The organism is Ligilactobacillus salivarius (assembly GCF_035231985.1).
GTDB classification, from domain to species: domain Bacteria; phylum Bacillota; class Bacilli; order Lactobacillales; family Lactobacillaceae; genus Ligilactobacillus; species Ligilactobacillus salivarius.
This window is the reverse complement of sequence record NZ_CP117983.1, coordinates 1-115,343: the sequence shown is the minus strand read 5'-3', so window position 1 is coordinate 115,343 and position 115,343 is coordinate 1. Positions and strand designations below refer to the sequence as shown.

Annotated in this window: 83 protein-coding genes, 2 rRNA genes and 2 pseudogenes (1 of these 87 running past the window's edge); 17 read left to right on the top strand and 70 right to left on the bottom strand. The window is 34.1% G+C overall.

Annotated features, from left to right (window positions below; translation table 11 throughout):
• Positions 1 to 2,889: ribosomal RNA gene (locus PTA89_RS00435) — 23S ribosomal RNA — on the bottom strand (it extends 28 nt beyond the left edge of the window).
• 207 nt (positions 2,890 to 3,096) lie between these two features.
• Positions 3,097 to 4,658 (bottom strand): 16S ribosomal RNA (locus PTA89_RS00430).
• The 16S and 23S rRNA genes sit together here, the layout of an rRNA operon.
• An 836-nt stretch (positions 4,659 to 5,494) precedes the next feature.
• On the opposite strand from PTA89_RS00430, the gene PTA89_RS00425 reads away from it, so the two are divergent.
• The 3 genes from PTA89_RS00425 (at position 5,495) to PTA89_RS00415 (ending at position 8,505) form a co-directional block, all read left to right on the top strand.
• The gene (locus tag PTA89_RS00425) at positions 5,495 to 6,529 is read left to right on the top strand and encodes a branched-chain amino acid aminotransferase (protein WP_003701500.1); all 1,035 of its coding nucleotides are present in this window, start codon (positions 5,495 to 5,497) and stop codon (positions 6,527 to 6,529) included.
• 239 nt (positions 6,530 to 6,768) lie between these two features.
• Positions 6,769 to 8,226 carry an amino acid ABC transporter substrate-binding protein/permease gene (locus tag PTA89_RS00420; protein WP_081561191.1) on the top strand — a complete coding sequence of 486 codons (1,458 nt, stop codon included), beginning with the start codon at positions 6,769 to 6,771 and terminating at the stop codon, positions 8,224 to 8,226.
• Positions 8,227 to 8,328: 102 nt separating this feature from the next.
• Positions 8,329 to 8,505, top strand: coding sequence for a hypothetical protein (locus tag PTA89_RS00415; protein ID WP_003701498.1), 177 nt, complete (start codon positions 8,329 to 8,331; stop codon positions 8,503 to 8,505).
• 59 nt (positions 8,506 to 8,564) lie between these two features.
• On the opposite strand, the gene PTA89_RS00410 is transcribed toward PTA89_RS00415, so the two are convergent.
• From PTA89_RS00410 to PTA89_RS00400, 3 genes are all read right to left on the bottom strand, one after another.
• Positions 8,565 to 9,041, bottom strand: coding sequence for a universal stress protein (locus PTA89_RS00410; RefSeq protein ID WP_003705083.1), 477 nt, complete (start codon positions 9,039 to 9,041; stop codon positions 8,565 to 8,567).
• 211 nt (positions 9,042 to 9,252) lie between these two features.
• Positions 9,253 to 11,361: an ATP-dependent Clp protease ATP-binding subunit gene (locus tag PTA89_RS00405; RefSeq protein WP_049153661.1), complete on the bottom strand. Its 2,109-nt coding sequence runs from the start codon at positions 11,359 to 11,361 to the stop codon at positions 9,253 to 9,255.
• A gap of 125 nt (positions 11,362 to 11,486) precedes the next feature.
• Complete coding sequence (locus PTA89_RS00400; protein ID WP_003705087.1) at positions 11,487 to 11,717, bottom strand: hypothetical protein; 231 nt, start codon at positions 11,715 to 11,717, stop codon at positions 11,487 to 11,489.
• 203 nt (positions 11,718 to 11,920) lie between these two features.
• Here PTA89_RS00400 and PTA89_RS00395 point away from each other — a divergent pair, with 203 nt between their 5' ends.
• Complete coding sequence (locus tag PTA89_RS00395; RefSeq protein ID WP_324177241.1) at positions 11,921 to 13,279, top strand: glutamate--cysteine ligase; 1,359 nt, start codon at positions 11,921 to 11,923, stop codon at positions 13,277 to 13,279.
• A gap of 52 nt (positions 13,280 to 13,331) precedes the next feature.
• Here PTA89_RS00395 and PTA89_RS00390 read toward each other — a convergent pair whose 3' ends face one another.
• Positions 13,332 to 14,051 (bottom strand): gamma-glutamyl-gamma-aminobutyrate hydrolase family protein, encoded by a 720-nt coding sequence (locus PTA89_RS00390; RefSeq protein ID WP_081538862.1) that lies wholly within the window; start codon positions 14,049 to 14,051, stop codon positions 13,332 to 13,334.
• 151 nt (positions 14,052 to 14,202) lie between these two features.
• The gene (locus tag PTA89_RS00385) at positions 14,203 to 14,787 is read right to left on the bottom strand and encodes a peptidylprolyl isomerase (protein WP_204759687.1); all 585 of its coding nucleotides are present in this window, start codon (positions 14,785 to 14,787) and stop codon (positions 14,203 to 14,205) included.
• Positions 14,788 to 15,151: 364 nt separating this feature from the next.
• Between PTA89_RS00385 and abc-f the strand changes: the two genes are divergently transcribed.
• Positions 15,152 to 16,624, top strand: a complete 1,473-nt coding sequence (abc-f, locus tag PTA89_RS00380) for a ribosomal protection-like ABC-F family protein (protein WP_324177240.1) — start codon at positions 15,152 to 15,154, stop codon at positions 16,622 to 16,624.
• Positions 16,625 to 16,712: 88 nt separating this feature from the next.
• Here abc-f and PTA89_RS00375 read toward each other — a convergent pair whose 3' ends face one another.
• The 15 genes from PTA89_RS00375 to PTA89_RS00305 all read right to left on the bottom strand — a co-directional run bounded on the left by PTA89_RS00375 (position 16,713) and on the right by PTA89_RS00305 (position 34,897).
• Entirely contained in the window at positions 16,713 to 18,035 is a 1,323-nt protein-coding gene (locus PTA89_RS00375; RefSeq protein WP_324177239.1) for an MATE family efflux transporter, read from the bottom strand.
• Positions 18,036 to 18,593: 558 nt separating this feature from the next.
• A complete protein-coding gene (locus PTA89_RS00370) occupies positions 18,594 to 20,120 on the bottom strand; it encodes a glycosyltransferase (RefSeq protein ID WP_162607833.1) in 1,527 nt (508 codons plus the stop codon).
• Complete coding sequence (locus tag PTA89_RS00365; RefSeq protein ID WP_087367973.1) at positions 20,117 to 21,292, bottom strand: hypothetical protein; 1,176 nt, start codon at positions 21,290 to 21,292, stop codon at positions 20,117 to 20,119. The genes PTA89_RS00370 and PTA89_RS00365 overlap by 4 nt, the downstream gene beginning before the upstream one ends.
• Positions 21,293 to 21,301: 9 nt before the next feature.
• Entirely contained in the window at positions 21,302 to 22,174 is an 873-nt protein-coding gene (locus tag PTA89_RS00360) for a glycosyltransferase family 2 protein (RefSeq protein ID WP_087367970.1), read from the bottom strand.
• Positions 22,175 to 22,204: 30 nt separating this feature from the next.
• Positions 22,205 to 23,101 carry a glycosyltransferase family 2 protein gene (locus PTA89_RS00355; RefSeq protein ID WP_087367967.1) on the bottom strand — a complete coding sequence of 299 codons (897 nt, stop codon included), beginning with the start codon at positions 23,099 to 23,101 and terminating at the stop codon, positions 22,205 to 22,207.
• Between the two features lie 9 nt (positions 23,102 to 23,110).
• Positions 23,111 to 23,965, bottom strand: coding sequence for a glycosyltransferase family 2 protein (locus PTA89_RS00350; RefSeq protein WP_164479670.1), 855 nt, complete (start codon positions 23,963 to 23,965; stop codon positions 23,111 to 23,113).
• A gap of 1 nt (position 23,966) precedes the next feature.
• On the bottom strand, positions 23,967 to 25,643 hold the full coding sequence (locus PTA89_RS00345; protein WP_162607840.1) for an SP_1767 family glycosyltransferase: 1,677 nt from the start codon (positions 25,641 to 25,643) through the stop codon (positions 23,967 to 23,969).
• Positions 25,644 to 25,659: 16 nt separating this feature from the next.
• On the bottom strand, positions 25,660 to 26,556 hold the full coding sequence (locus tag PTA89_RS00340; protein WP_087368144.1) for a glycosyltransferase family 2 protein: 897 nt from the start codon (positions 26,554 to 26,556) through the stop codon (positions 25,660 to 25,662).
• Positions 26,557 to 26,565: 9 nt separating this feature from the next.
• Positions 26,566 to 27,420, bottom strand: coding sequence for a glycosyltransferase family 2 protein (locus PTA89_RS00335; RefSeq protein WP_113895989.1), 855 nt, complete (start codon positions 27,418 to 27,420; stop codon positions 26,566 to 26,568).
• A gap of 20 nt (positions 27,421 to 27,440) precedes the next feature.
• Entirely contained in the window at positions 27,441 to 29,591 is a 2,151-nt protein-coding gene (locus PTA89_RS00330) for a glycosyltransferase (RefSeq protein ID WP_164479668.1), read from the bottom strand.
• A 119-nt stretch (positions 29,592 to 29,710) separates the two neighbouring features.
• Entirely contained in the window at positions 29,711 to 31,030 is a 1,320-nt protein-coding gene (gene gtfB / locus PTA89_RS00325) for an accessory Sec system glycosylation chaperone GtfB (RefSeq protein ID WP_087368099.1), read from the bottom strand.
• Between the two features lie 95 nt (positions 31,031 to 31,125).
• The gene (locus PTA89_RS00320) at positions 31,126 to 31,905 is read right to left on the bottom strand and encodes a glycosyltransferase family 2 protein (protein WP_289555739.1); all 780 of its coding nucleotides are present in this window, start codon (positions 31,903 to 31,905) and stop codon (positions 31,126 to 31,128) included.
• A 94-nt stretch (positions 31,906 to 31,999) separates the two neighbouring features.
• A complete protein-coding gene (locus PTA89_RS00315; protein WP_087368094.1) occupies positions 32,000 to 32,896 on the bottom strand; it encodes a glycosyltransferase family 2 protein in 897 nt (298 codons plus the stop codon).
• A gap of 138 nt (positions 32,897 to 33,034) precedes the next feature.
• A complete protein-coding gene (gene gtfA / locus PTA89_RS00310) occupies positions 33,035 to 34,534 on the bottom strand; it encodes an accessory Sec system glycosyltransferase GtfA (RefSeq protein ID WP_087368091.1) in 1,500 nt (499 codons plus the stop codon).
• Positions 34,535 to 34,693: 159 nt separating this feature from the next.
• Positions 34,694 to 34,897 (bottom strand): LPXTG cell wall anchor domain-containing protein, encoded by a 204-nt coding sequence (locus PTA89_RS00305; RefSeq protein WP_087449034.1) that lies wholly within the window; start codon positions 34,895 to 34,897, stop codon positions 34,694 to 34,696.
• Here PTA89_RS00305 and PTA89_RS00300 point away from each other — a divergent pair.
• Positions 34,896 to 36,365 carry a hypothetical protein gene (locus PTA89_RS00300; protein WP_324177238.1) on the top strand — a complete coding sequence of 490 codons (1,470 nt, stop codon included), beginning with the start codon at positions 34,896 to 34,898 and terminating at the stop codon, positions 36,363 to 36,365. The genes PTA89_RS00305 and PTA89_RS00300 overlap by 2 nt on opposite strands.
• A 1,682-nt stretch (positions 36,366 to 38,047) precedes the next feature.
• On the opposite strand, the pseudogene PTA89_RS00295 reads toward PTA89_RS00300, so the two are convergent.
• From PTA89_RS00295 to secY2, 7 genes and pseudogenes are all read right to left on the bottom strand, one after another.
• A pseudogene (locus PTA89_RS00295) lies at positions 38,048 to 38,317 on the bottom strand (KxYKxGKxW signal peptide domain-containing protein); the annotation flags it as partial.
• A gap of 1,109 nt (positions 38,318 to 39,426) precedes the next feature.
• Complete coding sequence (locus PTA89_RS00290) at positions 39,427 to 39,591, bottom strand: hypothetical protein (protein ID WP_003705713.1); 165 nt, start codon at positions 39,589 to 39,591, stop codon at positions 39,427 to 39,429.
• Positions 39,592 to 39,611: 20 nt separating this feature from the next.
• Positions 39,612 to 41,963, bottom strand: a complete 2,352-nt coding sequence (gene secA2 / locus PTA89_RS00285; RefSeq protein WP_193524831.1) for an accessory Sec system translocase SecA2 — start codon at positions 41,961 to 41,963, stop codon at positions 39,612 to 39,614.
• A 12-nt stretch (positions 41,964 to 41,975) separates the two neighbouring features.
• Complete coding sequence (gene asp3 / locus PTA89_RS00280) at positions 41,976 to 42,899, bottom strand: accessory Sec system protein Asp3 (protein ID WP_249742342.1); 924 nt, start codon at positions 42,897 to 42,899, stop codon at positions 41,976 to 41,978.
• The gene (asp2, locus tag PTA89_RS00275; RefSeq protein WP_164479665.1) at positions 42,889 to 44,445 is read right to left on the bottom strand and encodes an accessory Sec system protein Asp2; all 1,557 of its coding nucleotides are present in this window, start codon (positions 44,443 to 44,445) and stop codon (positions 42,889 to 42,891) included. The genes asp3 and asp2 overlap by 11 nt, the downstream gene beginning before the upstream one ends.
• A complete protein-coding gene (gene asp1, locus PTA89_RS00270; protein ID WP_249742341.1) occupies positions 44,438 to 46,048 on the bottom strand; it encodes an accessory Sec system protein Asp1 in 1,611 nt (536 codons plus the stop codon). The genes asp2 and asp1 overlap by 8 nt, the downstream gene beginning before the upstream one ends.
• Before the next feature lie 14 nt (positions 46,049 to 46,062).
• Complete coding sequence (gene secY2 / locus PTA89_RS00265; protein WP_193524832.1) at positions 46,063 to 47,292, bottom strand: accessory Sec system protein translocase subunit SecY2; 1,230 nt, start codon at positions 47,290 to 47,292, stop codon at positions 46,063 to 46,065.
• Positions 47,293 to 47,455: 163 nt separating this feature from the next.
• Between secY2 and PTA89_RS00260 the strand changes: the two genes are divergently transcribed.
• Positions 47,456 to 48,565, top strand: coding sequence for an endonuclease/exonuclease/phosphatase family protein (locus PTA89_RS00260; RefSeq protein WP_193524837.1), 1,110 nt, complete (start codon positions 47,456 to 47,458; stop codon positions 48,563 to 48,565).
• 153 nt (positions 48,566 to 48,718) lie between these two features.
• Positions 48,719 to 50,110, top strand: a complete 1,392-nt coding sequence (locus tag PTA89_RS00255; RefSeq protein WP_193524833.1) for an MFS transporter — start codon at positions 48,719 to 48,721, stop codon at positions 50,108 to 50,110.
• A 253-nt stretch (positions 50,111 to 50,363) separates the two neighbouring features.
• Here the strand turns inward: PTA89_RS00255 and rlmH are convergent, their stop codons facing one another.
• From rlmH to yycF, 8 genes are all read right to left on the bottom strand, one after another.
• Complete coding sequence (gene rlmH, locus PTA89_RS00250) at positions 50,364 to 50,843, bottom strand: 23S rRNA (pseudouridine(1915)-N(3))-methyltransferase RlmH (protein ID WP_003705699.1); 480 nt, start codon at positions 50,841 to 50,843, stop codon at positions 50,364 to 50,366.
• Positions 50,844 to 51,239: 396 nt separating this feature from the next.
• Positions 51,240 to 52,550, bottom strand: coding sequence for a S1C family serine protease (locus PTA89_RS00245; RefSeq protein ID WP_003705697.1), 1,311 nt, complete (start codon positions 52,548 to 52,550; stop codon positions 51,240 to 51,242).
• 98 nt (positions 52,551 to 52,648) lie between these two features.
• Positions 52,649 to 53,437, bottom strand: coding sequence for an MBL fold metallo-hydrolase (locus PTA89_RS00240; RefSeq protein WP_227412327.1), 789 nt, complete (start codon positions 53,435 to 53,437; stop codon positions 52,649 to 52,651).
• A gap of 165 nt (positions 53,438 to 53,602) precedes the next feature.
• Positions 53,603 to 60,859: a YSIRK-type signal peptide-containing protein gene (locus PTA89_RS00235; protein ID WP_324177237.1), complete on the bottom strand. Its 7,257-nt coding sequence runs from the start codon at positions 60,857 to 60,859 to the stop codon at positions 53,603 to 53,605.
• A gap of 324 nt (positions 60,860 to 61,183) precedes the next feature.
• Positions 61,184 to 61,984 (bottom strand): two-component system regulatory protein YycI, encoded by an 801-nt coding sequence (locus PTA89_RS00230; RefSeq protein WP_324177236.1) that lies wholly within the window; start codon positions 61,982 to 61,984, stop codon positions 61,184 to 61,186.
• A gap of 11 nt (positions 61,985 to 61,995) precedes the next feature.
• Positions 61,996 to 63,333 carry a YycH family regulatory protein gene (locus PTA89_RS00225; protein WP_081533370.1) on the bottom strand — a complete coding sequence of 446 codons (1,338 nt, stop codon included), beginning with the start codon at positions 63,331 to 63,333 and terminating at the stop codon, positions 61,996 to 61,998.
• Entirely contained in the window at positions 63,323 to 65,188 is a 1,866-nt protein-coding gene (gene walK, locus PTA89_RS00220; protein WP_289555481.1) for a cell wall metabolism sensor histidine kinase WalK, read from the bottom strand. The genes PTA89_RS00225 and walK overlap by 11 nt, the downstream gene beginning before the upstream one ends.
• A 28-nt stretch (positions 65,189 to 65,216) precedes the next feature.
• The gene (gene yycF / locus PTA89_RS00215; protein ID WP_134354518.1) at positions 65,217 to 65,927 is read right to left on the bottom strand and encodes a response regulator YycF; all 711 of its coding nucleotides are present in this window, start codon (positions 65,925 to 65,927) and stop codon (positions 65,217 to 65,219) included.
• 262 nt (positions 65,928 to 66,189) lie between these two features.
• Here yycF and PTA89_RS00210 point away from each other — a divergent pair, with 262 nt between their 5' ends.
• Complete coding sequence (locus PTA89_RS00210; RefSeq protein ID WP_255906432.1) at positions 66,190 to 67,293, top strand: alpha-hydroxy-acid oxidizing protein; 1,104 nt, start codon at positions 66,190 to 66,192, stop codon at positions 67,291 to 67,293.
• 103 nt (positions 67,294 to 67,396) lie between these two features.
• The gene (locus PTA89_RS00205; RefSeq protein WP_324177235.1) at positions 67,397 to 68,593 is read left to right on the top strand and encodes an MFS transporter; all 1,197 of its coding nucleotides are present in this window, start codon (positions 67,397 to 67,399) and stop codon (positions 68,591 to 68,593) included.
• A 98-nt stretch (positions 68,594 to 68,691) separates the two neighbouring features.
• Here the strand turns inward: PTA89_RS00205 and PTA89_RS00200 are convergent, their stop codons facing one another.
• The 3 genes from PTA89_RS00200 to PTA89_RS00190 are packed head-to-tail and all read right to left on the bottom strand — an operon-like array spanning position 68,692 to position 72,660.
• A complete protein-coding gene (locus PTA89_RS00200) occupies positions 68,692 to 70,473 on the bottom strand; it encodes an ABC transporter ATP-binding protein (protein WP_324177234.1) in 1,782 nt (593 codons plus the stop codon).
• Positions 70,466 to 72,199 (bottom strand): ABC transporter ATP-binding protein, encoded by a 1,734-nt coding sequence (locus PTA89_RS00195; protein WP_324177233.1) that lies wholly within the window; start codon positions 72,197 to 72,199, stop codon positions 70,466 to 70,468. The genes PTA89_RS00200 and PTA89_RS00195 overlap by 8 nt, the downstream gene beginning before the upstream one ends.
• Positions 72,200 to 72,210: 11 nt before the next feature.
• The gene (locus PTA89_RS00190) at positions 72,211 to 72,660 is read right to left on the bottom strand and encodes a MarR family winged helix-turn-helix transcriptional regulator (protein WP_003705682.1); all 450 of its coding nucleotides are present in this window, start codon (positions 72,658 to 72,660) and stop codon (positions 72,211 to 72,213) included.
• 196 nt (positions 72,661 to 72,856) lie between these two features.
• Between PTA89_RS00190 and PTA89_RS00185 the strand changes: the two genes are divergently transcribed.
• Entirely contained in the window at positions 72,857 to 74,248 is a 1,392-nt protein-coding gene (locus PTA89_RS00185) for a L,D-transpeptidase family protein (protein WP_324177232.1), read from the top strand.
• 91 nt (positions 74,249 to 74,339) lie between these two features.
• Here the strand turns inward: PTA89_RS00185 and PTA89_RS00180 are convergent, their stop codons facing one another.
• From PTA89_RS00180 to PTA89_RS00150, 7 genes and pseudogenes are all read right to left on the bottom strand, one after another.
• Complete coding sequence (locus PTA89_RS00180) at positions 74,340 to 74,540, bottom strand: type II toxin-antitoxin system YafQ family toxin (protein ID WP_034997573.1); 201 nt, start codon at positions 74,538 to 74,540, stop codon at positions 74,340 to 74,342.
• A gap of 14 nt (positions 74,541 to 74,554) precedes the next feature.
• Positions 74,555 to 74,770: pseudogene (locus PTA89_RS00175) on the bottom strand (type II toxin-antitoxin system RelB/DinJ family antitoxin); the annotation flags it as partial.
• Positions 74,771 to 74,885: 115 nt separating this feature from the next.
• On the bottom strand, positions 74,886 to 75,320 hold the full coding sequence (gene msrB, locus PTA89_RS00170; protein ID WP_087251038.1) for a peptide-methionine (R)-S-oxide reductase MsrB: 435 nt from the start codon (positions 75,318 to 75,320) through the stop codon (positions 74,886 to 74,888).
• Between the two features lie 102 nt (positions 75,321 to 75,422).
• A complete protein-coding gene (locus PTA89_RS00165) occupies positions 75,423 to 76,514 on the bottom strand; it encodes an iron-containing alcohol dehydrogenase family protein (RefSeq protein WP_324177231.1) in 1,092 nt (363 codons plus the stop codon).
• Positions 76,515 to 76,636: 122 nt separating this feature from the next.
• Complete coding sequence (locus PTA89_RS00160) at positions 76,637 to 79,300, bottom strand: SEC10/PgrA surface exclusion domain-containing protein (RefSeq protein WP_324177230.1); 2,664 nt, start codon at positions 79,298 to 79,300, stop codon at positions 76,637 to 76,639.
• A 237-nt stretch (positions 79,301 to 79,537) separates the two neighbouring features.
• Positions 79,538 to 80,680 (bottom strand): trans-sulfuration enzyme family protein, encoded by a 1,143-nt coding sequence (locus PTA89_RS00155; RefSeq protein WP_324177229.1) that lies wholly within the window; start codon positions 80,678 to 80,680, stop codon positions 79,538 to 79,540.
• Between the two features lie 15 nt (positions 80,681 to 80,695).
• On the bottom strand, positions 80,696 to 81,613 hold the full coding sequence (locus PTA89_RS00150; RefSeq protein ID WP_324177228.1) for a PLP-dependent cysteine synthase family protein: 918 nt from the start codon (positions 81,611 to 81,613) through the stop codon (positions 80,696 to 80,698).
• A gap of 352 nt (positions 81,614 to 81,965) precedes the next feature.
• Here PTA89_RS00150 and pepF point away from each other — a divergent pair, with 352 nt between their 5' ends.
• Entirely contained in the window at positions 81,966 to 83,768 is a 1,803-nt protein-coding gene (pepF, locus tag PTA89_RS00145) for an oligoendopeptidase F (RefSeq protein WP_324177227.1), read from the top strand.
• Between the two features lie 168 nt (positions 83,769 to 83,936).
• Here pepF and PTA89_RS00140 read toward each other — a convergent pair whose 3' ends face one another.
• The 5 genes from PTA89_RS00140 to PTA89_RS00120 all read right to left on the bottom strand — a co-directional run bounded on the left by PTA89_RS00140 (position 83,937) and on the right by PTA89_RS00120 (position 89,218).
• The gene (locus PTA89_RS00140; RefSeq protein WP_324177226.1) at positions 83,937 to 84,851 is read right to left on the bottom strand and encodes a DMT family transporter; all 915 of its coding nucleotides are present in this window, start codon (positions 84,849 to 84,851) and stop codon (positions 83,937 to 83,939) included.
• A 632-nt stretch (positions 84,852 to 85,483) separates the two neighbouring features.
• Positions 85,484 to 86,044, bottom strand: coding sequence for a GNAT family N-acetyltransferase (locus PTA89_RS00135; RefSeq protein ID WP_324177225.1), 561 nt, complete (start codon positions 86,042 to 86,044; stop codon positions 85,484 to 85,486).
• Between the two features lie 14 nt (positions 86,045 to 86,058).
• Positions 86,059 to 87,405 carry a threonine/serine exporter family protein gene (locus PTA89_RS00130; protein WP_324177224.1) on the bottom strand — a complete coding sequence of 449 codons (1,347 nt, stop codon included), beginning with the start codon at positions 87,403 to 87,405 and terminating at the stop codon, positions 86,059 to 86,061.
• A gap of 260 nt (positions 87,406 to 87,665) precedes the next feature.
• The gene (locus PTA89_RS00125) at positions 87,666 to 88,532 is read right to left on the bottom strand and encodes a GRP family sugar transporter (protein ID WP_003707369.1); all 867 of its coding nucleotides are present in this window, start codon (positions 88,530 to 88,532) and stop codon (positions 87,666 to 87,668) included.
• A 119-nt stretch (positions 88,533 to 88,651) separates the two neighbouring features.
• Positions 88,652 to 89,218 (bottom strand): TetR/AcrR family transcriptional regulator, encoded by a 567-nt coding sequence (locus tag PTA89_RS00120; RefSeq protein ID WP_164479645.1) that lies wholly within the window; start codon positions 89,216 to 89,218, stop codon positions 88,652 to 88,654.
• Between the two features lie 133 nt (positions 89,219 to 89,351).
• On the opposite strand from PTA89_RS00120, the gene PTA89_RS00115 reads away from it, so the two are divergent.
• On the top strand, positions 89,352 to 90,575 hold the full coding sequence (locus PTA89_RS00115; RefSeq protein WP_109241560.1) for an MFS transporter: 1,224 nt from the start codon (positions 89,352 to 89,354) through the stop codon (positions 90,573 to 90,575).
• A 35-nt stretch (positions 90,576 to 90,610) separates the two neighbouring features.
• Here PTA89_RS00115 and PTA89_RS00110 read toward each other — a convergent pair whose 3' ends face one another.
• The 4 genes from PTA89_RS00110 to PTA89_RS00095 form a co-directional block, all read right to left on the bottom strand.
• On the bottom strand, positions 90,611 to 91,324 hold the full coding sequence (locus PTA89_RS00110) for an aspartate/glutamate racemase family protein (protein WP_069468833.1): 714 nt from the start codon (positions 91,322 to 91,324) through the stop codon (positions 90,611 to 90,613).
• A 9-nt stretch (positions 91,325 to 91,333) separates the two neighbouring features.
• A complete protein-coding gene (locus tag PTA89_RS00105) occupies positions 91,334 to 92,584 on the bottom strand; it encodes a carboxylate--amine ligase (protein WP_003708939.1) in 1,251 nt (416 codons plus the stop codon).
• Positions 92,584 to 94,116: a UDP-N-acetylmuramoyl-L-alanyl-D-glutamate--2,6-diaminopimelate ligase gene (locus tag PTA89_RS00100; RefSeq protein ID WP_324177223.1), complete on the bottom strand. Its 1,533-nt coding sequence runs from the start codon at positions 94,114 to 94,116 to the stop codon at positions 92,584 to 92,586. Before PTA89_RS00100 ends, PTA89_RS00105 begins: the two co-directional genes overlap by 1 nt.
• A gap of 137 nt (positions 94,117 to 94,253) precedes the next feature.
• Positions 94,254 to 94,589, bottom strand: a complete 336-nt coding sequence (locus tag PTA89_RS00095) for a hypothetical protein (RefSeq protein ID WP_003705646.1) — start codon at positions 94,587 to 94,589, stop codon at positions 94,254 to 94,256.
• A gap of 517 nt (positions 94,590 to 95,106) precedes the next feature.
• On the opposite strand from PTA89_RS00095, the gene spxB reads away from it, so the two are divergent.
• Positions 95,107 to 96,993: a pyruvate oxidase gene (gene spxB / locus PTA89_RS00090; protein ID WP_081508901.1), complete on the top strand. Its 1,887-nt coding sequence runs from the start codon at positions 95,107 to 95,109 to the stop codon at positions 96,991 to 96,993.
• Between the two features lie 59 nt (positions 96,994 to 97,052).
• On the opposite strand, the gene mscL is transcribed toward spxB, so the two are convergent.
• The 3 genes from mscL to asnB all read right to left on the bottom strand — a co-directional run bounded on the left by mscL (position 97,053) and on the right by asnB (position 100,149).
• Entirely contained in the window at positions 97,053 to 97,430 is a 378-nt protein-coding gene (mscL, locus tag PTA89_RS00085) for a large-conductance mechanosensitive channel protein MscL (RefSeq protein WP_081533334.1), read from the bottom strand.
• Between the two features lie 120 nt (positions 97,431 to 97,550).
• A complete protein-coding gene (locus tag PTA89_RS00080; protein WP_324177222.1) occupies positions 97,551 to 98,066 on the bottom strand; it encodes a TMEM175 family protein in 516 nt (171 codons plus the stop codon).
• A 160-nt stretch (positions 98,067 to 98,226) separates the two neighbouring features.
• Entirely contained in the window at positions 98,227 to 100,149 is a 1,923-nt protein-coding gene (gene asnB, locus PTA89_RS00075; RefSeq protein WP_134354567.1) for an asparagine synthase (glutamine-hydrolyzing), read from the bottom strand.
• 254 nt (positions 100,150 to 100,403) lie between these two features.
• Between asnB and PTA89_RS00070 the strand changes: the two genes are divergently transcribed.
• Both PTA89_RS00070 and PTA89_RS00065 read left to right on the top strand, forming a co-directional pair.
• Positions 100,404 to 100,922: a helix-turn-helix domain-containing protein gene (locus tag PTA89_RS00070; RefSeq protein WP_047036129.1), complete on the top strand. Its 519-nt coding sequence runs from the start codon at positions 100,404 to 100,406 to the stop codon at positions 100,920 to 100,922.
• Between the two features lie 2 nt (positions 100,923 to 100,924).
• Positions 100,925 to 101,821 carry an IS3 family transposase gene (locus PTA89_RS00065; RefSeq protein ID WP_081538457.1) on the top strand — a complete coding sequence of 299 codons (897 nt, stop codon included), beginning with the start codon at positions 100,925 to 100,927 and terminating at the stop codon, positions 101,819 to 101,821.
• A gap of 83 nt (positions 101,822 to 101,904) precedes the next feature.
• Here the strand turns inward: PTA89_RS00065 and PTA89_RS00060 are convergent, their stop codons facing one another.
• Both PTA89_RS00060 and PTA89_RS00055 read right to left on the bottom strand, forming a co-directional pair.
• Positions 101,905 to 102,687, bottom strand: a complete 783-nt coding sequence (locus tag PTA89_RS00060; RefSeq protein ID WP_081558931.1) for a M23 family metallopeptidase — start codon at positions 102,685 to 102,687, stop codon at positions 101,905 to 101,907.
• Between the two features lie 227 nt (positions 102,688 to 102,914).
• A complete protein-coding gene (locus PTA89_RS00055) occupies positions 102,915 to 103,928 on the bottom strand; it encodes a glycosyltransferase family 2 protein (protein ID WP_160993983.1) in 1,014 nt (337 codons plus the stop codon).
• 147 nt (positions 103,929 to 104,075) lie between these two features.
• On the opposite strand from PTA89_RS00055, the gene PTA89_RS00050 reads away from it, so the two are divergent.
• Positions 104,076 to 104,939 carry an NAD(P)-dependent oxidoreductase gene (locus PTA89_RS00050; RefSeq protein WP_268857751.1) on the top strand — a complete coding sequence of 288 codons (864 nt, stop codon included), beginning with the start codon at positions 104,076 to 104,078 and terminating at the stop codon, positions 104,937 to 104,939.
• Between the two features lie 50 nt (positions 104,940 to 104,989).
• On the opposite strand, the gene rpsR is transcribed toward PTA89_RS00050, so the two are convergent.
• The 9 genes from rpsR to dnaA all read right to left on the bottom strand — a co-directional run bounded on the left by rpsR (position 104,990) and on the right by dnaA (position 115,343).
• Entirely contained in the window at positions 104,990 to 105,226 is a 237-nt protein-coding gene (rpsR, locus tag PTA89_RS00045) for a 30S ribosomal protein S18 (protein WP_003701427.1), read from the bottom strand.
• A 21-nt stretch (positions 105,227 to 105,247) separates the two neighbouring features.
• Positions 105,248 to 105,799 (bottom strand): single-stranded DNA-binding protein, encoded by a 552-nt coding sequence (gene ssb, locus PTA89_RS00040; RefSeq protein ID WP_003708930.1) that lies wholly within the window; start codon positions 105,797 to 105,799, stop codon positions 105,248 to 105,250.
• 40 nt (positions 105,800 to 105,839) lie between these two features.
• Positions 105,840 to 106,136, bottom strand: a complete 297-nt coding sequence (gene rpsF, locus PTA89_RS00035; RefSeq protein ID WP_269148675.1) for a 30S ribosomal protein S6 — start codon at positions 106,134 to 106,136, stop codon at positions 105,840 to 105,842.
• Positions 106,137 to 106,348: 212 nt separating this feature from the next.
• Positions 106,349 to 108,901, bottom strand: coding sequence for a DNA gyrase subunit A (gene gyrA / locus PTA89_RS00030; protein WP_160993981.1), 2,553 nt, complete (start codon positions 108,899 to 108,901; stop codon positions 106,349 to 106,351).
• 36 nt (positions 108,902 to 108,937) lie between these two features.
• The gene (gene gyrB, locus PTA89_RS00025; protein ID WP_003703395.1) at positions 108,938 to 110,896 is read right to left on the bottom strand and encodes a DNA topoisomerase (ATP-hydrolyzing) subunit B; all 1,959 of its coding nucleotides are present in this window, start codon (positions 110,894 to 110,896) and stop codon (positions 108,938 to 108,940) included.
• Between the two features lie 2 nt (positions 110,897 to 110,898).
• A complete protein-coding gene (recF, locus tag PTA89_RS00020) occupies positions 110,899 to 112,038 on the bottom strand; it encodes a DNA replication/repair protein RecF (protein ID WP_160993980.1) in 1,140 nt (379 codons plus the stop codon).
• Positions 112,038 to 112,259 (bottom strand): S4 domain-containing protein YaaA, encoded by a 222-nt coding sequence (gene yaaA, locus PTA89_RS00015; RefSeq protein ID WP_003703397.1) that lies wholly within the window; start codon positions 112,257 to 112,259, stop codon positions 112,038 to 112,040. The genes recF and yaaA overlap by 1 nt, the downstream gene beginning before the upstream one ends.
• A gap of 413 nt (positions 112,260 to 112,672) precedes the next feature.
• Positions 112,673 to 113,812: a DNA polymerase III subunit beta gene (gene dnaN, locus PTA89_RS00010; protein WP_003701413.1), complete on the bottom strand. Its 1,140-nt coding sequence runs from the start codon at positions 113,810 to 113,812 to the stop codon at positions 112,673 to 112,675.
• A gap of 166 nt (positions 113,813 to 113,978) precedes the next feature.
• Positions 113,979 to 115,343 (bottom strand): chromosomal replication initiator protein DnaA, encoded by a 1,365-nt coding sequence (gene dnaA / locus PTA89_RS00005; protein ID WP_098183839.1) that lies wholly within the window; start codon positions 115,341 to 115,343, stop codon positions 113,979 to 113,981.

Genomic DNA, 115,343 nt, shown 5'->3' with positions numbered 1-115,343 from the left:
GGTCCGCTCCATGCCTCGCAGCACTTCCACTTCCATCCTATCTACCTGATCATCTTTCAGGGATCTTACTTACTTACGTAATGGGAAATCTTATCTCGAGGTGAGTTTCGCACTTAGATGCTTTCAGCGTTTATCTCATCCATACTTAGCTACCCAGCGATGCTCCTGGCGGAACAACTGGTACACCAGCGGTATGTCCATCCCGGTCCTCTCGTACTAAGGACAGATCCTCTCAAATTTCCTACGCCCGCGACGGATAGGGACCGAACTGTCTCACGACGTTCTGAACCCAGCTCGCGTACCGCTTTAATGGGCGAACAGCCCAACCCTTGGGACCGACTACAGCCCCAGGATGCGATGAGCCGACATCGAGGTGCCAAACCTCCCCGTCGATGTGAACTCTTGGGGGAGATAAGCCTGTTATCCCCAGGGTAGCTTTTATCCGTTGAGCGATGGCCCTTCCATACGGAACCACCGGATCACTAAGCCCGACTTTCGTCCCTGCTCGACTTGTAGGTCTCGCAGTCAAGCTCCTTTATGCCTTTACACTCTGCGAATGATTTCCAACCATTCTGAAGGAACCTTTGGGCGCCTCCGTTACCTTTTAGGAGGCGACCGCCCCAGTCAAACTGCCCACCTGACACTGTCTCCCGCCGTGATTGCCGGCGAGGGTTAGAGTGTTCATACAACGAGGGTAGTATCCCACCAATGCCTCCATCGAAACTAGCGTTCCGACTTCTACGGCTCCTACCTATCCTGTACAAGTTGTACAAACACCCAATATCAAGCTACAGTAAAGCTCCATGGGGTCTTTCCGTCCTGTCGCGGGTAACCCGCATCTTCACGGGTATTATAATTTCACCGAGTCTCTCGTTGAGACAGTGGCCCAGATCGTTACGCCTTTCGTGCGGGTCGGAACTTACCCGACAAGGAATTTCGCTACCTTAGGACCGTTATAGTTACGGCCGCCGTTTACTGGGGCTTCAATTCTGAGCTTCGCTTACGCTAACCCATCCTCTTAACCTTCCAGCACCGGGCAGGCGTCAGCCCCTATACTTCATCTTACGATTTTGCAGAAACCTGTGTTTTTGATAAACAGTCGCCTGGGCCTATTCACTGCGGCTGAGCTTGCGCTCAGCACCCCTTCTCCCGAAGTTACGGGGTCATTTTGCCGAGTTCCTTAACGAGAGTTCTCTCGCTCACCTTAGGCTACTCGCCTCGACTACCTGTGTCGGTTTGCGGTACGGGTGATTAAACTCTAACTAGAAGCTTTTCTTGGCAGTGTGACGTCTCTCACTTCGCTACTAAATTTCGCTCCTCATCACAACTTGTCCTTAAGTAGATAAGCATTTGACTCATCTACAGACTTATTGCTTGAACGTACATATCCAACAGTACGCATCGATAGCCTCCTGCGTCCCTCCATTGTTCAAACAAGTTTAACCAGTACAGGAATCTCAACCTGTTATCCATCGCCTACGCCTCTCGGCCTCGGCTTAGGTCCCGACTAACCCTGGGAGGACGAGCCTTCCCCAGGAAACCTTAGTCATACGGTGGACCAGATTCTCACTGATCTTTCGCTACTCATACCGGCATTCTCACTTCTAAGCACTCCACTAGTCCTTACGGTCTAGCTTCGCCGTCCTTAGAACGCTCTCCTACCATGTACCTTACGGTACATCCACGATTTCGGTAATGTGTTTAGCCCCGTTACATTTTCGGCGCAGGATCACTCGACTAGTGAGCTATTACGCACTCTTTAAATGGTGGCTGCTTCTAAGCCAACATCCTAGTTGTCTATGCAATTCCACATCCTTTTCCACTTAACACATATTTTGGGACCTTAATCGGTGGTCTGGGCTGTTTCCCTTTCGACTACGGATCTTATCACTCGCAGTCTGACTCCCGGATATAAATCTGTGGCATTCGGAGTTTATCTGAATTCAGTAACCCAAGACGGGCCCCTAGTCCAAACAGTGCTCTACCTCCACGATTCTCAACTCCGAGGCTAGCCCTAAAGCTATTTCGGAGAGAACCAGCTATCTCCAAGTTCGTTTGGAATTTCACCTCTACCCACACCTCATCCCAGCATTTTTCAACATACACGGGTTCGGTCCTCCAGTGCGTTTTACCGCACCTTCAACCTGGACATGGGTAGGTCACCTGGTTTCGGGTCTACGTCAACGTACTATCTCGCCCTATTCAGACTCGCTTTCGCTACGGCTCCGGACTTTCCTCCTTAACCTCGCACGCTAACGTAACTCGCCGGTTCATTCTACAAAAGGCACGCCATCACTCATTAACGAGCTCTGACTACTTGTAGGCATATGGTTTCAGGAACTATTTCACTCCCCTCCCGGGGTGCTTTTCACCTTTCCCTCACGGTACTGGTTCACTATCGGTCACTAGGTAGTATTTAGCCTTGGGAGATGGTCCTCCCGGATTCCGACGGAGTTTCACGTGTTCCGCCGTACTCAGGATCCTGAACTGAGGAAACGAAGTTTCGCTTACGAGGCTATCACTCTCTTTGGCTAATCTTCCCAGATTATTCAACTACTTCATTTCTTGGTAACTCAAATGTTCAGTCCTACAACCCTAAGAAGCAAGCTTCTTAGTTTGGGCTCTTCCCGGTTCGCTCGCCGCTACTGAGGGAATCGAATTTCTTTCTCTTCCTGTGGGTACTTAGATGTTTCAGTTCCCCACGTCTACCTTCAACTAAGCTATGAATTCACTTAGTGATAACAGGCGGTAAAACCTGTTAGGTTTCCCCATTCGGAAATCTCCGGATCATAGTTTACTTACAACTCCCCGAAGCATATCGCAGTTAGTCACGTCCTTCATCGGCTCCTAGTGCCAAGGCATCCACCATACGCCCTTAATAACTTAACCTAATATTATCTAACGATAATAGGTTATGAGTTTAGCGATTAAGAACTATAATTCTTGTTTTAAACTCTTTAAAACGCGGTGTTCTCGGTTTATTTTTAAGAAATAAATCAATATCTAGTTTTCAAAGAACAAAATCTTGAGAGATATGACCTCTCAAAACTAAACAAAGTATTCGATAAATGTACAGGTTCCGTAATTATTCCTTAGAAAGGAGGTGATCCAGCCGCAGGTTCTCCTACGGCTACCTTGTTACGACTTCACCCCAATCATCTGTCCCACCTTAGACGGCTGGCTCCTTGCGGTTACCCCACCGGCTTTGGGTGTTACAAACTCTCATGGTGTGACGGGCGGTGTGTACAAGGCCCGGGAACGTATTCACCGCGACATGCTGATTCGCGATTACTAGCGATTCCGACTTCATGTAGGCGAGTTGCAGCCTACAATCCGAACTGAGAACGGCTTTAAGAGATTAGCTAAACCTCGCGGTCTCGCGACTCGTTGTACCGTCCATTGTAGCACGTGTGTAGCCCAGGTCATAAGGGGCATGATGACTTGACGTCGTCCCCACCTTCCTCCGGTTTGTCACCGGCAGTCTCGCCAGAGTGCCCAACTTAATGCTGGCAACTGACAACAAGGGTTGCGCTCGTTGCGGGACTTAACCCAACATCTCACGACACGAGCTGACGACAGCCATGCACCACCTGTCACTTTGTCCCCGAAGGGAAAGCCTAATCTCTTAGGTGGTCAAAGGATGTCAAGACCTGGTAAGGTTCTTCGCGTTGCTTCGAATTAAACCACATGCTCCACCGCTTGTGCGGGCCCCCGTCAATTCCTTTGAGTTTCAACCTTGCGGTCGTACTCCCCAGGCGGAATGCTTATTGCGTTAGCTGCGGCACTGAAGGGCGGAAACCCTCCAACACCTAGCATTCATCGTTTACGGCGTGGACTACCAGGGTATCTAATCCTGTTTGCTACCCACGCTTTCGAACCTCAGCGTCAGTTACAGACCAGAGAGCCGCTTTCGCCACTGGTGTTCTTCCATATATCTACGCATTTCACCGCTACACATGGAGTTCCACTCTCCTCTTCTGCACTCAAGTCTTCCAGTTTCCAATGCACTACTCCGGTTAAGCCGAAGGCTTTCACATCAGACTTAAAAGACCGCCTGCGTTCCCTTTACGCCCAATAAATCCGGACAACGCTTGCCACCTACGTATTACCGCGGCTGCTGGCACGTAGTTAGCCGTGACTTGCTGGTTAGATACCGTCATCGAATGAACAGTTACTCTCACTCGTGTTCTTCTCTAACAACAGAGTTTTACGATCCGAAGACCTTCTTCACTCACGCGGCGTTGCTCCATCAGACTTGCGTCCATTGTGGAAGATTCCCTACTGCTGCCTCCCGTAGGAGTTTGGGCCGTGTCTCAGTCCCAATGTGGCCGATCAACCTCTCAGTTCGGCTACGTATCATCACCTTGGTAGGCCGTTACCCCACCAACTAGTTAATACGCCGCGGGTCCATCTAAAAGCGATAGCAGAACCATCTTTCATCTAAGGATCATGCGATCCTTAGAGATATACGGTATTAGCACCTGTTTCCAAGTGTTATCCCCTTCTTTTAGGTAGGTTACCCACGTGTTACTCACCCGTCCGCCACTCAACTTCTTACGGTGAATGCAAGCATTCGGTGTAAGAAAGTTTCGTTCGACTTGCATGTATTAGGCACGCCGCCAGCGTTCGTCCTGAGCCAGGATCAAACTCTCATTTTAAAGTTTGTGACTCATTATTTTTACTAGCGAATTGACTTCGCAAATGTTTTTGCTTCTTTATAGAAGCCCTGCACATTTGTTTCATCGAAACTTTGTTTAGTTTTCAAAGATCATATATCCAAATCGCTTGATGCGACTTTTATATTTTATCACTTGATGAATATTTGTCAAGAACTTTTTTTGAATAAAAATTCAAATCATATTCATAACTTTCATCTTGCGATAACTTTTATATCATATCATCAACATCAATTGATGTCAACAACAATTTAAAAATTATTTTTGATGTCGTCTTTCGTAACAGACAACGATATATACTATACCTTGATTTTTAGGTTACGTCAACAATTAATTTCAGTTTTTCTCAAAAAAATCTTCAATGCATACTTTATGAATAATAATTTTTTCGCCATATAATAGGAAGAAAAAATTCAAACTCTATTATTTAGCTCTTAAAATTATAGCTTTATTAAATAATTGCAAAAAGATTAAAAAAGATATTGATTTTTTAATATTTACTGATATAATAAAAGCAATTATTAATTCAGTAGATTATTTAGATGGGAGTAGATGATTATGCGTACATATTTTAATAGATTTAGCAACCGTATAATTTTAATTAGCTTAGCTATTATTATGATGCACGATGCGTCATCTAATATCTCAGCTAATTTTGAGTGAAGACTTTGATTCATCGTGCGTCTAGTATAGATTACATAACTAATAGTTGCAGCGGTGAATTGACTATATACTTTTTACCCACACTGCTCAACTAGCTCTGTGGGTTTTTCTTTATTCTAATTTATTGAATTTACATATTAAGGAGGAATTTTATTATGACAGCAAAAGAACCATTAACAACTCTTGATTGGGACAACTTGGGATTTGAATACATGGATCTCCCTTATCGTTATCGCGCTTATTGGAAAGATGGCGAATGGCATAAGGCAGGTTTAACTGAAGACTCTACACTTGCAATGAATGAAGGTTCAACAGCTCTTCATTATGGTCAACAAGCTTTTGAAGGTATGAAAGCTTACCGTACAAAAGATAACCATGTACAATTATTCCGTCCTGACCGCAATGCTGCCCGTTTACAAGACAGTTGTCGTCGCTTATTAATGCCTGAAGTTTCAACTGAAATGTTCATTGAAGCATGTAAATCAGTTGTTCGTGCAAATGAAGCTTATGTTCCACCATATGGCACTGGCGGTACTTTATACTTACGTCCATTAATCATTGGGGTTGGACCTAACATTGGTGTACATCCAGCTAAGGAATACATCTTTACTGTTTTTGCTATGCCTGTTGGAAATTACTTCAAGGGTGGCATGGTTCCTACTCGCTTCTTAGTTTCTAACTATGATAGAGCTGCTCATAAAGGTACTGGTGCAAGTAAAGTTGGTGGTAACTACGCTGCTAGTTTACTTCCTGGTGACAAAGCCCATAAAGAAGGTTTCTCCGATTGTATCTACCTTGATCCAGTTGAACATAAGAAGATTGAAGAAGTTGGTTCTGCAAACTTCTTCGGTATCACAAAAGATGGTAAGTTTGTAACTCCTAAATCACCATCTATCTTGCCTTCTGTTACTAAGTACTCTCTCTTGTATCTTGCTAAAGAACGCTTTGGTATGGAAGTTGAAGAAGGCGACGTTTATATCGATGAATTGGATCACTTTGCAGAAGCTGGTGCATGTGGTACAGCTGCTGTAATTTCTCCAATTGCTGGTTTCCAAGTTGGTGACAAGTATCATCAATTCTACAGTGAAACAGAAGTTGGACCTGTAACTAAGAAATTATATGATGAATTAACAGGAATTCAATTTGGTGATAAGCCTGCTCCTGAAGGCTGGGTTGTCCGCGTTGACTAATTAATTATTCTTGCTAAGTCAGCGTAAACCATTAAAAAACAATCTGCTACTTTGTAGTTGGTCAATGCTTAGCAAGTCAATAATTATAATTCCTCAAACTTAATTAAGTCAGTATGTCAATTCGCATACTGGCTTTTTTATATGTTTTTACTTATAGATTAGATTGCACTTTAATAATAAATTGTGGTATTCTTAATGAGATATATTTTAACATTTTATAATTTTCAGGAGTGTCGCCTATGCTAAAAAAAGCATTTATTTTTATTGTCAGTTGCTTATGTACTTTATTAATTTTTACTAACTTGAATAATAATCATGTTAATGCAGACACTAAAACCTACAATATCGGGACAGATGTTACTTATCCCCCTTTTGAATTCGCTAATAAGAATAATCAATATGTTGGAATAGATATCGATTTAATGAAAGCTATCGCTAAAGAAGAAGGATTTAAAGTTAATATTCAACCAATTGGATTTAACTCTGCCGTTCAATCTTTACAATCTGGACAAATTGATGGGGTTATTGCTGGGATGGCTATTACTGATGAACGTAAACAAAAATTCGATTTCTCAAAGCCATACTATAAAACAGGTTTCATCATGGCAGTTGCTAAAAATAGTAACATTACCAGCCTCAAACAACTACGTGGCAAACGCGTTGCTTTAAAAACTGGTACTGCCGCTGCTAACTATGCTCTTTCATTGAAAGACAAATATGGTTTTAAAACTGTAACTTTTGATGATTCCGACAACATGTACAATGATGTTGTTAACGGAAACTCTGTTGCTTGTTTTGAAGATATGCCCGTAATGCAATATGCAATTCAAACAGGTACTAAGTTGAAAATCGTTACTAAACCTGCTCAAAGTGGTTACTACGGTTTTGCAGTTATGAAAGGTAAGAACCAAGAACTTCTACATAAATTTGATGATGGTTTAGCTAAGTTAAAGAAAAATGGTGGTTATGATAAGATCGTAAATCGCTACATCAACCAAAATACAATTGCTGAACAAAAGAAAGCTAACGAAAATAGCAACAATGAACATACCTTTATTGGTTTGTTAAAACAAAACTCTGGCGTTTTCCTTAACGGTCTTTGGAAAACAATCTACCTAACTATTTTGGGTATTATCGGCGCAACTATCTTTGGGATTATCATTGGTTTCTTAGGAGTAATTCCTAACAAGTTCGCTCAAGGAGTTTCAACTACTGTTATTTATATCTTCCGTGGTCTTCCATTGCTAGTACTTGCCCTATTTATCTATAACGGTATTCCTAGCTTAACTGGTACTAAGATTCCAGCTTTCATCGCCGGCATCATCACTCTTACTTTAAACGAAGGTGCTTATACTGCTGCTTTTGTTAAAGGTGGAATTGAAGCCGTTGATAAAGGACAAATGGAAGCTGCTCGTAGTTTAGGATTATCATTTGGTAAAGCAATGAAGAAGATTATATTACCACAAGGAATTAAAATTATGGTTCCTTCATTCGTAAACCAATTTATCATTACTTTGAAGGATACTTCTATTCTTTCTATTATCGGTATTCTTGAACTTACACAAACTGGTAAAATTATCATCGCTCGTAACCTTGAAGGCTTCAAAGTTTGGGCAATTATCGGATTAATGTACTTAATCGTAATCACAGTTTTAACTTGGATTTCTAACTATTTACAAAAGAAAATGAATAGCTAATAAAAAATGTCGTTACTTATAATAAGTAGCGGCATTTTTTTGAAATCTTATTTTTTCTTCGTATTTTAAATAGGTCAAACACACTTTTGAAAGGATGGAATTATGGATAGAATACAAGAAGCAAAAAAATTAGAACGTGAACAGATTATTAAAGAAATCATTCAAAAACTCTCATACAAAGGATATCATTTAAACCGTATTATTACGATTATGCTTGATTTAACTGAGTTCAAAACTTACGAAATTACTAAATGTTATCACGAATTATATTTTAAATAAATTAATTTTTCCAAACAAAAAACTACTAGGTGCCTAAACATCTAGTAGTTTTACTTTTCTTATTTATCTTCTCCGTCGCGGACCTTTGCCATTAAGACATCGCATTTAGCTGTTCTAATTACATAAGATGCAACAGAACCAACAATCATTCTTTGTACAAAGTTCTTACCAGTAGAACCAACTACGATTAAATCATTACCGTATTCTGGTTGAAAATCTTGTGTGATAACTGCTTTAGGATTACCGAAACGTAGGTGAACACTAACCCTATCTGCATCTAGATTATATTCAGCTACAATCTTATCCTTAAGTTTTAACATATAGCCTTCATTTGCTTGTTCAATTTCGTAAATCTTTTGACCGTCAAGAGCAATCCCTGCCCCACCGTATTCAAGAGAATTTAAGTCTAAAACACGTAATACATCTAGATGAGTGTGGTCATTTCTCTTAGTAACTTCAATTGCTGTACGTAATGCTGCGTCTGCCCCTTTAGAACCATCAATTGCAACTAAGACACGTTTGTATTCTTGAGCCATAATAATCATCCTTTCTTTTGAATGCGTTTTATTTATCTAAGTTTATAATAGCCCTATACCCCTAAAAATTCAAGCTTTTTAATGTTTTTCGTCGAATATTCATCACAAATTTTTTCCAATCTATGTAAAAACAGCACCAACAAAACTGCTGTCTTACAGTTAAGTTAGTGCTGTTTAATCCTATATATCTAGTAATTTCTTAGAATTTAAATTATTTATCTGCATCCTTTCTTTCACTGATTACTAATTCGCCATCTTTCATATCAGCTAATAAATGTTTTACATCTACATTATCCAAGTAGAAGTCTGTTACTTTATCACGAATTTGTTGTTCAATGACACGACGTAATGGACGAGCACCCATTGCTTCATCGTAACCTTGTTCGATAAGATAGTTCTTAGCAGCATCAGTTACTACCAAGTCAAGACCTTTCTTAGCCAAAGTCTTGTTTACTTCGTCTAACATCAAATCAACAATTTCTTTCAAATCTTCCTTAGTCAAATGTGAGAATTCAATTACGGCATTGAAACGATTCAAGAATTCTGGACGGAAGTAAGGAGCAATCTTCTTCATAATGTCCTTGTCTTCTTTTTCGTCTTTGCCCATTAAATCTTCGTTACCAAAACCAGCGTTAGATGTTGCGATAATAACTGTGTTCTTGAAGTCAATAGTGTTACCTTGACCATCAGTTAAACGACCGTCATCTAATACTTGAAGTAATAATGTGATTACTTGTGGGTCAGCTTTTTCAATTTCATCTAGCAAGATAATTGAATATGGATTACGACGTACACGTTCAGTCAAAGTGTTACTATTGTCGTCATAACCTACATAACCAGCTGTTGTACCAATCAATTTAGATACGGCAGTTCTATCGGAATATTCTGACATATCCAAACGAATAATCGCATCTTTAGAGCCAAACATATCCAAAGCCAATTGCTTAGCTAATTCTGTCTTTCCGACCCCAGTTGGTCCAACGAATAAGAAACTACCGATTGGGCGATTTCCTTCGTCAAAACCAGCACGATTACGACGGATAGCACGAGCTACTGCATTTACAGCTTCATCTTGACCAATAACTTTGCCCTTTAATCTCTTGCCGATTTCCTTTAAGCGTTCGATATCACTAGCACCCATCTTGGATACAGGAATACCTGTCAAACGTTCTACGGCTTCAGCAACATCATTGACTGTGGCTGTTACTTTTTGAGATTCAGAATGGTTATCAATCTTCTTTTGCAATTCTTCAATCTTTGTCTTAGCATTTAAAGCTGCTTCATAATCTTCCTTGTCAGCAGCTGCTTGTTGCTTTTCTTTTTCATCTTTAATTTGATTTTCTAATTCTTTAACATCTGTAACAGGATGCTTTGCAGCAAGATGTGCAGCCGTCATATCTATCAAATCAATAGCTTTATCTGGCAAACTTCTTTGTGGTATATATTGAATTGAGTAGTCCACAGCAGCCTTTAAAACATTATCTGGCAATACAACATTGTGATGCTTTTCGTACAAGTTTCTAATACCTTGTAAAATCTTAAATGTATCTTCTGGACTTGGAGCATTTACCGTAACTTGATTGAATCGACGTGCCAAAGCTGCGTTCTTCATAATGGTATTACGATATTCATCTTGAGTTGTAGCACCAATAACTGTGATTTCACCTCTAGATAAAGCTGGTTTCAAAATATCAGCTAAACCTTTAGAGCCGTTGTCACCGCCCATACCACCAGCACCTAAGATTTGATGGATTTCATCAAAGAATAGGATCACATTTCCTCTATCTTTAACTTCCTTAATTAAGTTTTGAATATTTTCTTCAAAGCTACCACGATATTGTGTACCAGCTTCTAAGCCAGAGATATCAATACTGATAATTTCTTTATTCTTAATTGAAGCAGGTACATCGCCATTCACAATTGCTTGTGCCAAGCCTTCAACAACTGCTGTCTTACCAACACCAGCATCCCCTACTAGAACAGGATTGTTCTTCGTACGACGTGCTAAAATTTCAGCAGTCTCTTGAATTTCTTTGTTACGTCCAATAACTGGATCTAACTTGCCTTCACGAGCTTCTTGAGTTAAGTTACGTCCTAATTTAGCTAAAATTCCATCTTTATTTGGAGCTTTGCCTTGACTTGTCATTTGATTATTATTTGGTAATTTTCCGGTCTTACGATATTGAGCAAATTCTTCTGGGGTCACTTCACGACCATTAATTAAATAACGACGTTCAGAATTAATACCATTCATACTTCCCATCAATTCATTAAAAATATCATCCATATTATTAAAGTTATCAAAAGGTGTGTTATTCATAAAGAATCCCTCGTTTCTGTTATTTTCTTATTCTTAATTTATTAATTTGTGCAACCAAAATAGCCCCTAAATTAACAACGACGACTGCTGGAAACTTACGGACTTATGGTACTGCGACTATTCATCTAATTATCATCACTCAAATAATGCTCTTCAAGTTCTTTCAATACTTGCCACATCGCTTTGTTTTGCGATTGTGCCAAAGCATCCAAATCTCTTAAATTCAGAGATGTCGCACTTGTTTGCTTCTTGTTGAATGACTTGTGCAAGGTCGTGTACCCATAACCTGAATATTTGGAAACTTGATAAATCGTCAGCTCCTTGGAGTCCAAGTAAGCTTTGATATCAATCTTCATATCCATCACTTCCTTACATTTTTAATTATACCACTTTTGTGATATATAACAAGTGTAAAATACCAAAAAAGTGAAATAATTTTTTTAATCAAATAAAAAATTGATTGTTAGCGATTTTATTTCAAAAAACACTTCATTTTTAATCTTTTTATAGTATAATGCTAATAAAATTAAAAATTATCTAATTATACAGAGGTGATATTATGTTTAGTAAGATAGGTCAATTAATCTTTGACAATGAAGCTGTCGCTAAAACTTCCGATTTTACTATGGGATTAGAAATTGAAATGCAACGTGTTGATGATACCGGACATCTAAGCCAGGAGCCTTATCCGTCAGCTATTGGAGATGAGAAAACTAACCCTTGGATTACAAATGATTTCTTAGAAACAATGTCTGAGGTTGTAACACCTGCAGCTAGTCACGCACTTGATGCAATGCATTATCTTTACGCCATCAATAATGTTCTACGTTCTGCATTAGCTCCAGGAGAACTACTCTGGCCACTTTCAATGCCGCCTAAATTGCCTAAAGATAAAAGTACAATTCAAACTGCTAAAATGGGACCAGTAAAAGAAGCTTATCTCAAGGAATTCATCAAGCGTCACGGCTTTTCCAAGGGTACTCCATGTGGTGTCCATATTAATTTGAGTATTGATGATCATATCATTGACTTGGTTTTAAAGAATTTTCCTGAGCGTTTCAAAAATAGAATTGAAGTCCAGAACTATCTTTATACTGTTTTAGCTCAAGGCTTTATGCGCTATCGATGGCTTATTACATATCTTTTTGGTGCTAGTCCAATTGCTGAAGCCAACTATTTCGACAAAGAAGATGAACTTCCCCATCCTATTAGAAGTATTCGTCAGAGTTCTTATGGCTTTGGTACTCGATTTAGTGGCTGCTTTGTTGATGTTCAAAAATATGTTAAACGTATTGAAGAAGGACTTAAACAAGGAGTATTGATTGCTGACCATGATTTCCATAGCCCCGTTCGTTTTAAAGGGACTAAAGATTTCAGAGATCTTCCTAAAAAAGGTGTTCAATATCTTGAATTAAGAATGTTGGATCTTGACCCTAGTAGTTCTGTGGGCGTTAGAACTGGCACTCTTCGCTTTATTCGTCTACTCTCTAGTTATTTCATCATGCACCCTGCTTTAAAGGCTGATGATGTCGACCAAGTTCTCGGTAAAGCTGATGAAATGAATGAAGATGTATCAGTAGAATTACCTACTGACCAATGTAAATATCAAAATAAGGCTCGTGCTTTTATCAAGAGTCTTGAACGTTTTGCGAATCAAATCCAGTTAGGACCAGAATATCAAGAAATTCTTGAAGATTTAGAAGATAGAGTTGAAAATCCTAAGACAACTCCTAGTGCTAAATTATTAAGCTACGTTGAAAATAATTCTTTAGAAAAATATGCGTTAAGACGTGCCAAACGTTATCAAGAAGCTGCTTTAGAATCTATCTATCAATTTAAAGGCTTTGAAGATGACGCACCTATGTCTGCAGAAGATTTAAAACGTGAATTATTCTATGGTAATTGGGAAGTGCAATAATAACAAAAGCTGTATGAAAAGTAATATTAATTACAATTCATACAGCTTTTTTCTAGTGCTTAGCTCTTTCAATAAAGTCAGCGAATATCTTTTGAGAATATTCATAATGCTTAAACATATTTTCTGGATGCCATTGAACAGCTAAAATTTGGTTATTTTCTTTTGATTCAATTGCTTCAGGCACTCCATCGTCGGCAAAGGCAGAAACACGTAATGTTGGTGCAATTTTCTTTAGTAACTGATGATGTCGAGAATTTACATAAGGTCGCTTCCCTACTAAAGAATAGAGACGACTATCTTCTTGTACATTGACGTGATGAGAAGGAAAATTTCCTGGTGCATCTTGAGAATGTTTGATTGTTGCTTCTGGATTTTCAGATAAATCTTGATATAAAGTTCCCCCTAAACCAACATTTATTAGCTGTAATCCTCGACAAATTCCCATAATTGCCTTATCAGCTTTTAAGGACTGTTTCAGTAATTCAATTTCAAATAAATCTCGCTTACGATAAGTTGCCCCTAACTTTTGATGAGGTTCCTCTCCAAAAAATGTTGGATCAACATCAGCTCCTCCTGCAAAAAGAACTCCGTCAAAAAGGTCGAGATAATCTGGTACCAATTCTGGAGAAACACTCGGAAAAATAACCGGAACCCCACCTGATTTAACAATTGCTTCAATTACCGGTTTAGGCGCATAGGGTGACATTCTTTCATTAATAACATTTGTTGCTTCTGTTAGCGTATCAGCTGGAATTGCTATTCTTGGTCGCATCTTAATTCCTACCTTTCTAAAATAATCTTTTAATGAAAATATCATATTTTTCTAACAAAATCAACATATGTTTATCACAACATAAAAAAAATCCCTCAATCATTAGCTTTTCAACTAACAATTAAGAGATTCTCTAAAAACTAATTTTTAATTACTCAGCAATTTCAACTGTTTCAATTACAACGTCTTCTTTTGGTTTGTCAGCCATATCTCTTTCAACTGCTGCAATTTCATCAACTACATCTATGCCAGATGTTACTTGTCCAAAAACAGTGTGGCGATGATCTAACCAAGGTGTACCACCATTTTCATAGGCAGTGATGATTTCTTTTGGATAACCAGCTGCTTCCATTTGTCCTGCCATTTGTGCTGGTACGTTTTGGTTTTGAACAATGAAGAATTGACTTCCGTTTGTAGCTGGGCCAGCATTAGCCATAGATAAAGCTCCACGAATGTTGAATAATTCATTTGAAAATTCATCTTCAAATGGTGCTCCCCAGATACTTTCGCCACCCATACCTGTTCCAGTTGGGTCGCCACCTTGGATCATGAAGTCGTTGATAACGCGGTGGAAGATTACTCCGTCATAGTAACCTTTCTTTGCTAAACCAACAAAGTTTTCAACTGTCTTAGGTGCTTGTTCAGGGAAAAGTTGGATTACAATTTCACCATGATTTGTTTTGATTGTTGCCTTTGGTCCTTTTACATTTGCCAAATCTAATTGTGGATATGCCATTCTAAAAATGTCTCCTTTATTAATTAATCTTTCAAAATTATATCATGAATGACTTCAAATCAGAAATAAGTTCTACTTTTCAAAAAATTATCCCTATTACTTGACCTCAATCTTTTTTTCATTTATTCTATAAGTATCTTATATCGAACGGAGGTATCAGTCCATTGAAGAACTAATTCTGACTAACAAATTTAATCTCGTAAAGCCGAGTGTTTATTTTTGTGGACAGAATTTAGTTTAACATGGATTGGTATGCCTTGTGCTGTAAAGGCGTAGTTTCTTTATGGCATACTATTATTCATATTATTACCCCTGAGTCTGTCCACTGTGACAGGCTTTTTATTTTACTCAAGGATGTGATAATATGTCGACAATCTCGATTAAAAACCTTTCTTTTGCTTATAACGGTCAAGATCTACTCTTTGATAATGTTTCCCTATCACTTGATAGCCAATGGAAATTAGGACTGCTGGGACGCAATGGTCGTGGTAAGACCACCCTTTTAAATATTATTCAGGGAAAGCTGGATTACAGTGGTAAAATTAGCGCTAATATAGATTTTGAATATTTCCCTCAAATAATCAGTGATAAAGAAAATCTAACTTTGTACGCTATTCAAGATAAGTTTCACGTGGAACAATGGGAACTGGAAAAAGAATTTTCGCAACTTCAATTGGATCCTAAAGTGTTGTGGCAACCTTTCAATACCCTTAGTGGTGGCGAACAAACTAAGGTACTGCTAGCTCTAGCTTTCAAAAATAAGGACAGTTTCGTTTTACTTGATGAACCTACTAATCATCTAGATGCACATACACGTCAACAAGTTGCTACATATCTGAATAATAAGAAACAAGGATTTATTATTACTAGTCATGATCGCGATTTTCTCAATCAAGTTATTGATCATACACTTGTGATTGAAGCTCAAAATATTCGCTTGCAACAAGGTGATTATGCTAGATATGAGGAACAAAAAGCGATTGAAGATAAGAGCAATCTAGCTCAAAATGAAAAACTTAAACGTAGTATTTCCCAACTTAAAACTTCTGCTGCTCAAAAGAAGAATTGGGCTCGTAGTGCTGAACGTGAAAAGGAGAATAACTCCCATGCTGATAAAGGCTTTATAACTGCCAAGGCCGCTAGAGTTATGAAACGTTCAACTACTATGCAAAAACGCATAGAATCTCAAATTAAAGATAAAGAAGGCTTACTGACAAATATTGAAACTATTACCCCATTGAGTATCAACTTTCAAACTAGTCATCATCAAGATATCTTGAATGTTGAGAAACTTACTCTTACTTACCCAGGATATGATAGTTTGTTCAAACCGATTTCTTTCAATCTAAAACAAGGACAACAAGTAGTTCTCAAGGGTGATAATGGTTCAGGAAAATCTTCATTAATCAGGGCTATTTTGAAACAAGATGATATTAAGATTATTGAAGGAAATATTTCTCTAGCTAGCAATCTAAAAATCAGTTACTTGCAACAATTAGAAGATAATAACACTGATAATCTCAAACAATTCGCTGAACATCATCACTTGGAATATAACGAACTTCTAAATATTCTGCATAAATTAGGCGTGGAACGTAATACCTTTACTAACCGCATCTGTGACTTAAGTGCTGGTCAAAAGAAGAAAGTTTTCCTTGCAAAAAGCTTGCTAGAACCAGCTAATTTATACCTTTGGGATGAACCTTTGAACTATCTTGATACTTTCAATCAGGACCAAATTATTGAGTTAATTAAGACGTATCGCCCTACTATGCTGATTATCGAGCATGATAGTCGCTTTATTGATGAAATTGATGCAGAAGTTGTTGAACTGTAAAAATTATAGTTAGTCTTTATACATCAAAAAAATCCTAAGCTCATGAAGTTTAGGATTTTTTTACATAACAAGTTCTTAGCATTTTTCTTTACTTAAATTTTCGAAAATCTTTCTGATAAATTAAATAACCAATCACACAGGTTAAAATATCTGCAACTGGTTGTGCCATTACTACTCCATGGTAGCCGAGAATTTTAGCCATTACTACCATACTGATGAAATATACCACGCCTTGACGAGAGATCGACATCACCAAAGCACTCCAACCTTTCCCAGCTGATTGAAAAACAGTAGTATAAACCAAGATAGCTCCAATAAATGGCGTTGTTAGTAGACAGACTCTCAACATATAGGAACCATCAGCAACAATTTGTGGATTATTCATAAACAACTTAATTACAAATGGAGAAAATACAATCAAAACCAAAGAAACAATAATTGCATAAATTACTTCCACCTTAAAATCATAACGTAAAACTTCACGGAATCTCTTTGCATTCTTGGCTCCATAGTTATACCCAATCAATGGCTGAGCTCCAAAAGCAAAACCTACCAAGACAAGTGTTACAATCCCATATACTTTTTGCGTAATTCCCATCGCCGCAACCTTGTCATTACCATAAATAACAAGATAGTTATTTAGTAAAGCCATCCCAAATGTCTGCATGAAATTAGTAACAGAACTTGGAATTCCAATTGCGATAATCTCTTTAAAATGATGCCAGCTAACCTTAATGTATTTGAGATTGAATGACAAATACTTGCTATCTTTCCAAGTAAAGTAGATTAGTAATCCTGTATTTAGTGCATATCCTAAAACATTGGCAAATGCTACCCCAGCAGCACCCCACTTAAATCCAAATAGGAAAATCGGATCTAAAATGATTGCTAGTACTGTTCCAGAAATTGTCGCTATCATTGACTTAACCGCAAGTCCTTCTGTTCTAATCATGTTACCTGGAACTAATGACAATGTGATAAAAACCGAGCCGATTACTAATACACGATAAAATTCAGCTGCATATTGGTAAGTCTGAGCATTAGCTCCTAGAAGATGCATGATAGGTGTTTCAAAAACTAATAACAATACTGTCAAAATAATCGTAAAAATTATATCTCCATAAAAACTAAAGCTACTTACATGCTTACTTTCTTCATATCGTTTTTGTCCAAATAGTCTTGAAATTAAGGCACTTCCACCTAAGCCAAAAATATCACCGATTGCTAGCATAAACATAAATAGTGGCGAACTTACAGTAATTCCTGCCACTAAATCAGTGTTTCCAGTCTTAGCAACAAAATATGTATCAGCGATATTATATACCATACTAATAATCATACTAAACACTACTGGCAATGCTAGTTGATAGTAGACTTTTTTGACTGGAGCTTTTTCAAAAAGTTCTTCCAAAATATCACCTCAAAATTTAGTTATCTTTTCATATTATCACTATTTTAGACTTTTCGTAAGAAATTTTTAAGCAATTACAACGCTCGATTTAACAAAATTCACTCCAAATTCGGTGTAATAAATAATTTATCGGTGCAAAATTCGCTATTTTTGCACCGATAATCTTTTAATTGCACTGATAATTGGCATAAAATAATAGAGAAAAATTAATGTAAACAGCCCTAGACCGCCACAGTCTAGGGCTATTTTTACGCTTATCGTAAAAATTTCTAAGCTACCATTGGACTAAAATTGAAAATAAATCTATTTTTAGTGATGCATACATTTCTAGAACTCTATCAACCCCCGATTAAATGATTACTCATCCTTTTTTATGTTATTTTATACTTCTAAAATTTTTTTATACTCCTTTATACTTTGAGTCAATTTCCTTCTAACAAACAAAACACACCCTTTAATCAGGTGTGTTCTAATTATTATTCAACTAATTCACTTTTTAGCTTATCTAATTTAGGATTCCAACTCTCTGAAAGCTTACCCATAGCTACATTATATTTACTATCTCTCTAATATTCTTTCTATAATATCATCCCATTTTTTTCCAATATTAGTGCGTAAATATGGAATGGCTGAATTATATGATTTTTCACTTAATTTTACTAAATTATCTTGCTCATATATTGTAGTAATTTTTTTTGCCATAAAATCTGTTAGACGATGAATATTTTTGCTAGCTGGAACTAAATATCCATTTTGACCATCAGTAATGAGCTCTTGATTACCATAAGGAACATCTAGTCCTACTACCGCCAAACCACTCCCCAAAGCTTCTAAAGTAGATATACCAAACGTTTCCCAAACAGATCCTGTAATAAATACTTCATAATTTGTCAACAATTTTCTAACGTCATAAGCAAAGCCCTTAAATTTAACATAATCTTCAGCATGATACATCTTTATCATATATTGTAACATTGATACATAAGCCACATCCGAATTAATATTTCCATAAATATCTAAAGTGATGTTAGGATTCTTTTTATGTGCCTTAACAGTTGCTAAAATAGTTACTTCTAGTCGCTTTCTACTATCTATTCTTGAAACTGTTACTAGCGAATGAGGAATTCTTTTAGACTCTGGATATTGTAATTTTTCCAAAACTCCAGGGGCAATGTCAGTTACCTGAACATTAATTCCCTTCAATTTATATAAATCTTTTTGTAGCTTTTGTGCTTGTATCTTAGTAGGTGTAACAAATAGATCAACTCTATCAGTGTAATTAAATAAAGTATCATACTCTGGAGTAGTTCCTGTCTGAGAATTATTATCTAGTGTATTTTCAAACATATGCTCACTATGAACATTACAAATTATTTTTGCTGGTTTTGAAATATCTAATAACATTGGAAAATATTCTTTATACCAGTCAAACACTAGAACATCTTTTTTAGTTAGATTCAATTTTTCAATAAAATATGCTAGTAACTCGTTTTTTGAATACTTAACTAAACCGTTACTAAAGACGTACATATCTTCATCTGTAAAATGCGTATATACTTCTGAACCATCTTGATTATAAAATACTCGTTTATATACTGCTGCATATAGATTTTGACCATCAAACTTTGGCGTATAATATTCAGTATATGCTTTAGCCGAACCATAAAAGTCTGCTTTAACTAAATAACCATTATAAAGAAACATTACTTTTTGAACTTTATCATTCTCAAATTCAATATAGATAGTTTCTCCACCTTTATAGTAAGTATGTTTCTGATCATTACTTTGTTGACTAGCAAATATAAAATCTTCTGCTTTAAATTTAGCTTCTACATTTTCTAAAGGAACTTTCCAAAGTAAACTTTCTAAATCAGTGAAATATTGGTACATAGAAATGATATTTTGAACATGAAAACCTATCTTCAAAGAAAATTTCAAATCATCGATTGTAGGTAAATCAATGAAAACAGCTTTATTATCAATATGTTGGGCAGTTAAACTTTTTTCTCTATCTGCTTGTGCAATCTCAACACCACCCTTTAAACTATTATCATCTGATGGTAATTGAAATGTATATACTGTCATTTTACTACCTGCTTCCATTCTGATATATTTTTATTCACTAATTTTTTTTGTTGTCTCAATTCCTCTTGATAATCAATTTTTCCACTAGCTATATTCTCTATATAAGTAGTTAGGTTTTCAAACTCGTGTGATTTATAGATATTCTTATCCAACACTAGTTCTGGTCTATGTCTTACATTATCAAATGTCATGATTAGATTATTAGCAAAATACGCTTTTTTTACCATGTCTAATTTTTCATCATAAAAATCATGATTAATATCTAGGTAAATACTTGCTTCATCTAATAATTCTTTTGATTTTTCTTCAATATTAGACAAACCATAAAATAAAATTACATTTCTGTGTAGCTGTAAATTGATTAGTTTACCCGACATTTTTGTTCGTGCTGAAATATAAAACATAATGTTAGGTAATGTTTTTACCAAATTTTCAATTTGTTCCAAATTCTCTGAATCTGTATGCACATAAGCAATTGGACGCCATATTTTTTTAGGAAACATATGCAAATAATTCAGCTTTTCTATGTTATTTTCCCTATCAAATAATAAATACTTGGCTTTAACTGGTAGTTTTTCAGCTATACTATGATTATTTGTAATTAGCTTATCAACTTGATAGCCTTTTTGAGACCAATAATCTACCACTAAAGTTTCATAATCTGGATACAGTTCTTCTTTATTCATAAATTGAACTGCATTAGTAGTAATGTTTTCCATTATTATAACTTTCTGACTATGTGAGTAATAAGTTCTCGATACCATCTTATCGTTATTAAAATCTTCACTCATATATCTCCAACCATATTGATTATAGTAATCTTTCCTTACTTTTCTACCTTGATTATTTAACCAAATAATTGCCTTAACTACACCATTTGTACTTGTTCCCTGAAAAACTATTTTTCCCCTAGCCATTCCAGATTCAGTAAAAATAGTATCACCATATATATTAAAGTTTTTAGGCATAGGAATATTCCACTTCAATAATGAAGGAGTCATACGTGCTTTTTCAGTATCATAAATTAGATCATCAAATATACTTGTTATACCATCATCGAAGAACCCTCTAACGCGTAATAGCATAACATCTGATAAACAATCTAAATATTTAAAAGTCTGTAACTGATCTTCTATCTCTTGATTATCATCTAATAGTACTATTTTCTCCATATAATCTCCCTAAGCTAGTTCATCTCTAAGTTGATCTAATTTTGGACGCCAATTTTCTGACAATTGACTTTTCGTTTCTTGATAAACCTTATTCATGTATTGACGACATAAATCTTTGACTTCAGGCACTTTAAAGTTCATTATCTCAGTAATCATCATCATTTCATCTAATACTCGTTGCTTATCTTCATAGTCAGCCAAAATATCTCTATCACCTAAAGTTACTCGTTCATCAATTATATGATGATTGTACAATTCTTCTCCATCAACCACAATATTATTTGTGTGTAAGTATAACTTATAAGTTGTAGCCATATCTTTATTAATAAATTCCTTAGGATACATTACCCCTAAATGAGTTCTCATACTTACAAGTTTACCCCAACTATAAAAGAATGATGTCCAGTGACTTAAGAAGAGTAACAATGCTCTATATTTATCAATATTTGTATATTCATTATCTTCCAGTTCTTCAAAGTATGGCTTTAAATTAACTGATTGACTGAATTCTTTTTCACGGTATTCTTTAAATCCAGATATTACAATATCAGCGTTACTCTTATTTTGAATATCTACTAAATGTTGTAAATAGTCCGGTTCAACACTATCAGTTGCTTCAATCCAAGTGATAAAATCTCCGTCTGCCTCGCGCAAAATTAGATTTCTTGTATCATCAATTCCCTTATGATTTTGATGATAATATCTAATCTTGTCACTCTTTTGAGCGTATTCGTAACAAATATTATATGAACCATCTGTTGAACCATCATCTACTAATAAAACTTCAAAATCTTGGAATGTTTGATTTAGAATTGAATCTAAACATTCTCTTAAATATTCATTTGCGTTATAAACAGGAACTCCTAGACTTACTTTTACCATTATTTTCCCTCACTTATTTTTTTATATTAGCTAGTTTCTATTCTTTTCAAATAGTTTCTTATGTCTTGAAATAAAACTTCGATATCTTTCTTGTTGATTATCATCCCAGCTACTATCAACACTTTGTAATTGTTTATCTAACCATTCAGAGTATAAACTATGAAAATAATCCACTTCATAATCAGCATTTTCTATATAATACATAAACTTTTCTAGGTTAGTTATCTGCATCACTTTTCCTTCAAAGATCTTCTTGAAGTTAGCTGCACCATCTTGTGTTATACTCCCCGAACGAATTCGATATACATAACCCAATTCTGGGATACCCACTATTTTTTTTGAGTTTAGGTATAATTTAAATTTATTTCCTTGATCTTCATAGTTTAATCCTTCTGAAAAAACCACACCTTTATAAAGTTTTGCATCCATAATATTTCCCCAAACTGAAATTAATGCGTATATCCCCCAGAAAACATCAGACATTGCAATTTTTTTAGGTATTACATGGTCTGGAAAGGCACCATACTTATCCTGGTGACTTCCCATATAAAATTCATCATTCATAAATGTTTTGATGCCAATACATACTATATCAGCACCAGTCTTTGCTTGCGTACTAACTAATCTTTCTAAATAATCGTTTTCTAGCCAATCATCGCTATCTAGCCAAGCTATAAAATCACCAGTCATATGCTTCAAACACGTATTTCGCGCACCTGCTAAGCCTTTATTTTCTTGATGATATAGCTTAAAACGTTCATCTTTGGATACGTATTCTTGACAAATTTCAAAGGAATTATCTGTCGAACCGTCATCAACCATAATTACTTCAAAGTCTTGAAAACTTTGCTGTCTAATAGAATCTAGACACTGACGTAACCACTGATCAACATTATATACTGGTACTCCAATACTTACTTTTACCATATTATTACCTCAACTCAATCGTCTATGCTTTACTAAATATTTTCTGATTTTTTCATTACTATTTCGATCAATTTCATTATTTAACCAATCACGATATAAAGATTCGAAATAATCAAATTCAAAATTTGCTAATCTTAAATAATATAGTAACTTTTCATAATTACTTATAGTCATCTTTATTCTTTTTAATTCACTGGTATCTCGCATAATATTTTGAGTTAAACTTTCTCCATGAACTCTGTAAATGTATTTTGCTTGATCACTTAATACAATATCATTAGCCTGTAAGTATAATTTAAACTTGTTTCCTGTATCTTCAAAAGTATTATCTTCCGAAAATACAAAACCTTTATATAATTGAGCATTAACTAGATCGCCCCAAACAGTAATAATTCCATATTTCCTTACGAAAACATCTGAAATTGCGACTTTTTTTGGTAAATTATAGTTAAATTTACCGTATAGTGTTTTAAAATCTGCAACATACATATTATCGTTTCGATAACTTTTAAACCCCATATGAATAATATCTGCATTAGTGTTTGTTTGAAGATTAACTAGAGTTTCTAAATAATCTTTCTCAACCCAATCGTCACCATCTATCCAAGCTACAAACTCCCCATACATATGTTTTAGACATGTATTTCTTGCTGTTGCAACACCAAAATTACTTTGGTGATATAACTTAAATCGACTATCTCTAAATACATATTCTTGACAAATCTCAAAAGAGTTATCTGTTGAACCGTTGTCAACCATGATTACCTCAAAATCTCGAAATGTTTGTTGTGAAATAGATTCTAAACACTGATTAAGATACCTACCTACATTGTATACTGGCATACAAATACTTAATGCTACCATTTTAATTATCCCCACTTATATCTGCAATAACTTGTTTGTTATATACATCGTTATTCTCTAGAACAACACCTGTATCAAGGTTATTCTCGGCTGTATGCTTATTTTTTAAAGCTACTTTTTCAGTTGCTCCCATTTTAAACCATTCATATTCAGAATCTATGTGTCCAATATCTATAGCTTGATATCCCAATTGAGATAAGTCATAAGCCAGCACTTTTGCTGTCGGCCCTAACATTAAAAGGATTAACTTTCCTTGTCCATATTTTCGAGATAACGATAATAACTCTGAATATTTATCAAATGCATTTTTAGAAGGTGCAATAATCCTTTCAAGTGACTCTACTCCTTCAAATAAATCATTTCCTACACCTGAACGTGTTAGCTTTCCCTCAATAATTAATACATTTTTATTTTTCCATATACGCTTAAGTTTCTTGAAATAACTTTGTGATTTGGTCTTATCTACCATATCCATATAAGGTCTAGAAATGAAGCTATTCCCAAGCCACTGTGTTTTTTCGCCTAAATTATCTAATAAATTTTTATTCCAAAATATAAATTGCTTCCAAAAATCTTGTGAAGTCTGATTATAATCGTATGAATTAGTAAATACATCTGTCATACACACTACTAATTTAGGTGAACTTTGAACAAATAATATTTCTTTTAGTCGTCTAGCTAATTCTTCACGATACTCTTGATAAACAATTCCTTGTCCAGAAATCAAAAAAATTTCTCCATCACCGAAACGAGCTACTGAAGACTGGTTTTCCAAAATATAGTCTAAAGTTTCACCAATTCCTAAGACATTGATTTTATGTTGAGGGGTCATTAAAGTTTCTAATTCTTTTTTCCCTGTCTCTGTGAGTTCAGGCAATAAATGATTATAAACTAAATTCAAATGTTGCCTACTTATATTCTTTATTTCAAACGTTCCATAATTCATTAACTCGCTGAATAGTACTAGTTCCTCTAAGGCTTGCTTTCTATCTTGATACATTTTTAATAATTCGGCATCTTTTTTATTTGTAGTCATTATATTTCTGTGATTATACAACGTTTTCCCTGTTACTACTGTACTCTCTGCGCGTAAGTATATTTTTTCAAGAGTTGATAAATCTGAGCTAGTATCTTCATACCATATTCCTTTATATAGATTTTTTTTAATTAGTTTACCCCAATTATAGTAAAAAGATAACCACTGACTTAAAAGTGATATTAAGTTTTGGTATCTATAAATATTTACATATTGTTTCTTTTTTAATTTTGAAAAATACGATTGTAACCTTACTTCCTGTACAAACTTATCATTTTTATACTCTTTACTTCCTGAAATCACTATCTCTGCTTGACTTTGCTTTTGAATATCTACCAAATGTGCAAGATAATCCATTTCAATTGTATCTGTTGCCTCAACCCAGGCTATATACTTTCCTCGCATATATTTTAAGCAAATATTCCTTGCATTAGCTAATCCCTTATCTTCTTGATGATATAATTTAAATCGTTCATCTTTAAGTACATATTCTTGGCAAATTCTAAACGAATTATCAGTTGATCCACCATCAACCATAATTACTTCAAAATCTTGAAAACTTTGCTGTCTAATAGAATCTAGACACTGACGTAACCACTGATCAACATTATATACTGGTACTCCAATACTTACTTTTACCATTTTCATCCCTCTTCTGTTATTGCCAGCATTGTAGAAGTTTTCTCTCGTAATTTTTAATAAATTGAGTATACTTTTGCTTATCTCTTTCAGACAGTCTAGATACTGCAATATGGCCATCTAGATTTCTTAGATATTCCTTATGTATTTCCTCAACTCTAATATTTGCCACTTCAATATAATATAAAAATTTTTCTCTGTTACATATAATATCTTTCTTTAGCCTATCTAATTCTTTCTCTAATTTGTCAGAAGTCGCTTTTCTCGTAATACTATTCTCACTCTTTCTGTATCCATATAATGCTTCAGGCATAATTGCAATTTTATTCGCTTGCATATATAGCTTATATTTAGTCCCATTATCCTCGTATAGTAAACCTTGAGGAAAATATACGCCTTTGTATAATTGACTCTTAATCAAACTTCCCCACATAGGTGCTATAAAATATTTATTGTTAATAAAGTTTAATATAATTTCTTGTACCGATACTTCTAATATTTCAAGATTAGGAGAAATTGGTCTTAAATCATAATAAATATCTCTTTCTTTTGTAATTGAATAATATAAACAATTTACAATATCTGCTTGAGTAATTGTTTGAACTTCTAGTAATCTCTTCAAATAATCCGTCTTAATTACATCATCACTATCTATCCAGGTCACATACTCTCCCTCCATATATTTTAAACAGGTATTTCTTGCTCCAGCTAAGCCTTTATTTTCTTGATGATATAGCTTAAAACGTTCATCTTTGGATACGCATTCTTGACAAATTTCAAAGGAATTATCTGTCGAACCGTCATCAACCATAATTACTTCAAAATCTTGAAAACTCTGTTGCTTAATAGACTCTAAACACTGACGTAAATACATGTCAACATTATATACGGGTACTCCAATACTTACTTTTACCATATTATTACCTCAACTCAATCGTCTATGCTTTACTAAATATTTTCTGATTTTTTCATTACTATTTCGATCAATTTCATTATTTAACCAATCACGATATAAAGATTCGAAATAATCAAATTCAAAATTTGCTAATCTTAAATAATATAGTAACTTTTCATAATTACTTATAGTCATCTTTATTCTTTTTAATTCACTGGTATCTCGCATAATATTTTGAGTTAAACTTTCTCCATGAACTCTGTAAATGTATTTTGCTTGATCACTTAATACAATATCATTAGCCTGTAAGTATAATTTAAACTTGTTTCCTGTATCTTCAAAAGTATTATCTTCCGAAAATACAAAACCTTTATATAATTGAGCATTAACTAGATCGCCCCAAACAGTAATAATTCCATATTTCCTTACGAAAACATCTGAAATTGCGACTTTTTTTGGTAAATTATAGTTAAATTTACCGTATAGTGTTTTAAAATCTGCAACATACATATTATCATTTCGATAACTTTTAAACCCCATATGAATAATATCTGCATTAGTGTTTGTTTGAAGATTAACTAGAGTTTCTAAATAATCTTTCTCAACCCAATCGTCACCATCTATCCAAGCTACAAACTCCCCATACATATGTTTTAGACATGTATTTCTTGCTGTTGCAACACCAAAATTACTTTGGTGATATAACTTAAATCGACTATCTCTAAATACATATTCTTGACAAATTTCAAAAGAGTTATCTGTCGAGCCATCATCTACCATTATCACTTCAAAATCTTGAAAACTTTGCTGCCTTATAGATTCAAGACACTGAAGTAAATAATCACTGACATTGTATACAGGAATCCCAATACTTACCTTTACCATAGAAATACCATCCTTTTTTACTATTTTTCCACCTTAATCCATGCATTATTATCCCAATAAATTATTCGCTTTGCTTGAACTAAAATTTGTATTAAATTATCTTGTTCATCACTTTTACTATTTAAATTATCAGTTAAAGACCTATTAATTAGATTTCCTGAAATAAATTTAAATTTTTTAGTCGGCATTGCCAGTAATTCTTGAGGTGTTTTGTCTGAAAAATCTATAACCTTATCATTAGTTTCATACGCACGATATACCCCTTCATGCAATACATAATAGCCAGAATTGGTCGATACAATATCAGCTTGATATTTATCTTTATAAGCCATAAGCTTTGTAAAAAGATTGTCATTAGCAACATACTCTTGGCCATTTAAGAAATAAATATATTTTCCTGTTGCCATTTGTAATCCTAAACTTATTTGTTTCATTCTTTCATTTAAAAATGCTTTTTTATATTTTATATTAGGATAATATTGTACCATTTGTTCAATAATTTCATATGCTCCGTCAGTCGATCCTCCATCAATAACAATTATTTCTAAATTGTTGTAATCTTGAATTAAAAGACTTTCTAAATTCTTTCTAATGCCAGTGATGTTATTTTGTACTGTTACTATTACTGAAATACGTGGCTCAGTTATATTTTTATTTTGATATAGTTCATAACGATACTTTCTATACATTCTTATAGCTACCATTTGTTCATCAGGTATCTCATTCCATATATTCCATGGTTTATGTGGTCCTAAAAAATGAAGAATAGTGACATCTTCGAGATTTTTAGGCATTGTACTTAGTAGTTTAAATACATAATTAAATTTAATATCTAATAATTTTACCGCATTTTTGAAGTATAAGTTTAAAGCATCTTGGTCTCCTAAAACATAAAAGTATGTTGTTTCTAAAATAAATTGGTAAAAGTAAAGATTAATACTGTATTTTCTAAATAAATTCAAGTCTAATAGCAGTACCCCAGAATTAAAATAATTATCTTTTTCTGGACCTAATAATTGTTCGCCCCAAGAATTGGCTACCACTACTGCCAAGTCAGGTACACAACCTATAAATGCTCCTTGTAAGTCTGTTTGCCATAAGGGGTTCAAGTCATTGATAACTAATGTATCTGCATCTAAATAAAGTATTCTGTCTAAATTTGGCAATAATTCTGGCAAAAATATTCGATAAAAGGCACTAATTGGTAAGTGATTACCCTCTAATGAAATTTTTTGTAATAAATTTTCTATTTTTTTTGGTATCTTAGTTGGAAATATTTTCAATTTATCTTTAAATATTTCTGCTAATTTATTAAATAATTGTAAACTTGACTTTGAAATTTTGTTATAAATAATATATATATCTACCAACTGATTAGTATTTTTATAAATAGAATATATCAAAGTGTCAATTCGTTTTTCAGTATTATCATCCACACTAATGGCTACACTAATTTTTTTTGGTATTTTTGCCTGATAACCATCTTCTTGATTTTTCTTAACAAGTTCATTCAAAGTTGATAAATGATTCATCGACCACTCAAATTCTGGTAATTGATGCTCATCGCTTTCTCTCCAAATGTATGAATTATTATGTACATGAATTGTTTTACTAGAGACTAAAAATAACTTAACAAATAATTCCTGTGAAGGAGCTGATAATACACTTGCATCTACCTGTTCAAACAACGACTTTTTAATTAATATTCCTGCTAATTTCCTAAAAGTTGGAAATCTTCGTAAAAATAACAAATAATTATTAAATACTACTTGTCTAACTGCAGTTTTATCTTCAGAATTAAAACGAAAATATCCGTCTTTCAATTTCATTATGTCATCAACCACGATATCTGCTTTTTGCGTAGTTAATTTTTCATATAAATCTACTAACTTTTCATCACTTATCATATCGCCTGCATCTATAAAGTAAACATAATTACCAGTTGATTTTTTTAAAGCATACTCTCTTAAATCTACCAATTTCTCTGCAAGCTTGACATAAAATTTAAATTCTCCATTATCTGATCTTTTTCTTAATTCTTCATTATCTGTACTACTTACAATAATTAATTCTTTATTATCAAGTGGCTGTCTTGAGGCGCTGTATATACTCGATTCTAGTTCATTTTCATGGCCATTGGTTAATATTATTATGGAAATTTTATCATTCATAATCGATTTCTTATTTCCTTTCGTTAACTCATTAAATGTTACACAATAATTATATCATAAAAAATACCAACAAATCAGTATTCTAAGCGTTAACTTATTGATATTAATATTTATTATTTTTACAATATTTTTTTATAATTAGGGATTGTTTCATCATCAGCTGTAACACGTTGCTTATATAATAAGTCTTGTAATATGTCCGCATTACCAAATGCTTGTCTGATTTTATCTGTCATCTTCATATACAAATCTGGTTGGTATATGTTTTCAGGTGCGATAAAAGTCCTATTGTGAACAGTACTATCAAATCCTAAGATTAGCATATTTTCTCTAAAAGCTATCCTAGTAATATCTAAAATTTCATTACCATAATTTATATCCAAATAAATATCACAATTCTTTAATAACTTTTCACTGACTTCTGAAACTATATTTGGATATAAAGTTACATTACTATACTCATCAAATGATAATAATTTACTAGACATTTCTGTTAAAGCACCAATATAGAAATGGAATCCTTCTAAGTTTTCAACTAATTCTTTCAAATGTTCAATTTGATCAGAGTTAGTCATAATTAAGATATTCTTTTGTTGCGTATTCAGACGACTATGAGGATAAATAGTACCCAAATAACTAACCATTTCTTTTTTATCATCTGGTAGCATACTTTTTACTTTATCATATACTTTTTTCTTTTGAATAATAATTTTTTTAGTACGAGTATTATTATTCAAAAGGTAAATCATATTCCCTGGTAACTCCTGACCTACATCTTCATTCCAAAACAAAACATCACTTTCTTTACCAGTATTAGCTAACTTCAAACTTACAAGTAAAGGTAATGACAAAGAATTATAATAGATATCGTCATTATCATATCCACGTTCTTTAAGATAATACACCACAAAATCTACCAAACTATCAAAAATAACTTCATCTTGATCAAGTTTTAAGGTAATTCTATTGGTTGTAAAATCTCTTAATATTTTTTCTTTACCACTGGCATCAAAGAAAGTTTGCAACAGATGGTTTCCTTCATTGTCGCAGACTGTTTCAGCAAATAAATTACCATGACTATCATAATGATCAATACTTCTTACTTTGCCTGCTTCATTTAACCATTCTACACGTTCAACTAAGCGTAAATGTTTAGGTTTAGTGTAGATAATGTTGGCTCTTTTCTTATCTATTTCGTATACTTCACCTACATTATTATTTCCTCTAACTTCCCACAAATCTGGATGTTTTATCTGATTAAAATAGCGTGCCTTACCATCACTATTTTGATCTATATAATATTCAAATGGCGATTCAGCCTCTGGAGGTAAGAAACCATTATAATTCATCACTACCGTTGGGTGCTTTATATCTGCCATATATAGTGATTTAGCTAAGTCTAAATCTTTCTGTCCAAAATTTTCAAATAAATTAATCACTTTCACTCACATCCTACTATCATTTATTCCAACTACTACATATTCCAATATCGTTTCAGCTTTTCTTTATATCTGTCTATATACTTAAAATATAGTTACTTGTCTTCTTCATTTCCAATCATAGTTACTCTATATGAACTAATAAAATCAATATACTTAAGAATGTGTAGGTGTTCTTCTTCTACATCTATGTTTGCAACTTCCATATAGTAAATATACTTTTCTATGGTATGCATCAAGTCTTTAGTTATCTTAAGTTCTTCTAAAAATGTTTTTTGACGGATAGCATCCTTCATAATACTACTGTTTCCTTGCCTATAACCATATAATTGTTCTGGAACTAAAACTACCTTGTTTGTTCTTAGATATAATTTAAATTTGTTACCTAAATCTTCAAACGTTACTCCTTGAGAACAAAACCATCCCTTGTATAATTTGCTGTCTACTAGAGTTTCCCATAATGTAATTATTCTGTATCTATCGAAGAAAACCGTTCTAAGTGCATCTCTTCCTGATAATTCTATTCTTTTTAAATCAGGATATATTGGTGTGTAATCTAAATAGTATTCAATCCCATCCTTAATGTCATAGCACACACAATTAATCATTTGAGCACCTGTTTCTGCTTGTACTTGCAATAATTTTTCTAAGTAATCAGGTTTAATCTTATCATCACTATCAATCCAAGTTATAAACTCACCATGCATGTACTTCAAACAAGTATTTCTTGTACCTGCTGTACCTTTATTTTTTTGATGAATTAGTCTAAAAAGACTATCTTTTGCTACATATTCTTGACAAATCACAAAAGAGTTGTCAGTTGAACCATCATCTACTAAGATTACTTCAAAATCCTTAAACGTTTGTTCTATAATTGAATTTAAACACTATCTTAAATATTCTTCGCCATTATAGACAGGTACCCCTATACTTACTTTTACCATTTTATAACCTCTTAATTACTAATTTTTATTCCAGATGCTTTTCTCGTCTGCTCCTGTAATTAGCTGTATAATATTCAAATTTTTCTTCATCTGATCCAGTTAAACTACCTTTACTTAAGTTATATAAGTGTCCTAAATATTGTTGGTGAACTCTATCAACAATATCTTTGGATTGTGTAATTTCCATATAATATACAAAATTCTCAACATTAAAGAACGTGTCATTATATTCTTTTAGTTTCTTCTCCAAAGTTTCACTACTAAACTTATTAGTCATAATGCTTCCTTCTCGTTCTACACGATAACCATATAATTGCTCTGGAAGAATTACAACTTTATTAGCACGAAAATATAACTTAAACTTAGTTCCATTATCCTCGTGATTTTTCCCTTGTGCACAGTATACTCCTCGGTATAACTTTCTTTTTGCAAGAGTACCCCATAATACAATATCCCATCCTGATAATGTTCCTAAAAACATTTCTTTAGGCGTTCTTTCAACTTTGTCTAGATTGGGTGATACATTGGTATAATCGTAGTAGTATATAACTCCATCCTTAAAACCATAATTATATCCATCTACAAGATCAGCTTGGGTTTCATTTTGCACTTCAAGTAATCTTTCTAGATAATTAGGTTCTACCTTGTCATCACTATCTACCCATGATATGTACTCACCCTTCATGTGCTTTAAACATGTATTTCTCGCTCCTGCTACACCAATGTTTGCTTGATGAAATAACTTAAAGCGATTATCTCTTGCTACATATTCTTGACAGATGTCAAATGAATTATCAGTTGAACCATCATCCACCATGATTACTTCAAAGTCTTTGAAAGTTTGATTCATGATTGAATCCAGACATTCCCTTAAATATGCTTCGACATTATATATTGGCACCCCTATACTTACTTTTACCATTTTATAACCTCTCATTATTCTAAAATCCCAATTTCGAGATAGGACCAATTCATTAATTTATGCAATTAAGCGTTTAATTTGCAGAAATTTAAAAATTGGTCCTATGTCTAGAATGCTAATTTGAGCTTTTTAATAATTTTATTTCCAAGCCAACAATTTAGCCCACATTTCTTGCACATTCTCACTCAAATAATGCTTGGCTAATTTGTACGAGTTATCGTGCATTTTTTCGATATGATTATCTTTGAATAGGTTAACGATCGCTTGACGTAAACTTTCAACAACCTGTTCACGCTCCATGCCTACTTTATAAGGTAGTAGATATCCATTTTTTTCGTTATCAATAAATGTCTGATTACCATAACGAACATCAAAACCAACCATTGCTAAACCAGAACCTACTGCTTCCATCAAACTCAAACCAAATCCTTCGCTAGTTGAGGCAGCAATATAAGCATCATAATTCTTATATGTTTCTGTTAAATCATGATGTCCTTTCAGAGTAATGTAATCTTGAGCTTGGTATTTATTGATTAATTCAACTAATTTTTGACGCTCTCCACCTTGACCATAAATATCAAAAGTCAATGCTGGAACTTCCTTTTTAGCCTGTACCACAGCTTCTACTAACCAATCAACATGCTTTTCACTTGCTAAACGTGAAGCTGTTATCAAACTATAATGATTACGTTCATGGTCAGGATATCTTAATTTATCTAGTGATCCAACCGGAATTGTTACTAGATTTGGCTTCTTATCAGTATATTTATCAAATTGTTCTCTCAATAAATTAGTTTGAGCATCAGTTGAAGAAATAATTGCTGCAAACTTATCTGCATTATCAAATTCATATTCGTAGAAGTTATTCCACAAGATATTATCATTAGTTGTTGAATTTTCAGCAAAGTGATCAGCATGTACCACTGATACTAACTTAGCTGGTTGATGATTGCGTAAAATAACAGGTCCAATATCAGTTGATCTATCCATGATGACTGTATCATCTGCAGTCAAATTCAATGACTTAAAGAAATACTCAAAGAATTCAACCTTAGAGTATAATATTTGATCTGGTAGACGATACATTTCTGTTTGGCCATCTACTAATTGTTCATAGGCAACTGAGCCATCTTTATTATAGAAACGACGGAGATAAACTTTCATTTGACCGTCAACATTACGAAGATATTCAGCAGCATAGCAAGTATAACTGTAAAATTCTCGTTTCATTAGGCTACCGTCATAGTAATACTCTATTCGATCTATGTATTTATTGGTCATATCTCTGAAGTGACACTTAATTTCTTGCTTGCCACCATCAAACTTGTAGATAATATTATCTTGACTGGTTGACACTTCATAGTCTTTATTTGTTAATTTTTCTTCGATCTTATTTAGTGGATATGTAGAAGGTGCTATTTTTATATCTGTAAAAAATTGATATAACCAGATTATCTCATTATCTTCAAAACCAATATTTTTAGTAAAAGTTTCAATGTTTTCATTTAAGATTAGATCAGTAAAGATAAACTTAGCTGGTTGATTGATTTTTCTTAATAATTCTGCTCGGTAAGCTTGAGCGTATTCAACCCCACTACTTGCCCAACCAATTCCTAGATTGATATTGTAAACTACCATACTTTCACTCACTTCCGTTTTAAATATTACACGATTAATTATAGCATAGTTCAATATTGTATTTACTCGAGAATATCAAAAAGAGCAAGCAGTTTATAAGCTGCTTGCTCTTTTCTTAGATTCAATCTAATTCAACGATATTTGGGGGATTATCGTTTATTAGTCTTTTTTCTTCTTAGCTTTCATTAATGCTAAGCTTGTCAATACGAATAGTCCACCTAGAACTCCTGCATTAGTTGAACTATCACCTGTTTGTGGTAATTCTTTACGTTGTACCGTATGTTTCAAACTATTACTTGAAACTTTATTTACTGATCCAGGATTTGTAGTTCCTATCATATTTCCGTTATTTCCATCATTCATGTTTTCAGATGAAATAGTATTAGATAGACTTTCACTCAAACTATCAATTAGAGATGCACTTGCACTCAACGAACTTGATGTACTTAAGCTTTCGCTTTCGCTCAAGGATCTGCTTATACTGTCTAATTCATCTGTATTCATTGAAGAACTTCCACTCAAGGAACTTGATACGCTTAGGCTTTCACTTAAGCTGCTTGAGATAGATGTACTTAAGCTTTCGCTTTCACTCAAGGATCTGCTTATACTATCTGATTCATCTGTATTCATTGAAGAACTTCCGCTCAACGAACTTGATGTACTTAGGCTTTCACTTAAGGAGGAGCTTGTACTCAAGGATTCACTCAATGAACTTGATGTGCTTAAGCTTTCACTTTCACTCAAGGATCTACTCAAACTATCTGATTCATCTGTATTCATTGAAGAACTTCCACTCAAGGAACTTGATACGCTTAAGCTTTCTCTCAAGGATGTGCTTGCACTCAAACTCTCACTCAAGGATGTGCTTGCGCTCAAGGATGTACTTGCACTCAAGCTTTCGCTCAAGGATGTACTTGCGCTCAAGGATTCACTCAAGGATGTACTTGCACTCAAACTCTCACTCAAGGATGTACTTGCACTTAAGCTTTCGCTTAGGGATGTGCTTGCGCTCAAGGATTCACTCAAGGATGTGCTTGCGCTCAAGGATTCACTCAAGGATATGCTTGCACTCAAACTCTCGCTCAAGGATGTGCTTGCGCTCAAGCTTTCACTTAGGGATGTACTTGCGCTCAAGGATTCACTCAACGATGTACTTGCACTCAAGCTTTCACTTAAGGATGTGCTTGCACTCAAACTCTCGCTCAAGGATGTGCTTGCGCTCAAGGATTCACTCAACGATGTGCTTGCACTCAAGCTTTCACTCAATGATGTACTTGCACTTAAGCTTTCGCTTAGGGATGTGCTTGCGCTCAAGGATTCACTCAACGATGTGCTTGCACTTAAGCTTTCGCTTAGGGATGTGCTTGCGCTCAAGGATTCACTCAACGATGTACTTGCACTCAAACTCTCACTCAAGGATGTGCTTGCGCTCAAGGATTCACTCAACGATGTACTTGCACTTAAGCTTTCGCTTAGGGATGTGCTTGCACTCAAGCTTTCGCTCAAGGATGTGCTTGCACTCAAGGATTCACTCAATGATGTACTTGCACTCAAGCTTTCGCTCAAGGATGTGCTTGCGCTCAAGGATTCACTCAACGATGTACTTGCACTCAAGCTTTCACTTAAGGATGTGCTTGCGCTCAAGGATTCACTCAACGATGTACTTGCACTCAAGCTTTCGCTCAAGGATGTGCTTGCGCTCAAGGATTCACTCAACGATGTGCTTGCACTCAAACTCTCGCTCAACGATGTACTTGCGCTCAAGGATTTACTCAAGGATTCACTCAATGATGTACTTGTACTTAAACTTACACTCTTTGATTCGTTCTGACTTTGTAACGTACTTCGTGAATTAGATTCAGATGTTGCCTTACTACCACTTTCAAATTTAGGTAAACTACTGCTTGTAGTACTATCATTTTTCATAGACTCTTCGCCATAAAAATCACCAAGCAGGTTTCTCCAGTTAAATATCCCTTTCTTTTGATAAGTATCGACTGAAGCATATACACCTGAGAAGGCCCCTCCATTAGTGCCTAATGGCAGATTCTTTTGGACCTTATTTGAATGCATAGTATCAAAACTAATTGTGTAACTTGCATACATACCTTCGCTCGAAGTACCATAACTTTTCACGTACATTGCTGTTCCAAAAGCATCTTTAGATATTACTCCATTTTTACCCACAACATTTCCATCTTTAGTAAGTATTCTTGAACCCTGTCTAGCTGTTTGATCTTCTGTTTCTAGAGTATCAAACGAATTACCTTGATATATTCTATTTTGTAATAAATTTGAAGTTTGACTTCCATTGACATTATTAGAGATATAGTACGTTTCTTGAATATATCCGTTAGTACCCTTGTCACCTATAAAATCACGGTTATTAACATGTCCATCTGTTTTGTTTACATCCGTATTCGGATTAAAATCGAATGAAGCTTGGTTATTAGTTGAATTTACCTGCGTTGTATACCCGGCCAAGCTATTACCAAAAAACGGATGTTTCAAATCAACGTCTACCTTGATATCTACATTACCTGTAATCGTGTAGTCTTTGGTAAGTAAAAATCCAAATCTTGCATTGTATAAACCATATGGATCGGGGTTGCTACTTGGATCATACATTAATCCCTTATTAGGGAAGAATGTAATAGTCCAGTGGTCTTTCCCAGCAACCCCATTAACTGATGAAGTTTTAGTGATTTTAAAGTTTGCATTCGCCATCCAAATTGATTGACCTGTATCTCTAGAAGTGAATACATCTTGCATCCTTCCCCAAACCTTATTATCACCATAAATCCATCTCAATCCATTAGTAGTATTATATACTGATCCTATATCATCTGAAGCAGCAGAAACTGGATTGTATGTAGAGTTGCTTGAAGTCGAAGCACTCGTCATGAAGACATTAGGCTTTATTGAAGATGATGGTGACTTTATTTCGTTCATCAACAAAGTAAGGCCATCAATACCATATTGATAATCTTGTTCTGTCAAACTCGTACTACTTTGCATGACCGTAGCGTATTGTTTAACTGTTGCTGCTAAAGCTGTTTTTAAATCTGAACTTGATGATTTAAAAGCATCGCTATTTACAAAATCTGTAGCTTGATTAATTAAACCTTGTAATTTATCTTTAGCTGTAGTTCCAGTTGTAGTTTGACTATTTTCAAGACTTGTAGAAGCTAATGATTCACTTTTACTTGTAGTCTGAGAAGAAACAGACTGACTGTTTGAATCAGACTTGCTTTCACTAATTGATTCACTCTTAGAATTGCTATCAGAGTGAGTTTCACTAGTTGAACTACTATTAGTATCCAAAGATACTGATTCACTTTTTGAAACTGAAGCAGTTGATTGTGTGTTGCTCTCACTTGTACTCAAACTATCACTCGTACTGCTACTTCCAGATCCTGAACTTAAATTGACAGTCTCTTTATTTACTAAATTTTGATTGCTGTCTAACTGCTTTGTATCAGCTAAAGCAGTGTTAGCAGTTAATACCGTACCTCCGGCAACTGCTCCCAATGCCGCAGCACCTTTCAATGCTGCGGTTATGCCATCTGAACTTAATTTATCCTCTGATTTCTTATCCTTTTCTTTGCTAACAAGTTGAGTATTCATAGTAGATTTATCTAATTTACCTTTAAATACTCTTATTAATCCTATAGAAGAGATTAAGGAACTTACCCATTGCTTGCCAGCTTTATAGAGTTTGACGTGTGTCTTTCTATCATTTTCAAATTCAAAGAAATCTTTCTTATTTCTTCTGAATTTCAATATTCAATCCCCCATATCTAAATTGAATTATAGAATCAATCAAAATCCAAAAATTTTAATTAATCTAACAAATAATTATAAACATTTTATGCAATTTTTCAATAACTTAGAATGTTGAAAATTTAAAATTCATAAAATTTTGCACTTCAGAATTCCTTTTATATAAACGTTTTTTACATAATAATCAACATAGTGTTGATTATTATTTTTGATGAAATTTAACATCTAAACATTAATATATAGCCATTTATACTAGGTTAATCTACATAAATTTTAAAAAAAATAACTTTTTATTCTAAAATAACTCTATTTTGAAAAATAGTTAAAAATTTATTATTTTCTACCCCCCTCCCCCATATATTTTTTCTTTTTAATATAAAATTTTAATAATATATTAATAATAATCTTATAATTCAATAATTAAAATTTATATTTAAACAAAAAAACATGGCTCTAATCATTTAAATTAGAACCATGTCTTTTATAAATGTTTTCAACATATTAAAGTCTTTTAAATTAACCCCATTTGTTATAAGACAGGCAATTAAATACCAAACTATCACTTAGACACAATGTAGGTTAATCTACATTAGTAATCAATTAAGATGCCAACTTCTACTTCATTGACATATAATCCGCCTATGTCTCATCCTCTAAAATTGGCTACTCAAACTATCAAACTTTCCATATAAACCAATTCTAAAGGGATTCACTCAAACTACCACTGATAATCTACATAAACAGATTATTCAGACTCAAAATCACTGTAAAGAATATTTTATCTTTGACTTGGGTTTTGAAAACATTATTAATTTTTAGATAAGAAATAAATTATATAAAAATATCCTACCTAGTTTAATTTTATACAATAAACCATCTAAATACAAGTGTTAAAATACAACTTTTACTTTTTATCTCAACTGCTACTAAATTAAAATTTATTTTATAGCATAAATTATTTTATTTATCTTACTAACATTAAATTAATTTTTTAGTTTTATTCTATTGAATATAATTTTCTACTATAAGTTTTACTTTACATCTTCGTTATTTTTCTACACAAAAAATACTGAAAATCCATATACTACTATAGATTTTCAGTATTTTACTTAGATATATCTTAACAACATTCCCAACAACATTAGTGAGAAAATAATGAACATCATCCATTCCCTTAGATGCGACTTCTTTCGTTTCTTAACTGGCTCATATCGTGCTTCATCAAGTCGTTTATTGATATTTTCTTCTAGTAAGTCTTTTTTCTTATCACTCATCGCGTAATCCCCCCTATCTTCTAAGCAAAGTAAATATCTTTCCTACCATCTGCGCCTATTTCAATCACACTTAACATGATATTCTGTACAATTAACTTATTGACATATTCTTGCATCCTTTCAAAAGACTTAGATGCTTCTTTATGATACTCATAGACTGGATTTCTTTGGGCACTGGAACGACTTTCTACTACTGAACGTAATTGTTGTAAGTTATCTACTTCTTCTACCCAACCAGCATCAATTGCTTTTAATACTGACAAACGATAGAAACGCTCAATTTCTTCAACGTTTTCCAATTCAGCCTCTTTCTCTCTTAATTTCTCTTTTACGATTTGATGTAATAATTTTTTAATTTCAGCTTTATCTGTAATTGGAAAATTATCTGGCACCCCATTATAAGTATAACTTAAATTATCAAAAATTAATCGTGATAACTCATTTCGAGTAAAATCAGCTTTATGCTTTGCTAAATATCCATCCAAGTATTTCAAAATAAATTTTTCTGCATTAAATTTAAATCTTCCATTTTCGGAAATTAACTCATCTCGCTGACTATATATTAAATTACGTTGTTTCTTAGAACTCTCATCAAAATCCATAGTTTGCTTACGATTATTATACCCTTGATTATCATGTTGCTTCTGTGTTCTTTTCATCGCCCATCTAAAACGGAGACTTTTTAACTCTCTTGGACTATCCGGATTATCATTCCGATGTTTTTTAAAATATCTATGCACCCATTTAGGCCCACTATCAATTACCACATCGTCTTCAAGCGATACAAAAAATTGACTAAAGCCAGGGTCTCCTTGACGTCCTGAACGTCCTCTTAACTGAAGTTCAGTTCGCTTACTTGGCATCAATTCAGTTCCTATAACCGCTAATCCACCTAATTCTTTAACTCCCTTACCTAACTTTATATCTGTTCCACGACCAGCCATCGAGGTTGCCACCGTAACAGATCCCCATTGACCTGCTTCAGAAATAATTTCTGCTTCTTTAGCAGCGTTATGTGCATTCAGTAAATTATGTGGAATTTGCTCATGTAGCAATATTTCAGAATAAATTTCTGATAATTCTACATCAGCTGTGGTTAACAAGATTGGTTGTCCTTTTTCATGTAGTTCCTTAACTAATTTCAGAGAAGCCATTAATTTTTCTCTTAAAGTTGGATAAATTTTATCAGGATAATCCTTTCTAATTACAGGATTATTAGTTGGTATCTGGACAACCTTCATGTAGTAAGTTTCAATAAATTCTTTATTGGCAGTTTTTCCAGTCCCTGTCATGCCACCAATTTTCTTAAATAAACGGAAAAAGTTCTGATAAGTAATAGATGCCATTGATCGCATATCATCACTAATTTCGGCTCCCTCAGCAGCTTCAATAGCTTGTTGCTGTCCTTGTTGCATTTTTGTATTTTCTAGAATTCGACCTTCTGTAGAATCTAGCAAATACATTTTATTATCTTCAATAACATAATCTTTCCCTTTTTCAAAGAGATTATGTGCCTTCAATGCTAAAGTAATATGTCTAACTAACTCTACATGTTTTCCATCATATAAGTTAGGAACTCGGAAATATTCTTGGGCTACTTCAATTCCCTTTCTAGTTAACCAGACATTCTTTTTTTCTTCATCAAGTCGGTAATCTTCCTCTTCTTCCAAAGATACTACAAATTCATCTGTCATTTTATACATGTTTGACTGAACACGTGGTGCTCCAGAAATAACTAGAGGTGTTGTTGCAGTATCAAGTAGAACTGCATCAACCTCATCAACAATTACATAGCTGAATTCAGGCATAAATTTTTCTTCCTTAGAGCTTGCTAAGTTATCAATTAAGTAATCAAATCCTAAAGCATTGTTAGTTGTATAAACAATATCGGAATTATAAATTTCCCGCTTTTCTTCAACTTTTAAATCATCGGCATTTTCTGGAACTGCAGAAGCTGCTGAAAGTCCCATCCAATTATAAACTTGACTCATCTCTTCGCAATCTCGATTGGCTAAATATTCGTTAGTTGTAACTAAGATTGTACTTTCTCCTGATAACGCATTAAGATACATGGGCATTGTTGCTGTTAATGTCTTTCCTTCACCAGTCTTCATTTCTGCAATATTTCCTTGATGAAGAACAATTCCCCCCATAACCTGAACATCATAAGGAAACATCCCTAGTACTCGCTTATCTGCCTCACGTATTGCAGCAAAAGCTTCGGGTAATATGTTATCCAATGTTTCACCTTGCTTCAATCGCTTTTTAAATTGTTGAGTTTTGTCTTTAAGTTGATTATCACTGAGCTTTGACATTTCTTCAGCATGACTATTCACTTTTTTTAGAATTTTCTTTACTATCCTCAAACTCATACTATCTATCACCTAAATCTTAAATTCTTGTAGTCTACTAATTCCATTTATCAAAGTTTTAACAAAGCTTACTTCTTTATTAGCTTCCTTATACCACACCTTCACTTGTGGATTTTGATATGCTTGTACTAAAATTTTTCTTTCACTCTTCGATAAGGTGTTTTGTCGTTCTTCCTCTATCTTAGCCAATGGAATCTCTTCATCAGTCACATAACCTGGATACTTTAAAAGTGCATTATAATATCTAACACCTACGTTTCCATAAGCTCCGTAGCTGATTAAACGAATTTTTTTGTAGTTATGCTTTATATCACGTAAATACTGTTCAATTTCATCACTGATGAAGAAGTTTGCTCCCCATAAAGAACTAGCAATCGCCATAGTATTTCCCAATTTTTCTACTTGTTTATATTCAATCTGGGGAATTACGTGATGATTAGGTTCCACAAATAATACCGTTAATTCATCAGACTGTGATTTAAATTCCATAAATTCATAGTCTCCCCAAATTATTGGAGTTTCACTAATCTCTATTTGTTGGAATTCTATCTGCTTAGTACCTGCACTCATTAATTCCATCGTATAACTATGAGCATTTTCGGGAAACTCAAAACTTCCAAGCTTACCTTTTATATATACCTTCTTAATACTTTCATCCAAATTATCTTTAAAATCTATCTTCAAATATGCAGCATTTTCAGGAATTGATTCAAACTTTAAAGCCACATAATAGGTTTTACCTTTACGTAATAAAGGTAGTTGTGGATATGAACGTGATGCTTGATAATTATAGGAAGTTCCCCAACCAACAATTTTTTTTCCTGGAGACATTAATTCATTTTTAAAACTTACTGAGTTATGATGAAAAGCTACTTGCGAACCATAATTATAAAAATCATGTCTATTCCAATAAATAATGTATTTTCTATAATCCATTCTTTTCACCATTCCTAATCTCATTTAAAACATGATTATACTCAGTAAGGAACCACCTTCTTATCGCCGGAGAGTTATCATTATGGCGTCCTGTATATCCATGTCCAATAACTTTTTCTATTTTTTCAGCTTTATGAGTTAAATTATAGAAAGCATTAGGATCATAATCATCCTCTTTCATATATGCAGCATAGATCTTTGTATTTCTTAAACTTGATTTAGCAAATTTATCCCAAAAAACTTCATTTAATTCTTTTGCAGCATTCTTACTATTTCCCCCTGTTCTAGCCAACACTACATCTAAGGCCGTATCAAATTCATTAGGTCGATGCAACCTTCCATTTAAAGCAATATCACCAACACCAAGCAGTGGTTTGCCTAAAATAATAGCATAAGGTTCCAAAGATAACCCATAGTATACTGCTCCAAATGTTCCCATTGAAATGCCTGATAATACTAATTGTTCATTACTAAATCCTAGCCAGTCTAACTTTTCTTTGATAGCTTTTGTCAAACCATCTTCAAGCGTTTTAGAACCCAAATAAAAACTTCCACCTTCTAACCGTGTATCAGTTACTAAAATAAAAGGCGATTTCATCTTTTTTAACATAAAATAACCTTCAAATCCTTCAGCTGATTTATAACCAGAAAAGTAAACATTCAAGGGTGGTTTCATATCTCCCGGATCAAATAAATAAAATAATTCATCTCTATTTTCATCAACAATTCTTTGCCCCCCATTTAAGAAGAATCCTTGATTAATTCTTGATTGTCTTTGATGAATAGAGCCTAATTTTATCTTACCCTTTCCTTTTATCGAAATATTTATACTAAATTGCGTTTCTGCATTCTTTCCATCAATTACTATAGGTTTATTTAAATTATCACTGGTTACACTCCAAGTATCTAGATCAAGTCCTAAATACCCATTAGCTAGACGTGAAAATTCAAGTTTAATTTCTATTCCAGGATCTTTAATATACTCTAACCAAAACTCTAACTTTCTATCTTTAACAATAGCTACATTGTATGTATTTGAAATAATCGGATAATATTCATCACCAAAATCATCATCTAATATTAGATATTTTTGACCTTCGATCTTATACTCACCTTTATAGCTCGGATTTATCATATAGTTATATGGATTTACAGCCACAGTATCTCCATACTGCCCACTAAAAAATTTAAATTCCAAATTAGACATAAATTCATCCATATTTTCAGGCAAAATAGATTTAGCTAATTTCTTTTTAAAAAAATATTTTTGATCTTCAGTATAACTTTCGACTGTACTAGCATAAAAGACAGTATGGGCAGCCACAAAATTATCTAAAGCCATCAAATCTGTTTCTTCATCCATATCTGTCACTAAAACCATATTAAACCCTAAGCGTCGACGTCGTTTTTTTTCTTCACTATTTAGTTGAGCTACTTTCTCAGCGAGGTTTTCTGGCTCTAATACTAACCAATTTATATCTTCTGGTATAGAATATTTTTCAGCTAAATTATCTTTACCTACTTGTACCATAGTTATCTTACTCACGCAACTTTCCCCCCTTTTTAGTTAACTGTAAAGCATCTTTCCATAAATTTACTAAATTATCACTGGAATACTGTACAATTTTTCCAGCAGCATATACTAAAGCTTCATTCCAATGTTTCAATCCTACTAAATAATACTCTAAAGCTCGCTTTAACTCCAAAGAGTCTGATACTATCAATCCATTTTTTTGATGTTCAACATATGGGTTAGGAACTGAATTAATTTGTGGAATACCTGCACTTATCCCTGCAATTTGAAGATATAAATCTGCGTCTTCTCCCATATCTATAATTAATCTAACAAAGTTCAATTTACTTACTAAATCATTTTCAGAATCGATCCTATAAAATTCAATACGCTTAAAAAGCTCAATATTCCGTAAAGTATCTTGACTTTCTTCATCTTGAAGCTGATTTTCCGCTGTCCCTACTGTCTGCACATCATTTTCTGTAATTCTTAAAGTATCTAGTATTCTATCTTTTAAATAATTCAGCTTATCCATTGATTTAGAATTGGATGCATATCCACTTAATATTAACTCAATACGCTTATCTTGTTGCATGAGTTGGATAATTTCATCAACCATTATTTCTAATTCTTCAGTTGAAGTCTTATCCACTAATAAAAATAATTTTAAAGCCCTAATTCTTTGACTTTGTCCTAAGCGCAAGCGACTATCAAATGGTGGTATCTGTAGAACTGGAATCTGTATATTTAACTCAGCTAGCTTAGACTGAACAAGTTCTGTATTTTTCGGAGTATCCGCAACTATTACATCAACCTTCATTAATTGTTCAATGCTAGGAAAATTTTGTTCAATATCTAAACGGTTACTAAAAATACTCATGATTATCTTACCTGACTTAGGTAAGTCTAGAATTCTTTGGTTGTGCCTTATTTCTCCCGCAAGGACAACAACATCTTTTTCAGTAAGGTTATCTTCAATAAATTCAAAATATTTTTCAGAAATTAAATCTTTCATTGAATTATATTTTTCTTGCTTGAAACTCTGTTTAAATAAAGGATTTATTACTACTACACCATCTTTATCTAATCTAAATCTCCATTCACCAGCTAAATTTAAAAATTCTTGTTTTTCAAATTCATCATCAGCATAAGTAATAATACTTGATAAAAATCCTCTATCATCAAAAATATAAACCTTTGAAAGTTTATTATCTTTAAAGAAATTAATTTTCTGAAGTTGTCCCAAATTTCCACTGATAATATGAGCATACGGCTGATTATCTACTCTTACTAAAATATAAAAGGGATTGTAAATGAAAACTGCATTTTTAGGCCAAGCAAATTCAAAAGGATTAACTGGTCTAATATTACTAAGATGAGTATCTTGTAGATCATCAAATATACTATAATAATCTATTTCATATAAATCTTGTCTTTGTAAGAAATCTCGTAACATTGGTGCATACTCTAAAATAACAGCTTTTAATTTTTCTTCTGATTGCCTAAACATCATCAATTGGTTAACTGTATCATCGAACTCCATCTTATTAGTTGTGAAATACCATTCTGGAAAAGCTGTCGACCAATCATTCTCACTTTGATTCCAAGTCGGAATAAAATAAAACAAAACTTTCACTCCCTAACTATCACTTATTTAATCCATTTTTTATAACTATATAAACTCTTAGCAGCCCTGATTTGTTCCTGAACATTAAAAATCATCCCAAAACACATCATTGCTATTCCGGGAATCATTACAACTTTTGCATATTTTGGTTGTATTGCACCGATATATAATGGGCCTCCTGCTACTAATGTTATGTATATTGATCCCACTATTGAGAAAAAGGCTACATATTTTGTTAAATATCGTTTTGTATCTTTACCTGGTTTAACGTTTTTAATATAATCGCCACTATTGCGTAGTCCTTCCGCAATTTGACCAGCATCAATATTTACAAAACCAAACATTATCGCTAATGCGAATAAGACAATAACATACAAAGTTGCCCCAGCAAATGAATACATGGAAACTCCCTTTGCAAATGTCTTTAAAAATCCTACTGAAAAATGATGAGCTATAATTTGTAATAAATAGTTAACAATCATAAATAACGACATTGCAAACATAATTGCCATTCCCCCACCGTTATTTACTTTTATAGGAATATAAGAATCTTTATTCAAATCATTATTTATCATAACTCGTGTAACTGGTATTCGATATTCAGAACGTTCCATGATAACCGACAATATAACCAAAATTAAGATAGCTAGAGCTACTAGTACCATAATCCATTTTCCATTACTAATTTTACTTAGCATCTTAAATGTTTCCCCTAGTTGTTGTTCTACACCAGTTATCATTTTAAAAAGCATAATTAACATGCTTCCACCAACACCTTTAGCAGCATTCAAATATGCTAACCATACAGTAAAAAATCCTCCTGCAATTAACATAATTACAACTCCAACCTTAGTTTCATAATCTACATTCATTTTAAAACTAAGGACTATTCCTATTGATTGAACTATCGATAAAAATAGTATTAAGATATTACGTAAATATCCACTTTCTCTCTCACTTAAACTACCTAGTCCTAGTGGTTTAATCATCACTAATACTTGCCAAATAATCATTGATGACATCCACGGACCTAATCCTAATGATAACAATGTTAAATTTGAAATATCTCCCCCTGTTGCATTGCTAGCTAATTGCAAAACATAATTACTTTTAGCCTCTGCCATTGTCCCTCCTAAAGGAATAGGAATTGCTGATCCAATCATATAAGTGATTAAAATAAACATCGTCCATAAAAATTTAGGCACAAAAAAGTTTATTAAGGTATCCTTTTTAGGCTTTTTTCTTAATCTCATCCACTCATCCTCATTTTTTTATATTCTTATCTAATAGTATACCTTGTACAACGGATTATTGTTAACCGTATACTAAAAAAAATTATTTCCCAGGTTATTTTCATGCTATAATTTTTTTAGATTTTTTAGAGAGGATTTGATTATTTTGCGAATAAAACATCCCATGTTACGTTGGGGACTAATATTTATTTTAGGTTTATTAGGATGTTTGGTTGTGTTTATTGGTGCCTATGTAATCTATATGCAGACACATTATTATAGAATTAAAGATTATCAACCACTATCTATTAAACAAAAACTTAATCACTCTAATAAACTGCAAACAAATACTACCTACTCTGCTGCTACATATAATGTTGGATTTGGAGCATATAATCAGAAGTTTAGTTTTTTTATGGATACCGGCAAAATGAAAGACGGTACTAAAACTCAAGGAAAATACGGAAAAGCCGAAAATGAAGCTGCTGCTTTACAAAATACAAATGGTGAAATCAATACGATGAAAAAAATTAATGCAGACTTCATGTTATTTCAAGAAATAGATGTTGATTCATCACGTAGTTATCACGTCAATCAAGTTAAAAAAATGAGTCAAAACTTTGCTAACTATGAAGAAATTTTTGCAAATAATTTCCATTCTCCTTATTTGTTATATCCTCTAAATGATCCACATGGAGCAGTTCAATCAGGACTATTATCACTTAGTAAATATCCTGTAGAACAAGCTACTCGTCGTAAATACCCTGTTTCTACCAGTTTTATTACTAAATTTACTGATTTAGATAGATGTTTCACCGTTATGAAAATTCCAGTAACTAATGGTCATAAACTGATTTTAATTAATAGTCATATGTCTGCTTATGATAAAGGTGGTAAAATGCGTGTTAAACAGTTAAAGCTTTTAAATTCTGTCATGGAATCTGAATATAAAAAGGGTAATTATGTCATTGTCGGTGGTGACTTTAACCATACATTTGGTCGAAAGATGTTAACCCATTTTAAGTCCCAACAAGAAATTCCCGACTGGGTGTCTGTCCTCTCTTCGAAAGATCTCACACCTGATATTCGCATGGTTCATGCTAAAAATGAAAACACTGTTCCAACTTGTCGCGGTACTGATATTCCTTATCAAAAAGGAAAGACTTATACCACAGTTATTGATGGCTTCTTAGTATCCAAGAATGTTCAGGCTACTTCTGAAAACATCAACACTGAATTTGCCTATGCCGATCATAATCCAGTTAAATTAAGTTTCAAGCTATTGAATCAATAACCTCTAAGAACGTTGAGCTAATCACGTTCTTTTTTTATTCATAAAATTTTATCGTAAATTCCGAACTTTAACTATTGTGCACAACATTATTCTGTGATATATTATTTGTGGGTTTTGAAACCGTTTACTTTAACGGAGAAAGAAGGTCTTTATATGTTTAAAAAATTACTTGCTCCACCCGGCAAAAAGTCACGTCTTTCAGATGCCGAGGTTGCTCGTAAATATCCACGTTATCGTACTCAAGTTATTATCTCTATTTTTGTTGGTTATATGGGGTACTATTTTGTTCGTAATACCACTTCCATTCTTTCTGGGATTTTGAAGATGTCAGCTACCGAAATAGGAATTATAACTTGTGCCAGCTATATTGCTTATGGTGTTTCTAAATTTGTCTCTGGACTTATTTCAGATGAATCAAATTCTAAAATTTTTCTACCTCTAGGACTATTATTATCAGGTATTATTAATATTTTTATCGGTGTTATTCCATCAGTAATCACAAGTGTCTGGCTATTTACCATCTTCTATCTAATCAACGGTTGGTTACAAGGTATGGGATGGCCTCCTGGTGCTAGAACTCTAGTGTACTGGTTTGGTAATAAGGAACGTATCACTTACGGTACTATTTGGAATCTATCACATAATTTTGGTGGGGCTATTGCACCTTTACTTGCTGGAGCTGGTTTAGCACTTGCAGGAAATGATCCATTAGCACAAGCACGTGCAGCATATTGGTTCCCAGGTGTCGTTGTTTGTATCATGGCCGTTATTATTTACTTTATTCAAGAAGATACTCCAGAATCAGTTGGACTTCCTCCAATTGAAGAATACAAATCTGAAGAATACCGTGAAAGCGACAACGCTAAACTCGAAGAAGATGCTGCAGCTGTTGAAATGAGCATGGGTGAGATTGTTAAGAAGTACATCCTTCCAAATACTAAATTAATGTGGTCTTCACTTTATGCCGCTCTCGTTTATATCTTACGTTACGGTATTGTTTCTTGGACACCTAAGTTCCTAGCAACAAGCATTCAAGATGGAGGAAAAGGAATTACTGCCGCTGCTGGTATGGGTGGTTTCTCCTTCTTCGAACTTGGCGGAATTGCTGGTATGTTAATTGCAGGTTGGGTATCAGCTAAATTATTCAAGAATTCTAAACCTCTAACTAACGTCGCTTGTTTAATCATTACTCTCATATTATTAGTTGCTTATTGGTTTATTCCAGCTGGTCCTGAATATATGATTTGGGACTTTGCAATCCTTATTGGTCTAGGTGCTTCTATTTATGGTCCAGTTATGATGGTTGGTTTGTACGCAATGGAACTCGTTCCTAAAGCTGCCGCTGGAGCTGCTGCTGGATTATCTGGAACTTTTAGTTATGTTGGTGGTGCTACTGTTGCTACTTTAGTTATTGGTATTATCGTTGACCATTTAGGTTGGGGTGTTGCCTTCATCGTATTCGGTATCTCTGGTATTGCTGCTATCATTTGTACCCTACTTTCACGTGATAAATCTCTAGAATATTGGGAAGATGATAAAAAATAATCTAAATATATATAAGTTTTTAAAAAATGACATTGTACCAATTCCATAAAGAATTGATATAACGTCATTTTTTCTTAATATAATTTGAAAAAGTATTCTGTTTAATTTGCTGGGCTATCGATACTTTGGCTTAATTCCAGATTTTCATTTGCCACTTGGACTATTTCTTCAATCTTACTTTGAATTGCCATTAAAGCCCCTGCCCCTAAATAAAGACGTGCTGGTGGATTTCCGCCAAATCATCATTAAATTTCTACTTATGATATGGTCTACCAGCATTTATCATGAATCCACGGTAAATTTGTTCTGTTAAAACCATTCTCATCAGTTGATGAGGAAGTGTGAAACGACCAAAAGAAATTTTTGTATTCGCTCTTTTTAAAACTTCAGGACTTAGTCCCAAAGATCCACCGATAACAAAAGTAATATCACTGGTACCATATGTTCCTAAATCTGCTAACTCTTTAGCAAATTCTTCCGAAGAACGTTCTTTTCCTTCAATAGCAAGGGCGTATACATATTCTTTATCTTTGATTTTCGCTAATATCCGTTCTCCCTCTTTTTCTTTCACGCCTTCCATTTCAGCTGGGCTTAATTTTTCAGGGGCCTTTTCATCAGGAACTTCGACAATTTGAAATTTACAAAAAGTTCCTAGACGTTTTGCATATTCTGCAATTCCCTGTTTTAAATATTTTTCTTTTAACTTACCCACACCAATAATTTTTATATTCATAATAAATCCACCTTCACACACAAGTTATTCACAAAGTTATCCACATATCCACAACTCCAATTCCTATATCTTGTTACGAATGTATTTTCGCCACAAGATTTATTGTTTCTTAATTTGTCAAGAATTAATTACTTATTCACAGGAATATTAAATAAAATTAATTTTTATAACTGCTTACAAACATTATTATATCAACGTTTATTTTGATTATTATAGCTAGATTATAAAGTTATTAACAATTATTCCACAGTCTGTGGATAACTTTGTTTTTGTCTTTTCCCTTTATTCTGTAGTATTTTATGACTTTTCAACAACCTTAAAATTTGTTATCCAAAAATCTATCCACAAAATAAAAAACACATATCTATCTTACAAGATATGTGCTAAAATTTCTATTTAATTTTCGTTAGATGCTGAAGTGGTATTAGAATCATTTGCTTCTAAAGTCAACTTCACATTAGTAGTCTTCTTACTACCTTCATGATAATACTCAATTGAAACAGTATCACCAATCTTATGTTTGTACAATTCTTCTTTCAATGTCGCTACATCGCTAATCTTCTTACCATTAACCTTTGTAATCACATCATACTTCTTAATATCAGTGTTCTTCAATGGAGAATCAGATTCAACACTAGCAACTACTACACCTTCAGTCACACTACTTGGCAATTTCAAAGTTGATGATTGATCACTAGAAGAAATGTTACTCAAATCGACCACTGCCACACCTAAGGCTGGACGAGATACTTTACCATTTTTCACAAGCTGATTAATGATCTTAACAACTTCATTACTTGGAATTGCAAATCCCATTCCTTCAACTGATGTACTGTCACTGCCATATGAACTTGTGCCAGTAGAAGACAATTTCATGGAATTAATTCCGATTACTTGACCCGCTAAGTTGATTAAAGGACCACCAGAGTTACCAGGGTTGATGGCTGCATCTGTTTGAATTACAGTTGCTTGGCCAGTTGCATTACCAGAACTATCAGTTACATCAATTGTACGTTTCTTAGCTGAGATAATCCCTTCAGTCAATGAAGTTGCATATTGAGAACCCAATGGCGAACCGATAGCCAAGGCTGTTTCACCAACTTGAATATTGTCAGAGTCACCAAATGACGCTACTTGTGTTACGTCTTTAGCATTGATCTTCAATACCGCTAAGTCACTAACTGCATCATGTCCAACTTCTGTAGCAGAGACTTTTTTACCACTAGCCAAGATAATTTCAATCTTATTGGATCCAGAAACAACGTGATTATTAGTTACAATGAAAGCTGTATTCCCAGATTTTTTGTAAATCACACCAGAACCTTCACTAGTACTTGTGGCTGTCTCTCCTTTACTACTATTACCAAAGATTGCTTCAAGTGAATCAGATGCACTGCTAGAAGAATAAGCTTCAACTGAAACTACTGCATTTTTCACTGATTTGAAAGCTTTAGTTGTCTGACTACTTACATCTACCTTAATATTAGATGTTTTCGTTGTTCCCAAAGAATTGTTGGAAGTTACATTTCTATTTTCATACCAGTTGTATCCACCAACTGCAATACCTCCACCAAGTAGGCCTGCTACTAAGCTAACAAGTGCAACTTTCTTGATAATTTTATTATTGTTATTGTTGTTGTTATTTTGATTGTTATTTGATGAATTTAATTCTGTAAATTCTCCTTCAATAGGACCTCTTTCACCCATTTTTCCAGCCCCTTTCAAGCTATTTCATAACCTAATTCTAGGATCTAATTATGAAAATTTTGCGAACAAAATAATTAATTTTCTCTAAAAAACTTTCTTTATAATTGGATTAATGGAGTGGCTTGTTTAGGATCTGTATCACAAATTTCAAAGTCATGACCAACCGCTAAATCGTGTTCTTTCATGATATCTTCTACTGTGACATGCGCTAATGCCTTAACATTATTTTCCTGACTTAGATGTCCCAAGAATATTTTCTTAGTATTATTTCCCAAAACATCCATCAAAGCTGCAGCCCCATCATCATTCGACAAGTGCCCTGTATCACTCATAATTCTTTGTTTCAATGACCAGGAGTATGGTCCCATCCGCAACATTTCTGTATCATGATTACATTCAAATAGATAAGCTTCAGCATTATTAATCACACCAGCTACACTATCTGGGACATAGCCAGTATCTGTAACAATCGCAAATGAAGATTTTCCGTGATGTAACTCATAAAATTGAGGTTCAGCGGCATCATGCGATACCCCAAAGCTTTCTATATCTATATCTCCAATACTCAAAGTCTTTCCCATATCAAAAATATATTTTTGTTCTAAAGGAATTTTCCCAACTTTTGAACTCATTGCACCCCAAGTTCCTTGATTAGCATAGATATTCATTCCATATCTTCTAGCTAGGACGCCCACTCCCTTAATATGATCACTATGTTCATGTGACACTAACAAACTATCTACATCCTTCAAAGTTCTACCAATTGAATTCATCAATTCTTCGATCTTTTTCCCAGATAAACCTGCATCTACTAGTACTTTACTCTTAGGTGTTTCAATATATGTAGCATTACCAGTACTCCCACTTGCTAAAACGCTGATTTTCATTCCTTGATCTTCCACTTTAATATCTGCTCCCTAATTAGTTTCCAACGATAATAATAACAATTTGGACGTCATTTTTAAAGTCATCCGTTTTCATTTAAGAAATATCTAAAATTAAAAAAACAGATATTTCAAAGATTTATCTTCAAAATATCTGTCTTATAAAAACTATTTATCTTCTTTCTTTTTATATAATGATCCTAAACCAAATAGTCCTGCAATTGAAGCTAATGTTGCTCCAATAATAGAAACATTATTATCACTTGTATCACCCGTTTGTGGTAATTTTTCACTTGTTGATACTTTATTCTTAGCTGTTGCAGTAGCTTTACTTGGGTTAGCTGTCTTGTTCTCTAACTTATTATCTGAATTAGAATCTGTTTGATTACTTTGACTACTATCTGGTGTAACAACGATCTCTTTACCATTCAATGCATTTTGAGCAGTTTCTAGTGCTTGTAATAGTAATTGAATATCATTTGCATTTGCATCATTACCATTTTTAGCAACAACTTCTTTTGATAATTTAACAACTTTATCATACGCTTCTCTTAGTTCTGGACTAGCATTGAGATATCTCACAGTTACTCTAGTTTGTGCTGCTAATTCTATTGCAGCATGTAATTTAATCATTAAATCATCTAAATTCTTTGCCTTATTCACTGCAGTTGTAATTGCATTTTCTTGAGTTGCACTGTCAATTTCTTTCTTAGCAGTTACTTTTTGGGCATCGTTCAAATTAGCCAGATTATCAATAACAACTTTAGCAACTTGCTTGCTGTTATTAAATTTCTTAGCACCATCTAAGTTATCCTTAGCATTGCTTAGAGAAATAATCAAGTCTAAAACAGTCTTATAGTCAGCTTGCTTACCATTTAGTACATCAGAAGCAGCTTTCATAGCATCATCAAATGCTTTTTGCTTATCAGCACTTGCATTTACATATTCTACATTATTCTTGATAGATTCACTATCTATGGAAGCTTTCTTCAAATCACCCATACTACTATCTAAGTTTGTTGCTTTATCGCTTGCTGTGCTTACCTCTGCTAAACTGCTTGCTTGTTCAATAGCTGCTTTTGCTGCTGCTTTTTGCGCTTCATTTAAGTTATTTAACTTATCGATTGCGTCTTGAGCTGCTTGCTTAGCGTTTGCTAAATTGCTATCGCCATCCAATGTTGCTTTTGCTGCCTTTACTTGTTCTAAGGCTGCTTGTACTGTTGCACTATCCGCATTTGCTCCTTCTTTGGCTACAATTGCGTTTGCTGCTTCTACCGCTGCATCATATGCCTTTTGTGCTTCTTCATCGGCATTTGTATAGTTTACACTTGCCTTTGTTGCGTTAACATCTGCTACGGATTCTTTCAAGTCGCCCATGTTGCCATCTAAGGCTGTTGCTTGGTCACTTGCTGCAGTTACGCCTGCGGCGTCTGTCGCATTATTTACTGCTTCCTTAGCTGCTTCTTTTTGCGCATCATTTAAGTTGTTTAACTTATCAATTGCGTCTTGAGCTGCTTGCTTAGCGTTTGACAAATTGCTATCGCCATTCAATGCTGCTTTTGCTGCCTGTACTTTTTCTAAGGCTGCTTGTACTTCGGCACTATCTGCTTTTGTTCCTTCTTTGGCTACAATTGCGTTTGCTGCTTCTACCGCTGCGTCATATGCCTTTTGCGTTGCGTCATCTGCATTTGTATAGTTTACACTTGCCTTTGTTGCGTCAACATCTGCTACGGATTCTTTCAAGTCGCCCATGTTGCCATCTAAAGCTTCTGCTTTATTGCTTGCTGCAGTTACGCCTGTGGCGTCTGTCGCATTGTCTACTGCTGCCTTAGCTGCTGCTTTTTGCGCTTCATTTAAGTTGTTTAACTTATCAATTGCGTCTTGAGCTGCTTGCTTAGCGTTTGACAAATTGCTATCGCCATTCAATGCTGCTTTTGCTGCCTGTACTTTTTCTAAGGCTGCTTGTACTTCGGCACTATCTGCTTTTGTTCCTTCTTTGGCTACAATTGCGTTTGCTGCTTCTACCGCTGCGTCATATGCCTTTTGCGTTGCGTCATCTGCATTTGTATAGTTTACACTTGCCTTTGTTGCGTCAACATCTGCTACGGATTCTTTCAAGTCGCCCATGTTGCCATCTAAAGCTTCTGCTTTATTGCTTGCTGCAGTTACGCCTGCGGCGTCTGTCGCATTGTCTACTGCTGCCTTAGCTGCTGCTTTTTGCGCTTCATTTAAGTTATTTAACTTATCGATTGCGTCTTTTGCTGCTTGCTTGGAATCTGCTAATTTGCTATCGCCATCCAATGCTGCTTTTGCTGCCTGTACTTTTTCTAAGGCTGCTTGTACTTCGGCACTATCTGCTTTTGTTCCTTCTTTGGCTACAATTGCGTTTGCTGCTTCTACTGCTGCGTCATATGCCTGTTGTACTTTTTCATCTGCATTCTTGTAGTTTCCACTTGCCTTTGTTGTATCAGCATCTGCTACGGATTCCTTCAAGTTACCCATGTTACCATCTAAAGCTTCTGCATTGTCGCTTGCTGCATTTACGCCTGCGGCGTCTGTCGCATTATTTACTGCTGCCTTAGCTGCTGCTTTTTGCTCATCATTTAAGTTATTTAACTTATCGATTGCGTCTTTTGCTGCTTGCTTAGCGTTTGCCAAATTGCTATCGCCATTCAATGCTGCTTTTGCTGCCTGTACTTTTTCTAAGGCTGCTTGTACTTCGGCACTATCTGCTTTTGTTCCTTCTTTGGCTACAATTGCGTTTGCTGCTTCTACTGCTGCGTCATATGCCTGTTGTACTTTTTCATCTGCATTCTTGTAGTTTCCACTTGCCTTTGTTGTATCAGCATCTGCTACGGATTCCTTCAAGTTACCCATGTTACCATCTAAAGCTTCTGCATTGTCGCTTGCTGCATTTACGCCTGCGGCGTCTGTCGCATTATTTACTGCTGCCTTAGCTGCTGCTTTTTGCTCATCATTTAAGTTATTTAACTTATCGATTGCGTCTTGAGCTGCTTGCTTAGCGTTTGCCAAATTGCTATCGCCATTCAATGCTGCTTTTGCTGCCTGTACTTTTTCTAAGGCTGCTTGTACTTCGGCACTATCTGCTTTTGTTCCTTCTTTGGCTACAATTGCGTTTGCTGCTTCTACTGCTGCGTCATATGCCTTTTGTACTTTTTCATCTGCATTCTTGTAGTTTCCGCTTGCCTTTGTTGCGTCAACATCTGCTACGGATTCCTTCAAGTTACCCATGTTGCCATCTAAAGCTTCTGCATTGTCGCTTGCTGCAGTTACGCCTGCGGCGTCTGTTGCTTTATTTACTGCTTCCTTAGCTGCTGCTTTTTGCGCTTCATTTAAGTTATTTAACTTATCGATTGCGTCTTGGGCTGCTTGCTTATCATTTTCTAATTTCTTATCGCCATTCAATGCATCTTGAGCTGCTTTTACTTCTTTTAATGCTGCTTTTACTGCTGCACTGTCCGCATTTGTTCCTTCTTTAGCTACAATTGCGTTTGCTGCTTCTACTACTGCATCGTATGCCTTTTGCGCTTCTTCATCGGCATTTGTGTAGTTTACACTTGCCTTTGTTGCGTCAACATCTGCTACGGATTCCTTCAAGTTACCCATGTTGCCATCTAAAGTTTCTGCATTGTCGCTTGCTGCTTTTACGCCTGCGGCGTCTGTCGCATTATTTACTGCTTTCTTAGCTGCTTCTTTTTGCGCTTCATTTAAGTTGTTTAACTTATCGATTGCGTCTTGAGCTGCTTGCTTAGCGTTTGCCAAATTGCTATCGCCATTCAATGCTGCTTTTGCTGCCTGTACTTTTTCTAAGGCTGCTTGTACTTCGGCACTATCTGCTTTTGTTCCTTCTTTGGCTACAATTGCGTTTGCTGCTTCTACCGCTGCGTCATATGCCTTTTGCGTTGCGTCATCTGCATTTGTATAGTTTACACTTGCCTTTGTTGCGTCAACATCTGCTACGGATTCTTTCAAGTTACCCATGTTGCCATTTAAGGCTGTTGCTTGGTCGCTTGCTGCTTTTACGCCTGCGGCGTCTGTTGCTTTATTTACTGCTTCCTTAGCTGCTGCTTTTTGCGCTTCATTTAAGTTATTTAACTTATCGATTGCGTCTTGGGCTGCTTGCTTATCATTTTCTAATTTCTTATCGCCATTCAATGCATCTTGAGCTGCTTTTACTTCTTTTAATGCTGCTTTTACTGCTGCACTGTCCGCATTTGTTCCTTCTTTAGCTACAATTGCGTTTGCTGCTTCTACTACTGCATCGTATGCCTTTTGCGCTTCTTCATCGGCATTTGTGTAGTTTACACTTGCCTTTGTTGCGTCAACATCTGCTACGGATTCCTTCAAGTTACCCATGTTGCCATCTAAAGTTTCTGCATTGTCGCTTGCTGCTTTTACGCCTGCGGCGTCTGTCGCATTATTTACTGCTTTCTTAGCTGCTTCTTTTTGCGCTTCATTTAAGTTGTTTAACTTATCGATTGCGTCTTGAGCTGCTTGCTTAGCGTTTGCCAAATTGCTATCGCCATTCAATGCTGCTTTTGCTGCCTGTACTTTTTCTAAGGCTGCTTGTACTTCGGCACTATCTGCATTTGTTCCTTCTTTGGCTACAATTGCGTTTGCTGCTTTTACTGCTGCATCGTATGCCTTTTGCGCTTCTTCATCGGCATTCTTGTAGTTTCCACTTGCCTTTGTTATATCAACATCTGCTACGGATTCCTTCAAGTTACCCATGTTACCATCTAAAGCTTCTGCATTGTCGCTTGCTGCTTTTACGCCTGCGGCGTCTGTCGCATTATTTACTGCTTTCTTAGCTGCTTCTTTTTGCGCTTCATTTAAGTTGTTTAACTTATCGATTGCGTCTTGAGCTGCTTGCTTAGCGTTTGCCAAATTGCTATCGCCATTCAATGCTGCTTTTGCTGCTTGTACTTTTTCTAAGGCTGCTTGTACTTCGGCACTATCTGCATTTGTTCCTTCTTTGGCTACAATTGCGTTTGCTGCTTTTACTGCTGCATCGTATGCCTTTTGCGCTTCTTCATCGGCATTCTTGTAGTTTCCACTTGCCTTTGTTGCGTCAACATCTGCTACGGATTCCTTCAAGTTACCCATGTTACCATCTAAAGCTTCTGCATTGTCGCTTGCTGCTTTTACGCCTGCGGCGTCTGTCGCATTATTTACTGCTTTCTTAGCTGCTTCTTTTTGCGCTTCATTTAAGTTGTTTAACTTATCGATTGCGTCTTGAGCTGCTTGCTTAGCGTTTGCCAAATTGCTATCGCCATTCAATGCTGCTTTTGCTGCCTGTACTTTTTCTAAGGCTGCTTGTACTTCGGCACTATCTGCATTTGTTCCTTCTTTGGCTACAATTGCGTTTGCTGCTTTTACTGCTGCATCGTATGCCTTTTGCGCTTCTTCATCGGCATTCTTGTAGTTTCCACTTGCCTTTGTTGCGTCAACATCTGCTACGGATTCCTTCAAGTTACCCATGTTACCATCTAAAGCTTCTGCATTGTCGCTTGCTGCTTTTACGCCTGCGGCGTCTGTCGCATTATTTACTGCTTTCTTAGCTGCTTCTTTTTGCGCTTTATTTAAGTTGTTTAACTTATCGATTACGTCTTGAGCTGCTTGCTTAGCATCTGCTAATTTCTTATCGCCATTCAATGCTGCCTTTGTTTCTTTTACTTTTTCTAAGGCTGCTTGTACTGCTGTGCTGTCTGCATTTGTTCCTTCTTTGGCTACAATTGCTTTTGCTGCTTCTACTGCTACATCATATGCCTTTTGCACTTCTCCATCGGCATTCTTGTAGTTTCCACTTGCCTTTGTTGTATCAGCATCTGCTACGGATTTCTTCAAGTTACCCATGTTGCCATCTAAGTCTGTTGCTTGGTTACTTGCTGCTTTTACGCCTGCGGCGTCTGTCGCATTGTTTACTGCTTCCTTAGCTGCTTCTTTTTGCGCTTTATTCAAGTTGTTTAACTTATCGATTACGTCTTGAGCTGCTTGCTTAGCATCTGCTAATTTCTTATCGCCATTCAATGCTGCCTTTGTTTCTTTTACTTTTTCTAAGGCTGCTTGTACTGCGACACTATCTGCATTTGTTCCTTCTTTGGCTACAATTGCTTTTGCTGCTTCTACTGCTGCATCATATGCCTTTTGCGCTTCTCCATCGGCATTCTTGTAGTTTCCACTTGCCTTTGTTGTATCAGCATCTGCTACGGATTCCTTCAAGTTACCCATGTTGCCATCTAAGTCTGTTGCTTGGTTACTTGCTGCTTTTACGCCTGCGGCGTCTGTCGCATTGTTTACTGCTTCCTTAGCTGCTTCTTTTTGCGCTTTATTTAAGTTATTTAACTTATCGATTGTGTCTTGAGCTTTTTGTTTTTCTTCATCCAATGCTTGATTATTGCCATTTGGATTTTCTTCAGCTTTTTTTGCTAATTCATCATAAACATTTGGTGATCCATATTTATTTAATGTATCAATAACATCTTTCATCTTATCGGCATTAAATATATTCTCTGGGATAACTTGTTCTTTAGCAGCATTTAATTTTTCAAGAGCATCCTTTACATCCTGACTATTTGGATATTGGTTTTGCAAGAGCTTAATTTTATTAATTTGGTTGTTAATTTTCTCATTTGTAGCAGTAACAAGTTTTTCTCCATTTAAACCTATAAGTTTATCAACAAAAGTATCTGTAATTGTTTTTGGATTAAAAAGTTGTTCCTCTAATGCTTGATTTACCCAATAATCACCATAATCCGTCTTTTTTAAATCTAAAATTGCAGTAACACTATCTAAATTATTCTTATAATCAATTAACCTTTGTATTCTTTCTTTAGATACACTTGCGCCCTTATCGTGATAGTAATTGTAAATATCATCAACATTATATTTATTAGCTGTATCTGCATTAGCTGCTCGAGCAGCAAATAATCTAGGCTTCACTGTATTACTAGCACTATTTTCTTGTTCTGTATTTGCTACAGTAGTATCAGTTGTCTTATTTTCATTACTACCTGTTGTACTGTCTACATTTTCTTTATTAGCGGAATTTGATGTAGCAGTTGACTCGCTACTTTGCGTTGGCGTATTTGAGCTATCCTGATTCATACTATCCTTGCTCATCTTATCTGCACTTTGGCTAGTCACATCCGCTACATTTTGATTTGTCTTATCAGCATTTGATGTTGGTGTAACAACCTTATCAGTGTTTGAAGTTGATTCCGCACTTATTGAATTAGTTGTTACATTATAATTATCATTAGTATCGGCTTTTGCTTTAGGTGCATCTAACATTAGACCACCAAAAATTGTAAATCCAATTAAAACAGAAGCTGTTCTTCCAGAAATTTTTTTAATACTAAATCTTTGTTTTTCTTTATTACCGTTTGTTTTTCTTCTACTCATTAACCTCTTCTCCTACTTCTACTATTAATCCCCTATTTCTAGGCTTTATCACTCTAAAATGTTAGCAAATTGACAAAATTTTTTAACTTACTCAATTGCATGAGTAAAGTATATTATATCTTTAAAAAAAGTTCAAAGAAAATTATATCTAAAACAATATTTTATTCAACTTTTTTCGCTTACTATATTTAACGCTAATTATTCTATTCTTTATTTTCAACTATTGAAATAGTTTGAAATTGCTCTAAACTAAAAAATACATAAAAAAACACTAAAGAGCTCTTCACTCTTTAGTGTTCCTTACTTATTAAATTTGTTCTACTACTAATCGTCCATAATTGCACCAGTGAACGCATTTAAGCGTCGATATTGCACAATTCCAGATGAATCACTCTTAATCTTCACATTCCATGTTGGAATTAAAATTGTATTATTATTAGCTATCAACAACTTAGTATATCCTAGTTTTACCCATTCAACAGTAGAGTTAGCCGGAATCTTGTTATATTGATACAACAAAATAACTGCTCGTCTCTGGCTAATCGTCTTCTTCACTTCTCTTAATTGATGAACTTTAGCGAGATGACGTTGAGTATAACCTACAACATAACCACCTTTAACCGTAAATCTCAATTGACCCTCAGGTGTATAGATTGGCTTTCCATGCACCATTTGCGTATAAACAATGGTATTTTTACTTGATAATTCTTTAGAGTATGCATAGTCTTTCCCATGAATTATCAAGCTCGCATCATCAACTACTGAATTTAAAGTTTTTTGTGGATTATCGCTATCATTTATTTTAATTAACGTGGTAAAATCACCCGTCAATTTATGATCATTGTATGTCCAGGTAACGTAGCGTAAATCAGTATCAGCTTTATTCTTCAAATCATCGCTATTAGGACTTGCAAGATAATAACCTTCACTAGCTCGATTCGACAATATCGGATTTATTTCAATCTGATCATTCCGAATACTCTTCATAATCGTTTCATTAGCACCCTGGTTAGAATTCTTTATTGATACTACAGACCAATTTTGTTGAAAGTAGGTAAATATCAAAAAGATATCGAGAACTATGAAAGCTAGAAAGAATATCCACTCAATTCGTCTAAAATTCATACTTCATTCACCTACTTTCCAAAATTTTGAAATAGTTGTTCATAATCAATCCATCTGCCATCAACTTTTATTAGGTAAGTTGGTACCAGATCCACGACTTGACTTGAACTATCATTACGTTGCCAAGAGTATGCGATTTTTATAGCTCTTACACGATTAGAACTATAACCTATGCTTGATAAGCGATTTAAAATATCACTCGTTGATGGTAGTGTCTTTTGCTTATTAGTATTTGGCAATGGTACTTGTAAACCATACAAAGAGAACATAAATCTTTGTCCATTTGAAGTAACATTTTGTAAGCTATAAGTCCCATAATTATACTCTGAAACAATTGGAAATCCTGCAATATAGTTACGATAAATTACTTCGCCAGTCTTACTCTCATAATTAGAATATCTAACATCATCTAATGTAACTCCTAGAGAATTAAGCTTGGCTAGATTAATCTCTAAAGTCTTACTAAAGCTGACTTTTGACTTATTTTTATCATTACTATCATAATTGATATATTCGACTTCACCATGTTTATTATCAACTGTCATCCTCTGATTGGCGTCATCAGAATAAACCGTCTTACCATCTTGTTGCTTAGTTGTGATTGTCGCTGAAGTGTTAGCCCCCATCAACTTAGCCACCATATTACCAGCAGATTCTTTATTAATTAGATAGCTATATTCGTTTAATTTTACCCCTTGCGGATATGTCCAACGATAGCCATCACCTATATTTTCCAAAGCAGTTGCTACTGACTGAGTATGCTTGTCTTTAGTCAATGCCATTAAAGATTTAACATTCAGATTTTTCACACTTACTCTATAAATATTTTGCTTCTTACTATTTAAAAAATAAATTGTATTTCCTGAATTACCAGTTGGAATAATAATCTGATCGACATTATCTTTATCTTCAGTAATCTTTTTAGGTGCCTTATCAAACAAAATGCACACATACTTTATTGGCAATACATCTGGGTAATTCAAAATCAAACTATGACTTTGATTAACTGTGGCCAAATATTTAGGAACATTTTGCTTCGCTACGGTTTTTAATGATGTTATTTCAACTCTATTCATAATCTTTTTAGCTTGATTAGTAATATCTGAATGATAATTGAAATACTGATATTTCTTAGTAGTAGTTTCGTTATACATCAAGCTCGTTGGAGTATATACATCATCTAGCCTTTTATTTGAAGCATTCGTTACACCACTGCTTGTATCAACTGGTGTACGTCCAACGTTTTGAAAGAAGGTAGTAGGATTAAACCAGATTAACCAGGTAAAAGCAATACTGATAACAACAGTCAAAATTAAACCCAGATGTAACATCCATGTCCTAATTTTCATCCCACAAATCCTCCTCACTATATTCTTCATATGGTAAAGAAATATAGAATGTTGAACCTTTACCTTCTACACTATCTACCCAAATGCGACCATGATGAAGTTCAATTACTTCTTTAGAAATCGCTAATCCTAACCCAGTTCCTCCTTGAGCTCTTGAACGTGCCTTATCAACCCGGAAGAAACGATCAAAGACATGATCTAGATCTTTCTTTGGAATTCCTAAACCTTGGTCACTGATACTTAGAATTACATTATTGTGTGTTTCCAATAAGCGACAAGTGATTACCCCACCATCTGGAGAGTACTTAATCGCATTATTCATGATATTGTCGACCACTTGAATGAATTTATCGGTATCTAACTCTACCCATAAATCACGTTTAGTAAAGTCACGTTTAATCGTGTAATTCTTAGTTTTAATATCTCGCGTATCAATCTTATCTTTCTTCAACATCATGTCGAAACGATCCAGAATATAATTTACTAGTCCATTGATATTAACTAATTCTAGATCTAATTTTACAGTTCCAGAATCCATTCTCGATAAGCTTAGCAAATCATTAATCATACGTATCATTCTGTCAGTTTCATCTTGTGTAACCTTTAAAAATTCTGGAGCAACTTTTTCATCTCTCCAAGCGCCATCATTCAATGCTTCAATGTAACTACGCATACTTGTCAAAGGTGTACGCAATTCATGGGAAACATTAGAAACAAATTGCTTACGTTCTCTATCAATCTTTTGTTGTTCCGTAACATCGTGTAGCACGCAGACAATCCCTGAAATAAAGCCAGATTCCCTTTGAATAACTGAGAAATAAGCATTCAAGATTAAGTCTTTTTCACCTGATATATCAAGGACAACTTCATCTTGTTTTTCTAGCAAATCTCTTAACGTATATTGGTTACGAATATCCAAAATATCTAAGATTGACTTACCTAATACTTCGCCTTCAGAAATATCGAGATAATTCATCGCCATATCATTAACAATCGTTATCCCACCACGTCTATCAGTCGCAATCACACCGTCAGACATATGCGATAGCACACTGTCCAATCTTCTTCTTTCTGATTCAGAAAGCTCCTGAGTTTCTTCAACACGAATTGATAAATTATTTACAGCTTGTGCTAATTGACCTAATTCATCATTTCCATATTGATGTACGTGTCCTGAGTAATCTCCACGTGCAATCCTAGCTGTTTGCCGTTTCATTTCTTCGATTGGCTTAGTAATCGAACTTGAAACAATAATCGCTAAAACCATACCGATAACAATCGCAATTAACGAAGCAGAAGCAAAGATCACTACAACATTATTTACCGAGTCATATACACTTGCCATATCTGCCCGAGTATAAATCGCCCCAACAACTGTATTATTATTGCTTGATACATTCAGCAAAGGTGTGATTGAAATGTAATATTGCTTATTATCATTTCGATTATAAGTCGTCTCTGTATATGTACGACCTGTATAAAGCACGCCTTTAACTGCACTATTTGTTGTCTTTTGCCCGATTAAAGAACGACTATTTACATCACTATCTCCCCTGATAGTGCCTTTCGCATCTATTACTTGAACTTCTTGAATATTAGCGTTATTAATATCATCCAAGATGTTCTTAATTTTAGTGTTAGCCCCTTCTGTATCCGTCCTACTCAAAGCAACTATTAATGAATTTTCAACATAAGTAGACAATTCCACTCGTTGTTTGAAAGATTTTAAATTATCATTTTTTAGTTGTCTAACAAATATAGCCCCAACAATTTGAAAAGTTATTAGTAATAACAATGCAAATACAAGGGCTATTTTAAAATGGATTGAATGGAAGAAGCGAACTTTTTTATTCATATTTTCTGCCTCTATCATTCCTTACCACCTATTCAACTTCTGGATTGCGTAAATAATAACCTACACCACGACGTGTTACTAACCAAGTTGGACGACTGGGATTATCTTCAATTTTTTCTCTTAAACGACGAACTGTTACGTCCACAGTACGCACGTCACCAAAGTAGTCATATCCCCAAACTGTTTGTAACAAATGTTCACGCGTCATAACTTGACCTAAATGTTGAGCTAAGTAATGTAATAGCTCAAATTCGCGATGAGTTAATTCAATTCTTTGACCATTCTTAGACACAGTGTATGCTTCTGGATGAATTGTCAAATCACCAACAGTAATTTCAGAATTCTTGTCATCTTCAGCAGAAGACTTTGCGACTACTGCTGATTGACGGCGTAAATTAGCCTTAACACGAGCTACTAATTCACGGTTAGAGAAAGGTTTAGTTACATAGTCATCTGCACCTAATTCCAAACCTAGAACCTTATCAATTTCAGAATCCTTGGCTGTTACCATAATGATTGGCATGTCATGTGTCTTACGAACTTCACGAGCTACTTCTAAGCCATCAATTTTTGGCAACATCAAGTCAAGTAAAATTAAGTCTGGTTCTACTTCCTTAACTTGTTGTAAAGCTTCTTCACCATCATAGGCTGTATAAACATCATAACCTTCTTTGGTTAAATTAAACTTCACTATATCTGAGATGGGTTTTTCATCATCTACTACAAGTATCTTTTTCATAGTTTAATACCTCCTGTCTACTAGTTTTAGCAGACATCTTATAAACAGAATAAAATTTCTCATTCTGTACCATTTTCAATTATAACCTAAATTATGTAATCAAACAAAAATTACCTGAATTCGATTAGTTTTAATCAGTCATTCAAACAGTTTATTTGCCAATTCTCAAAAAAATATATTCAAAAAGATTGTACACAACTAAAAAAATATGTATAATATCAATGAAAACGTTATCATTTATATTTTAAGGAGATGATTTTTTATGAGTAAGTCATATATTACAGGATCGTTTGAAGGACATGTTGATTTTATCAACTACCAAGATTTAGTAGAAGGTGCTTCTAAAGTTATTCCGGGTCCATCATTTGGTTATATCCACAGTGGTGCAGAAGATTTATATACTTATGACCAAAATGTAACTTCATTTAACCATAAGCTAATTGTTCCACATGTCTTAATGGATGTTGAAAAACCAGATACTTCTTTTACATTTGATAATGATGAATTAACAGCTCCTATCATCATGGCTCCTGTTGCGGCTCATGCTTTAGCACATGAAAATGCAGAAGAAGCTTCCGCTAAAGGTGTTTCTGACTTCGGTACTATTTATACAGCAAGTTCATTTGCTTCACGTTCCCTAGAAGATATTCGTGCAGCTGCCGGTCCTTCTTCTCCTTTGTGGTTCCAATTCTATATGAGTAAGGATGACGGAATTAACTTGAATATTATTGATATTGCTGAAAGAAATGGGGCTAAAGCTATTATTCTTACAGCTGATGCTACTGTGGGTGGAAATCGTGAAACTGACCGCCGTACAGGTTTTACTTTCCCTGTTCCTTTACCAATCGTAAAAGAATATCAATCAGGCGTTGGTCAAACTATGGATACAGTCTACAATTCAGCTAAACAAAAACTAAGTCCTAAAGATGTTGAATTTATTGCATCACATTCTAAATTACCTGTATATGTAAAGGGTGTTCAAGCACGTGAAGACGTTAATCGTTCCTTAGATGCCGGTGCTAAAGGTATTTGGGTATCTAATCACGGTGGTCGTCAATTAGATGGTGGACCAGCCGCATTTGATTCATTACAATATGTTGCTGAAGCTGTTGACGGACGTGTTCCGATTGTTTTTGATAGTGGTGTACGCAGAGGTCAGCATATTTTCAAAGCTTTAGCTTCTGGTGCTGACTTAGTTGCTATAGGTCGTCCAGCTATTTACGGTTTATCTTTAGGTGGAAGTACTGGTACACGTGAAGTTTTTGAACATCTAAAACATGAACTAGAAATTGTTATGCAACTTGCAGGAACACAGACCATTGAAGATATTAGAAATACTACTTTACGTAATAATAATTTTATTTAACAATTAATCTTCTTATTTTGACACTGATATAATTTTTAGACCACTAAAGAACTTTCTTAACTTTTCAGTTTCTATAATCTAAAGAATGGTAGGTGATTTTATCATGAAAGAAGTAAGTCATAAAACTGGGATTTTAATGTTCTTTACTCTTTTTGCAGCTTACGTTACTTTTGCAGCTAGTTGGGTTGGCGGATCAAACTTAGGGCCACAAATTATTCATACTTATTTTGGTGGTAACGTATCACCAGTTATAGGTCAAGTTGTCAACTATACTATTACAATTGCACGTGTTATTGCTAATTTTCTGGCAGCTCTTGTTTTAATGAAATTAGGTATTAAACGTGCTGCTCAATTTGCATTACTACTATTATCTTTTTCTTTAGTTGCTGCATGGATGCCTAATTATTGGATGTATGTTGGTGCACGTATGCTTATGGCTTTAGGTGGTTCAATGATTATGGTTTATATGAATCCAATTGTAGTGAAATTCGTATCACGTGAGCAAAAAATCTTTTATTCTTCTTTTATCACAGCTTCCTATAATATTGGAGCCTTTATTATGGCTGTTGCATTTGTTTTATTTGCAAATGCTATGCGTTATAACTGGCGTATTACTTTAAGTTGCATCGCTATTTTAAGCATTATCTTCTTCACTATTTGGTTATTCAAATCTGAAGATTTTGCAACATCTAGTAATGAACAAATTGAAAATGATTATTCATATAGTATAGCTATTAAAGATTTATTTGTATGGAAGTTTTCAATTGGATTTAGTGCATTTTTATTCCTATATGTTATGACCCTAACCAGTCTTCCTCCTACACTTACTGGATTCTTTCCAGGTTTTAAGTCTGAAGCAATGATTTGTGCCGTTTCTGGTGGTGGTATGATAGGTACTCTATTAATGCTTAAAGTTAAACTTGAACGTAAGCGTAGACCAGTCTTACTAGCTTTGGGAACTATTGCGATTGCCTCAATCTCTATCGCAGTATTCTTTGCTGGAACTGCACCTATTATTTCATATTTTCTTTTATTTATTGGTGGAATTGCTTTATTTGCTCAGTATCCTATCTACTTAAACATTCCACATGAATTACCAAATATGACTCCTCAAAAATCCACTTTAATGTTTGGAATTATTTGGGCTTTAACCTATGGAATGTATACTATTTTAAATATCATCTGGAGTTTAGTTCTTGGTTCTAACGGTTTAGTAGCATCTAATGTCTTTTATATAGTTGCTTCTTGTATTTACTTAGTTGCAATTATCTTTTTACCAGAAACTTATCATAAAAAATAAATTGTCTACTCTTTTTTATAAAATATTTTTATCACAAAAAATGGCGTATACCATCTACAAAAATTGGTATACGCCATTTCCATTTAGAAATATCAATTTCATTCAAATGCCATTTGATTTGTATATAAGTTGTAATAAAATCCCTTTTCTTTCAATAATTCTTCATGACTACCTTCTTCTAAGACTTTACCGTCCTTCAATACCACAATCTTATCAGAATTAATAATAGTCTTTAATCTATGTGCAATCACAAAACTTGTCCTACCAGCAATCACTGCATCCATCGCTTTTTGGATCTTTTCTTCAGTTACAGTATCAACATTTGATGTTGCCTCATCCAAAATCAAAAATGGTGGATTAGTTAATATTGTTCTTGCGATTGAAATTAACTGCTTCTGACCAGTTGAAAAGACGGAATTTTCATCGTTAATTTCAGTATTATATCCTTGTGGTAAAGTCATAATAAAGTCATGAATATTAGCTTGTTTAGCCGCTTCTTCTATTTCTTTTTGGCTGGCATTTGGTTTGCCATATTTAATATTATCTGCCACAGTTCCTGAAAAGAGAATTGAATCCTGTAAAACAATTCCTACATTATTACGAAGTGATTCTAAAGTTAAATCTCTGACATCTACATCATCAAAAGTTACTTTTCCACCTGTAACATCATAGAAACGGTTCAACAAGTTCATTACGGTGGTTTTCCCAGAACCAGTTGGACCAACTAATGCCACTGACTCACCTTTATTCACAGAAATATTAATTCCATGCAAAATTTCCTTGTTTTCATTGTATCCAAAGTGAACATCTTCTAACTTAACTCCTTTTTCAAGTGACTTAAGTTCTTGTCCTGTTGGAACTTGGTTTTCTTCAGCTTGTTCTTCAATTGTTGCTAGACGTCTACCACCTGTCAGTGCTAATTGGATCATGGAATAAATAGAAGTTAACTGAGTTAAAGGTTGGAAATAAGTCTGTGAGTACTGTACGAAAGTCACAATTAACCCTAAACCAACTGCTCTACTATAAGTTCCGTCAACCACCCATAATGAACCCATCGCAATCACAATAGATAGGTTCAATACTGATAGACCTTGCATCATTGGGAAAAGAATTCCGGAATAAAATTGTCCTTTAAACATCGCATCGCGAACTTTTTTATTGTGAACTTTAAATCCTTCAACTGATTCTTCTTGTAATCCATTTGTGATAATTACTTTCTGACCATTAATTTGTTCGTTAATGTAGCCATTTAGATTACTAATTTCATCTTGTTGAGCATCTAAATACTTGCGTGCCTTTCTCATAATTATCCAACTCAAAACTACAACAAATGGAGTTGAGGCCACTGTTACTAAAGCTAATCTAACATCTATTCTGAACATCATCCATATCGTTCCAATAAACAGTGCTGTTTGCGAAATAACTTCAAATACCGCATTGTTCATCGCATTAAAGATATTATCCAAATCAGAGTTAAACAATGACAATATCTTTCCATCTTGATGCGTATCAAAATACTTAATCGTCATCTTCTGTAACTTACCAAATAAATTCTCACGCATATTATTAGTTGAATGAGCATTAAATCTTGAGGTAATAACCCATGTAAATAGCATGATAATCGCGTTTAAAATAAAGAAAATCAGCATTAATTTCAAAGCTTGGTAGAAATCATCCATTGATGCTGTTGCCCTAGTAGCTGGATTGAAATACTGTTCTACATATTTTGTTAATGCTGTAAGTGCCAAACCTAAGTAATGTGGGGCTTCAACTTGCGCCCACGTAAAAATGATTGTAAATAGCACTACCAGCGTAATTCCCTTCCAGTAAGGTCTTAAATACTTAATAAAGTATCTTAACGATTTTCTAGTATCACTCAATGATATCACCTGCCTTTTCTCGTGCTTTTTGAGTTGCATAAATTTCTTGGTAAATTGGTGAATTTTTTAGTAATTCTTGATGAGTTCCTTGAGCCACCAATCTACCATTATCCAAAACAATAATCTTATCTGCATTCATTACTGATACAATTTTTTCAGCAATAATAAATGTTGTCGTATCCTTTAATTCTTTTTCTAAAGCTTCTTGAACTAGCTTTTCAGATTTAGCGTCCAGTGCTGAAGTTGAATCATCTAAAATTAAAATCTTAGGCTTTCCCACTACACCTCTAGCTATTGATAGCCGTTGCTTTTGTCCTCCTGAATAGTTAGAAGATCGTTCTTCTACCTCGTGATCAAAAGTATCTTTATACCGACTAATGAATTCTTGTGCCTGTGCAATTTGCGATGCACGTTCCAATTCATAGTTAGTTGCATCTGCTTTTCCTTGACGTAAATTGCTGGCAATTGTACCTGAAAATAGAATTGCTCTTTGTAAAACATACGATACAGTATCACGTAATGACTTCTCATTCACATCACGTAAATCATGTCCACCAATCCTAACTGTTCCTTCAGTCGGATCGTATAAACGTGGCAATAATTGAGCTAAGCTAGATTTTCCTGAACCAGTCGCACCAACAATTCCCACCATTTCGCCTGATTTAACTTTAAAAGAGATATTCTTTAAGATTGGTTTATCTGCATCTGGATAAGCAAAGGTAACATTGTCAAATTCAACATCCCCATCCAGTTCTTCTACAAGTGCATCATCTTTAAAGACAACATCAGGTTGAGTCTCAAGAACTTCTTTAATACGTTTTAAAGAAACGCCCCCACGAGCGAAAATAGACATTACAAAGCTACCAATCATAATGGCATACAATAGTTGCATAATATATGTTACATAAGAACTAATTACCGCAATATCACTTGGATGATCGAGAATTGAGCCACCAATCAAGTAAATCGCAGCTGCAATAATAACATATGCAATTAATTCAAAAGATGGAATAACTGTCGAAAAAAGATATCCTATTTTCAAGTTAACATTATTTAAATTGTCAGATGTTTGATTAAATTTATCAATCTCTTGTCCTTCTTGATTGAAAGATTTAACCACACGAACACCTTGTAAATTTTCTTTAGCTTGCGTATTTATCTTATCCATCAAACTTTGAACTTTATTGAATAAATTTCCCATTTTTTTGAAAATAATTCCCGTTATTCCCATGATTAAAACAACCATCAGAACTTCCAGCCACCATAAACGAGGAACGGTTATTATCCCCAAAATAAAAGCACCAACTAAAATCAATGGTACGCGGAAAACTTGCATAAATATAGTCATAATCATATTGGTAACTTGATTCATATCATTAATTAGACGTACCACTAAGCTACCGGTGGAGAATTTCTCAATATTTCCAAAAGAAAAATTTTGAATCTTCGTATACACTTCTTCACGCAAATCACTGGTTACACCCTGTGCCACTCTAGCAGCCGAGTAGACATTAACAATCCCAGCAATAATTCCCACAAGAGCTAAAATTATTAATTGAATTCCGTAGTTTCTAACTCCTGCTTGATTGTCTTGCACTATTGCAGTCAGCACATATTGCAGTAATCTCGGTTGCCAAACCGCGACAAATGCGACAATAAAAATTGAAATAATTGCACTAAGAACTTCTTTTTTATAGTTCTTAAAATGTGCCATCAAAATCTGCATCTTCTTACCTCTCATTCTTCATCTTTGTATTTTTTGAAATTTAAATTCCATTCTTCTAGTAATTCATTTAACTGTTCTATTTTCTTTTTTCCCATTTTCATAATAATTTTTTCTTCAATATCTAGTAATGGTTGAATTTTTAACTTCGCGTACTTCTCACCCTCCTCTGTTAAAAAACAATATTTTACTCGGTTATCCTTTTCATCTTGTTCTAAAGTAAGATAACCTTCATCTCTTAGTTGTAAGATTCCTTTATTAATTGATTGTTTAGGAAGATTAGTTCTCTCTACAATTTGTTTTTGAGTTAATCTCGTATGTAAAAGTAATTCATATAAAATCACACTACGATAATCAGTTAACCCATGTTTTTGATTCCAATCCTTGTATTCTCTAGCTCCTTTAGCGATCAATAAATCTAATCTTGATGTCAGTGTTTGGACTTCATCTTTCGTAATACTCACCTCAAACTAAAATTAGTCCTTGTGTAGACTTTTTTAAAATAAAAGAATTATAGTCCCTATAGAGATTATTGTCAAAAAATCTGCTTTTCGCAGAATTTTAATACTTTGTACTAACAAATTGTTAATTTAATGTATATAATACTAATTAGAGAGATTAGATTGTGTACTTTATGTTTTACAGATAGTTTTTTATGGGGTGATTTTTATAAATAAGGGAACTAAATGGCTAGCTGCAGGTTTAGGCGCTGTAGTCCTTATCTGTGGTGGCTCATTCTTCTATCAAAAGCAACATTTCAATCGTAATATCGAAATCAATGGTGTTAAAGTTGGAGGAATGTCAGTCGCTGGAGCTACGCAAAAACTCAAAACAACTAAATTAAATAACAATGTATATCTAGGGGAAAAATTACTTGTTAAGGGTAGCGATCCTACCAATTCAACTAATTCTGTTTCTCAAGAAAAGGTTCAAGAAATTTTTGACAAGCAATTCAGCCTTTTCCCATCTGGTCGCAGTTACGACTATCAGGCTAAAGGCGATAGTGATTACTCTTATCGTAAAAACGAATTGCGTGCAGCTGTTAAAAGCGAACTCGAACGTTTAAACGTTAGTCGAACAGCTCCTAAAGATGCCTATGCAGAGTTAAAGAATGGTTCTGTCCATGTTATTAACGCTAAAAAAGGTAATCAATACGATGTTAATAAAATTATGCAAGAATATGATAAGCAATTTAGCGATAATCAAATAAAACTTACTACTGCCTACACTCAACCAATTAGTGCTGATAGCAAGCAAGTTCAAGCTGATAAAGCTAAATTAGAAAAATTAGCTGATCAAAAAGTTAATTACACTGTTCAAAATAAGACTTATACTTTAGCTGCTAAAGATGTCATTAATTCCGCTAAAATTGTAGATGGAAAATATGAATATGATGCTGCTAATTTAAAGAAGAAAATTGATGATATCAACGACAGTCAAAGTACACTCGATAAGAATCTCAAATTCAAAACAACTGGTGGATCCGAGATTACCTTAGATAAGGGTACTTATGGATGGGCTCTTAGTCCTATCAAAGCTACTAAGTCTATTACCACTGCTTTTGAAAAGGGTGATTCTGATCTCAATGCCAAAAGTGATATATATGGTGAAGGATATACCGAAAATGGCTTAGGATATAACACTACATCTAATAATGGTATCGGAAATTCTTACGTTGAAGTTTCTATTTCCCAACAACACGTATGGGTATATAAGAATGGTACTCAAGTTGCTTCTCTTAACGTTGTTACTGGTACCAATGATGGAAACTATAATACTCCTACTGGATTGTATTACATCATGTACAAACAGACTAATACTACACTTCGAGGTAAAAATGCCGACAACAGTGCTTATGCAAGTCCCGTTAGTCGTTGGGCTCCATTTACTTTAGATGGATGTGGTTTCCACGATGCTAACTGGCGTAAAAATTGGAGTAGTACTGCTTATCTAAATGATGGATCACATGGTTGTGTTAATGTTCGACCTTCGCAAATCAATCAAATTTACGATAATGTTGAGCAATATGAACCTGTTGTTATTTATAGCTAAAGTAAAAAGACATTCAGAAAAATTCTGAATGTCTTTTTTTGGGCTGTATTGGAGAGATTTTTTATTGAAATATCCTCTTCGTATAAGAGAATCACTTCAATTCACCCTGAAATAAGTCTTTATGAGTGCCAATCCTTATCATTCTTATAGTAAGATTGGTTTTATGTGGATTATAGATAACTAACACATCTACCTTTCCATTAGATAAATGGTATTCTTGATTTCCATTATAATTGCCACCTCTATTATTCAATGTGTGTGGCTTACTTATCTCATTAACTATTCCATACATCGAAAGTTCTTTAAAGCTTCCGCTAAAATCATTGCTTTTCTTGTTGTCTCATTAGGAATATCATTACTAGATGTTGAAATTTCAAAAGGTATTTTTTTCTTTAATACCAATTGCTTGACTGCCATTGTAAAATAAGCATTTATGTTCAATCCCATAATATCTAAGTCATGTGTTAATTCTTTTTTAAGTTCTTCATCTAATCTAATAGTAGTTGTAACTGTTTTTGCCATATCATCACCTCATTTGTATATTACATATAGCACAAATAATATACAAACGAAAGTAAATTACAATATTAATAGAATAGATTTCTTTATTTTTTCAGACTATTTTTACACCTCGAAACTATTCAAATAATTTCTTATACTCTCCGTATCCCTTTTCATCTAATTCAGCAACTGGAATAAATTGTAAAGCGGCTGAATTTATGCAGTATCGTAAGCCACCTCGATCTTGTGGACCATCATTAAAAACATGTCCAAGATGAGATTGTGCCTGACGACTTCTAACTTCTACGCGATGCATCCCGAATGAATTATCTTCATGATTTGTTACCATGCGATTATTAATTGGTTGAGTAAAAGCAGGCCAGCCACAGCCTGAATTATACTTGTCTTTAGAGGAAAATAGCGGTTCTCCACTAACAATATCTACATAAATTCCATCTTCAAAAAATTCATCATACTTGCCTGTAAAAGCACGTTCAGTTGCTGCATTTTGCGTAACTTGATACGCTTCTTCACCAATTCTTTGTCTCAATTCTTCTTTTGTTTCTTTCATTTCAGACACCTCACATTCTAAATTTATCATAATTCAAAATGTGTTGGACACAAAATAATTTGCTTAGATTTTCATAGACTATTTTTACACTGTGAAAAGTCGTTAAATCTTTTCACTACCCATTCTATCTGCTAATTTAATTGCTTCAATATATTTTTCTTTATCAAATGGTGTATGCTTGTATTCATTCGTTTGCATTGCAAGTTCTGTTATCTTTTCCGCATCGCTAACCTTTAATCCTATTTCTTCCAATGTTACTGGTAATCCCAATTTTTTATTAAAAGCAGCTACTTTCTTTAATTCCTCTAACTCATTGAAATAAGCATGTAACACCATTACCCCGAAGGAAACAACTTGTCCATGCAATGGTTCTTTTTCCTTTTTAATCGCTGTTGTTGCATTGTAGAAAGCATGAGCATGGCATGAATTATAGTAAAAATCATCTTGATTTACCAAGTTCGAAGCATAACCTGTTGAAACTACAATATCCAGAGCTACTTCTTCGATAGCCTTACTTACAGTTCCATTCTCTACATCTTTAATTCCTTGTTCCCCATACTTATAGAAAGCATCTTTGGAAGAAGCTGCAATTGCTGCACCTAATACTGCTGTATGAGGCAATTCCACACCACGTTCAACTGCTGCAGCTACCGCATGTTCTACTTCAGGAGCCTTACTAATACCATCGCCTACTCCTGCCCAGAAATATTCTTTCGGTGCTTTAGCAATCACGCTTGTATTGATGAAAACATGTGCTGGTACATCTGGATATCCATATCTATCAAACGATCCGTCTTCCTTATATAAAACAGAAATACCCGTCCCAGCTGAACAATTTGAACAGATTGTTGGGAATGTAAAAATAGTCTTATCTAAATCCTTTGCTACCATCTTTACAGTATCTAATGCTCTACCACCACCAAAACCAAAAATTATATCTGCATCTTGAACCTCAGATTTTTCTACTAATTTATCTATATTAGACTGAGTTGCATTTTTTCCGTAAACAAAGCTTCCTGTTATATCAAACCCGTTATTTTCCAAAATTTTTTCCACATCTGCTTGTGAACTTTTTAATGCCTTTTCTCCACCAATGAAAACAATCTTATGTACTTTATACTTGTCTAAAACTTCTGGAATTTCTTTAAAACAATCTGGGCCATAGCTATAGTTACTCATATAATTTGTTGTCATAGTAAAACCTCTTTCCGTTGTAAGCGTTATCTATGACTAAGTTACCATCTTTCAATATCTTAGGTCAATTAAAAAGAACATCTAAATGTTCTTCTTAACACTTAAATGTTCTTTTAGTCTATTTAATTATTCTTCTTTTGCTTATTGTAACCTACTAAACCTAGCATACCTGCAATAGCAAGTGATACTAGTCCCCAAATAGATTGATTTTCTGTTTTATTACCAGTTTGAGGTAATTGGGTAGCTGGTAAGACAGAAGCCTTACTTACCGAAACATGTTGTTTCTTAAATGTATTAACTTCTTTAACATGTTGTTTCTTAAATGTATTAGCTTCTTTAACATTTGTCTTTGCTTCTTTTATTACTTTATTTGAAGTAAATTCTGATTTCTTGCCACTATCAACCTTATTTTCTTTCTTCTCTTCAGTTTGTTTTTGAATGTTTCTATCAACTTCTTGAGAGATCTTTTGACTATTTAGAGCTTTATTATAGTTATCCAACGCTACTTGTTGTTTAGCTACTGCCTGGTCTAACTCTGTTTTAGCTTTATCTAAAGCTTGTGCAGTTTGAGTAGCCTCTACTTTAGCTAAGTTAAGTTCTTCATTGGCTTTATCTAAAACTTTTTGTGCAGCCTTAACATTTTCCTTAGCTGCTTCTACTTTAGTTTGTAAAGAAGATAATTCAGCCTGAGCCTTATTACCCTTACCTACCAAATCATTTAGTTCCGTTAATTCTTGTCGAACTGCTGCAACTTTATTGTTTAACTCAGTTGCTGCCTTTTGAGCAGCCTCAACATTAGCTTGAGCAACTACTAATTCCTTATTAGCCTTGCCAGCATCTACTTTTTTTGCTTGTAAGTTCTTCAATGCTTCATCTTTCGCTTTATTTGCTGCTTGTAATTCTTGTTTAAGAGTTGTTCCATTTTGTTCTGCATTAGCAAGCTTGTTATTAATGTCTTTTAATTCTTGTTTAGCTTGGGCTAAATTAGATTGTAATTTTTTCACATCAGAAGTTTTACTTACTTTAGCTAATTCTGCTTTAGCTGTATTTAAAGTTGCCACTGCCTTATCATTTTCAGTCTTTGCGGCATTGTATGCTTTTTGTTTCTTAGCTAATTCTGCTTTAGCTGCAGTCGTATCGACAGTAGCTTTACTTAAATCAATATCTTGAGCAGGGTTTAATTTATCATTTTCATTTCCCGAGTAGTATGTATACTTGCCATCATTCCATGTAGTATAGCCTGGGAAAACAAAATGCCAATCTAAGAAATTAATATAGGCATTTCCATAACCTGGATAATTATCAACTCTACCATCAATAACTGATGGAGCTACCGCTACATACTTATAATGTTCATTTAGGAAACTTAAAGCATGTCCGTAATTACTTCTAGCATCATCAAAGAATAGTGCCAAAATTGCAGTATATATATTTGCCTTTAAATCAGCCATTGTTGATATAGATATATAATTTGAATTATATTCTCTATAACTAACATCTTTTGCTGCTTTAACTTGCATAGCTGGAATATTAGTTCTAACTGTATCGTATACTGAAGAAGAGCCAATATTTTCAGCACGTTTATCTAGCAATTCTTTATCATGGCTATCACCTTTCATAATAGACTCACGTTTTGCTTGATAGCCATCAGCAATTGTTTTAGTTATTTTTAAGCTTTCTTCATTCAAGATTAAATCTTTTAATCCAAAATGTTCACGCATTTGATTAATTAAACTAATTGCATACTTATTAATTTCAACTAATTGTTCATGTGTTAGATGTTGATAATCAACTTTTTCATTAACATCTGCTTGAGAGTAGTTAAATTTTTTATTCAAATCAATTCCACTTTTAGAAATTGCTTCGAAAGTTGCGTTATTATCTTCACTTGCCGCCTTTAATCCTTCTAGTGTGTATTCTTTTGGCACTTGAATTATATTTAAAACTTCAGTCTTACTATTTTCTAATGCTGCCAATGCTGCTTGAGCCTTAGCCAGCTCTGATTGAGATTTATCCAAGTTAGCTTTAGCTTGAGCTGCTGCAACAGTTGCATCATTAACTTTCTTAGTTGCAGCTTCAACTGCTTGAGCCTTGTCCTTATTTGCTTTGTTAGCCATATCTAACTCTGATTGAATTTTATTAACTTTAGCTTCTGCCTTAGTTTTATCATTAGTTAGATTGTCAATATTATTAGCATCTAACTTAGCTCGAAGATCATTTACCTTTTTCTCAGCTTGATTATATGTACTTTGAGCTTGGCTAAGTTCTGATTGAGCCTTATTATTTTGATTTTCTTTTTGACCCTGAATTGCTTGTACATTCGATAAATTATTTATTATTTGAGTTTGTTTTTGTTTTAATTCATTTAACTGATTTGTCTTATCAGCTATTTCTGTTTTAGTAGTTTCAGAGTTAGCTGATTCTATCACTTTTTGTGCATCTTTAACTTTATTTTCAGCTATTGTTTGTTCAGTTTTAGCTTGATCTAATGCTACTTGAGCATCTGATGCTACTTGATTTTTTTCAGTAACATCTTTATTTGCACTTTGATTTGCTTGTGTGGCAGAATCTACTTTGCTTTGTGCTTCTTTAACGTTAGTGCTTGCCAAATCCAAATCTTGTTTTGCAGTATCAACATTTGCTTGAACTTGATCAGTTTTAGTCTGTGTTTTTGCTTGAGTTGGTGTCACACTATCTGCTTTTGCAGTATTATCAATCACCGCATTTACCCCTACTGCGGAAGCAATTGTTGTCGCAATTGCAACTTTTTTCATCATTTTTTCCATATAAAACACCTCCCATTTAAAAGAAAATACTTAGATACACACTGATTTTATCACTATTTAATATATCTAGCAATTGTATTTCAAACGACTTTTATTCAAAATTTTTGCATAAAACAAAATCTGAGAAAAAGATCGAAATTAAAAAGCCGTCAAAGATTGTACTAATCTTTGACGACTTTAATTAATATAAGTTATTTAATTTTATAAAAAAATTAGTTTTTCTCGACCATTCTATCATTATCCAATTTTATCTAATGCTTGCTTCAAATCATTAATTAAATCTTCTTCATCTTCAATCCCTACTGATAGGCGAATTAATTCATCTTTAATTCCATTTTCTAAGCGAATTTCTCTAGGAATTGAACCATGTGTCATTACTGATGGAACTTCAATTAAACTTTCAATCCCACCTAAGCTTTCAGCAAGAGAAATTACTTTCAAACTTTCAACAAACTTTTTAGTATCTAATCCTTCTTGTAATTCAAAAGAAATCATCGCTCCAAAATGATCCATTTGTCTCTTAGCAACTTCATGTCCAGGAAAATCAGGTAAACCAGGGTAAAGAATTCTTGCAACTCGAGTATCATTTTCTAAGAATTCAATTATAGCCTTAGTATTAGCATGGTGAACTCTCATTCTAGCCCCTAATGTCTTAATCCCTCTTTGAATTAACCAACTATCATCAGGTCCCAAAGTACTACCAATTGAATTTTGTAAAAATGCTAGTTTTTCTGCGATTTCTTCGTCGCTAGTAACTGCTAGACCTGCTACTACATCGCTATGTCCTCCTAGATATTTGGTAGCTGAATGTACCACAATATCTGCACCTAATTCAAGTGGTCTTTGATTATATGGAGTTGCAAAAGTATTATCAACGATTGTCTTTAACTTATGTTTCTTAGTAATCTTTGTAATAGCTGCAATATCTGCAATTTGTAACAATGGATTTGTTGGAGTTTCAAAGTAGATTGCCACTGTATTATCTTGAATTGCATTTTCAACTGCTGCTAAATCTTGCATATCAACAACTGTAAATTCTAAACCAAATCGTTTCAATACCTTGTTTATCAAGCGGAAAGTTCCACCATAAACATCACTCCCTACAATAAAGTGATCATGAGCTGAGTACATTGAGAATACGGCATGAATTGCAGCTGAACCTGAAGCAAAGGCAAATCCAGCTACCCCACCTTCCAAATCAGCAATCAAAGCTTCTAAGGCTGCACGTGTGGGATTCCCTGTACGACTATATTCCCATTTAGGATTACCACCTAGTTCATATTGATGAAATGTTGATGAACGATATACAGGGATTGATACTGCTCCTGTTGCTTGATCTTCACTTTGTCCGCCATGAATTAATTTTGTTTCAAATTTCATTATCTTTACCTCCGATTAATCGTATATATTTTCACTCAAGTATCTTTCACTAGAATCTGGAAAAATTGTCACAATGGTTGAATTTTCTGGTAATTTTTCTGCCATATACATACTTGCTGCTAAAGCCGCACCAGATGAAGAGCCTATGAACAATCCTTGATTTAATGCCATTTGTTTAACATAATTAAATGCCTCATCATCACTAATTGTTTGAACTTCATCAATCTTCACTTCTTTAAAAAAAGGAGGAATTATTTCAACACCTATACCTTCTGTACGATGAGAATGCTCAGGTTGATTATCCAAAATCGATCCCTCTGGTTGAACTACTACTGAAGTTATCTCTGGATATTCTGCTTGCAATATTTTAGCCGTACCTGCAAATGTTCCACCAGTTCCTGCACCTGCTACAAAAGCATCTAAATTCAAATTATTTGCTTGTAAGTCATCTATAATTTCTTGTCCCAAGCCTTTAGTATAAGCATCGGGATTATCACTATTTTCAAATTGATTAGGTATATAACTATTAGCGATCTGATTAGCAAGTTCGCAACTTTTTCTCAAAGCTCCCTGCATGCCTTCAGCTCTAGGTGTATTAATAATTTCAGCACCCAGCGCTCTCATTAAAGTTTGCTTCTCAACTGAAAAATGTTCTGGTACTACTAAAATCGTTCTTAAATGGTATTTTTGAGTCGCTAAGGCTAAGCCAATTCCTGTATTACCAGCTGTGGGCTCTATAATTGTCGTATCTCTATCAATCTCTCCCCTTTTTAACGCAGCTTCAATCAAAAACATTCCCAATCTATCTTTTACACTACCTCCAGGATTAAAGGATTCTAGTTTAGCTAAAATTCTACTTCCCTTAGCTACTGGTAAATCTAGTTCTATTAAGGGAGTCTGACCTATCAACTCATAGACACTTTTTACAATCATTGTCATCACTTCCAAATTAATTTTAGTTAATAAAAAAGACACCAACCCAAATTTACTGGATTAGTGTCAATTACGATTCTACGTATAAGTTATGGTTATAATCTAATTACTTGTTAAAACAGATTGTCGGCACACCAAAACGTGAAGCGCAATTGACACGCTTCACAACAACTTGTATTTAATTCAACTGAATTAAATTTACGCATTTTGGTGTTCCTCCTATCATTATGTAAGTCTATTAACTAATTGTAAGCAATTCTAGCACTTAATTTTTATTTCGTCAATGGTTTTAAATTGCTTACTTAAAAAATCTCGGCTATACTGTCATTAATTAATTATTAGAGGTGATATTATGGCTTTACCCAAAAGAAGTGAAGTTCTAGTTAATGAAACATGGGATTTAACCGCTATTTATCCAGATAAAAAAGCTTGGAAAGCAGATATGGTAGCAGTTAGAGAATTAGTTACACAATTTCAAAATAACTATCGTTCTAAATTAACTGAGGCTAAAATTATTATTGCTGCTTTACATGATTTAGAAACTATCTATCAAAAGCTTAGTTGGATTGAACACTATGCTTTTCTACCTCAAACTACAGATATGACAAATCCTGAATACAATCAGATGCTAGTTGAAAACGATAATCTACAAGCTGCAATTACAGCTGATTTGTCATTTTTCAAAACTGAAGTTCTAACCAATCCAGTGTCTTTACTTAATCAAGTTGCAGAAATTGAACCTCAATTTGCTCCTGTTGTTCGTCATTGGAAAGTTGAAAAACCACATCAATTATCACCAGAAGTAGAGAAAACTTTAGCGACATTAAGTCCTACACTTAACTCGTCTGAGCGTATCTATACTACAGCTCGTGCTGCTGATTGGGATATGGAAGATTTTGAAGTTGATGGCAAGACTTATCCTATGTCATTTGTACTTTATGAAAATACTTATCAATATCATCCAAATCCTGAAGTACGTCATAAGGCACACCAAATTTTCTCTGATACTTTGCGCAAACACAAAAATACGGTTGCCGCTAACTATTACACTCAAGTAAGCAAAGAAAAGAAACTTGCTGATTTACGTGGCTATGATTCTGTTTTTGATTACTTATTATCAGATCAAGAAGTTTCACGTGAAACATTCGACCGTCAAATTGATGTTATTATCGATGAACTTGGTCCTGTTATGCAAAAATACGTTAAACTTCTACAAAAAGAACGTGGCTTAGACAAGATGCTTTACTCAGATTTACAAATCGACTTAGATCCTGAATTCGCACCTAAAGCTGATTTAGAATCTGCTACTGGCTATATTAGCGAGGCTGTTTCCGTACTTGGTGAAGATTATAAAAATGCAATTTTAAAAGCTTTCCCTGAACGCTGGGTAGATTTCCCTGCCAATGCCGGTAAAGAATCTGGTGGCTTTGAAACAACTCCATACGGTCTTCATCCTTACATCTTGATGTCTTGGACTGGTGTTTTACCTGATGTCTATACTTTAATTCATGAATTAGGACACGCTGGTAACTTTATTAAGATTAACGAAAATAATTCAATCTTAACAAGTGAACCATCATTATACTTAATCGAGTCTCCTTCTACTTTTAATGAATTATTATTAACTCATTCATTGGAACAAAAGAGTGATGATCCTCGCATGAAACGTTTCGCATATACTACGATGCTAACAAATACTTACTTCCATAACTTTATCACCCACTTATTGGAAGCAGCTTTTCAACGTGAAGTTTATACTTTAGTTGAAAATGGTCAAACTTTTGATGGTGATAAACTTACTCAAATTAAAATGGATGTTCAAAAACGTTTCTGGGGCGATGCTGTAGATATTGACGAAAATGCTGGTCTAACTTGGATGCGTCAATCCCACTACTACATGGGATTATATTCTTACACTTATTCTGCTGGCTTAACAATTGCTACTCAAGCTTATCTAAAAGTTTTAGAAGAAGGTCAGCCTGCCGTTGATCGTTGGTTAGAATATATCTCTCTAGGTGATCAAAAGGCCCCAATGGATGCAGCTAAAGTTGCAGGAGTTGATGTTACTACTGCAGAACCTTTACATAATACTATCAAGTTCTTAAACGACACAGTCGATAAAGTTATTGCACTAACCGAAGAATTAAATCAATAAAAATAAGTCTTGAATTTATCAACGAGGATAATTTCAAGACTTTATTTTTGTTTTTGGCGATTTTAAGATAGGACCAATTTTCTAATTTCTGCAAATTTTAGCTTATTTTTGCAGAAATTCAAAAATTGGTCCTATGTTCAAATTCAACATTTTTACTTTTCAGTTATTTTATTTAACCCTTCTAAATCTTCGCCATATTACATTAAATGGCACAGCTTGAATAACTGTTGTTAAAACAATCAATAATGATCCAATAATTGCGGCTGTTGATAATTTAGTTCCTAATAAAGTAACAGCTAAAATTGTCGCAATCAATGGTTCAAAAGCACTTAAAATTCCGGTAACGGATGGTGCTATATAACGAATACTTTGTAAAAATAAGGTATAGGCAAACATCGTTCCAAATACCACAATATAGATCACTAACACTATATTGAATAATGATAAATGTGGTTGTTCCATTGTTAAGAACCATGGCAACATAATAATTCCACTAACAAACATCGCTAGCCCACATACTACTATCGCATCGTATTTTTTCAACAATCCACTTGGAAGTAATGTATATAATGTAGCAGCAACTGCACTCCATAATCCCCAAGCTAACGCAATTGGGGTTAGAGTTAGTGTATCTAAACGACCGCCAGTTACTAGCAAAAATGTTCCCATTAATGCTACAGCAATTGAAATTCCATCTACTCTTCTTGGTCTAATTTTCTGACCAAAAGCCATCCATAAAACGATCAATACTAGCTGTAAATATTGTAAGACTGTCGCTGTCGGTGCATTGCTATATTTAATAGCAAAAAAATAAGATAATTGCGAATTCATAACTCCAAAAATTGCGAATGCCAAAACCATTGCCATATTTTTTCGATCATGAATAATTTCGTTGATTTGTTTTGAAGACTTAATTAATCCCCAAATTAATAATAGTAGTCCTGCACCTAATAATCTAACAGCTACTAACCACTCTGTTGTCACTGCATGTGTCATGAATAATTGCTGGGCTGCTGCTCCTGAACCTCCCCATAATGATGCTCCACCAGCAGCTAATAATATGCCCTTCGTTTTCATTGACATAACCTAAATCACCTCTTTTATTTTTACAGTTTAGAGACCAGAATAACACTCTCACGTTGTCTTGTAAACAACTAATTATCATTTATTTTATAAGTTTTTAACGGATAATTAAATGTCGTCATAAAGTGACATCTGATGATACCTTTTATGTATTTTTCTTGGGGATATAAGACTGTTTTTCAACTTCAACAAAAAATACATAAGATCAAAAAAGAAACTTTAAATCTTCAAAACCCATTTACACATCACTATTTATAAATAGAATAAATTAGATTTAAATTATAGTTTACAATATGAATCATATAAATTATAATCTAATCACTAGATGTGTAAACGGATACTTCATTATTTAAGCTTTGTCTGTTTTTATTATCTAAGGAGTGGATTTTTATGAATTCATTAAAATTAATAAAATATTTACTAAGTTTTATTTTTGTATTTATTGTAGTAATGATGATTATTACTGTTTATTTGTATATAAAGTAAAATTTTCCTGCACTGTCAGATACATTCTAAATATTAAGTCGAAACTAGGTAATATTAGTGATTGGAAAAGATAATTTACACCAATAAAAAATCGTTAAAGATTAACGCTTTAAGTAACGTGACCTTTAACGATTTTTGAATTCTAATTATTCATCATCTTTTTCAACTCTTAATGGCAAATAATAAGCCTGTCTTTGCTTTAAAAATTCAGCCATTAAATCAACATATAAATTAGATTTAACCTTGCCTTGTGGACTAAGGAAGTCGTATCTTACCCCACCTTTTTCTATACTATAAAACCCAGCCTTTGTAAAACCATTACGTTCGTAAAAGCTTTGACGGCGAATTCTTTGCTCATTGTTTGGAGCTTCTGGACTAGGTCTCTCAGAACTTAATCCCATTGTATAATCTTGATAACGTTCTTTGATTACTTCAAGAGCTTGGCTACCATAACCATCGCCTTGTCTATCAGGATCTACTGCTAGAAAGAAGATATATGCTAATTTCTTTGTCAAAATTGTATAGAAGAAACCAACCCATTCATTTTCATTATAAAGACTACAAAATTCTGCTTTTCCTTCATTTGCTCTCATTTTCAATAACCACAAAGGAATTCGTTCAACTTTTGGAAAAACTTCCTCATAAACTCTCTTTATCTGCTTAAAATCTTGTGACTTAGTTGAAATCTTTTCTACTTTTAATACCAAATTATCTTTCCTTTCTAATCTTTATAACGCCACTTCTTATCAGTCAATATACGTGCGGTAATTAATCCTAGTGGTAAAAACATTACGATTAAAGCTGCCTCAGTTAACCAAGTTGCTCCCACATTAATTGAAGCAACTCCAATATTATATACAGCACGATACATATATAATCCAGGAACCATGATCACTATCGAAGGTACCGTTAAAGAAATACGTGGATACCCCTTAATTAGCGATGCTAATAAACCTGCAACTAGTGCAGCAATAAATGCGGCCGCTCCTGCTGGAATGCTGGTTAAATCCACTAATTCTAACCTAAGTGTATTAGCAATAGCTCCTATTATTCCAGCCCAAGTTGCCATCTCAATTGTACTATTAAACATAATTGAGAATCCAAATACTCCGACAAAACTAGCAGGAATCCGTAAAAGCATCATTGGTATTACTCCTAGATCTAATGGAATGAAGTTTACTGGTTTTAAATGAACTGCCATCGCTACCACCCAGCCTACTAAAGTAGCAACTGTGATAATCATAATCGCATACATCATTCTTTCTAAACCTGATCTCATATCAAGTTTAGCAATATCAAGTCCACTAGTTATAAATGGAAAACCAGGAATTACGAATAGCATCGCTCCAATATATCCAGCTTCATGTTGCAATGAAACATGCATTACTGCTACTAAAGATTTGAAGGCTATCAAATAGAATATACAAGCAACTGCCACACTAACAGACACACACGCCAATAAAGTAATGCGTCGCTCAATCATTTTTCTACGAATATAATTTCCAAAACCAGCTCCTACAAAAGAACACAACATTTCTACTAGACCTCCGCCTAGTAAAAATACGAAGGCGCAACATGCAGAAGCTGCCGCTAAACCAGCCATAATAGCTGTATAGTGTCCTGGCTTACGCTCAATTTCATCTAGTACTTCATGGATCTGTTCAGAACTCAGATCAGACCCACCTTTATTGAAGTCCATGACAAACTGTTCCATTTCTGACAATTTATCAGTATTTACACCTGTACTTGCCAAAGATAAGGCTTGGGTATATCCATGCCCTTCTTCATCAACACAAGTATATTCAATTGATACCAACCCTACATCAGCTGAACATGAAATATTTAACTCTCTGGCAATAGTATTCATAGAATCTCGCACTCGCCAAGCACCAGTTCCATACGACAGAAGCATAATCCCTACTCTTCCTACCAAGGTAGCTTTTTCTTTCAAAGTTGCCCTCTTAGCAGGAGTATTGCTATTATCTGGCGTAAAATTGTGCCATGGCATTTGCATATGATGATGCTTCATCACAGACTGCAACATACTATTGGCTTCTTCACCACTCATTTTAATCAACTCCAAACACCAATTGTTGTAACAAACTCAATTATATATCTTACAGAAAATTATGTCAGTCAAAGAATTTAATTTTAATCTTCAATTAGTATTTTTCTTGTTTGAAAGTTTAAAAGAGTTTAAAAGAATTTAAAATATAATACGAAGTTTAAAACATAATACGGAATTTAACAAAAAAACATCCCATAGTCATCAACTAATTAGCCAATGACTATGGGACATCTCTTATTTTTAATTATTAATTTTATATTTTAGATAAAGCCTGTGATTACACTACCAACAACTAGTAGCACTAAACCAGCTAATGTGAAACCTAGTTCACGAGAAGTTTTACGTTCATGTAAGAACAACATCCCACCTAAAGTAGAAATAACTACACTCAATTGTGTGTAAATAAATGCACTTGAAGTTCCGTTTTCTTGAGCAGAGAAGATATATGCAAATGCTGCAATACCCCAAATTGCTCCACCGATCATACCAGCCCAACTTTCACGTGCTGTTAATGCAGATGTTTCTCTAGTAGCGAAAACAAAGATTAAAGCACCACACAAAATACCTAACATTTCAGGTAAGTATAATGCAGTTGGAGAAACGTGTCTTACAGCTGGTAAGTTAGGGAATGAACTATAGATCCAGTAACCAACTGTTGTAACTAATAAGAATAATACATCCTTTACAGAAGCTGCTTCACTCTTGTTATCATCAGTTACCGCTGTTAAAACAACACCAACAACAACGATTGCCAAAGCAACAAGACCAATAATCTTAGCTGTTGTTCCACTCCAGTTACCTAGGAATAACATTCCAATTAAAGAGTTACCAACTAATTGGAAACCAGCTGAGATAGGCATAGTTGTTGTTACACCCATACGTTCAGGTTTCATAGAAATAAATTGTCCAATTTGACCGATTGTCCAGCAAGCACCTGCCATGAAAGCCCAAATGAAAGCGGAAGCTGTAATTGTTGGGTGCATGATAGCAAATACGATTAAACCAACCAAAGTAGCACCTAAACCGGTTCCAAGAATTTGATTAGCAGGACCACCGCCAGTTTTGCTAGCGATTAATGGAAAAATACCCCAACAAACAGCAGGTATCAATGCAATAATGATATTCAATTTTGTTCACCTCAAAAAACTTTTTCTCTCTCTATCTGAAAAAACAGACTATTTTAATATTATCCTATAAAGTTAATTGAAAATCAATGGTAAGGCTTACTTTTAATTGAATTTTAATTCTACGCAGTAATTGTCGCTATTGCTTCTTCTAAAGTAAATTCAAAGCTCGTTTGTGCTGGAACTAGTGCTAATTTGAATAAGCCCCACAGTTCATTTTGAGCATACCCAAATATCATAGCTCGATATAATCGTGCTCTGTTTATAACATCAACATCATTTTTAGCAAATGGTTCAATCAAACTTTCTAACAACTCTACTAAATCTTTAAAATGATTTCTTGCTTCTTCTTTTTGACTATAATCAATTCCACCAAAAGCCAAACGTGTTAATCGTGGCTGGATCAATAATAATTCATGTAGTTTACGACCATATATACGTAGAGCTTCTTTTCCAGAAATTCCTTGCAATTCTTCTTTAATCTGTTCAGCTAAACTATCTAAAAAATCATTAATTACTGCAATTTTTAGTTCTTCTTTATCGGCAAAATATGGATACATCGCCTGAGAATGTACCCCTAATACACCAGCAACCTTACTGAAACTTAATTTCTCAGCCCCTTCTTTATTTATAATCTCTTTAGCTGCTTCTATTATTTTTTCGGCTGATAAATTTCTTTTTTGTGTCATTTTTTATTCTCTCACTTGCATTTATTTATTATTAGGTCTATCATTACACTTTGTAAATTAATATAGTAATTATTTTACTTTCTTTACTACTATAAGCTATATTTCGATATTATACAAAGGAAAGGACTATTTTATGGACGAAGCACAACGAGAAAAAAGCCCATGGAAACGTAATTTATACATTCTATGGGTTTGTACTTTTATCGCTGGTATTGCTTTTAGTGAGCTTATGCCATTTATGTCTTTATATGTCAGTCAACTAGGACATTTTTCTAAGGCACAAGTTTCCTTTTATAGCGGTTTGGTCTATGCTGCTACTTTTCTAGTCACTGCCATCGTTTCTCCATTATGGGGAATGCTAGCTGATATTAAAGGACGCAAAATTATGTTAATTCGCGCTTCCTTTGGTATGGCCTTTGCTATGTTTTTAATGGGACTTGTCACTAACGTCTGGGAATTAATTGCCTTACGTGCCCTTCAAGGTTTATTTTCAGGCTTCATTTCAAATGCTCAAGCTTTAATAGCATCGCAAACACCTAGAAAGCATAGTGGGAAAGCTCTAGGAACTCTAGTCACTGGCTCAACTTCTGGAATGTTAATGGGACCTATCATCGGTGGTGTATTAGCCCAATTCTTTTCTATTAGAGACACTTTTTTTATCACCGCTTCCTTACTAGCCCTAGCAGGAATTTTATCTGCCACTTTAGTTAAAGAATACTTCGTACCTGTTAAACGAGAAAAAAATTCTAAAGAACATCGTGGTTTATTATCACAATTTCAAAACCCTCGGCTAATCATTGTTCTGCTTATTTCTACTATGATGGTTCAATTGGGGAATATTTCAATTGCCCCTATTATCAGTTTATACATCAAAGAACTTATGCACAATCAAGGCCCAATTGCCTTAGTGGCTGGTATTATTGCTGCTTTACCAGGTATTTCCAATATTATTTCAGCTCCACGTTTAGGAGCTTATGGTGATGCTCATGGATCAAATAAAGTTCTAATGGCAGGTTATCTTTTTGCTGTTATCATGTACTTCCCACAAGGATTTGTTTCAAGCATTTGGTTACTAGGAATTCTACGTTTCTTTATTGGTATTTCTGATGGGGCACTATTTCCTACCATCCAAACTTTACTAACAAAGAATTCTCCTGCATCAGCTACATCTGCCGTCTTTTCTTGGAATCAATCTTTCCAAGCTTTAGGCAATATGTTCGGCTCACTTTTAGGTGGTTCTTTAGCTGGTCTTTTTGATTACAATGTTGTTTTCATTTCTACCGCTACTCTACTACTACTTAATTTCCTAATTTTATGGTTTACTGAGCCAAGCTTACGTTTGAAATTTAATAGATAACAAAAAACCAGTGGTCGTTGCCCACTGGTTTTCTACTATTTATTCTTTTGTGTTTTTAGTGCTAATTCCAACGTCTTATCGACCAATACTGATTGACTATCGATAATTGGTAAATCAGTAATAGGTTCTCTCTCTTGAGCTAATGATAACTCTGTACAACCTAAAATAACCGCATCACACTTTTCATCTTTTACCATATCTTCAACTAATTCATAGAATAATTTACCATCAACATAATCTTTTTCTTTAATGTCATCATAAATTAATTCCATTGTCTTAGCTTGAATTTCAGCTGTTGGTTTTACTAATTCATAACCAGCATCTAAGATTTCTTTATCGTATACACCGTCATGTAAAGTACCGTTAGTTGCGACAATCCCTACTCTTTTAGTATTAGGATAATCTTGCTTAATTTGTTCAACCGCTAAACGTGGCATATGCAACACAGGTACATCAACTGCAGCTTGTAACTCATTATAAAAATAATGTGCTGTGTTACATGGCAATGTAAAGAAGTCTGGTTTTAAACCTGCTTGTTGTTTAAAATCTTCCAATAATGGAATCTTAGGATTTGGTTTACTATTATCTAAGATATAGGCTGTTCTATCTGGAACTGTTGCATGATTAACCAAAATATAATTCAAATATTCTTGATCATTATTAGCTGGTGTACGTAAATTCAACTGATGAATATAGCTTTCAGTTGCCATCGTGCCCATACCACCAATAATTGTAAAGAAATTTTTCATAAGTTTAGATCACCCTTTATTTTCTTTGAAATAACGATTGAAGTTCTTCACATAGTTATGATTCATCCACTTAATTAATAGCCAACGTCTAATATTCATATCTTTAGAATATTCGAAAGTTGTTCCGTAACGACCAGCTTTAATTAATTCCAAAGCTTTTTGCTTATCTTCATTATCCTTGGCATATTTCTTAAATACTTTCGCAGGCACACCTAACCATAAAGCGTGTTGTTCTTCATCTTTATTTCCATAGACCGTTTCTTGACCCTTTAAGCTATCTTTAACGTAGTCTTTAACAACCCAATCAGCTAAATTGTAACCATCTAAAGTTACAAAGAAACTACTTCTTCCTTGACGAAGATTAATTTCAAATAACTTATATGTGTTATCTCTTGTGTCGTACTTCATATCAAAGTTAGCATAACCAGTATAGTTAATAGCCTCTAAGAAATTCTTGATACGATTATAGATATCTTGATTAAAGTCTGGCAATATTGCAACATAGTTTCCGATTGCTGATGGTGCTGGATCTTCTAGTAAAGGATGTCCCATACACATCATCTTAACTTTATGATCTTTATCTACATAGGCATTTAATACGCGCATATGACTATCATCGCCAGGAATAAAGTCTTGTAAAATGAAGTCAGACTTATAGCCATTTGCATATGCTTGTTTCAAAACATAATCAAATTCTTCTCGATCCTTAATTCTAAAGGCTTTTTTACGACCTTCAAAATGAACGTCAAGCCATTCAACACTATTAGCTGGTTTCAATGCTACCGGATATTGGAATGGTTGTTCAATCTTGTCTCCACTGTCATGATCAGCTTTGGTGATGATTTTTGTTTTTGGATATGGTAAGTCATACTTGTCACACATTTCATAGAAACGTTCCTTATTATTTAAATGCTTCAATAAATCATAGTCAACGTAAGGACAAATAAATACATCTGACAATTCATCCTTATGCTTAGCAATCAATTCTGCATAGCCATCACCACAACCAATTAAGATTACTGGTTCTTCATGATCAGCGTAACGTTTCTTTATCTTACGCATTTCATTAATCCAAACTGGATCTTCAGAAAAACCATCTATTAATTCTAAGTCAACAATTTTTGTAAATCTTGTTGGTGCCAATTCTATTTCTGCAAATGCCTTAACTGGTTTATGGTATAGTTCATAAAAAGAACGTGCCATTCCGTAAACATTAAAATCGCTACCTAATAAAATTGGTGTAAATGCTGGTGCACTCATTATAATTCCTCCACAATTTTCTTTGCTACATTAACATCTGATGGATAAGGTACATCGACACCCTTTATCTTTTGATAAGGATCTTCTCCTTTACCCGCTAATACTACTATATCGTTATTAGTACTCATTTTAATGGCTTTCTCAATTGCCATTTCTCTGTCTAGTTCAAACTCTACTTTTACATTATCATGGTTGATATAACTATCAATTTCTTGAGCAATCTTCATTGGATCTTCAAAGCCTGGATCATCCGTTGTCAAAATCACATGATCCACTTCTTCACTAATTGCTTTTCCGAAACCTGGACGACGAGAAATACCCTTATCTCCAGGAGAACCCAAAACAGCAATTACTCGACCGGCATGAGTTTGTTGTTTTAAAAAGGCAAATAAAGCTTTTAAACTAGCATAATTATGAGCATAATCAACATAGATTGTACCATTATTTTTTGTTTTAATAATTTCCATTCTACCAGGAATATGTACTCTATCAAGTGTCTTGCGTGCATCTTCACCTTTAGCACCTGCAAGTAAAGTAGCGATAATCGCACTAGTAGCATTTCCTTCGTTATAATCGCCTGGCACACTTAATTCATACTTTCCATCAACATGTAAGGTTTGAACTTTATCACTAAGTCCCTTAACCTCAATTACACTTTTATGCAAATTTTCAAAATCATTTTGATATTCAATATCTACTGGAATATTGTCAGAAATTTGAGCACCCTTGCGTGCAAAAACATATATATCTTCTGGTTCTGTTGTTGCTTTTGCAGTATAGTAAACATCTCTCAAATAAGCTGTTTCTCCATTAATCACACAACGCTTAGAATTTACTAAGAGTTGTTCCTTACAATGAAGATAATCATCAAATGTTGGATGTTCATTTCTACCAATATGATCTGGTGAGATATTTAAGAATATCCCCACATCAAATGTAAGTCCATACACACGATTCTTCTTGTATGCCTGTGATGAAACTTCCATTACCAAATGAGTCATGCCATTATTAACTGCAGCTCTCATATCATGGAATAAATCAAGTGATTCTGGAGTTGTTAAATCTGATTTAAATCTTTGATCAGGTTCATTTCCCAACACTCTATCAATAGTTGAAAAAAGAGCTACTTTTTTATCTGTTGCTTTTGCTAGAATATGCTCCGCAAAATAAGCTGAAGTAGTCTTTCCTTTTGTTCCTGTATAAGCAATAATAAATAACTCATTTTGAGGAAAACCATAGAATGCTGCACCTAATAGTGCCATCGCTTTTTGTACGTTAGTTACAATAATACCTGTCGCATCCATTCCTTCAGCATACTTTTGTTCAGAAACATAGGCTGTTGCACCTTTTTCCAAAGCTGAAGTTAAGTAACTAGGTTTAAAATTACCTTTACAGAAAAACAAAGTATTATCTGACACTTTTCTTGAATCATAAGTTACATTTTCAAAAGTCAATTTTTGTTCGTTAACCACTTCTTTTAAGAGGTGGTGTTCATCCAATAAAGATAAAGCTGGGGTTATTTCTAATGCCATCAGCTCCTACACCTTCTAACTTTTTAAACTTGTCTCAAATATCTATTATTTCACGTTTTTGCTAAAAAGGAAATATTTGTTTGATACTTTTATACATTAATTAACTAACTTAAAAAAGATTAGCTTGGTTTTCCAAACTAATCTTCTTTCTTTTTAGATGCTCCACTAACTGCATCAGTTTCACCTGGTTGTGTGAATCTATATTCTACTTCATCATCGACTAGAACCACATGTAAATCATAGTCATCAATTAACCATGTATCTGATGGCATCAAATAAAAAGAGACACCATCTATAGTAACCTCAACACCTGCTGTCTCATCATTATCCAACATAATTCCCAAATAATAACTTGGAAAAACTGTTGGGATGCCACCATATATTTTAGTAAATATTTTTATTCTATCACCTTTTTCAAGGCGCATTTCTTCAATTAATTTACGTCCAGCTTCTTCACTAACTTTAAATTCCATATTGTACACCTCAAATCAAACTTAATTTAACCCTATCAATTTAATTATATCAAATAAGTAACCGATTTCAATTTAGTGAAAAAAGTAACTAAATTCTATACTAAAAACTCCAGAAATTGAGCTAATTTCTGGAGCATAAGATGAATGTTCTTGCTTTTTTGTCTAAGTGATAGTTTGAAAATAAGTAAAAGCGTTCATTCATGGAAGACATAGGGGGGATTAACATCGATTGATAGTAGTTTGAGTGTTTGAGTGAAAGTTTTACCAAAGATTGCTAACAACTATGACTTCCAGAGTACATTTTACCAGAGAAAAAGTAAAAAATAAAGGCTTCTTATATAAAAATTACACTTATAGTGAAATTTTGTCTATTTTCCCGTAAAAAGGACCTTAATTTAGATATTTTTATCCGTTTTTTATATTATTCTGTTGCTAAAATTAATATGCTTTTTATTAGACTTTACCTTATTTTTTCCCTAAACTTTAAGTAAAATCACTTTTAGAGAGGTAAATTTTTATGCCTAATAAAATCAGTGGCGCTGATGCCATGTTAAAAGTTTTGCATGAATGGGGAGTTACTCATATTTATGGTCATCCTGGTGGCTCACTTGACTCTACTATGAATGCTTTACATAATCAACAAGATAAAATTAAATTTATTCAAGTTCGGCATGAAGAAGCCGGTGCACTTGCTGCCTCTGCTAGTGCTAAACTTACTGGTAAAATTGGAGTTGTTTTAGGTTCTGCTGGTCCAGGAGCTATTCATCTTCTTAATGGCTTGCATGATGCAAAAGCTGACCATGTTCCAATATTCGCTATTATCGCACAGGTCCCTACAACCAAAATGAATATAGATTTTTTCCAAGCTTACAATGAAGGTCCTTGGTTTGATAATGTTGCTTGTTGGAATAGAACAGCTATGACTGCTGAAAGTATTCCTAAACTTGTTGATGAAGGTATCCGTCAAGCTTATAAGTATCGTGGAGTCGCCACCCTAATTTTACCTAAAGACCTAGGATGGAAAATGATTCCTGATACTTTTGTTTCCAATGCTGCTAACCACGTTGAACCAATTTACCCTGAACCCAATCCTCAATCCATTACCGACGCTTTAGAACTGATAAAAGCAGCTAAAGCACCTATGGTTTACTTCGGTATTGGGGCTAAACATGCTGCTAAGGAATTGAAAGAAATTTCTGCTAAATTTAAACTTCCTCTAGTATCTTCTGTTCTTGCTAAGGGAATTATTGAAGATACCTATCCTACTTATATGGGATCAACTGGCCGTGTTGCTCCAAAAACCGGAGTAGAATTAGGATTTAATACTGATTTAATTCTCTGGATTGGTAACGATGTGCCTTTCAGTATCTTCCTTTTTAATCCTAAGGCTAAAGTCATTCAAATTGATATTGATAGTGAAAAATTAGGTAAACGACATCAAGTTACTGTTCCAATTCTTGCTGATTCTAAAAAAACATTGCAAGCCTTACTTAAACAAGGTGAAGAATTACCTGAAACACCATTCTACAAAGCTGCTTTAGCTAACAAAGAAAATTGGCTAGCATGGTTAAATAGATTTAAACACAGTGAAGATATCCCACTTAGACCTGAACCTGTTTTCGAAGTTTTGAATCAAGAAGCTAGTGATCAAGCAATCTTCACTCTTGATGTTGGTAATGTAAATATTAACTTTGCTAGACTTATGAACTTACATGATCAACAAAAATGGACTACCTCAGGCCAATTCGCAACTATGGGGTATGGTGTTCCTGCGGCCATCGCAGCTAAAATACTTTATCCAGATCGTGACGTATATAGTCTTAATGGCGATGGTGGTTTTGCTATGCTAATGGAGGAAATCATTACACAGGTAAAGTACAATTTGAATATTATCAACATTATTTTTAACAATAAGACCCTTGGCTATATCGAGGCTGAGCAAATTGATGACACTCAACAACCTGTTTTTGGAGTCGATCTTCCTGATACTGATTGGGCAACAATCGCCAAAGGAATGGGTGCAATTGGGTATACAGTCTACACTTTAGACGACTTTAAAGAAGCAATTGCTGCTGGTAAAGAAAGTTCCAAGCCAATTGTAATTGACGTTAAATTTACTCGAGAGATGCCATTTACTACTGAGCATATGTATTTGGATCCTAGTTACCAAGATCCACAGAAAGTAGCTAGTTTTATCGAAAAATATCAAGCAACTACTTTACGTCCATTTAGTTATTTCCTAAAGCGTGAACTAGGGGAATCTCGCGATGATTTTAACTCCGCGATGCAAAATGTTTTTGATGTAATTACAACACCATCAACCTTACCGGAAAATTATGACCAAAAGAAAAAAGAACAAGATCAAATCATCCCAGATGCAGTTTCTGGAGCTTCCGAGTACTAAAAAAATCCTATGAAATTGGGTTAATTCCAATTCCATAGGATTTCTTTTATTTAAACTTATTATTTATCAATTTTCTTTAAAGAATCTCTAATTTCTTCTAATACTTCCAATTGAGGATCTTTAGGTGCTGGAGCTTCTTCCTTCTTGTCTTGACGTAACACTTTGTTGATACCTTTTACCATTAAGAATACAACAAAAGCAATAATCAAGAAGTTAATTACCGCATTTAAGAAACTACCAACTCTAAATGTCGCATTGCCAATTTTAAATACTAAATCAGAAAAATCAATTGCTCCGACAAATAAACCTAAGAAAGGATTAATAATATACTTAACTAAAGAATTAACAATAGCTGTAAAAGCACCACCGATGATTACCCCAACTGCTAAGTCCATTACATTACCACGAGATATGAATTCTTTAAATTCTTTTAACACAAATAATCACCCCTCTAATGATCGTTATTACAGGTTGATATTATATCATGTTGTTCACAATAATTAAATCTTCAATTATTATTTTATATAATAGTTTTTCTATTTTATTAGACCATCAATTTATGGATTATAGAATTTTTCGATCCTTCTATCTGGAATAACCCATAGTAAAGTAGGAACAAATAGTAAAACGTAACTTAAAATTGGTAAGAATAGAGCACAAATTGTAATAGTTAAATATAGTATGATTGATATTTTTCCTTTTAAGTCTCTACCAAATATTTGTTTAAGTTTAGAATGTTTTTTATGCTGTTTCAAAACCTCAATTTGTAGTAAATAGTAAGAAATAGCACACATGAATAAAATAAATCCATAAACAAAGATTGGAGCAGTCCTAAATGGATATGCTCCTAACCATTTTGTTGCCATAGGCAATAACGACATCCAAAATAACCAGTGCAAATTAAACCATAGTATTTTTCCTGATACTTTTGATAGGGTTGATACTAAATGATGATGGTTATTCCAATAGATACCTACATAAAGATAACTAAGTATATATGCAATAAAAGTTGGAATAATTGATTTAATCGCATCGAATGTTGCACCATCAGGCATATGCAACTCTAATACCATAATTTGTAATTATAATTGCTAAAACCCCATCACTAAATGCCTCCATACGATTTTTAGGCAAAATACTCACTTCCTTTCTCTGCTATCTTAATAAGGCCTTTTTTAATCAGTCAACAAAAATAGCCGTGAGAACTCTCTCACGACTACAATATCTTATATTTTAAGCTTCTGCAAAATTTTGTTCATTTGCATGTGCTTTAACATTGTTAAAACGAATTTGATCCCTAATGTCATGTTCACAGTCTTCAGGGAAGTATACTTGATACCACAAAATAAATGTATAGATTGTAAAAATCTTTTGCATACTTGATTTACCATTCAAATGTTCTTTGAAGATTTCAAGTAATGCATCAGTATCAAAGAATTTCTTGGCAACATCAGATGTGAAAGCATCTTCGATCATTTTCTTATATTTAGGTTCTTTCATCCATTGAGCAACTGGAGATGGGAAACCTAATTTTTCCTTATTAGCAACTTTTTCAGGCAATTCTGCTTGTGCTGCTTTACGTAAAGAAATCTTAGTTGTATCACCTTGAATACGAGTCTTAATTGGCATTGTAGCTGCAAATTTAGCAACTTCACGGTCAACTAATGGTGTACGAACTTCAAGTGAGTTTGCCATACTCATGCGATCAGCCTTTTGTAAGATATCAAATGGTAACCAAGTGTTGATATCAAAGTATTGCATTTGTGTCATTTCATCTTTATCTTTTACTTCATCAAAGATGTGCTTTGTATATGCACCTGTATCAACATTTAAACTCTTATCTTTTAAGATTTTTTCACGTTCATGGTAGTTATAAACATAGTTTACACGGTAGTAACGTTCACTCAATGGTTGTGCACCACGAACTAAGAAACGTTGACCATGGAAACGAGGTAGGTTTTCAACTGCTTTAGCTAAACCTTTACGTACAAAGCCTGGTACCCATTTTTGATAACGTTCGAATGGACCAGCTTCAAGGTATGTATTATATCCACCAAAGAATTCATCTGCACCTTCACCAGATAAAGCAACCTTAACGTGTTCACGTGTACCTTTTGATAAGAAATATAATTGCATAGCAGATGGATTAGATAATGGTTCATCCATGTAATACATGATTGTTGGTAAAATACCAAAATAATCATCTGCATCAATCTTGATTGGTGTATTCTTTTGACCAATTCCTTCAGCAAAATCATGCGCCCAGTCAATTTCACTATATTTAGAACGATCATATCCTAATGTAAACGATTGAATGTGTTGCTTCTTAATTTTTGTTGCTTCATTAAATACATAACTTGAGTCAACACCACTAGATAAGAAACTACCTACTTCAACGTCCGCAATCATATGTGCATCAACAGATTCACGTACTAATTTACGAATTTGACTAGCATCGCTTTCTACTGTTTGTGAGTTATCAATCTTATCATAATTAAATTTATAATATTGATGTACCTCAGTCTTGCCATTCTTATGAATTACATATTGACCTGGCATAACTTTATAAACATGTTTAAACATTGTTTCCTTGGAAGGAATAAATTCGAAACTCAAATGAATAGGTAATAGTTCCTTGTTGAATTCCTTCTTGAAGTTTGGATGATCTAAGAAGGCTTTGATTTCAGAAGCCCATAAGAATGTTTCACCATCATCATAGTAGTATAATGGTTTAATTCCAAAATGATCACGAGCTAAAAATACTTCGTTTTCTTTTTGGTTATAGATTGCGAAAGCATACATACCTCGAGTCTTTTGAAGTAATTCTGGACCCCAAGCATCATAGCCATGAATCAAAACTTCTGAGTCAACTTCTGTTCTAAAATTATATCCTAATTCTTTAAGTTCTTTTCTAATTTCTTTGTAGTTATAAATTTCACCATTAAAGGTTAATACTTTGGTTTGGTCTTGGTTATACATAGGTTGTTTACCATGAGCTAAGTCAATAATTGATAAACGACGAAATCCCATGGAAATATTATTATCTCTAAAGAAAGCTTCATCATCAGGTCCACGATGACGAATTCGATTAGCCATCTTTTCAATTACATCATCTTGGACATCTGTTTGGTTAACATAACCGACAAATCCACACATATTTGTTCCCCTTACCTTCTATAATTTGTCCTAGAATAATTCTAGTAACTTATTTCATATTAATATTACATACGCATACATGTACGTACACAGTAATAATTGAATTATAGCACTTATCCCAGTAATTATACAAGAAAGGAACTCACTAGGAAAATATCTTATTTTTTTCTTTAGAATATTAAAAATATCCCTTGGTTATGAAGTGCCTTACAATTGTTAGACAAAGTCTAGTGATTGTGAGGTGCTTTTTTCGTATGACTAAATATACTCAAAAATTCAAATTAGATCTTATTCAGGAATACCTAGATACTGGCTGTTCACAACGATGGATAGAAAATAAGTATTCTTTACCAAAGGATACCTTAAAAAAATGGTGGACTGTATACAATTTAAAAGGACCCGAAGGGTTGAAATTACGACATTTCAAACGTAAATTTACTGTTGATTTTAAACTTCGTGTGATAAACTACTACCTAAATAATGATGTTTCAATGTCCAAAGTGGCAGCTTCCCATAATCTTTTGTGTTCACAGATATCTATCTGGTTGAAGTTGTTTATGGAAGGTGGATCTGAGGCCTTGAAACCCAAGAAGAAAGGTAGGCCAAGTAAGATGTCAAAAATGACAAAGAAGGATGCACGCAAAATCTTAAAAAAGGAAAGTGATGAAATTGCGGCACTAAAGAGTGAATTACGTCAAGTCAAAATGGAGCGTGATATCTTAAAAAAATCGTTGACCCTGTTCGGACCCTCAAAGCCAAGGAGAAAACAATAATTGTGGATCAGATCAGGGTGGACCAACAAAACTTGCCCAAAAAGGAACGATATGGGATTGGTGAGCTTCTAAAAACGATTGACTTGAAGCGACCAACCTATTACGATGAACGCAAACGTATCATCAATAAAAATGATAAGTATGCTGATGTTAAGGTGGTAATCAAGGAAATAGCGGAAAAAGGTAAGTGGAGAGGTTCTTACACATACGGCTATCGCCGTATAATGCCACTTCTTGAAAAAGCTGGATATCACATGGCTGAAGCCACTTTACGTCGCCTAATGAACGAATTAGGTGTACAACCAGCTATGTATAATCGTCGTAAAAATAATCACTATTCTTCTTATAAAGGTACAGTTGGTAAGGTAGCTGATAACTTGTTAAACCAAACATTTGATGCTACATCTCCTTTTACCGTTCTTCATACGGATGTTTCACAGGTACGTCTAGGTGATTCGACCTGGGCTTACATGTCAGTCATTTTAGATCAAGCTACCAAGGAAGTTTTAGCCGCTTCTGTTAGCCAAAGTCCAAATAAATTGTTGATTATGGATACATTAAACCAGCTTGAGGATAACCTCCCTAATAACTTTAGTCCAATTATCCATTCTGACCAAGGATGGCACTACCAATTAGAATATTACCGTGAAAAGATTGATTCGTTAGGTTTAATTCAAAGTATGTCCCGCAAGGGAAACTGCCTAGATAATGCCCCAATGGAAAGCTTTTTCCATCTTTTTAAAGTTGAATCACAGCTTGAAATAAAGAAATGTAAGAGTATTTCTCAGTTCACACATTTCTTTAACAAGTATGTCAATTGGTACAATAATGACCGAATTTCCAATAAAACAAAAAACATGAGTCCGGTTGATTACCGAACCCATGTCTTAGCTGCTTAAAAATATTTTATTTTTGTCTAACTTTTTTGTTGCACTTCAGTTATTAGTAATTTATCTAATAACTAAGAGATATTTGAATCTTCTTACTGTATTTGTTGTAACGCTTGTCCAACTGTTACAAAGTTGTTGCCATCTGAAATCGATGCAGGTTGTTCACTATTAGAACCATACATATTAGTTTGTTCATCAATCCAATTATTTTGATTATCATCAATACCAAACATCTCAGCTGGTGAAATAAAATCAGTTGTTGCTGCAGTTTCAGAATTAGTTGGTAATGATGGCATTGGATATGCATTATTAATGTAGTTTGAAGCATTCTTAAAAGCTCCAATATGTAAATGAGGAGCATAACTATTATAATCTGGAGAAGCACCGGTTCCTCCAACAGTACCTACTTGTTGTCCGCTTGTTACTTGTTGCCCTTTAGATACTGTAATAGATGCTAGATGTTGGAAATATACAGCTGTATTAGATTCTTGGAAATATACGATAACTACATTACCTTGATCTGGAAGAAAGCCTGTATAACTAACGACACCGCTATTAGTAGCTAAAACTGGAGTACCTTGTACTGCCGGCAAATCCCAACCTTGGTGATATTGAACACCATCTATACTACGCCAGCCCATTCCTGAAGAAATTTGTAAATCATTTACACTAACATTTGGAAATGGTGAACTACTATTGCTTATTCCTTTAATTGCCGTTTGATTAATTGTATCTGCACTTACTTTTGAAAAAAATGTAGAGTGTTTCACAGTAGCTTTCTGAACATTCTTATGTTCTGTCATCGCAGTCTTAGAAATGTGCTTATTTTGCATCATTCCAGTAACACCAATTGAAGCTAACACTGCACTTGCCATAACTAGTCTTTGTGTTATTCTCAAAATTATTTGTCCCCTCTGTTTATTTCTATATATGTTCTTACTTTAAAAACTATCCAGTATTCATTGTACTAAATATGCCAATAATATGTAGCTTTTTCAATTAATCGTTAATCAACTGAAATATTTCACTTAGTTATTTTACACTTGGTTTACAAAGTATTAAAAAATGATTGAACTTATAATCTGTTCAATCATTTATATAATCAATTAAAGCCATATAGTCTTTGAGCTACTTTATAAACATCTGTAGCTAATTTCCTACCAAATTTTCCCGGAAGATTAACACCTATCCCAAATAGTCTTCTTCGTAAAATCCTGTATACATCGTCATATTCTTTTAAATAATTCCATAAATCATCTTTTAAATCCAAGTATTCTTTTGTATTTCCACGAATCAAAAGTATCGACGAAATAGTCGTAATAATTTCTAAATATCTCTTCATGTATTTTCCTACGTCAGAATTAACATCTATATTCTCAGCATAAAATTTTATCATTCTTTTATTAACATACAATTGTTGGTCTATTCGTTTGAGCATCACTTTTTCATTAACTGATTGATCTTCTCTTCCAATAAAATAGTGATACAAATCAACATCTAAATAGTACATCTTTTTAACATAAGGCAATGGCTCAAATACATAAAGGTTATCTACATAGAATTTATACTTTGGTAATTTTAATTTAGCTTCTTTGGTTACTAGACTAGTTCTATATATAACCGCATGCATCAAAAAATATTCTCCATACAGTAAATGTACTTTGTTCCACGTGAAACTTTTATTTTTTGGTAACCATCGATACTTAATTACCTTTTTATGTCCTAACTCCACTTTATCGTAAATATAATTACAAATTAACATATCAATTTCTTCATTTGATTCTTCCAAACTCTCTAGGAAATTCAGAACTTTTTGATATGAATTTAAATCTAGCCAATCATCACTATCAACAACTTTTACATACTTTCCCTTTGCTAAATACATTCCAGTGTTTACTGCTTGCCCATGTCCTCCATTTTCTTGATGAACAGCCTTTACTTGCTTGGGATATGTACGTTCATATTTATCTATAATCTCAGCTGTCCTATCTGTCGAACCATCGTCTATTAATAAAATTTCAACTCTATCATTTCCGGGAAATAACGACTCCACACACCGATCTATATAATCTTGCGAATTGTAACACGGAACTACAATACTCAATAATTTTTCCAAATAATTCACCTATTCTATTCACTATTAAAAATTAGATCATGTTAAATTCTAACATTACTCTCTTATTTCTTCCATAAGCATTATTTCTTTTTGCAAAATTTATTAGTGTTAAAATTAAGGTAGCGTTATAGAAAGAAGGTACCTTATATGAAAATAGGTTTTATTGGCACTGGTGTTATGGGAAATGCTATTTCCGTTAATTTGTTAAAAGCCGGCTATGAAATGGTTGTATATAATCGAACTAAATCTAAAACTGATAATTTAGTTTCTTTAGGTGCTAGTTGGGCTGACTCACCCAAAGAAGTAGCTCAACAAAGTGATATTATCTTTACAATGGTTGGATTCCCATCAGATGTTGAAGACGTATACTTTAATTCTGAAACTGGAGTTTTCGCAGGAGCTAAACCACAATCTATCCTAGTTGATATGACTACTAGTCGTCCTTCTCTTGCTCAAAAGATTTATCAAGAGGGTCAAAAAAGAAATCTCTTTGTTTTAGATGCTCCTGTATCTGGCGGTGATGTTGGAGCAAAAAATGGTACTCTGACTGTTATGGTTGGAGGAGATAAAGAATCATTCGATAAGCTTACAGATGTTTTTGAAGTTATTTCTCAGAGTTATCACTTATTTGGCCCAGCTGGTTCTGGACAACATGCTAAAATGGCAAATCAGATTATGATTGCTGGAACAATGACTGGATTAACTGAAATGCTCGTCTATGCTAAAAAAGCTGGACTAGACTTAGATTCTATTCTTACTACAGTAGGAGCTGGATCAGCAGCCAACTGGAGTCTAAATAATTACGGACCTAGAATCTTAGCATCTGACTATACTCCTGGATTTTTTGCTAAGCATTTTCTCAAAGATTTACGTATTGCTCTAGATTCTGCTAAAAACATGGGTATCAGTCTTCCTGCGACAGAAAAAGCTGAAGAACTTTATCAAACAATGGTTGATGAATTTAAATTAGGCAATGATGGTACTCAGGGATTAATCAAGATATACGATTAAAAAAGACACTTAACAATGTATAAACATTGTTAAGTGTCTTACTTTAACTATTAATCTTCAGCAACAAATGGCAATAAGCCCATGATACGAGCACGCTTAATAGCAACTGTTAACTTACGTTGGTTCTTAGCACTTGTACCTGTTACTCGACGAGGTAAGATCTTTCCACGTTCAGAAATGAAACGACGTAATAAATCTGTATCCTTGTAGTCGATGTATTCAATGTGATTTGCTGCGATGTAGTCTACCTTACGGCGACGACGTCCGCCTCTACGTTGTTGAGCCATGTTATTCCCTCCTCACGCTTACTAGAATGGCAAGTCATCATCAGAAATATCAATAGATTGTCCATTATCAGCAAATGGATCAGCACTATTATCTGCTCCATTATTTGATGGTGTATTTCCACCAAAACTATTATTTTGTTGAGAATCACCAAATGGATTGCTATCAAACTGTGATGCTTGATTTTGCGAAGGAGCATTATTTCCGTAATTATTTTGTGTCATTCCATGTTGTTCACGATAACGATCTGCTTCGGCACGTGATTCCAACAATGAGAAATTCTCAGCTACAACTTCTGTAACATATACTCTTGTTCCTTGTTGGTTTTCATAAGAACGAGTTTGAATTCGTCCGTCAATCCCAACCAATGAACCCTTATGAGTAAAGTTGGCAAAATTTTCTGCTGGTTTACGCCACATTACACAGTTAATAAAATCAGCTTCACGTTCACCTTGTTGGTTAGTAAATTGACGATTTACAGCAACAGTAAATGTAGCAACCGCAGCTCCAGAAGCCGTGTAACGTAAATCAGGATCTCTTGTTAAACGACCTACTAGAATAGCTCTATTAATCACAGTAACTCCTCCTTAATTTTTTATATCTCTTTTAAATTTATTAGTCTTCACGTTTAACGATCATATGACGTAAAATGCCATCATTAATCTTTGCAAGACGGTCAAATTCGTTGATTGCATCTGCATTTTCAGCCTTGATGTTTACAATGTGGTAAATACCTTCACTGAAACCACCAATTTCGTATGCAAAACGACGCTTAGACCAGTCTTTTGAGTCTACGATTTCAGCACCGTCGTTCTTCAAAATGTTATCAAAACGTTCTACTAAAGCAGTCTTTGCTGCTTCATCGATAGCTGGGCTGATGATGTAAGTAATTTCGTAATTTGTCATGTCTATTTGCACCTCCTTATGGACTTATGGTTCTCTGTTCTCCTTTGAACAGAGAACAAGGATTAATTTGAATGATATACATTCACGAATTAAAATTATATCATGATTTTAATCGTTTAGCAAGAGTTTTCCTGATTTACCCTACTAATAATTAACATACGTAAAATAAAAATCTTTTCAAAAAAAAGATTGGGATATTTTCCCAATCTTAAAAAATTCTATTCACCATCTTTTTGAGCAGCATCTAATAATCTAGCAACATCGCTATCTTTTGTATCATCACTAATTTCAGTGCTTACTTCTTGAGTTGTTTCTTCACTATTTTCGTTTTCGTCTTCTGGCTCAACTTTTGTCATTGTCGATACAATAGAATCAGCACCTAAATTAATTAATCTTACACCTAATGTTGCTCGTCCTGTTTCAGATACATCGCTAATCTTAAAGCGTATCATGACACCTTTATCAGTAATAACCATGATATCTTCATCACCATTTACAGTTGTTAGTCCTGCCAACGGTCCATTCTTTTCAGTGACATTTGTTGTCTTTATACCTTTTCCACCACGGCCTTTAATTGGATACTCACTAGCAGCAGTTTGCTTACCGTAGCCATTTTCAGAAATAACGAAGACTTTACTTTCAGGTTCAAGAATTGCAGAACCTATAACATAGTCGTTATCACGAAGACGGATACCTCTAACACCAGCGGCAGAACGACCCATTGATCTGATATCTTTTTCATCGAAAGATACAGCATAACCTTGATGAGTACCGATGATTATGTTCTTAGAATCATCGGTAGCTAGGACATTTATTAATTCATCACCATCACGTAAAGTTATAGCCTTCAAACCATTTTTACGGATATTTCCAAATTCACTGACCGAAGTTCTTTTTACCGTTCCTTGACGTGTGATAAAGAATAGATACATTTCCTTGTCAGTTTGAACTTTATCTGCAGGAATATTTATCACTGTTTGAATTTTTTCATCTGCAGAGATATCCAATAAATTAATTACCGGAATTCCTTTAGCAGTTCTACCATATTCTGGAATTTCATATGCCTTCATCCGGTATACTTTTCCAACATTTGTAAAGAATAGCAATTCATCATGAGTTGAGGTCGTCAATAAATGTTCAATGAAGTCATCATCATGAACTCCCATACCTTGAATACCTCTACCACCACGATTTTGTGCTTTAAAATCACTAGTTGGTAGACGTTTAATATAGCCATTATGTGTTAATGTAACTACTACATTTTCTTCTTCGATTAGATCTTCATCTTCAATACTTAAAACCTCACCAACCATCAATTCAGTGCGTCTTTCATCACCAAATTTTTCTTGAATTTCTAGTAGTTCTTCATAAATGATCTTATCGATTCTTTCAGGCTTAGCTAGAATATCTTCATAGTCTGCAATTGCTGCCATTGTCTTCGAATATTCGTTTTCAACTTTGTCTCTTTCAAGTCCTGTCAAACGTACTAAACGCATATCTAAGATAGCTTGAGCTTGTTTATCACTTAATTGATATTCATTCATCAATCTATCTTTAGCTACATCTGGGCTTTGAGAACCACGAATGATATTAATGATGGCATCAATATGATCTAAAGCTATACGTAATCCTTCTAAAATATGAGCTCTTGCTTTAGCTTTCTTTAATTCAAACTCAGTTCTACGACGAATTACTTCTTCTTGGTGTTTCAAGTAGTATTGTAGAATTTGCTTCAAGCTAAGAATCTTTGGTGTTCCATTAACAATGGCCAACATGTTAAAACCAAAAGTAGTTTGCATTAATGTTAATTTATACAAATTATTTAATACAACTGAAGCACTAACATCTCTACGAACATCAATCGTTACACGCATACCTTCACGATCTGATTCATCTTTAACATCAGTAATGCCTTCGATTTTCTTTTCACGTGCTAATTCTGCAATACGTTCAATTAATCGAGCTTTATTTACCATGTATGGCAACTCGTGTACAACAATTTGTTGTTTTCCATTAGCTTGCTCATCAATTTCAACTTTGGCACGTAAAGTAACAGTACCCTTACCTGTTTCGTATGCTTTTCTGATACCAGATTTTCCCATTACAATTGCGCCAGTAGGGAAATCTGGTCCAGGGATTGCCTCCATCAAATCAGCTGTAGTTACATCAGGATTTTTCATTAACATATGAATTCCGGAAATAACTTCTCCCAAATTGTGAGGCGGGATATTTGTCGTCATACCTACAGCAATACCTGTAGCCCCATTAACTAGCAAATTAGGAAAACGTGCTGGTAAAACAACAGGTTCTCTTTCAGTTCCATCGTAGTTTGGTTGGAAATCAATTGTATCTTTATTGATATCACGGAGCATTTCTAGAGTAATCTTTGACATTCTAGCTTCTGTATAACGCATCGCAGCAGCACCATCACCATCGACAGAACCAAAGTTACCATGACCATCTACTAACATATAACGATAACTGAAATCTTGTGCCATACGTACCATCGATTCATAAATCGCAGAGTCACCATGTGGATGAAATTTACCCATTACATCACCAACAATACGTGCGGATTTCTTATATGGCTTATCAGGAGTAACCCCTAATTCATTCATTCCATACAAGATACGACGATGAACTGGTTTTAAACCATCGCGTACGTCAGGCAAAGCACGAGCTACAATAACACTCATCGCATAGTCTAAAAACGATGTACGCATAACTTTAGATAAATCAACGTCTTTAATTCTATTTGGTAAATCTACCAATTTTCTTACCTCCTAACACTTTTGCTCACGATGTAATTAAACATCCAAGTTATTAACAAATGTTGCATTATCCTCTATAAATTGACGACGAGGTCCAACATGATCTCCCATCAACATTTCAAATACTTCATTTGCTTCTTCTGCATCTGATAATTCTACTCTCAATAATCGACGATTTTCAGGATTCATTGTAGTTTCCCATAACTGTTCAGCATCCATTTCACCCAAACCTTTATAACGTTGAATAACAGGCTTTGGACTAGGTGGTAAACTTCCTAAAACATCATTCAATTCTTCGTCAGAATCAATATATTTTATCATCTTACCTTGACGCACTTGATACAAAGGTGGTTGTGCAATATATACGTAACCTGCGTCAAGCATAGGTTTCATGAAACGATATATCAAAGTTAATAGCAAAGTTCTGATGTGAGCACCATCGACATCAGCATCAGTCATGATGATTAACTTATGATAGTTTGCCTTAGAAACATCAAATTCTTCTCCAAATCCTGTTCCTAAAGCTGTAAATAGCGAACGAATTTCTTCATTAGCCAAAATTCTATCTATTGTTGCTTTTTCAACGTTTAAAATCTTACCTCTAATTGGCAAGATAGCTTGTGTTAAACGTGAACGTCCCTGCTTGGCAGAACCACCAGCAGAGTCCCCTTCGACAATAAATAACTCTGAAATTTCAGGATCTTTTGAAGTATTATCAGCTAATTTCCCTGGCAAATTAGAAATTTCTAAACCATTCTTCTTACGTGTTACCTCACGTGCTCTCTTAGCAGCAATACGAGCTTTAGCGGCTAAAAGTCCTTTTTCTACAATTTGCTTTGCAACTGTAGGATTTTCCAGCATAAATTTATTGAAAGTTTCACTAAATAATTTATCAGTAACCTTTCGAGCATCTGAATTTCCTAACTTAGTCTTTGTTTGTCCTTCAAATTGTGGATTAGGATGTTTAATTGATACTACAGCTGTTAAGCCTTCACGTACATCTTCCCCGGAAAGATTTGCATCATTTTCTTTAATCAAGCCACTTTTACGACCATAATCATTAATTACTCTTGTTAAAGCAGTTTTAAATCCAGATTCATGAGTTCCACCTTCATAGGTATGAATATTGTTGGTGAAAGATAACAAGTTAGAATGGAAATCATTAGTGTATTGTAAAGCTACTTCCACCGTAATTCCATTTTGTTCACCTTCAACATAAATAGGTTCTGGGAAAATAACTTCCTTACCCTTATTCAAGAATTCAATATAATGCTTAATACCACCAGCATAGTGAAATTCTTCATGCGTTGGTTCTTCTTGACGTTTATCATCAATTGTTATCTTTAATCCCTTATTCAAAAAGGCTAATTCACGAATTCTTTTAGTTAACACATTGATGTCATAGGTTGTAGTTTCTGTAAAAATATCTGGATCTGGCTTGAAATGGACAATCGTTCCATGTTCATGGCGAGGACACTTTCCTACAACTGTCATAGAGGTAGCTACTTTACCTAATTTAAAGTCCATACCATAGACGTTTTCATCATCTTCTCGCATGACTTTTACATCTAGATTTGTTGATAATGCATTTACAACTGAGGCACCCACACCATGAAGACCACCAGAAACTTTATAGCCTCCACCGCCAAATTTACCACCGGCATGTAAGACCGTAAAAACTGTTTCTAATGCAGGACGACCTGTTTTCTTTTGAATATCAACAGGAATACCACGACCATTATCTTTTACAGTAATGCTATTGTCTTCTTCAACTGTTACATTAATTTCATCAGCAAATCCTGCTAAAGCTTCATCGATACCATTATCAATAATTTCCCATACTAAATGATGTAGCCCTTGAGAACTTGTTGAACCAATGTACATACCTGGGCGTTTACGAACAGCTTCTAAACCTTCAAGAACTTGTATTTGGCTAGCATCATATTCTTTTGCCTTTTCTTCTTGAAGTTTTTCTTTTCTTTCTTCTTCAGTCACCGCTATTCCTCCTCAATCGTAAATGAATTTTCTTCTGTAATTTTTCCGTTATCTATTCTAAAGATTTTGGGTTTATTAATTAATTGTTGCGCAACATCTGATAATCCTGGTGTAGTCAGGAATGTTTGTACTTTATTTTGAATAGTTTTCAATAAATGAGTTTGTCGAGCACCATCTAACTCACTCAACACATCATCTAACAACAGGATTGGATATTCATTTGTTTTTTCTTTCATCAAATCTATTTCAGCTAATTTCACAGACAACGCTGCTGTTCTTTGCTGGCCTTGCGATCCATACACTTGAACATTTTTGTCATTCAACATAAAACGAACATCATCTCTATGCGGGCCGAGCAATGTTGTCCCTTGAAAAATTTCTTTATCCATCATAGTTTTATACTGTTCAATCAAGGATTGCTTTAATTCCAACACACTCTTTCCTTGGTATTCTTTCAATGTACTTTCATACTGAAATTGTAAATGTTCCTTCCCCTGTGTGATTTGGTTATGTAACTTATCAGCATATTTTTCTAATTCTTGTAAAAACTCTAATCTTTTAAAAATTATTTGCGAACCACTTTCTGAAAGTTGCTCTGATAATATTTCTAAATATACTTTATCCGTTGCCTTTTTGGTTTGTAGTTCTTTAAGATACTTATTTCGTTGGCGCAAAACCGCCCGATATTCAGTCAAGGCATGTAAGTAAAGAGCATCTATTTGTCCAAACTCCATATCTATGAACCTTCGACGAACTGATGGAGCCCCCTTAACTAGCGCTAGGTCTTCCGGCGCAAACAGAATAACATTTAATTGCCCGATATACTGTGACAATCTTGCTTTTTCCAAATAATTAACTTTGGCTTTCTTACCTTTACGACTTATCAAAAGTTCTAACTTCGTGTTACCTAAACGTTGATGAACTTCTCCTCTAATTAATGCGGCATCTTTTTTAAAAGTTACCATTTCCCTATCATTGCTCGTTCTATGACTACGTGCCATTGCTAAAACATATATAGATTCCAATAAATTAGTTTTTCCCTGAGCGTTTTTCCCAATCAAAACGTTAACTTGAGGAGAAAAAGCAACATTAACATCTTCATAATTTCGAAAATGTTTAAGTTCCAATTTTTCAAGATACATTATTTGTCAGCTTCCATCATAAACTTTCCATATTCAGGAATTTCAACTAAATCGTTAGGATATAACTTTCTACCTCTACGGTTATCCAATTCACCATTGATCAAAACATCATTTTCTTGTAAGAACCATTTCGCTTGCCCACCAGAACTAATGATGTCAACAATCTTTAATAATTGACCTAAAGTTATATAGTCTGTCTTCAACTTCACTTTTTGTGTCAAAATATCCCCTACTTTCTTTTAAATACCTTCTAATTATACCTTTTTTTTGATAAAAAGACAATTTTTAAAGGCTTTTTTAACCGTTTATAGCACTTTTACACCAATTTAGACTTATCCTACCTACCCTATATTAAAACGGCTCAAAATAACTCTTATTTGCTTTTTTAGCATATCCAAACTACAAGGAGCATTAATTGAAAGAACGGCAACACTACACCAAAGTTACTTATTCACCTTTAGTTTTACTTGTGAAATCTACACAAGTTTACAGCCTCAACGGTTATATCATTTTTCACTGATATTGATCAATCAATCACAATAGTATAGTATATTAATTTTTTATATAAAAATAAGACTCTTTATACATAAAAAGCATAAGAGTCTTATTTAATAAATTAATCTAATTTATCTTTTTAGAATGTTCTCACAGGTGTAATCAACTGAACAAAATTATCTTTATCTTCTGTTGGTACAATTGTGAATGGACGTAATGGTTGTGTAAACGCAATTGTAATTTCTGATTGACCAAATGAACGTAGGGCGTCTTTCATATAATCTGGATTAAATGAAATTTCTAACTCTGAACCTTCTAAATTTTTGAAATGTAATTCTTCTTCAACATTTCCGACTTCAGGAGTATTACCTGAAAGAACAACACTTTGTGCACTTGGATTAATTGCTAATTTAACTACATTATTGCGGCCTTCATGAGATAGAAGGGAAGCACGTTCAATTGATTGAAGTAATTCTACTGCATTAAAATCAACTGTAATTTCTGAAACTTTTGGAATTAATCTTTCAGTATCAGGATATTTTCCTTCTAGTAAACGAGTGTAGAAAGAAGTATTGCCTAGAATGAATAATGCTTGATTTTCTGAGATCTGAATTTCAATGTTTTCGTCACTATCAGAAATCATTTTAGATAATTCACTTAAAGATTTTCCTGGAATAATAACATCATAAACCGCATCGTCAGCACCTGACAATTTGATGATACGTTGACTTAAACGATGGGAGTCAGTTGCTACTGCAAGTAATTCTCCATTCTTTATTACCAAATGAATACCAGTTAAAATAGGGCGACTTTCTTGATTAGAAACAGCAATAACTGTTTGACTAATAACTTGTTTTAGTATATCGCCGGGAACAGTTAATTGATCTTTTGAATCAATTTCTGGAAGATGAGGGTATTCTTCAGCATTTAACCCATTAATTGTAAATTCTGCTGATCCAGAAGTAATTGTTGCTTGAAATCTTTCGTTAATTTCAATTGTCATTGTTTGTTCTGGTAATTTCTTTACAATTTCACTAAAGAAACGAGCAGGTAAAACAACTGCACCTTCTTGTTCAATTTGTAATGCAGCATTATCATCTGCAATTGAAATGATTGTTTCAATGGATATATCTGAATTGCTACCAGTTAAAGTTAATGCATCTTTTGACAAATCCATTTTTAATCCTGTCAAAATATCAATTGTCGTTTTAGATGATATTGCTCGTTGAACATCGTTTAAATATTTGATAAATGATGCTCGTTGAATTGAAAATTTCATATATATGAATCCTCCTAATATATATTTATATATTATTTATATAAGTAGTAGTAATAGTAGGGCCTGTTCATACTGTGGATAAGTATATAAAACCCTGAAATATAAGAAAATCACTTGTGGAATTGCTGTGGATAAAATTAGTAGGTTATTAACATTAATCCACAAACTAATCTTGCAGCTCGGCTCGCAGTTCATTTACTTCCTTTTGGAGAGTAGTGTCTGTATGAAGAGCTTCAGCAATCTTCTCATGAGCATGAATAACAGTTGTATGATCCTTACCACCAAATTCATTTCCAATTTTTGGAAGTGAGGCATCTGTTAGTTCACGTGATAAGTACATAGCAATTTGGCGAGGAATAACGATAGATTTAACACGTTTCTTTCCCTTTAAATCAGCAATTGTTACATGATAATACTTAGCTACTTTATCTTGAATGATAGGAATAGTTAGTTTGCTGGATTTGCCACTGACTTTTAAGTTTTTAAGAGCCTCAGCTGCTAGACTAGTAGAAATTGGAGTGCGAGTCATTGAAGAAAAAGCTTCTACTCGCATTAAAGCACCTTCAAGTTCTCTAATATTTGAATCTATTTGACCAGCTATATAACTAAGAGTGTCATCTGGAATAGAAACGTGTTCAGCCTCAGCCTTATTTCTTAAAATTGCGATTCTCGTTTCAAAATCTGGAGGAGTTATATCAACGGATAGCCCCCATTTAAAGCGAGAAACTAGTCTTTGTTGAAGTTTTGGAATTTCATTAGGCAGTCTATCTGATGAAAGAACGATTTGTTTTTTATCATCGTATAGCGCGTTGAAAGTATGGAAAAATTCTTCTTGTGTACCTACTTTATCTGCAAAAAATTGAATGTCATCTACAAGTAGTAAATCGACACTTCGATATTCACGTCTGAATTCTTCTTGACGCTTTGTTTGTATAGAACTAATGAAATCATTGGCAAAGGATTCACTAGTAACGTATTTTACTTTCGCATCAGGACGATTTTCTAACATTTGATGTCCAATAGCGTGCATTAAATGAGTTTTTCCCAAACCAACACCGCCGTAGAAGAAGAGCGGGTTGTAAAAAACGCCAGGTTCTTCAGCAACGGCTAGTGCTGCTGCATGTGCTAATTGATTACCTTTACCAACAACAAAAGTATCAAAAGTATAACGATCGTTAAGTTGAGTTTCTTTTAGAAAAGAAGAACTATTATTATTTTCTGCAACAGAAACTTTTTTTGGTGTAGTTACACTTTCTGAATTTTCTAGAGGATTAGGATCACTAGGTAGCTTAGCTAAAACAGTTATTTTTTCACCAGATACTTCTTGGATTAGATCTGAAATTTGTCCATTAAGCTTTTGAGTCCAATAATCCCTATGTAAAGGTGTTGGAACATTTACAATTAGTGTTTGATCGATATATTGAACTGGTTCTGCTGGACCAAACCATGCCTTGTAGCTAGCAGGATTTAAAGATTTACTGAAAGATTCAATAATATATTGCCAAAGTGAATCTAAATCTAAATTAAGCAC

Excerpts from the sequence above, each read along its gene's own strand:
- PTA89_RS00410 (WP_003705083.1), bottom strand. The coding sequence starts at position 9,041 with ATGGCTCAAGAATACAAACGTGTCTTAGTTGCAATTGATGGTTCTAAA.
- secY2 (WP_193524832.1), bottom strand. The coding sequence starts at position 47,292 with ATGAGATTAAGAAAAAAGCCTAAAAAGGATACCTTAATAAACTTTTTT.
- PTA89_RS00160 (WP_324177230.1), bottom strand. The coding sequence starts at position 79,300 with ATGGAAAAAATGATGAAAAAAGTTGCAATTGCGACAACAATTGCTTCC.
- PTA89_RS00165 (WP_324177231.1), bottom strand. The coding sequence starts at position 76,514 with ATGACAACAAATTATATGAGTAACTATAGCTATGGCCCAGATTGTTTT.
- PTA89_RS00400 (WP_003705087.1), bottom strand. The coding sequence starts at position 11,717 with ATGAAGATTGATATCAAAGCTTACTTGGACTCCAAGGAGCTGACGATT.
- PTA89_RS00290 (WP_003705713.1), bottom strand. The coding sequence starts at position 39,591 with ATGAGTGATAAGAAAAAAGACTTACTAGAAGAAAATATCAATAAACGA.
- rpsR (WP_003701427.1), bottom strand. The coding sequence starts at position 105,226 with ATGGCTCAACAACGTAGAGGCGGACGTCGTCGCCGTAAGGTAGACTAC.
- PTA89_RS00110 (WP_069468833.1), bottom strand. The coding sequence starts at position 91,324 with ATGAAAAATTTCTTTACAATTATTGGTGGTATGGGCACGATGGCAACT.
- PTA89_RS00245 (WP_003705697.1), bottom strand. The coding sequence starts at position 52,550 with ATGGGTGAAAGAGGTCCTATTGAAGGAGAATTTACAGAATTAAATTCA.
- PTA89_RS00260 (WP_193524837.1), top strand. The coding sequence starts at position 47,456 with ATGTTACGTTGGGGACTAATATTTATTTTAGGTTTATTAGGATGTTTG.
- msrB (WP_087251038.1), bottom strand. The coding sequence starts at position 75,320 with ATGAAAGAAACAAAAGAAGAATTGAGACAAAGAATTGGTGAAGAAGCG.
- pepF (WP_324177227.1), top strand. The coding sequence starts at position 81,966 with ATGGCTTTACCCAAAAGAAGTGAAGTTCTAGTTAATGAAACATGGGAT.
- asnB (WP_134354567.1), bottom strand. The coding sequence starts at position 100,149 with ATGTGTGGATTTGTCGGTTATGTTAACCAAACAGATGTCCAAGATGAT.
- spxB (WP_081508901.1), top strand. The coding sequence starts at position 95,107 with ATGCCTAATAAAATCAGTGGCGCTGATGCCATGTTAAAAGTTTTGCAT.
- PTA89_RS00340 (WP_087368144.1), bottom strand. The coding sequence starts at position 26,556 with ATGGTAAAAGTAAGTATTGGAGTACCCGTATATAATGTTGACATGTAT.
- PTA89_RS00115 (WP_109241560.1), top strand. The coding sequence starts at position 89,352 with ATGGACGAAGCACAACGAGAAAAAAGCCCATGGAAACGTAATTTATAC.
- PTA89_RS00385 (WP_204759687.1), bottom strand. The coding sequence starts at position 14,787 with ATGGCATATCCACAATTAGATTTGGCAAATGTAAAAGGACCAAAGGCA.
- gtfA (WP_087368091.1), bottom strand. The coding sequence starts at position 34,534 with ATGGTAGTTTACAATATCAATCTAGGAATTGGTTGGGCAAGTAGTGGG.
- asp3 (WP_249742342.1), bottom strand. The coding sequence starts at position 42,899 with ATGGATTATAGAAAATACATTATTTATTGGAATAGACATGATTTTTAT.
- PTA89_RS00225 (WP_081533370.1), bottom strand. The coding sequence starts at position 63,333 with ATGAAAATTAGGACATGGATGTTACATCTGGGTTTAATTTTGACTGTT.
- PTA89_RS00390 (WP_081538862.1), bottom strand. The coding sequence starts at position 14,051 with ATGCGACCAAGAATAGCAATTCCAGCTGATACGCTAACAGAAGCAACA.
- PTA89_RS00150 (WP_324177228.1), bottom strand. The coding sequence starts at position 81,613 with ATGATTGTAAAAAGTGTCTATGAGTTGATAGGTCAGACTCCCTTAATA.
- PTA89_RS00070 (WP_047036129.1), top strand. The coding sequence starts at position 100,404 with ATGACTAAATATACTCAAAAATTCAAATTAGATCTTATTCAGGAATAC.
- PTA89_RS00365 (WP_087367973.1), bottom strand. The coding sequence starts at position 21,292 with ATGGAGAAAATAGTACTATTAGATGATAATCAAGAGATAGAAGATCAG.
- PTA89_RS00315 (WP_087368094.1), bottom strand. The coding sequence starts at position 32,896 with ATGGTAAAAGTAAGTATAGGGGTGCCAATATATAATGTCGAAGCATAT.
- PTA89_RS00095 (WP_003705646.1), bottom strand. The coding sequence starts at position 94,589 with ATGGAATTTAAAGTTAGTGAAGAAGCTGGACGTAAATTAATTGAAGAA.
- PTA89_RS00100 (WP_324177223.1), bottom strand. The coding sequence starts at position 94,116 with ATGGCATTAGAAATAACCCCAGCTTTATCTTTATTGGATGAACACCAC.
- PTA89_RS00105 (WP_003708939.1), bottom strand. The coding sequence starts at position 92,584 with ATGAGTGCACCAGCATTTACACCAATTTTATTAGGTAGCGATTTTAAT.
- PTA89_RS00235 (WP_324177237.1), bottom strand. The coding sequence starts at position 60,859 with ATGAGTAGAAGAAAAACAAACGGTAATAAAGAAAAACAAAGATTTAGT.
- PTA89_RS00350 (WP_164479670.1), bottom strand. The coding sequence starts at position 23,965 with ATGGTAGCATTAAGTATTTGTATGCCAGTATACAATGTAGGTAGGTAT.
- PTA89_RS00155 (WP_324177229.1), bottom strand. The coding sequence starts at position 80,680 with ATGAAATTTGAAACAAAATTAATTCATGGCGGACAAAGTGAAGATCAA.
- PTA89_RS00405 (WP_049153661.1), bottom strand. The coding sequence starts at position 11,361 with ATGAATAACACACCTTTTGATAACTTTAATAATATGGATGATATTTTT.
- PTA89_RS00300 (WP_324177238.1), top strand. The coding sequence starts at position 34,896 with ATGTTTTCAGATGAAATAGTATTAGATAGACTTTCACTCAAACTATCA.
- recF (WP_160993980.1), bottom strand. The coding sequence starts at position 112,038 with ATGTATCTTGAAAAATTGGAACTTAAACATTTTCGAAATTATGAAGAT.
- PTA89_RS00060 (WP_081558931.1), bottom strand. The coding sequence starts at position 102,687 with ATGGCAAGTGCAGTGTTAGCTTCAATTGGTGTTACTGGAATGATGCAA.
- secA2 (WP_193524831.1), bottom strand. The coding sequence starts at position 41,963 with ATGAGTTTGAGGATAGTAAAGAAAATTCTAAAAAAAGTGAATAGTCAT.
- PTA89_RS00210 (WP_255906432.1), top strand. The coding sequence starts at position 66,190 with ATGAGTAAGTCATATATTACAGGATCGTTTGAAGGACATGTTGATTTT.
- PTA89_RS00240 (WP_227412327.1), bottom strand. The coding sequence starts at position 53,437 with ATGAAAATCAGCGTTTTAGCAAGTGGGAGTACTGGTAATGCTACATAT.
- PTA89_RS00370 (WP_162607833.1), bottom strand. The coding sequence starts at position 20,120 with ATGACAGTATATACATTTCAATTACCATCAGATGATAATAGTTTAAAG.
- PTA89_RS00080 (WP_324177222.1), bottom strand. The coding sequence starts at position 98,066 with ATGGTATTAGAGTTGCATATGCCTGATGGTGCAACATTCGATGCGATT.
- PTA89_RS00335 (WP_113895989.1), bottom strand. The coding sequence starts at position 27,420 with ATGGTAAAGGTAAGTATTGGGATTCCTGTATACAATGTCAGTGATTAT.
- PTA89_RS00420 (WP_081561191.1), top strand. The coding sequence starts at position 6,769 with ATGCTAAAAAAAGCATTTATTTTTATTGTCAGTTGCTTATGTACTTTA.
- PTA89_RS00305 (WP_087449034.1), bottom strand. The coding sequence starts at position 34,897 with ATGAATGATGGAAATAACGGAAATATGATAGGAACTACAAATCCTGGA.
- PTA89_RS00195 (WP_324177233.1), bottom strand. The coding sequence starts at position 72,199 with ATGCAGATTTTGATGGCACATTTTAAGAACTATAAAAAAGAAGTTCTT.
- PTA89_RS00425 (WP_003701500.1), top strand. The coding sequence starts at position 5,495 with ATGACAGCAAAAGAACCATTAACAACTCTTGATTGGGACAACTTGGGA.
- PTA89_RS00130 (WP_324177224.1), bottom strand. The coding sequence starts at position 87,405 with ATGAGTGGTGAAGAAGCCAATAGTATGTTGCAGTCTGTGATGAAGCAT.
- PTA89_RS00330 (WP_164479668.1), bottom strand. The coding sequence starts at position 29,591 with ATGAATGATAAAATTTCCATAATAATATTAACCAATGGCCATGAAAAT.
- PTA89_RS00355 (WP_087367967.1), bottom strand. The coding sequence starts at position 23,101 with ATGGTAAAAGTAAGTATTGGAGTACCAGTATATAATGTTGATCAGTGG.
- PTA89_RS00120 (WP_164479645.1), bottom strand. The coding sequence starts at position 89,218 with ATGACACAAAAAAGAAATTTATCAGCCGAAAAAATAATAGAAGCAGCT.
- rlmH (WP_003705699.1), bottom strand. The coding sequence starts at position 50,843 with ATGAATATAAAAATTATTGGTGTGGGTAAGTTAAAAGAAAAATATTTA.
- PTA89_RS00180 (WP_034997573.1), bottom strand. The coding sequence starts at position 74,540 with ATGTATGGAATAGTTAATGAGATAAGTAAGCCACACACATTGAATAAT.
- PTA89_RS00140 (WP_324177226.1), bottom strand. The coding sequence starts at position 84,851 with ATGTCAATGAAAACGAAGGGCATATTATTAGCTGCTGGTGGAGCATCA.
- PTA89_RS00395 (WP_324177241.1), top strand. The coding sequence starts at position 11,921 with ATGTTTAGTAAGATAGGTCAATTAATCTTTGACAATGAAGCTGTCGCT.
- PTA89_RS00255 (WP_193524833.1), top strand. The coding sequence starts at position 48,719 with ATGTTTAAAAAATTACTTGCTCCACCCGGCAAAAAGTCACGTCTTTCA.
- PTA89_RS00345 (WP_162607840.1), bottom strand. The coding sequence starts at position 25,643 with ATGGTAAAAGTAAGTATTGGAGTACCAGTATATAATGTTGATCAGTGG.
- walK (WP_289555481.1), bottom strand. The coding sequence starts at position 65,188 with ATGAATAAAAAAGTTCGCTTCTTCCATTCAATCCATTTTAAAATAGCC.
- PTA89_RS00415 (WP_003701498.1), top strand. The coding sequence starts at position 8,329 with ATGGATAGAATACAAGAAGCAAAAAAATTAGAACGTGAACAGATTATT.
- PTA89_RS00050 (WP_268857751.1), top strand. The coding sequence starts at position 104,076 with ATGAAAATAGGTTTTATTGGCACTGGTGTTATGGGAAATGCTATTTCC.
- PTA89_RS00360 (WP_087367970.1), bottom strand. The coding sequence starts at position 22,174 with ATGGTAAAAGTAAGTCTAGGAGTTCCTGTTTATAACGCAAATGAATAT.
- abc-f (WP_324177240.1), top strand. The coding sequence starts at position 15,152 with ATGTCGACAATCTCGATTAAAAACCTTTCTTTTGCTTATAACGGTCAA.
- yycF (WP_134354518.1), bottom strand. The coding sequence starts at position 65,927 with ATGAAAAAGATACTTGTAGTAGATGATGAAAAACCCATCTCAGATATA.
- PTA89_RS00205 (WP_324177235.1), top strand. The coding sequence starts at position 67,397 with ATGAAAGAAGTAAGTCATAAAACTGGGATTTTAATGTTCTTTACTCTT.
- PTA89_RS00230 (WP_324177236.1), bottom strand. The coding sequence starts at position 61,984 with ATGAATTTTAGACGAATTGAGTGGATATTCTTTCTAGCTTTCATAGTT.
- dnaN (WP_003701413.1), bottom strand. The coding sequence starts at position 113,812 with ATGAAATTTTCAATTCAACGAGCATCATTTATCAAATATTTAAACGAT.